96 protein-coding genes, 2 tRNA genes and 1 riboswitch (1 of these 99 only partly in view) are annotated in these 115053 nt (G+C 62.3%); of the genes, 51 read left to right on the top strand and 47 right to left on the bottom strand.

The features are described from left to right. Nucleotides 1-349: 349 nt before the first annotated feature. The 3 genes from ACZ9HU_RS14600 (at nucleotide 350) to ACZ9HU_RS14610 (ending at nucleotide 4301) form a co-directional block, all read left to right on the top strand. On the top strand, nucleotides 350-1351 hold the full coding sequence (locus ACZ9HU_RS14600) for a glycosyltransferase family 2 protein (RefSeq protein WP_476105958.1): 1002 nt from the start codon (nucleotides 350-352) through the stop codon (nucleotides 1349-1351). A 99-nt stretch (nucleotides 1352-1450) separates the two neighbouring features. Further along, nucleotides 1451-2374 (top strand): retroviral-like aspartic protease family protein, encoded by a 924-nt coding sequence (locus ACZ9HU_RS14605; protein WP_476105959.1) that lies wholly within the window; start codon nucleotides 1451-1453, stop codon nucleotides 2372-2374. Between the two features lie 70 nt (nucleotides 2375-2444). Further along, nucleotides 2445-4301, top strand: coding sequence for an ABCB family ABC transporter ATP-binding protein/permease (locus ACZ9HU_RS14610; RefSeq protein WP_476105960.1), 1857 nt, complete (start codon nucleotides 2445-2447; stop codon nucleotides 4299-4301). A 33-nt stretch (nucleotides 4302-4334) separates the two neighbouring features. On the opposite strand, the gene ACZ9HU_RS14615 is transcribed toward ACZ9HU_RS14610, so the two are convergent. From ACZ9HU_RS14615 to ACZ9HU_RS14630, 4 genes are read right to left on the bottom strand one after another with little or no spacing between them, the layout of a single operon-like run. Next, complete coding sequence (locus ACZ9HU_RS14615) at nucleotides 4335-4541, bottom strand: DUF1737 domain-containing protein (protein WP_476105961.1); 207 nt, start codon at nucleotides 4539-4541, stop codon at nucleotides 4335-4337. A 53-nt stretch (nucleotides 4542-4594) separates the two neighbouring features. Then, nucleotides 4595-5911 (bottom strand): ATP-dependent protease ATPase subunit HslU, encoded by a 1317-nt coding sequence (gene hslU / locus ACZ9HU_RS14620; protein WP_476105962.1) that lies wholly within the window; start codon nucleotides 5909-5911, stop codon nucleotides 4595-4597. Nucleotides 5912-5917: 6 nt separating this feature from the next. Further along, on the bottom strand, nucleotides 5918-6490 hold the full coding sequence (hslV, locus tag ACZ9HU_RS14625) for an ATP-dependent protease subunit HslV (RefSeq protein ID WP_476105963.1): 573 nt from the start codon (nucleotides 6488-6490) through the stop codon (nucleotides 5918-5920). Between the two features lie 54 nt (nucleotides 6491-6544). Further along, nucleotides 6545-7054, bottom strand: coding sequence for an outer membrane protein assembly factor BamE (locus ACZ9HU_RS14630; protein ID WP_476106128.1), 510 nt, complete (start codon nucleotides 7052-7054; stop codon nucleotides 6545-6547). 162 nt (nucleotides 7055-7216) lie between these two features. Between ACZ9HU_RS14630 and ACZ9HU_RS14635 the strand changes: the two genes are divergently transcribed. Further along, nucleotides 7217-7798 carry a ubiquinol-cytochrome C chaperone family protein gene (locus ACZ9HU_RS14635; protein WP_476105964.1) on the top strand — a complete coding sequence of 194 codons (582 nt, stop codon included), beginning with the start codon at nucleotides 7217-7219 and terminating at the stop codon, nucleotides 7796-7798. Continuing rightward, entirely contained in the window at nucleotides 7795-8310 is a 516-nt protein-coding gene (locus ACZ9HU_RS14640; RefSeq protein ID WP_476105965.1) for a YceD family protein, read from the top strand. Before ACZ9HU_RS14635 ends, ACZ9HU_RS14640 begins: the two co-directional genes overlap by 4 nt. Nucleotides 8311-8356: 46 nt before the next feature. Here the strand turns inward: ACZ9HU_RS14640 and ssb are convergent, their stop codons facing one another. From ssb to ACZ9HU_RS14665, 5 genes are all read right to left on the bottom strand, one after another. Then, the gene (ssb, locus tag ACZ9HU_RS14645) at nucleotides 8357-8944 is read right to left on the bottom strand and encodes a single-stranded DNA-binding protein (protein WP_476105966.1); all 588 of its coding nucleotides are present in this window, start codon (nucleotides 8942-8944) and stop codon (nucleotides 8357-8359) included. A gap of 15 nt (nucleotides 8945-8959) precedes the next feature. Further along, entirely contained in the window at nucleotides 8960-10804 is a 1845-nt protein-coding gene (feoB, locus tag ACZ9HU_RS14650) for a ferrous iron transporter B (protein ID WP_476105967.1), read from the bottom strand. Continuing rightward, complete coding sequence (locus tag ACZ9HU_RS14655) at nucleotides 10801-11052, bottom strand: FeoA family protein (RefSeq protein ID WP_476106130.1); 252 nt, start codon at nucleotides 11050-11052, stop codon at nucleotides 10801-10803. The genes feoB and ACZ9HU_RS14655 overlap by 4 nt, the downstream gene beginning before the upstream one ends. 129 nt (nucleotides 11053-11181) lie before the next feature. Next, nucleotides 11182-11847: a COQ9 family protein gene (locus tag ACZ9HU_RS14660; protein WP_476105968.1), complete on the bottom strand. Its 666-nt coding sequence runs from the start codon at nucleotides 11845-11847 to the stop codon at nucleotides 11182-11184. Between the two features lie 11 nt (nucleotides 11848-11858). Next, the gene (locus tag ACZ9HU_RS14665; protein WP_476105969.1) at nucleotides 11859-12476 is read right to left on the bottom strand and encodes an ankyrin repeat domain-containing protein; all 618 of its coding nucleotides are present in this window, start codon (nucleotides 12474-12476) and stop codon (nucleotides 11859-11861) included. An 84-nt stretch (nucleotides 12477-12560) separates the two neighbouring features. Here ACZ9HU_RS14665 and ACZ9HU_RS14670 point away from each other — a divergent pair, with 84 nt between their 5' ends. Genes ACZ9HU_RS14670 through ACZ9HU_RS14695 form a run of 6 tightly spaced genes read left to right on the top strand, consistent with a single transcriptional unit; the run spans nucleotide 12561 to nucleotide 16462 of the window. Continuing rightward, nucleotides 12561-13172, top strand: coding sequence for an SCO family protein (locus tag ACZ9HU_RS14670; RefSeq protein ID WP_476105970.1), 612 nt, complete (start codon nucleotides 12561-12563; stop codon nucleotides 13170-13172). Beyond that, nucleotides 13160-13633 carry a YcgN family cysteine cluster protein gene (locus ACZ9HU_RS14675; RefSeq protein WP_476105971.1) on the top strand — a complete coding sequence of 158 codons (474 nt, stop codon included), beginning with the start codon at nucleotides 13160-13162 and terminating at the stop codon, nucleotides 13631-13633. Before ACZ9HU_RS14670 ends, ACZ9HU_RS14675 begins: the two co-directional genes overlap by 13 nt. After that, on the top strand, nucleotides 13633-14364 hold the full coding sequence (locus tag ACZ9HU_RS14680) for a M48 family metallopeptidase (protein WP_476105972.1): 732 nt from the start codon (nucleotides 13633-13635) through the stop codon (nucleotides 14362-14364). Before ACZ9HU_RS14675 ends, ACZ9HU_RS14680 begins: the two co-directional genes overlap by 1 nt. Before the next feature lie 51 nt (nucleotides 14365-14415). Then, complete coding sequence (locus tag ACZ9HU_RS14685; protein ID WP_476105973.1) at nucleotides 14416-14883, top strand: hypothetical protein; 468 nt, start codon at nucleotides 14416-14418, stop codon at nucleotides 14881-14883. Further along, nucleotides 14883-15872 carry a bifunctional diaminohydroxyphosphoribosylaminopyrimidine deaminase/5-amino-6-(5-phosphoribosylamino)uracil reductase RibD gene (gene ribD, locus ACZ9HU_RS14690; protein WP_476105974.1) on the top strand — a complete coding sequence of 330 codons (990 nt, stop codon included), beginning with the start codon at nucleotides 14883-14885 and terminating at the stop codon, nucleotides 15870-15872. The genes ACZ9HU_RS14685 and ribD overlap by 1 nt, the downstream gene beginning before the upstream one ends. Beyond that, on the top strand, nucleotides 15845-16462 hold the full coding sequence (locus ACZ9HU_RS14695) for a riboflavin synthase (protein ID WP_476105975.1): 618 nt from the start codon (nucleotides 15845-15847) through the stop codon (nucleotides 16460-16462). Before ribD ends, ACZ9HU_RS14695 begins: the two co-directional genes overlap by 28 nt. A 254-nt stretch (nucleotides 16463-16716) precedes the next feature. Here ACZ9HU_RS14695 and ACZ9HU_RS14700 read toward each other — a convergent pair whose 3' ends face one another. Further along, nucleotides 16717-17895 (bottom strand): amino acid aminotransferase, encoded by a 1179-nt coding sequence (locus ACZ9HU_RS14700; RefSeq protein WP_476105976.1) that lies wholly within the window; start codon nucleotides 17893-17895, stop codon nucleotides 16717-16719. Between the two features lie 63 nt (nucleotides 17896-17958). Next, nucleotides 17959-18690 (bottom strand): DUF1134 domain-containing protein, encoded by a 732-nt coding sequence (locus ACZ9HU_RS14705; protein ID WP_476105977.1) that lies wholly within the window; start codon nucleotides 18688-18690, stop codon nucleotides 17959-17961. Nucleotides 18691-18954: 264 nt separating this feature from the next. On the opposite strand from ACZ9HU_RS14705, the gene ACZ9HU_RS14710 reads away from it, so the two are divergent. After that, nucleotides 18955-19046 (top strand) — tRNA-Ser (locus ACZ9HU_RS14710). Nucleotides 19047-19475: 429 nt separating this feature from the next. Here ACZ9HU_RS14710 and nadB read toward each other — a convergent pair. The 3 genes from nadB to ACZ9HU_RS14725 form a co-directional block, all read right to left on the bottom strand. Continuing rightward, a complete protein-coding gene (gene nadB, locus ACZ9HU_RS14715; protein WP_476105978.1) occupies nucleotides 19476-21050 on the bottom strand; it encodes an L-aspartate oxidase in 1575 nt (524 codons plus the stop codon). A gap of 630 nt (nucleotides 21051-21680) precedes the next feature. Beyond that, nucleotides 21681-22622, bottom strand: a complete 942-nt coding sequence (locus ACZ9HU_RS14720; RefSeq protein ID WP_476105979.1) for an ABC transporter ATP-binding protein — start codon at nucleotides 22620-22622, stop codon at nucleotides 21681-21683. Nucleotides 22623-22663: 41 nt separating this feature from the next. Continuing rightward, a complete protein-coding gene (locus tag ACZ9HU_RS14725) occupies nucleotides 22664-23845 on the bottom strand; it encodes a glycosyltransferase (protein ID WP_476105980.1) in 1182 nt (393 codons plus the stop codon). A gap of 358 nt (nucleotides 23846-24203) precedes the next feature. Between ACZ9HU_RS14725 and ACZ9HU_RS14730 the strand changes: the two genes are divergently transcribed. The 3 genes from ACZ9HU_RS14730 to ACZ9HU_RS14740 all read left to right on the top strand — a co-directional run bounded on the left by ACZ9HU_RS14730 (nucleotide 24204) and on the right by ACZ9HU_RS14740 (nucleotide 26478). After that, nucleotides 24204-24407 (top strand): zinc-finger domain-containing protein, encoded by a 204-nt coding sequence (locus ACZ9HU_RS14730; protein WP_476105981.1) that lies wholly within the window; start codon nucleotides 24204-24206, stop codon nucleotides 24405-24407. Between the two features lie 97 nt (nucleotides 24408-24504). Then, nucleotides 24505-25932, top strand: a complete 1428-nt coding sequence (gene tldD, locus ACZ9HU_RS14735) for a metalloprotease TldD (protein WP_476105982.1) — start codon at nucleotides 24505-24507, stop codon at nucleotides 25930-25932. Between the two features lie 90 nt (nucleotides 25933-26022). Further along, the gene (locus tag ACZ9HU_RS14740; protein WP_476105983.1) at nucleotides 26023-26478 is read left to right on the top strand and encodes a hypothetical protein; all 456 of its coding nucleotides are present in this window, start codon (nucleotides 26023-26025) and stop codon (nucleotides 26476-26478) included. A gap of 76 nt (nucleotides 26479-26554) precedes the next feature. On the opposite strand, the gene guaA is transcribed toward ACZ9HU_RS14740, so the two are convergent. From guaA to ACZ9HU_RS14755, 3 genes are all read right to left on the bottom strand, one after another. After that, nucleotides 26555-28114: a glutamine-hydrolyzing GMP synthase gene (gene guaA, locus ACZ9HU_RS14745; RefSeq protein ID WP_476105984.1), complete on the bottom strand. Its 1560-nt coding sequence runs from the start codon at nucleotides 28112-28114 to the stop codon at nucleotides 26555-26557. A gap of 478 nt (nucleotides 28115-28592) precedes the next feature. Continuing rightward, entirely contained in the window at nucleotides 28593-30704 is a 2112-nt protein-coding gene (locus ACZ9HU_RS14750) for a TonB-dependent receptor (protein WP_476105985.1), read from the bottom strand. 180 nt (nucleotides 30705-30884) lie between these two features. Continuing rightward, on the bottom strand, nucleotides 30885-32321 hold the full coding sequence (locus ACZ9HU_RS14755; protein WP_476105986.1) for a M20/M25/M40 family metallo-hydrolase: 1437 nt from the start codon (nucleotides 32319-32321) through the stop codon (nucleotides 30885-30887). Nucleotides 32322-32436: 115 nt separating this feature from the next. On the opposite strand from ACZ9HU_RS14755, the gene gyrB reads away from it, so the two are divergent. Further along, nucleotides 32437-34977 (top strand): DNA topoisomerase (ATP-hydrolyzing) subunit B, encoded by a 2541-nt coding sequence (gene gyrB, locus ACZ9HU_RS14760; protein WP_476105987.1) that lies wholly within the window; start codon nucleotides 32437-32439, stop codon nucleotides 34975-34977. A 43-nt stretch (nucleotides 34978-35020) separates the two neighbouring features. Beyond that, nucleotides 35021-35290, top strand: a complete 270-nt coding sequence (locus ACZ9HU_RS14765) for a hypothetical protein (RefSeq protein WP_476106133.1) — start codon at nucleotides 35021-35023, stop codon at nucleotides 35288-35290. Between the two features lie 269 nt (nucleotides 35291-35559). Here ACZ9HU_RS14765 and ACZ9HU_RS14770 read toward each other — a convergent pair whose 3' ends face one another. The 3 genes from ACZ9HU_RS14770 to lgt form a co-directional block, all read right to left on the bottom strand. Continuing rightward, nucleotides 35560-36252: a hypothetical protein gene (locus ACZ9HU_RS14770; RefSeq protein ID WP_476105988.1), complete on the bottom strand. Its 693-nt coding sequence runs from the start codon at nucleotides 36250-36252 to the stop codon at nucleotides 35560-35562. A 106-nt stretch (nucleotides 36253-36358) separates the two neighbouring features. Then, complete coding sequence (locus tag ACZ9HU_RS14775) at nucleotides 36359-37417, bottom strand: class I SAM-dependent methyltransferase (protein ID WP_476105989.1); 1059 nt, start codon at nucleotides 37415-37417, stop codon at nucleotides 36359-36361. After that, nucleotides 37410-38342, bottom strand: coding sequence for a prolipoprotein diacylglyceryl transferase (gene lgt / locus ACZ9HU_RS14780; RefSeq protein WP_476105990.1), 933 nt, complete (start codon nucleotides 38340-38342; stop codon nucleotides 37410-37412). The genes ACZ9HU_RS14775 and lgt overlap by 8 nt, the downstream gene beginning before the upstream one ends. Before the next feature lie 195 nt (nucleotides 38343-38537). Here lgt and ACZ9HU_RS14785 point away from each other — a divergent pair, with 195 nt between their 5' ends. Then, nucleotides 38538-41294 (top strand): [protein-PII] uridylyltransferase, encoded by a 2757-nt coding sequence (locus tag ACZ9HU_RS14785; RefSeq protein ID WP_476105991.1) that lies wholly within the window; start codon nucleotides 38538-38540, stop codon nucleotides 41292-41294. Between the two features lie 269 nt (nucleotides 41295-41563). On the opposite strand, the gene gltX is transcribed toward ACZ9HU_RS14785, so the two are convergent. From gltX to ACZ9HU_RS14815, 6 genes are all read right to left on the bottom strand, one after another. After that, nucleotides 41564-42892 carry a glutamate--tRNA ligase gene (gene gltX / locus ACZ9HU_RS14790; protein WP_476105992.1) on the bottom strand — a complete coding sequence of 443 codons (1329 nt, stop codon included), beginning with the start codon at nucleotides 42890-42892 and terminating at the stop codon, nucleotides 41564-41566. A 243-nt stretch (nucleotides 42893-43135) separates the two neighbouring features. Continuing rightward, nucleotides 43136-44797: an NAD+ synthase gene (locus ACZ9HU_RS14795; protein WP_476105993.1), complete on the bottom strand. Its 1662-nt coding sequence runs from the start codon at nucleotides 44795-44797 to the stop codon at nucleotides 43136-43138. Between the two features lie 379 nt (nucleotides 44798-45176). Next, nucleotides 45177-49454, bottom strand: coding sequence for a DNA-directed RNA polymerase subunit beta' (rpoC, locus tag ACZ9HU_RS14800; RefSeq protein WP_476105994.1), 4278 nt, complete (start codon nucleotides 49452-49454; stop codon nucleotides 45177-45179). Between the two features lie 70 nt (nucleotides 49455-49524). Beyond that, nucleotides 49525-53676: a DNA-directed RNA polymerase subunit beta gene (rpoB, locus tag ACZ9HU_RS14805; protein WP_476105995.1), complete on the bottom strand. Its 4152-nt coding sequence runs from the start codon at nucleotides 53674-53676 to the stop codon at nucleotides 49525-49527. Nucleotides 53677-53680: 4 nt separating this feature from the next. Next, nucleotides 53681-53863 (bottom strand): hypothetical protein, encoded by a 183-nt coding sequence (locus ACZ9HU_RS14810; protein WP_476105996.1) that lies wholly within the window; start codon nucleotides 53861-53863, stop codon nucleotides 53681-53683. A 320-nt stretch (nucleotides 53864-54183) separates the two neighbouring features. Next, nucleotides 54184-55425, bottom strand: a complete 1242-nt coding sequence (locus tag ACZ9HU_RS14815; RefSeq protein WP_476105997.1) for a spinster family MFS transporter — start codon at nucleotides 55423-55425, stop codon at nucleotides 54184-54186. Nucleotides 55426-55550: 125 nt separating this feature from the next. On the opposite strand from ACZ9HU_RS14815, the gene ACZ9HU_RS14820 reads away from it, so the two are divergent. Then, nucleotides 55551-56192, top strand: coding sequence for a TetR/AcrR family transcriptional regulator (locus tag ACZ9HU_RS14820; RefSeq protein WP_476105998.1), 642 nt, complete (start codon nucleotides 55551-55553; stop codon nucleotides 56190-56192). Then, on the top strand, nucleotides 56189-57046 hold the full coding sequence (locus ACZ9HU_RS14825; RefSeq protein ID WP_476105999.1) for an alpha/beta fold hydrolase: 858 nt from the start codon (nucleotides 56189-56191) through the stop codon (nucleotides 57044-57046). Before ACZ9HU_RS14820 ends, ACZ9HU_RS14825 begins: the two co-directional genes overlap by 4 nt. Before the next feature lie 225 nt (nucleotides 57047-57271). Here the strand turns inward: ACZ9HU_RS14825 and ACZ9HU_RS14830 are convergent, their stop codons facing one another. From ACZ9HU_RS14830 to ACZ9HU_RS14840, 3 genes are all read right to left on the bottom strand, one after another. Continuing rightward, nucleotides 57272-59578 carry a TonB-dependent receptor gene (locus ACZ9HU_RS14830; RefSeq protein WP_476106135.1) on the bottom strand — a complete coding sequence of 769 codons (2307 nt, stop codon included), beginning with the start codon at nucleotides 59576-59578 and terminating at the stop codon, nucleotides 57272-57274. A gap of 148 nt (nucleotides 59579-59726) precedes the next feature. Further along, entirely contained in the window at nucleotides 59727-60770 is a 1044-nt protein-coding gene (locus ACZ9HU_RS14835) for an AI-2E family transporter (RefSeq protein WP_476106000.1), read from the bottom strand. An 81-nt stretch (nucleotides 60771-60851) separates the two neighbouring features. After that, a complete protein-coding gene (locus ACZ9HU_RS14840) occupies nucleotides 60852-61325 on the bottom strand; it encodes a low molecular weight protein-tyrosine-phosphatase (protein WP_476106001.1) in 474 nt (157 codons plus the stop codon). A 400-nt stretch (nucleotides 61326-61725) separates the two neighbouring features. Here ACZ9HU_RS14840 and ACZ9HU_RS14845 point away from each other — a divergent pair, with 400 nt between their 5' ends. The 3 genes from ACZ9HU_RS14845 (at nucleotide 61726) to ACZ9HU_RS14855 (ending at nucleotide 63245) form a co-directional block, all read left to right on the top strand. Next, the gene (locus ACZ9HU_RS14845; protein ID WP_476106002.1) at nucleotides 61726-62115 is read left to right on the top strand and encodes a group III truncated hemoglobin; all 390 of its coding nucleotides are present in this window, start codon (nucleotides 61726-61728) and stop codon (nucleotides 62113-62115) included. Continuing rightward, nucleotides 62112-62681, top strand: coding sequence for a hypothetical protein (locus ACZ9HU_RS14850; RefSeq protein ID WP_476106003.1), 570 nt, complete (start codon nucleotides 62112-62114; stop codon nucleotides 62679-62681). The genes ACZ9HU_RS14845 and ACZ9HU_RS14850 overlap by 4 nt, the downstream gene beginning before the upstream one ends. A 108-nt stretch (nucleotides 62682-62789) precedes the next feature. Further along, nucleotides 62790-63245, top strand: coding sequence for a Dps family protein (locus tag ACZ9HU_RS14855; RefSeq protein WP_476106004.1), 456 nt, complete (start codon nucleotides 62790-62792; stop codon nucleotides 63243-63245). A gap of 57 nt (nucleotides 63246-63302) precedes the next feature. Here ACZ9HU_RS14855 and ACZ9HU_RS14860 read toward each other — a convergent pair whose 3' ends face one another. Further along, entirely contained in the window at nucleotides 63303-63794 is a 492-nt protein-coding gene (locus ACZ9HU_RS14860) for a response regulator (RefSeq protein ID WP_476106005.1), read from the bottom strand. 351 nt (nucleotides 63795-64145) lie between these two features. Between ACZ9HU_RS14860 and ACZ9HU_RS14865 the strand changes: the two genes are divergently transcribed. Continuing rightward, nucleotides 64146-64766: a 6-phosphogluconolactonase gene (locus ACZ9HU_RS14865; RefSeq protein ID WP_476106006.1), complete on the top strand. Its 621-nt coding sequence runs from the start codon at nucleotides 64146-64148 to the stop codon at nucleotides 64764-64766. Beyond that, a complete protein-coding gene (locus ACZ9HU_RS14870; RefSeq protein WP_476106007.1) occupies nucleotides 64754-65245 on the top strand; it encodes an NUDIX domain-containing protein in 492 nt (163 codons plus the stop codon). Before ACZ9HU_RS14865 ends, ACZ9HU_RS14870 begins: the two co-directional genes overlap by 13 nt. 13 nt (nucleotides 65246-65258) lie before the next feature. Here ACZ9HU_RS14870 and dinB read toward each other — a convergent pair whose 3' ends face one another. Continuing rightward, nucleotides 65259-66377: a DNA polymerase IV gene (gene dinB, locus ACZ9HU_RS14875; RefSeq protein WP_476106008.1), complete on the bottom strand. Its 1119-nt coding sequence runs from the start codon at nucleotides 66375-66377 to the stop codon at nucleotides 65259-65261. Between the two features lie 72 nt (nucleotides 66378-66449). Further along, nucleotides 66450-66836, bottom strand: a complete 387-nt coding sequence (locus tag ACZ9HU_RS14880) for a UrcA family protein (protein ID WP_476106009.1) — start codon at nucleotides 66834-66836, stop codon at nucleotides 66450-66452. Between the two features lie 251 nt (nucleotides 66837-67087). Here ACZ9HU_RS14880 and ACZ9HU_RS14885 point away from each other — a divergent pair, with 251 nt between their 5' ends. Then, a complete protein-coding gene (locus ACZ9HU_RS14885) occupies nucleotides 67088-68341 on the top strand; it encodes a multidrug effflux MFS transporter (RefSeq protein ID WP_476106010.1) in 1254 nt (417 codons plus the stop codon). Nucleotides 68342-68922: 581 nt separating this feature from the next. Then, nucleotides 68923-69177 carry a hypothetical protein gene (locus tag ACZ9HU_RS14890; RefSeq protein WP_476106011.1) on the top strand — a complete coding sequence of 85 codons (255 nt, stop codon included), beginning with the start codon at nucleotides 68923-68925 and terminating at the stop codon, nucleotides 69175-69177. A 58-nt stretch (nucleotides 69178-69235) separates the two neighbouring features. On the opposite strand, the gene ACZ9HU_RS14895 is transcribed toward ACZ9HU_RS14890, so the two are convergent. The 5 genes from ACZ9HU_RS14895 to crtY all read right to left on the bottom strand — a co-directional run bounded on the left by ACZ9HU_RS14895 (nucleotide 69236) and on the right by crtY (nucleotide 74362). After that, entirely contained in the window at nucleotides 69236-70183 is a 948-nt protein-coding gene (locus ACZ9HU_RS14895) for a phytoene/squalene synthase family protein (protein ID WP_476106012.1), read from the bottom strand. A gap of 10 nt (nucleotides 70184-70193) precedes the next feature. After that, nucleotides 70194-70775: an LOG family protein gene (locus ACZ9HU_RS14900; RefSeq protein WP_476106013.1), complete on the bottom strand. Its 582-nt coding sequence runs from the start codon at nucleotides 70773-70775 to the stop codon at nucleotides 70194-70196. Between the two features lie 231 nt (nucleotides 70776-71006). After that, the gene (locus tag ACZ9HU_RS14905; protein WP_476106014.1) at nucleotides 71007-71447 is read right to left on the bottom strand and encodes a hypothetical protein; all 441 of its coding nucleotides are present in this window, start codon (nucleotides 71445-71447) and stop codon (nucleotides 71007-71009) included. A gap of 198 nt (nucleotides 71448-71645) precedes the next feature. Continuing rightward, nucleotides 71646-73127: a phytoene desaturase gene (locus ACZ9HU_RS14910; RefSeq protein ID WP_476106015.1), complete on the bottom strand. Its 1482-nt coding sequence runs from the start codon at nucleotides 73125-73127 to the stop codon at nucleotides 71646-71648. Then, nucleotides 73124-74362 carry a lycopene beta-cyclase CrtY gene (gene crtY / locus ACZ9HU_RS14915; protein WP_476106016.1) on the bottom strand — a complete coding sequence of 413 codons (1239 nt, stop codon included), beginning with the start codon at nucleotides 74360-74362 and terminating at the stop codon, nucleotides 73124-73126. Before crtY ends, ACZ9HU_RS14910 begins: the two co-directional genes overlap by 4 nt. Nucleotides 74363-74571: 209 nt before the next feature. Next, a riboswitch (TPP riboswitch) is annotated at nucleotides 74572-74677 on the top strand. 82 nt (nucleotides 74678-74759) lie between these two features. On the opposite strand from crtY, the gene ACZ9HU_RS14920 reads away from it, so the two are divergent. The 3 genes from ACZ9HU_RS14920 (at nucleotide 74760) to ACZ9HU_RS14930 (ending at nucleotide 77808) form a co-directional block, all read left to right on the top strand. Beyond that, nucleotides 74760-75161: a hypothetical protein gene (locus ACZ9HU_RS14920; protein ID WP_476106017.1), complete on the top strand. Its 402-nt coding sequence runs from the start codon at nucleotides 74760-74762 to the stop codon at nucleotides 75159-75161. A gap of 17 nt (nucleotides 75162-75178) precedes the next feature. Beyond that, the gene (gene thiC, locus ACZ9HU_RS14925; protein ID WP_476106018.1) at nucleotides 75179-77041 is read left to right on the top strand and encodes a phosphomethylpyrimidine synthase ThiC; all 1863 of its coding nucleotides are present in this window, start codon (nucleotides 75179-75181) and stop codon (nucleotides 77039-77041) included. Nucleotides 77042-77397: 356 nt separating this feature from the next. Next, the gene (locus tag ACZ9HU_RS14930) at nucleotides 77398-77808 is read left to right on the top strand and encodes a DUF4440 domain-containing protein (RefSeq protein WP_476106019.1); all 411 of its coding nucleotides are present in this window, start codon (nucleotides 77398-77400) and stop codon (nucleotides 77806-77808) included. Nucleotides 77809-78074: 266 nt separating this feature from the next. On the opposite strand, the gene ACZ9HU_RS14935 is transcribed toward ACZ9HU_RS14930, so the two are convergent. The 4 genes from ACZ9HU_RS14935 to ACZ9HU_RS14950 form a co-directional block, all read right to left on the bottom strand. Next, nucleotides 78075-78365, bottom strand: coding sequence for a hypothetical protein (locus tag ACZ9HU_RS14935; RefSeq protein ID WP_476106020.1), 291 nt, complete (start codon nucleotides 78363-78365; stop codon nucleotides 78075-78077). Nucleotides 78366-78745: 380 nt separating this feature from the next. Beyond that, entirely contained in the window at nucleotides 78746-79174 is a 429-nt protein-coding gene (locus ACZ9HU_RS14940; RefSeq protein WP_476106021.1) for a cupin domain-containing protein, read from the bottom strand. After that, complete coding sequence (locus ACZ9HU_RS14945; RefSeq protein ID WP_476106022.1) at nucleotides 79174-80115, bottom strand: 1-phosphofructokinase family hexose kinase; 942 nt, start codon at nucleotides 80113-80115, stop codon at nucleotides 79174-79176. Before ACZ9HU_RS14945 ends, ACZ9HU_RS14940 begins: the two co-directional genes overlap by 1 nt. A 7-nt stretch (nucleotides 80116-80122) precedes the next feature. Further along, a complete protein-coding gene (locus tag ACZ9HU_RS14950) occupies nucleotides 80123-80428 on the bottom strand; it encodes an alkylphosphonate utilization protein (RefSeq protein ID WP_476106023.1) in 306 nt (101 codons plus the stop codon). A gap of 175 nt (nucleotides 80429-80603) precedes the next feature. Here ACZ9HU_RS14950 and ACZ9HU_RS14955 point away from each other — a divergent pair, with 175 nt between their 5' ends. The 12 genes from ACZ9HU_RS14955 to ACZ9HU_RS15010 all read left to right on the top strand — a co-directional run bounded on the left by ACZ9HU_RS14955 (nucleotide 80604) and on the right by ACZ9HU_RS15010 (nucleotide 95461). Then, nucleotides 80604-81416 (top strand): hypothetical protein, encoded by an 813-nt coding sequence (locus tag ACZ9HU_RS14955; protein ID WP_476106024.1) that lies wholly within the window; start codon nucleotides 80604-80606, stop codon nucleotides 81414-81416. Nucleotides 81417-81524: 108 nt separating this feature from the next. Continuing rightward, on the top strand, nucleotides 81525-82763 hold the full coding sequence (locus ACZ9HU_RS14960; protein ID WP_476106025.1) for an MFS transporter: 1239 nt from the start codon (nucleotides 81525-81527) through the stop codon (nucleotides 82761-82763). A gap of 87 nt (nucleotides 82764-82850) precedes the next feature. After that, nucleotides 82851-84416, top strand: coding sequence for an aldehyde dehydrogenase (NADP(+)) (locus ACZ9HU_RS14965; protein ID WP_476106026.1), 1566 nt, complete (start codon nucleotides 82851-82853; stop codon nucleotides 84414-84416). Between the two features lie 93 nt (nucleotides 84417-84509). After that, a complete protein-coding gene (trxC, locus tag ACZ9HU_RS14970) occupies nucleotides 84510-84935 on the top strand; it encodes a thioredoxin TrxC (RefSeq protein ID WP_476106027.1) in 426 nt (141 codons plus the stop codon). After that, nucleotides 84932-85327 carry a group II truncated hemoglobin gene (locus tag ACZ9HU_RS14975; RefSeq protein ID WP_476106028.1) on the top strand — a complete coding sequence of 132 codons (396 nt, stop codon included), beginning with the start codon at nucleotides 84932-84934 and terminating at the stop codon, nucleotides 85325-85327. Before trxC ends, ACZ9HU_RS14975 begins: the two co-directional genes overlap by 4 nt. After that, complete coding sequence (locus ACZ9HU_RS14980; protein WP_476106029.1) at nucleotides 85324-88872, top strand: hydantoinase B/oxoprolinase family protein; 3549 nt, start codon at nucleotides 85324-85326, stop codon at nucleotides 88870-88872. Before ACZ9HU_RS14975 ends, ACZ9HU_RS14980 begins: the two co-directional genes overlap by 4 nt. Before the next feature lie 99 nt (nucleotides 88873-88971). Then, a complete protein-coding gene (locus tag ACZ9HU_RS14985; protein ID WP_476106030.1) occupies nucleotides 88972-90129 on the top strand; it encodes a M20 aminoacylase family protein in 1158 nt (385 codons plus the stop codon). Continuing rightward, nucleotides 90126-91403, top strand: coding sequence for an MFS family transporter (locus tag ACZ9HU_RS14990; protein WP_476106031.1), 1278 nt, complete (start codon nucleotides 90126-90128; stop codon nucleotides 91401-91403). The genes ACZ9HU_RS14985 and ACZ9HU_RS14990 overlap by 4 nt, the downstream gene beginning before the upstream one ends. Before the next feature lie 140 nt (nucleotides 91404-91543). Next, nucleotides 91544-92464 (top strand): sulfate adenylyltransferase subunit CysD, encoded by a 921-nt coding sequence (cysD, locus tag ACZ9HU_RS14995; protein WP_476106032.1) that lies wholly within the window; start codon nucleotides 91544-91546, stop codon nucleotides 92462-92464. 1 nt (nucleotide 92465) lies between these two features. Continuing rightward, nucleotides 92466-94403 (top strand): sulfate adenylyltransferase subunit CysN, encoded by a 1938-nt coding sequence (gene cysN, locus ACZ9HU_RS15000; protein ID WP_476106033.1) that lies wholly within the window; start codon nucleotides 92466-92468, stop codon nucleotides 94401-94403. Between the two features lie 45 nt (nucleotides 94404-94448). Then, nucleotides 94449-94700: a DUF2061 domain-containing protein gene (locus ACZ9HU_RS15005; RefSeq protein WP_172342322.1), complete on the top strand. Its 252-nt coding sequence runs from the start codon at nucleotides 94449-94451 to the stop codon at nucleotides 94698-94700. A 14-nt stretch (nucleotides 94701-94714) separates the two neighbouring features. Next, a complete protein-coding gene (locus ACZ9HU_RS15010) occupies nucleotides 94715-95461 on the top strand; it encodes a 3'(2'),5'-bisphosphate nucleotidase CysQ (RefSeq protein ID WP_476106136.1) in 747 nt (248 codons plus the stop codon). Here ACZ9HU_RS15010 and ACZ9HU_RS15015 read toward each other — a convergent pair. Then, the gene (locus ACZ9HU_RS15015; protein ID WP_476106034.1) at nucleotides 95446-96216 is read right to left on the bottom strand and encodes a helix-turn-helix transcriptional regulator; all 771 of its coding nucleotides are present in this window, start codon (nucleotides 96214-96216) and stop codon (nucleotides 95446-95448) included. The genes ACZ9HU_RS15010 and ACZ9HU_RS15015 overlap by 16 nt on opposite strands. An 80-nt stretch (nucleotides 96217-96296) precedes the next feature. On the opposite strand from ACZ9HU_RS15015, the gene ACZ9HU_RS15020 reads away from it, so the two are divergent. After that, nucleotides 96297-97055, top strand: coding sequence for a class I SAM-dependent methyltransferase (locus ACZ9HU_RS15020; RefSeq protein WP_476106035.1), 759 nt, complete (start codon nucleotides 96297-96299; stop codon nucleotides 97053-97055). Between the two features lie 47 nt (nucleotides 97056-97102). Here ACZ9HU_RS15020 and ACZ9HU_RS15025 read toward each other — a convergent pair. After that, nucleotides 97103-97176, bottom strand: a tRNA-Gln gene (locus ACZ9HU_RS15025). Nucleotides 97177-97361: 185 nt separating this feature from the next. Between ACZ9HU_RS15025 and ACZ9HU_RS15030 the strand changes: the two genes are divergently transcribed. Further along, nucleotides 97362-98741 carry a Ppx/GppA phosphatase family protein gene (locus ACZ9HU_RS15030; protein ID WP_476106036.1) on the top strand — a complete coding sequence of 460 codons (1380 nt, stop codon included), beginning with the start codon at nucleotides 97362-97364 and terminating at the stop codon, nucleotides 98739-98741. Beyond that, nucleotides 98738-99433 (top strand): RlmE family RNA methyltransferase, encoded by a 696-nt coding sequence (locus ACZ9HU_RS15035; protein ID WP_476106037.1) that lies wholly within the window; start codon nucleotides 98738-98740, stop codon nucleotides 99431-99433. The genes ACZ9HU_RS15030 and ACZ9HU_RS15035 overlap by 4 nt, the downstream gene beginning before the upstream one ends. A gap of 237 nt (nucleotides 99434-99670) precedes the next feature. Here the strand turns inward: ACZ9HU_RS15035 and ACZ9HU_RS15040 are convergent, their stop codons facing one another. Further along, nucleotides 99671-100519, bottom strand: a complete 849-nt coding sequence (locus tag ACZ9HU_RS15040) for a siderophore-interacting protein (protein WP_476106038.1) — start codon at nucleotides 100517-100519, stop codon at nucleotides 99671-99673. Between the two features lie 155 nt (nucleotides 100520-100674). Next, a complete protein-coding gene (thrS, locus tag ACZ9HU_RS15045) occupies nucleotides 100675-102666 on the bottom strand; it encodes a threonine--tRNA ligase (protein ID WP_476106039.1) in 1992 nt (663 codons plus the stop codon). A gap of 107 nt (nucleotides 102667-102773) precedes the next feature. Between thrS and ACZ9HU_RS15050 the strand changes: the two genes are divergently transcribed. The 3 genes from ACZ9HU_RS15050 to ACZ9HU_RS15060 all read left to right on the top strand — a co-directional run bounded on the left by ACZ9HU_RS15050 (nucleotide 102774) and on the right by ACZ9HU_RS15060 (nucleotide 109382). Beyond that, the gene (locus tag ACZ9HU_RS15050; protein WP_476106040.1) at nucleotides 102774-103526 is read left to right on the top strand and encodes an alpha/beta hydrolase; all 753 of its coding nucleotides are present in this window, start codon (nucleotides 102774-102776) and stop codon (nucleotides 103524-103526) included. 6 nt (nucleotides 103527-103532) lie between these two features. Further along, nucleotides 103533-104402 (top strand): tetratricopeptide repeat protein, encoded by an 870-nt coding sequence (locus tag ACZ9HU_RS15055; protein WP_476106041.1) that lies wholly within the window; start codon nucleotides 103533-103535, stop codon nucleotides 104400-104402. Between the two features lie 180 nt (nucleotides 104403-104582). Beyond that, nucleotides 104583-109382 (top strand): NAD-glutamate dehydrogenase domain-containing protein, encoded by a 4800-nt coding sequence (locus tag ACZ9HU_RS15060; RefSeq protein ID WP_476106042.1) that lies wholly within the window; start codon nucleotides 104583-104585, stop codon nucleotides 109380-109382. A 236-nt stretch (nucleotides 109383-109618) separates the two neighbouring features. Here the strand turns inward: ACZ9HU_RS15060 and queG are convergent, their stop codons facing one another. Further along, complete coding sequence (gene queG / locus ACZ9HU_RS15065) at nucleotides 109619-110650, bottom strand: tRNA epoxyqueuosine(34) reductase QueG (protein ID WP_476106043.1); 1032 nt, start codon at nucleotides 110648-110650, stop codon at nucleotides 109619-109621. A 93-nt stretch (nucleotides 110651-110743) separates the two neighbouring features. Here queG and ACZ9HU_RS15070 point away from each other — a divergent pair, with 93 nt between their 5' ends. The 3 genes from ACZ9HU_RS15070 to msrB all read left to right on the top strand — a co-directional run bounded on the left by ACZ9HU_RS15070 (nucleotide 110744) and on the right by msrB (nucleotide 113476). Further along, the gene (locus ACZ9HU_RS15070) at nucleotides 110744-111712 is read left to right on the top strand and encodes an ABC transporter ATP-binding protein (protein ID WP_476106044.1); all 969 of its coding nucleotides are present in this window, start codon (nucleotides 110744-110746) and stop codon (nucleotides 111710-111712) included. Beyond that, the gene (locus tag ACZ9HU_RS15075) at nucleotides 111712-112950 is read left to right on the top strand and encodes an ABC transporter permease (protein ID WP_476106045.1); all 1239 of its coding nucleotides are present in this window, start codon (nucleotides 111712-111714) and stop codon (nucleotides 112948-112950) included. The genes ACZ9HU_RS15070 and ACZ9HU_RS15075 overlap by 1 nt, the downstream gene beginning before the upstream one ends. Before the next feature lie 112 nt (nucleotides 112951-113062). Further along, nucleotides 113063-113476 carry a peptide-methionine (R)-S-oxide reductase MsrB gene (gene msrB, locus ACZ9HU_RS15080; protein WP_476106137.1) on the top strand — a complete coding sequence of 138 codons (414 nt, stop codon included), beginning with the start codon at nucleotides 113063-113065 and terminating at the stop codon, nucleotides 113474-113476. On the opposite strand, the gene ACZ9HU_RS15085 is transcribed toward msrB, so the two are convergent. Next, nucleotides 113463-115053: the 3' portion of a hypothetical protein gene (locus tag ACZ9HU_RS15085; protein ID WP_476106046.1), read on the bottom strand. The gene runs 188 nt beyond the window's last position; only the last 1591 of its 1779 coding nucleotides appear in the window; its start codon lies off the right edge, out of view — the gene reads right to left on this strand; the stop codon is at nucleotides 113463-113465. The genes msrB and ACZ9HU_RS15085 overlap by 14 nt on opposite strands.

Below are 115053 nucleotides of genomic sequence, written 5' to 3' on the forward strand. Positions count from 1 at the left end.
AACAATGTCAAAGATCTACCGACAAAAAATGCGGACAACTCTCCATCCCCAATCTCTCAACCAGGGCTTAAAGCGTCCACTCTTGTCTGTAACCAACCCAGAAGAAGCGCTTCGAAAAGGCCGTTACCGCGTCGGTGAGAGGCCCTCTAAGCGGCTATATCGAGTCGGTCAACAGCGAACTTCATCATTCTGTCATTTTAATCACAAACAATTGTTTTTTATAAAAATTTTATCACACAACGCCCTGTATCCGCCAACATACGCTTTCTTTACCGCATATCCCTATGTTGCATACAGATCAGATTCCCACGCGCGATGCGCAAGGGCGCACAAGGAATAGCAACAGAGAATGAGCCCGCCGGAATCGCCCCGGATCAGCGTCGCCATGAGCATCTATAACGGCGAGCGTTTTCTGGTCCCTGCCATCGAAAGCATTCTGGCGCAGACCTTCGAGGATTTCGAACTACTCGCGCTCGACGATGGCTCGACCGACGCCACGCCGGACATCCTGCGCGACTATGCCCGGCGCGATGCCCGTGTGCGCCCGATTATCCGCGAAAACCGTGGCCTCATCGCCAGCCTCAACCAGATGGTGCAAGAAGCCCGCGCGCCCATCATCGCCCGCATGGACGCCGATGACATATGCCTGCCCGAACGCTTTGAACGACAATATGCCTTCCTGATGGCCAACCCCGCCTTTGCCGTCGTCGGTGCCCAGGCCGATGACATGGACGAGGAAGGCAACCACTCCACCTCCGTCGGTGAAATGCATCCGACCTCCTATGAAGAGTTTCTGGCCACCATCGACACCGGCGCGCATCTGATGTGCCACCCGGTCGCCATGTTCCGGCGCGATGTCGTGCTGGCGGTGGGCGGTTACCACGCCGCGTTTCGTCACTGCGAAGACCTCGACCTCTGGCTCCGTCTGGCCTCGGTCACCAAATTGTGCAGCCTGCCCGACACGCTGATCCACTATCGCCACTATGCCGGACAGGTTTCCAGCCGCCACGCCACCGAACAACAGACCGGCGCCGCCATCGCCCGCATTGCATATCATGAAAGGCTGGCCGGGCGCCCAGACCCCACCGAACACCTCGACCGCCTTCCCCCGATCGATGGCCTCGACATGCTCTTTGGCCGCGAAGGCATCTCGCGTCAGGTGCGCGAAAAGGTCGCGCTGGGCCTGCGCTATTCCAAGGCGGGCATGCGCGATAGCGGCTTTGACCTGCTGCTGCGCCATGTGGCCGATGGGGGAAATCGCGATGGACTGTGGCGCACCGTCGCCCGCCTCGTCCGCTTTGGCGAACCGGTGCGCGCCCTGCGCCTTGCGGCCGCTCTGGCCACGACATAGGGAAACTACGCCCCCCATTCTTTCTGGTAAAGCCACCGGCACAGGCGTATAACTCATACATGTGACGGCAATAAGCCGCACAAGCAGGAGAGAATGGCCATGGCACTTACCGCCATCGCCCTGGCCCTTGCGCTGGCCAGCACCAGCGCGGAGGGTGCAGGCGCAATAGACTTGCCGGCAACCAGCGTCGCAACCGGCCCCACCCAAACCATCGCCACCAAGACCGATGCCTATAATCGCATGACGGTGCCTGTGACCGTGCGCGAACACGGCCCGTTTCACTTCATGGTCGACACCGGCGCGCAACGGACCGTCCTGTCCGATGTCGTTGCATCGCGATTGGGCGTGACCGGCACCGAACAGGCCCAGGTGACCGGCGTTGCCGGGACGCGAAAGGTCGATGTCGTCAATGTCGACCGCCTGAAACTGGGCCGACGCAGTTGGGAGGGCAAGCAACTGCCCGTCCTGCTGGCCGATGATGTGGGCGCCGATGGCATCATCGGTCTCGACGGTTTGCAGGGGCAACGCGTTCTGATCGACTTTCGCCGCAACGAGGTTACGCTGGTCGACAGGATCAGCAAAAATCCCGAGGCGGACGGATTTGAAATCGTGGTCGAGGCGAAAAAGCATCATGGCGAACTGGTGATGACCAATGCCATGATCGATGGTGTGCGGGTTGATGTGGTGATCGACACCGGATCAGACATCAGCGTGGGCAACCGCGCCTTGCAACGCGCCTTGGGCCTTCGCATCCATGACCGCACCGAATTGCAAAGCGTGACCGGCCAAAGCATCACCGCCGACATTGCCACGGCCCAGCATTTCGCCATCGACGGTTTCAAGGTCACCGGCATGCCGATTGCCTTTACCGATTCGCCCACATTCAGCCTTCTGGGACTGGACCGGCGACCGGCGATCCTGTTGGGCATGCCCACCTTGCGCCTGTTCGACCGGGTCGCCATCGATTTTGTCAGCAAGCGGGTGCTGTTCGACATGCCATCAGCCATCGCCATGGGATCTTAGAGCCAAGTGCATAGACCTTATGTGGGGACGAGGATTGGCGTTTGCCCTCTTCATCCCTACATAGGCGGCAATGCCTCCTGATCATTCCACCTCGACCGCCCCTGCCGACAAGACGCCGCGCCATGATGGCTGGCAAACCTTGCGCCGCTTCCTACCCTATCTGTGGCCCAGCGACCGGCGTGACCTGCGCATGCGGATTGTCGCGGCGGTGGTCTTTATTCTGGCCTCGACCGCCACACAGATGGCGCTGCCCTATTTCCTGAAATGGGCGATCGACGCGATGAATGTCACCGGCCCGCGTGTGATGACCGGGGCGATGCTATTTGTGGTGGCCTATGCGGCGGGGCGGTTTGCGGGCGTGGCCTTTGACAACCTGCGCAACATCGTCTTCGAACGCGTGGGACAGGAAGCCACCCGCGCTCTGGCCGAGAACGTCTTTTCGCGGCTGCATCAACTTTCGCTGCGCTTTCATCTGGCCCGCCGCACGGGCGAGGTGACCAAGACCATCGAGCGCGGCACCAAGAGCATCGACACGATGCTCTATTTCATGCTGTTCAACATTGCGCCCACGGTGCTGCAACTGGTCATCGTGGCGGTGATCTTTCAGATCAATTTTGGCTGGGGTCTTGTGGCGGCCACCGCGCTCAGCATCGCGGCCTATATCTATGTCACGCGCAAGATCACCGAATGGCGCACGCATTTGCGCGAAAAGATGAACCGCCTCGATGGACAGGCTTTGGCCCGCGCGGTCGATTCGCTGCTGAACTATGAGACGGTCAAATATTTCGCCGCCGAAAAGCGCGAGGAGGCCCGCTATTCCTCCGCCACCCGTGCCTATGCCGAGGCCGCCACGCGCAGTGAAAACAGCCTTGGCATGCTGAACATCGCGCAAGGGTTGGTGGTCAACCTGCTGATGGCGGGCGCCACGGCCTACACGGTCTGGGGCTGGACCAAGGGGGAGTATACGTCGGGGCAACTGGTCTTTGTCCAGACCTATCTGACGCAATTGTTCCGTCCGCTCGACATGCTGGGCATGGTCTATCGCACGATCCGGCAAGGGTTGATCGACATGGCCGACATGTTCCGCCTGCTCGACACACAACAAGAGGTGCAGGACAAGCCCGGCGCCCCCGCGCTGGTGGTGCGTCAGCCTTCGGTGGTGTTTGACAATGTGGTCTTTGGCTACGACCGCGACCGCACGATCCTGCGCGGCCTGTCGTTTGAAGTGCCCGCCGGCCATCATGTCGCGCTGGTCGGCCCGTCGGGCGCGGGCAAGAGCACGATTGGCCGCCTGCTGTTTCGTTTCTACGATCCGTGGTCGGGGCGCATCCTGATCGATGGTCAGGACATTTCGGAAATCTCGCAAACCTCGCTGCGCGCGGCGCTGGGCATCGTGCCGCAGGATTCGGTGCTGTTCAACGACACGATCGGCTATAACATCGGTTACGGCCACCCCACCGGCCATGCGACCTCGGCCGATATTGAGGGCGCGGCGCGGGCAGCGGCGCTGATGGGGCTCATCGACCGCCTGCCCTCCGGTTTCGATACCGAAGTGGGCGAGCGAGGGCTGAAACTGTCGGGCGGCGAAAAGCAGCGCGTGGCGATTGCGCGCACCTTGGTGAAGAACCCGCCGATCCTGCTGCTCGACGAAGCCACCAGCGCTTTGGACACCCGGACCGAGCAGGACATTCTGGCCACGCTCCACGCCTTGTCGGAAAACCGCACCAGCCTTTCGATTGCCCACCGCCTGTCCACCATCGTCGATTCCGACAGTATTCTGGTGCTTCAGGACGGGCGATTGGTCGAACAGGGCAACCATGCGCATCTGCTGCGAATGGACGGACTTTACGCCGAAATGTGGGCCAGACAGGCTAATGAGACTCAGGCGAACGAAACCAGCGAAGCGGTCGCCAACGCTGCCGAATAGGGAAAGGGCCGGATCATCCGGCCCTTTTTCGTATCAGGTGTCCACCTCGTGCCAGACCACCGCCTGCCCTACTTTCACGCAGGCATTTTCCGCGTCATAGGTCATCGTGGGCGAACCATAAAGCCGCCACCCCTGCGTCAGGGCCTCGGACACGCGTTCGCAAAAGGCGCGGTCATCCTTGCCGGTCAGCAGGCGATAGATCGGGCGGTCATCGGGGGTTTGATAAGTTTTTTCGGTCATGGGCCGGTGATCCTGCAAAAATCGGGGGCAGCGCAAGCGCCGCCCCTCATGCATCAAAGGATGAACTTCGACAGATCCGTGTCGCGCGCCAGCGTGTTGAGCCGCGCCTCGACATAGGCCTCATCAATAGTGATCGTCTCGCCGCGACGATCCTCGGCCTCGAACGAGAGTTCCTCCAGCAAACGCTCCATCACGGTTTGCAGGCGGCGGGCGCCGATATTCTCGACATTCTCATTCACCTGCGCTGCGGTGCGGGCAATCGCGCGCACGGCCTCGGGGGTGAATTCGACCGTCACATCCTCGGTGCCCAACAAGGCGCGATATTGTTCGACCAGATTGGCGCGGGTTTCGGCCAGAATGCGCACGAAATCCTCTTCGGACAGCGCCTTCAACTCCACCCGGATCGGCAAACGGCCCTGAAGTTCGGGCAGCATGTCGCTGGGCTTGGCCACATGGAACGCGCCGCTGGCGATGAACAGGACGTGGTCGGTCTTCATCGGGCCATATTTGGTGGCAATCGTCGTGCCTTCGATCAAGGGCAACAGGTCACGCTGCACACCCTCACGCGAAACCGAGCCACCGCGCACATCCGACACGGCGATCTTGTCGATCTCGTCAATGAACACGATGCCGTTGGCCTCAGCATTGGCCAAAGCGACACGGGCCACATCGTCCTGATCCATCCGCTTTTCGGATTCTTCATCCACCAAACGGTCCCAGGCATCGGCCACGCGCATCTTGCGGCGCTTCAACGGCTTGCCGCCCATCGCCTTGCCCAGCATATCGGACAGGTTGATCATGCCGATGCCGCCGCCCATGCCGGGGATCTCCATAGAGGTCGAGGATGGTGTATCCTCCACCTCGATCTCGACCTCTACCTCGTTCATCGCGCCTTCGTTCAAGCGCTGGCGGAAACTTTCGCGGGTGGCCTCGCTGGCGCCATCGCCGACCAAAGCTTTGAGCAAGCGGTCCATTGCCGCCTTGCTGGCCGCATCGCGCACGGCCTCGCGGCGGCGCGCCTTTTCCAGACGGATCGCTTCTTCGGCCAGATCGCGGCCTATCTGTTCGACATCGCGCCCGACATAGCCGACCTCGGTGAACTTGGTCGCCTCGACCTTTACAAAGGGCGCGTCGGCCAGCTTGGCCAGACGGCGGCTGATCTCGGTCTTGCCGCAACCCGTCGGCCCGATCATCAGGATGTTCTTGGGGCTCACCTCATCGCGCAGATCCGCCGAGAGATGCTGGCGCCGCCAACGGTTGCGCAGTGCCACCGCCACGGCGCGCTTGGCGTCCTGCTGGCCAATGATATGTTCGTCCAATGCGCGGACGATCGCCTTGGGGGTCAGATTGTCATGAGTTTTGTCATTCATGGGGGGTCAACCAATCGTCTCGACCGTCACGCGGTCGTTCGTGAAGACGCAGATTTCCGCCGCCACCGCCATCGCGCGGCGGGCAATCTTTTCGGCGTCTTCTTCATAATCGGAAACGGCACGTGCAGCGGCCAGCGCATAATTGCCGCCCGAACCAATGGCCGTCACAATACCGCTATCGCTCGCTTCGGGCTCCAGCACGTCGCCATTGCCCGTCAGCACCAGCATGGTTTCGGCATCGGCCACGATCATCAACGCTTCAAGATTGCGCAGATATTTGTCGGTGCGCCAATCCTTGGCCAATTCCACCGCCGCGCGCAGCAATTGCCCGCGATGGGTCTCCAGCTTGCGCTCCAGCCGTTCGAAAAGGGTAAAGGCGTCGGCAGTGGCACCTGCGAAACCGGCAATGACCTTGCCGTCTCCGATGCGGCGCACCTTGCGCGCATTGGGCTTCATCACCGTGTTGCCCATCGACACCTGTCCATCGCCGGCGATGACGGTCTTGCCGCCCTTCTTTACGCCAACGATGGTTGTGCCATGCCACTGGATCAGCCCGTGGCCAGCTTTGCTGCTATCCATGGATAGGCATATGGGAGCGGCCCGGAAATTGTCCAGACCGCGCCGGATGAAAGATCAGCTGCCGTTGGGACCGGGGCGACCGCCGGTGCCGCCCGCACCGCCGCCCATACCGCCCGCGCCCACCGTGCCGATGTTGCCAAACAGATCTTCAAAGAAGGTCCGCTTGCGGCCCAGCGTCGGGGTCAGATCCTTGTCAGGATTGAACCGGGCGACCTTTTCCATACCCGCACGATCCACGCCCAGCACATTGCCCTTGGCATCGAAACGCACGCGCAGGATCGTCTGCGCGGTCGGTTGCGGGCGGCGGAAGGCCAGCTGCCTGGTGTCGGTGGCGATATAGTACCAGTCCTGATCGCCATACTGGCTGGACAGTGTCGGACGGCCCAGCGTGCGCTCAACCGATGTTTTGTTGTCCACGCCCGGCAAGACCGAATCCACCAATGCCGCGTCAACAAAGAACCCGCGATGGTCACGCACCGTGGTACAGCCGCCAAGGCCCATAGCCGCCAGCGCCACAGGCGCCAAAACGCCAATCTTCGCCAGCTTGCCCGAAACTGCCCGCATCACGCTACTGCTCCATCTATGGCCGGCGCCGCGCGGCGGAATTATCCGCCAATCCGCATTGCCAAAGCCTCAAGTCCATGCTTACCGAAAAACGCCTTACGGCTCCTTGACGCGCTGCGCAACTCTCGTTGCCATGCGCGCTTGGGGGCGGGCAATTGAATAATGGCTGAACAACAAAAGGAGCGGCCGACAGGCGCCATGTCCAGTGCAGCAGAACCCAAGCCCTCGCTGATTTCCCGCATCTTTGGCGGCAAATCCGATGACCATGCGGCGGTGCGCCCGCTCTGGCATGAAATCGTCACCTTTGCCCGGTCAAAACAGTGGTACGCCCCCGATGGCAAGCCGGGCATTGCCGACACGCTGGCGGGGCGATTCGATGCGATCACGCTGGTCCTCTCGCTGGTCCTGTTGCGGATGGAGGGGCCGGAGGAAATGCGGCTGCCTTCGGTGCGGCTGACCGAATTGTTCGTAACGGACATGGATGGGCAATTGCGCGAATCGGGCGTGGGCGATCTGGTGGTCGGCAAACATATCGGTCGGTTGATGAGCGTGCTGGGCGGCCGCCTTGGCGCCTATCGCGCGGCGCTGGCGGGGCAGGAAGATCTGGGCGCGGTGCTGGAGCGCAACCTGACCTTGGCGCCGGGGGCCGATCTGGCGGCGCTGGCCGACCGGGCGCGGGGGCTGGCCGATTATCTGGCCGCTCTTGACGACAAGGCCATTCTGGAAGGAAAGATCGGCCAATGAGCAACACGCCCGAATTCAGCCGGATCATCGATATCCGCCATCTTGAAGACAAGCCCATCGAACTGATCGCCACGCCCGAGGAATGCAAGGCGCTGGCCAAACGTTTCGGACTGGTGCGGATCAACAAGCTGACCGCAACCCTGACCATTACCCGCGATGGCGCGATGATCCGCGCCAATGGCCCGCTGGTTTCCGATCTGGTGCAAAGCTGCGCGATTTCGGCCGAGGATCTGCCGCAAAAGATCCGCGAAAAGCTGGCCCTGCGTTTCGTTCCCGATGCGGGCGAGGAGATCAAGCCGGACGAGGAAATCGAGCTATCCGAAGATGATTGCGACGACATTCCCTATGAGGGGGAACGTTTCGATCTGGGTGAGGCGGTGGCACAGTCGCTCGCACTGTCCATCGACCCCTTTGCCGAAGGGCCGGAGGCCGCCAAAGTGCGCGCCGCCGGTATTTTGGGACAGGAAAACAACAGCCCCTTTGCGGCGCTGGAGGCCCTGAAGAAGAAATAAAAAGGGGGCCGATTGGCCCCCTTCGCTTTTGATGCGGTCCGGCTGATCAGAACGGGATGTCGTCGTCCAGATCGTCGCCAAAACCACCGCCCGACGACGAACCGCCGCCAAAGCCGCCGCTCGAACCGCCAGACGTACGGCCCCAATCGCCGCCACCCGAGCCGCCGCCCGGCGCCCCGCCCGAACGCGCGCCGCCGCCATAGGAACCGCCCGACGAAGCGCCACCGCCCCAGTCACCGCCGCCCGAACGGCCGCCACCACCGCCGCCCTGGCCGCCACCGGGCGCACCGTCCAGCATGGTCAGCACGCCGCCAACCCCGCCCACGCTGATTTCGGTGGTGTAACGGTCATTGCCGCTCTGATCCTGCCACTTGCGGGTGCGCAACTGGCCTTCGATGTAAACCTTCGAACCCTTGCGCAGGAAACGTTCGGCAACGCCCACCAGACCGTCCGATTGCAGCACGACGCTGTGCCATTCGGTGCGTTCCTTGCGCTCGCCCGTGGCACGGTCTTTCCAGCTTTCGCTGGTCGCGATGCGCAGATTGGCGATACGCCCGCCGCTCTGGAACGACTTGACCTCTGGATCGGCCCCCAGATTCCCGACCAGAATGACCTTGTTGACGCTGCCTGCCATGAAACCCTCTTAAGCCTAGAACCCTAGCGCGATCGCGCTCCAATAGGTGATGCCCGCAAAGACATAGGCAAGCGCGAAGAGATAGGCCAGCATGAAGGCAGGCCATTTCCACCCATTTGTTTCACGCCGCGTGACAGCGATGGTGGAAATGCACTGAGGCGCGAAAACAAACCACGCCAAAAACGCCAGCGCGGTGGGCAGGCTCCAGTGCGTTTTGAGCTGATCGGACAATTGATGCGCGGTCGTATCCTCATCATCGGCCGCCACGGCATAGGTGGTGGCCAGCGAGGAAACCGCCACTTCACGCGCCATCATCGAAGGGATCAACGCCAGCGCGATGTCGCGGTTGAACCCGATGGGTTTCAACCCCACCGCCAGCCCATTGGCGATATGACCGGCAAAGGAGGCATCGACCTGATCCTGCCCCTTTTCCGCCTGTGGAAAGTTCAGCAGCAGCCAGAGGACGATGTTCACCTGAAGGATGATCGTGCCCGCCCGGCGCAGGAAGATCCAGCCACGCTGAAACAGGCCCAGCCCCAGATCGCGCAGCCCCGGCAGCTGATATTTGGGCATTTCCATGATAAAGCCGCTGGCCTTGCCCTTGGTCACCGACCCGCGCAGGATCAGAGCGACCACCATCGCACCGACAATGCCGAACACATAAAGGCCAAACAGCACCAGCCCCTGAAGGCCGACGAAGCCCACCGGACGATTGGGAATAAAGGCCGCAATAATCACCGCATAGACTGGCAGACGCGCCGAACAGGTCATCAAGGGCGCGATCAGGATCGTGGTCAGCCGGTCCTTGGGATCGGTGATCGACCGCGTCGCCATGATCCCCGGCACCGCACAGGCAAAGGAGGAAAGCAGCGGAATAAAGCTGCGCCCCGACAGGCCCACGCCCGCCATCATCCGGTCCATCAGGAATGCCGCGCGGGCCATATAGCCGGTGGCCTCAAGGACAAGGATGAAGAAGAACAGGATGATAATCTGAGGCAGGAAAACCACCACCGCGCCCACACCCGCCATCACGCCATCGGTGATGAAGTCACGCAACAGGCCCGCGCCCATCTCGACCTTGATGCCGTCGGAGAGCAGGCCGACAAAGCCTTCCAACCCGTCCTGAAGCGGCGCGGCCCATGCGAACACGGCCTGAAACACCACAAACAGCAGCGCGAGCAGGAACACCGGTCCCAACCACGGATGCAGCAGGACATCATCCATCCGCGAATGCAGGCGGTGCTTTGCGCTTTCCGAAATGATCACACCATCGGTGATGGCATGGGCCTCCATCCGGCGTTCGGCCAGATCAAGGCGCGCGCGCGGATGGGGTGCATCGCCCGCATGGCCCTCGGCCTTGGCAATCGCCTCGCCCAGTTCGGTCAGGCCCCGGCGGCGCACAGCCACAGTGGGGATCACCGGCACGCCCAGAGCATTGGACAAGGCCAGCGGATCGAGCACCAGCCCGTCACGTTCGGCCAGATCGATCATGTTGAGCGCGACCACAGTCGGCTTGCCCAGCGCGATCACTTCCTGCGCAAAGACCAGATGCTGTTCCAGATTGCTGGCGTCCAGCACGATGACCATCACGTCGGGGGCGGGTTCACCGGCAAGTTCGCCAAGGATCACCTTGCGGGTGACTTCTTCGTCCGGGCTGGTGGCGGTCAGGCCATAGGAGCCGGGAAGATCGGTCAATTCGATCGGTTCGCCATTGGGCAGGATCATGCGCCCCGCTCGCTTTTCCACGGTCACGCCGGGATAATTGGCGATTTTCTGGCGCGCGCCGGTCAAGGCGTTGAAAAGGGCGCTCTTGCCCGCATTGGGATTGCCGACCAACGCGGCCTTGTGCCAGCGGGTCACAGCCCGTTCTCCACCAGCGACACCTGCATCGCGCGGGCATGGGCGCGGCGCAGCGCCACCGTCATGCGCCCGACACGCAGCGCCAGCGGATCAGCCCCGCCGAAAACGCCGCGATGCGACACCGACAATTTGGACCCGACGTCCAGCCCCAGCGCGCGCAATCGCAACGCCTCTTCTTCAACAAGAGTGGCCCAATCGACGGCCACAATGCGGGCACTTTGTCCAACGGGAAGCATGTCGAGCGTCATCACGGATTCTGGCATCGCGGTCATGATGCTGCGCTGCCAGAGTTCGGAGGGAATTGCAACTCACTCGCAATAACCCGATACGATTTATGATGCGGTTTGGTGATTGGGGAAACGCGCAGACGTTCCCGATCAAACCTTGGCCGGATAACGCAAGCGGCCCAGCAGGCGCACCGGGCTGAAATGCATCCCGTCCCGGCGCAGCAACTGGCCCTTGATCTTTTCAAAACGCATCACCCCTTCGATGCGGCGATCGAGGAAGGCCAGCGTCTCGGCCTTGCCCTCGCTCTCGTCACTGGCAAAAACCGCCAGTGTCGCCGCATAGATGCCTGCCAGCGTGGCACGCTTGGTGTAATGATTGAAATCAACCGCCCGGTCGCCCGCAAGACGCCACATCGCATCCGCGCTTTGCCAGCCCAGACGCGCGGCCGCGGCCAGATTGCGCGGGCGCGCCATGATCGCCTGAGCGCGGCGCAAACTTTCCTCCGCCCCGCCAAGGGCCGACAGGCGAAAACGCACAAGCCGCGAAATCCGCTCACGAATCGGCAGCTTGGCCAATTCGGCCGCCGGCAAGGCCTCGACCATGGCCAGATCGATCGAGGCGATCCAAGCCGAAATCATTGCCATCGCGCCCTCATTAAAGGCATAAAGGGCGACATCTTCCGACACGCCCTTTTCGGCCGCCGCGCTGCGCACGGCTTCATCGCCCCAACCGTCGAACACCGCCGCCCGCGCCACCGCAGGCGCCAGCAGGACGCGCAATTCATCCAGCGAAAGATTTTCGGCCTCTTGCATCATACGCTCCTGATTCAGAACGACGGGCCATAGGCAGCGGCCTTGCCGCCGCTCTTCTTGGCGTTGTTGATTTCATCGACGATATTGTCGTTGCGCTCCAGCTTGGCATAATCGCGTGCGGTGCGGCCCGAACTGTCGGCGCGATCCGGGCTGGCCCCGGCCTTCAGCAAGACGCGCACCATGGCGATATCGCGGCGATGAACCGCCGAAATCAGCGGGGTTTCGCCGGTCGAATTGGGTTCATCCACCCGCGCCCCGCCCGTGATCAGCAATTCCATCCCTTCGACAAAGCCCAGATTGGCCGCCACAACCAACGGGGTCTGACCCTTGGAATCCCGAATGTTCGGGTCGGCGCCCTTGCCCAAAAGGAAGCTGATCCAGGTCGTATCCCGACGCGCCGTCACGATATGCAGCGCGGTTTCGCCCGTGGTGACATCGCGGGTGTTGATGATCGTCGTGCCCGGTTCGGCCAGAGCGTCGGTGACCTCCTGCCCTTCCTTTTTCTTCACGCTTTCGAGGAACTTATAGCTTTTCGAAAACTGGGCCTGCGCCGGCCCCGGCATGGCCACGCCCAAAGCCAGCGCCGCGATCAACGCAACACGCAGCCCGCGCAGATTTGTGCCAGAGATCACTTTACTTCCTCCATTGCCAAGCGCGCCCGCCCCAAACCCTCATGGGCGCATCATCACACCTTGCGCAAGGGGCTTTAGCAGAGCATGAACGCCCACGCCATGATCAAGCCTTTGCAAACAGCCCTGATTGCCCTGATGTCGGGTGCCCTGATGCTGGCGGGATGCCAATCCGCGCCGTCGAAATCCGAACCGCCGCTGGCGGGCGCGGCCATCGGCGGCGCTTTCACATTGGTGGGCAAGGATGGCAAGAGCGTTCAATGGTCCGATTTCAAGGGTTTCTATCGGATCGTCTATTTCGGCTATACGTTCTGCCCCGATGCCTGCCCCACGGATGTCGCGGTGGCGATGCGCGGGCTGGACGCCTTTGCCAAGGCCCATCCCAAAGAGGCCGACCGCACCCGCCCGATCTTCATCTCCATCGACCCGGCGCGTGATACGCCCAAGGTCGTGGGCGAATTTGCCGCCGCCTTCTCGCCGCGCCTGATCGGTCTGACCGGCACAGCGGCGCAGGTGGATCAGGCCGCCAAAGCCTTTGCCGTCTATTATGCGCGGGGCAAGGAAACCTCGGGCGGCTATCTGATGGACCACAGCCGCATCGCCTATCTGATGGGGCCGAATGGCGAACCCATCTCGATGCTGCCCGTCGATAAAGGCCCGCAGGCCGTCGCAGAGGACCTTGCACAATGGGTGAAATGAGAGAGCAGTTCTGGGAACTCCCGCTCCACCGCCTGAGCAAGGCGGAATGGGAAGCCCTGTGCGACGGATGCGGCCAATGCTGTCTGCACAAGGTCGAGGATGAGGACAGCGGCGACATTTACATGACCAATGTCGCCTGCAAATTGCTCGATCTGCGCACGGGCCAATGTGCCGACTACAAAAACCGCCGCACCCATGTGCCCGATTGCATCCGTCTGACGCCCAAAAGCGTGCGGCAATTGTCATGGCTGCCCGAAACCTGCGCCTATCGCCGCCGGGCCGATGATCTGCCGCTGCCCGATTGGCACTATCTTCTGACCGGCGACCGCAACAGAGTCCATGCCGCCGGCGCCAGCGTCAAGGGCCGCGCGATCAGCGAGACGGTAGCTGGCCCCCTGCACCATCACATCATCTGGCCCGAAGGCATGGAAGCGATGGAGATCATTGAGGACGAGGAATAATGCTCGACTGGCTGCGCCGCAGTCAGAATGAGGAGGATGCTCCCTCGATCGAATTGAATGGCGTGCGCGTGCCCATCGCCATTCGCCGTCTGGCCCAATCGCGCCGGATGACCATGCGTCTTGCCCCCGACGGCAGCGAGGTGCGGATCGCCATCCCGCAATGGGCGCGGACGCAGGACGCACTGGATTTCGCCAAATTGCGCGCCGACTGGCTGGCCCAGCAAATGGCGCGTCACGCGCCCAAGGTCGCGTTGGCGCCGGGCGGATTGATCCCATTTGCCGGAATGCCGCACCGGATCGCGCATATCCCCGGCTCCACCCGCCGGGTCGTGTGTGAAGGCGGGGTCATTCACATGGGCGGCGCGCTCGATTCGCTGATCCCCCGCCTGACCCGCTGGATACAGGCACAGGCGCGAGAGCATTTTACGCAGGATCTGGCCTTTTACTGCGCCCGCGCCGGGGTGCCGGTTCCCCCTCTGGCCCTGTCGGGCGCACAGGCGCGCTGGGGCAGCTGTTCGGCACGCGGCATGGTGCGACTCAACTGGCGGTTGATGATGGCCCCCGATTCGGTGCGCCGCGCCGTGGTCGCGCATGAGGTCACGCATCTGGTCCATTTCAACCATTCGCCCGCGTTTCACGCCCTGCTTGGCCAATTGTTTGAAGGCAGTATCGAGGAAACCAACCGCTGGCTCAAACGCCATGGGCGCTCGCTCTATACGCCGCTTGGCTGATCGCGGCGCATTGGGCTGGCAAATGGCGTGATTCATCCCTATCTGAGGGGCGTGATGGTGTTCAAACGCAAGAATTCGATGTGGGCCGATGTGTCCCCGACGGGCGCGGTGTCCGATTTTGTCACGGTGTGGCGCTCGGCCGGGCGTCATCGGTGGCGCTTTGTGCTGGCCGCGCTGGTGGCCAGCGGGACAGTGCTTTCGCTCATCATCCGTGAAGAACACCGCGTTCCCCCGCGCATGCCCTCGATCACCTATATCAACAGCTGGCGCGCGGACCGCACCGACGAGGAAATCAAGGCCAGCAACCTTGAGTTCCAGAAGATCAAGGATGACCGCCTGCGCGAACAGGCCGAGGCGGAAGAAGAGACCAAAAAGCTCTATCGCACGCTGGGCCGGATTTCGGGCATGGACGTGGACAAGATCGAACGCGACGCCGCCGCAGAGCGCGCCGCCGAGGCCAAGGCCGCCGCCGCCGAGGCCGAACACACCAAGGCCGTACAGGCCGCCGCCGCCAAATAATGGCCGATGCCGCCGATCTGCGCTGGCTGGCCGCCGCGGCAAGGCTGGCGGGGCGGGCGCGGCCCTTGTCCCGCCCCAATCCGGGCGTCGGGGTGATTGTGGTGCGCGATGGCGTGGTCCTTTCACGCGGGTGGACACAGGCAGGCGGGCGCCCTCATGCCGAAGCGGTGGCGCTGGACGGCGTGGATGCGCGCGGGGCAACGATCTATGTGACTTTGGAGCCTTGCGCCCATGTGTCGGCGCGGGGTCCGGCCTGCGCCGATCTGGTGGCGGCATCGGGCGCGGCGCGGGTGGTGATCGGATGCGGCGACCCCGATCCGCGCACCGCCGGGGCCGGTATCGCCCGCATTCGCGCCGCAGGTATCGCGGTGGAACAGGTCGATTGCCCCGCCTCTCGCGCATCGCTGGCGGGCTATCTGGCGCAGCGGGTGAAGGGGCGGCCGCATGTCACACTCAAACTGGCCATGTCGCTCGATGGCTGTATCGCGCGCGCCGATGGTGAAAGCCAGTGGATCACCGAGGCCGAGGCCCGCGCCCATACCCATCTGATGCGTGCGCAGTCGGACGCGATTCTGGTGGGCGGCGGCACGTTGCGGGCCGACCATCCGCGCCTTGATGTGCGTCTGCCCGGATTGGAGGCGCAAAGCCCTCGGCGTTTCGTGCTGACGCATGGGCCGGTGCCCGAAGGCTGGACCGCCCTGCCCTCACCGGACGCCATCCATGATTTGCGCGATGAACTCTATCTCTTTGTCGAAGGCGGAGCGGCCACGGCGGCATCCTTCCTTCGCGCTGGCCTTGTCGATCGCCTGCTGATCTATCGCGCGCCGATCCTGATCGGCGGCGGGCGGCAAGGCGTCGGCGAATATGGCCTTTCCGCTCTGGCGCAGGCGCATGACCGCTGGCACAAGACCGATCAACGCCAGCTTGGCAAAGACACGCTGGAAATCTATGAGGCTTTCCCATGTTTACCGGCATTGTCACCGCTTTAGGCACCATCGCACAGGCTTCTGGACAGGACCATGTCCACGCCCGGATCACCGCCCCCTTTGACCCCGCTGGCGTCGCCATCGGCGCCTCGATTGCCTGTTCGGGCGTATGCCTGACCGTGGTGGACAAGGGCGGGGTCGCGGGCGATTCGTGGTTTGCCGTGGACATTTCGGGCGAAACCACCAGCCGCACCGTCGCAGGGCGATGGGCGGTGGGCACGACGCTCAACCTCGAACCGGCGCTCAAGCTGGGCGATGAATTGGGGGGGCATATCGTCACCGGCCATGTCGATGGCGTGGGAACGGTGATCAGCGTGGGTTCAGTGGGCGACTCGATCCGCGTGATTATTGCCGCCCCCGCCGATCTGGCCCCCTATATCGCTGAAAAAGGCTCGATCACGGTCGATGGCATCTCGCTGACGGTGAACGACATCGCCGATCAGGCCGATGGCACCTGCCACTTTGCCCTCAACATCATCCCACACACCGCCAAGGTGACCACTGCGGGCCAGTGGGTTGAAGGCGCGCAGGTCAATCTGGAGATCGATGTTCTGGCGCGGTATTTGAAGCGGATGCAGGCGTTGAAGGGGTGAGTTTAGATGCGAGGGCCTAGACCCTCGCGCTCCCGTTACTGTCTGCGTTGCGTGATGGGTTCGGCCAAGGCTGACCGACGCGACGTCGAATATTGAAAGCCTGCGGCGCCAACCAGCGCAAGTTCACCGCGCCGCAGGCTTTATACAAACGAAAAGAGCGCCCCGTCCGAAACGAGGCGCTCTTTCAATATCGGGATTGCAAAGGGACCGAGTCCCTTTGCCCGCCGGAGGCATCAAAGCCCCCAAATCCCAAATCAAGCCGTAACGTCAGCCACAGCTGCGATGAACTTGTCGATGTTGCCCATCGTCAGGCCCGCCACGTTGATACGGCCAGAACCCGCCATATACACGGCATGCTTTTCGCGCATGGCCAGAACCTGATCGCCGGTCAGCGGGACGATCGAGAACAGGCCGTTCTGCGTGCCGAAGGGCGCGAAATCGACCGAGCCCTGAACGCCCGCCGAACCCAGCTTGGCGCGCACTTCGTTCATGCGGGCGCGCATGACGTCGAGTTCGTTGAGCCACGAAGCGGTCAGGCCAGCATCCGAGAGGATCAGGCGAACCACAGCGCCGCCGTGATCAGGCGGCATCGACCAAGCCGCGCGGGCCAGCGTGGCGCCGTTCGAAAGCACGATGTTCACCGAGTCCGCATTCTGGGCCAGCACATAGAGCGCGCCCACCCGGTCGCGGTAGTAGCCGAAGTTCTTGTCGCAGCTATAGGCGATCAGCGCTTCGGGCACTTCGGCCAGAACGCGGCGGATGCCATAGGCGTCTTCTTCCATGCCCTGACCCAGACCCTGATAGGCAAGGTCAAGGATCGGCAGGATGCCCTTGGCCTTGATCAGACCGGCGATTTCGTCCCATTCGGCCTTGGTGTAGTCAATGCCGGTGGGGTTATGACAGCAGCCATGCAGCATGATGGCATCGGTGGCCTGCGCCCCGGCAATCGCTTCGCGCAGAGCATCCATATCGGCAACGCCAGCCTTGGTGGCGTGATTGAAACCCTTGATTTCGACGCCAACGTCAGCGGCGATCTGTGCATGGTTGGGCCAGCTGGGCGTGCCCATCAGGATGCGGGTGACGCCCGCCTTCTTGGCCAGAGCCACGGCCAGACGCACAGCGCCGGTGCCGCCGGGGGCCTGCATACCGTCGATGCGGCCATCCATGGTCGGGTTGGCGGCGCCAAACACATAGGGCATCAGCGCATGGACAAAGCCCATGTCGCCTTCGGGGCCGAGATAGGCTTTCGAATCCTGCGTATCGAGCAGCAGCTTTTCAGCCGCTTTCACCGATTCGAACACAGGCGTGGCGCCCGTATCGGTGCGATAGACACCCACGCCGAGGTCAATCTTGTCCTCGCGGGGGTCCGCATTGTGGAGCTTGATCAGCGCCAGAAGCGCGTCGGCGGGCTGTTGCTTGAGGTTCGTGAGCATAATGGTCGCGCCCTTACCCCCACGCGCGCGAGGGGGCAAGGGCGTATCGCCACGAAACCGCGCTTAGAGCGGATTCCAGTTCTGCTTTTTCGAAAACTTCATATAGCCGCCGTTGACGCCAAGTCGCAGACCAACGCCCATCCGCACCGGAATCAGCACAACATCCCCCCGGCGCATATAGGAAACGTTGAAACCGCCGACCAAATAGGCCTGCCCTTCACCCGCACCAAAGCGGTGATAGAGATCCTCGGTATTGTAGAGGTTATAGACCAGCATGAAAGTGTTGCCCGCGTTGGCCCCGGCATCAAAACCGATCGACGGCCCAGCCCAATAGGCCGGACGCTGCCCCTCGATCTTGTGATACAACGTGCCCGACCCATAACGAACGCCCAGCGCAAAAGCCCCGCCTGCCTCACGGCCAACAATATAGCCATTGGGTTCGCCCTGCTTTTTCAGGATATCCTGAATGATCTGGGCCAGCCCCTTTGCGCCTTTGCCAAAGACGCCCTCGGCCGCCCCGATCAGATCGTCTTGATGATAGGTCCGACCATCGACCGGCGGCGTGGGCGCAGGGCCGTTGGCGGGCGCATAGGTGGCCCCCGTCGCGGGCGGCGTATAGGGCGCGGCAGGCGCCGGGTTGGCCGGAGCAACGGTGGCCGGAGAATCGGGCCGAACCAGATCGGAATCGATTGGCGGATTACTCTGCGCATGGGCAACCGGGGCAAGGACCATCATGCCCATCGCCACCAAAGCGCCAATTCGGGCGCCGTGGCCTGCAAGACGGTTTGGCTTCATCGCTTCATTCCTCTCATCGCGGTGCGGGCCACATCTATCGGGCGCCAGTCTTTTGAACAATCCATCGCCGCGACCTGTACCAGCCATGGGCGACAGGCCGAGTCGGATATACGGCAAAACGTGCCCGCCCCACCCTTGCTGCAAGCTGAAGTGCCTTGGCCCCAACGGCAATCGGGCATTTCCCCAAGGAATAAAAAGAAATCATTCTACCCCCTTGCCGGGTGGATAATGCCCCGCTATAGGCCGCCTTCGCCGCTGCGATCCGGAGACGTGGGTGAGTGGCTGAAACCAGCGGTTTGCTAAACCGTCGTGCCCTTAAGGGGGCACCCCGGGTTCGAATCCCGGCGTCTCCGCCACGATCTTTGATTTAGGCCAATCTCATCATCGGCCTTTTTCTTCGCTCTTGGCGCAAACCGATTAGCGGTGAAGCCGGGGCGTTGTCGCAAGCCTCGGTGCCCTCATAAATCTTCTACAGCCCGCTACATAGCCGACGCCAAGGACGTCCTTATGAAGCTTGGCGCACAATCTCGGTGTGCGAGTGTGACGCTATGCCGGTGCAGATAGCCAAAGCCCCCCTCATCGATTGCCCTGTTGCGGCACCGGTCAAAGCGCCGAACCGCAGCATGGCGGCATTGGTTTACGCCTAACTTGGCCGCACACGTGCCAATAGAGGCGGGGCCAGTTCAATGGCAGGCACCAAGCGACAGACCCTCGAATATCGACGCGTACAACGCAGAAGACACAATTCGCGGCAAAGGCACAGGAATCACGCCCCTCGCTGTGTTTCAGGGGACCAGAACCGTGTCCTGCGCCGGTTCCACCGTCTTGGGGTAATCCAGCGTGTAATGCAGGCCGCGGCTTTCATGCCGCTTGAGCGCCGAACGCACGATCAGATCCGCGCTCTGCAACAGGTTGCGCAATTCGATAAGGTCGGTCGTTACGCGGAAGTGGCCGTAATAATCATTCACTTCATCAAACAACAGCTTGATGCGATGGGCTGCGCGCTCAAGCCGCTTGGTGCTGCGCACGATGCCCACGTAATTCCACATGAACCGGCGGATTTCGGTCCAGTTCTGCTTGATGATGACTTCTTCGTCCGAATCCGAAACCCGGCTTTCGTCCCACGGGCGGATCGCGGGCGGTGCGTCAAATTCATCCCAGCGCGCCAGAATATCGCCCGCCGACGCATCGCCAAATACCAGACATTCCAGCAATGAATTGGATGCCAGACGATTGGCGCCATGCAGCCCGCTTTCCGCGCATTCGCCCGCCGCATACAGGCCGGGCAGATCGGTGCGACCGTCCAAATCGGTCACTACTCCGCCGCATGTGTAATGCTGGGCAGGGACGACCGGGATCGGTTCCCTGGTCATATCGATGCCCAGCGTCATCAGCTTGTCATGGATATTGGGGAAATGCTCACGCACAAAGGTGGCGGGCTTGTGACTGATATCCAGATGGACGAAATCGAGACCATATTTCTTGATCTCGCTGTCGATGGCGCGGGCCACGACATCGCGCGGGGCCAGTTCGAGCCTCTCGTCATATTCGGGCATGAAACGCTTGCCGGTGCGCGGGTTGATCAGATGGCCGCCTTCGCCGCGCACCGCCTCGGTGATCAGGAAGTTCTTGACCTCCAGATTATAAAGGCAGGTGGGGTGGAACTGCATCATTTCCATATTGGAAACGCGCGCGCCCGCACGCCACGCCATGGCAATACCATCACCCGTCGCCCCGCGCGGCGCGGTCGAGAATTGATAGACACGCCCCGCCCCGCCCGTGGCCAGAATAGTGGCGCGGCCGATATGGGCCTCAACCTTGCCGGTTTTTTCGTCCAGCGCGTAAACGCCCCAAACGCGGCCCGACCCGGAATAGCGCATCTCGTGCCGCCCGGTGATCAGGTCGATGCAGCTTTGCCCCGGCAAAAGCGTAATATTGGGATGGTCCTGTGCGGCGCGGATCAACGCTTCCTGAACCGCCCAGCCGGTGGCGTCGGCCACATGGGCGATGCGTCGGTGCGAATGCCCCCCTTCGCGGTGGAGGTGGAGATGGTCACCTTCTGTATTGAAAGGCACGCCCAGCCCGGCCAGACGCTCAATCGCCAAAGGCGCGCGTTCGACCACATATTCAACGGTTTCCTGTCGGTTCAGCCCCGCCCCGGCGACCATCGTATCGCGGATGTGATCTTCAAACGTATCGCCCGCATCCAGCACCGCGGCGATGCCGCCCTGTGCCCATGCCGTCGAACCGCCGGTCAACGTCCCCTTGGCCAGCACCAGTACCTTGAGGCGCTCTGCAAGGGAAAGCGCCGCCGTCAAACCAGCAGCACCCGAACCGATCACGATCACATCTGCATTCATAAACCATTCCAAACTGGGCCGGTGCAGCATTCACACTGTGATTGCGACCGGATCCGCTGTTGCGGCATGCGGGCAACCGGCAAGCGATTCGCGGCCCCGCTTTGCGCCCAATGAACCCGTTTGAAAAGCCAACAACGCATCGGACGCGCCATTTTCGCACTTTGCGTCGCCTAAGAATATAAGAGTTTAGTAAACAAAGAAATTTTCCATGATCGCAGCAATATAATACTTTGCGCCGAACTAGTTTAGGTATATCTACGTTGCTGGATCGAAGGAATACAAGTTCACACCGCAAAGCCATGAGGCACTTCCAACAGGATGTGCCTGTCAATGGCCTGCGTCTTATTCAGGGCCGCCGCAATGAAACTAGAACTGCCTTTGTGCCTATTCAATCGCCATGCCCCACGCCGGAATCGCGTAAAATGGGATGGGTTGAATTTCATCGGAACCTGTCGGTTTTGCAACAAGCCCGTACGTCGGATGGACCGGGGGCGTTGGGTCAAGGAATGGATGGAGCAGCCATCGTCCAATAATTCGACCGAAGCGGATCATACATAGAAGCACATAGAAGCCGGCAATTTCGACGCGACTGCGCGCCCTGACCCGTTACCGGCCCGCGTTACGGCGTCATCAGGCCGAGGTTGTCAGTCTGACAAAGACATCTTCAAGATCAGCCTCACGCGTGGTCACGTCGACGATCACCATGCCCTGCCCCTGAACGACGCCAAGGATCTCGCCGGCATTGGTCTTGTCCTTGTTATAGGTGATCTCGATCTTGTCCGGGGCCGCCGCGACGCATTTCAGGAAGGCCGGATGGCTGGGCAACACCACCACCGGGCGGTCGAGCGTCAGCACCACGATCTTTTCACGGGCCATATCGACCATTTCGCGCGTGGGCTTGTTGGCGATCAATTCGCCGTGGTTGATGATGGCGATGCGGTCGCACAATTCCTCGGCTTCTTCGAGGTAATGGGTGGTCAGCACCACCGTCACGCCCTCGTCATTGAGCCGCTTGACCAGTTCCCAAAGCTGGCGCCGCAATTCGACGTCCACGCCCGCGGTCGGTTCGTCCAGAACCAGCACGGGGGGCTGATGCACCATCGCCTTGGCCACCAGCAACCGGCGCTTCATCCCGCCCGACAGCGTGCGCGCATAGGCCTTGGCCTTGTCGGACAGATGTACATCGGCCAGTAGTTGCTCTGACAGGCGTTCCGCCTTGGGGATGCCGTAAAGGCCCGCCGTGTTTTCCAGCACCTCGATCGGGGTGAAGAACGGATCGAACACGATTTCCTGCGGCACAATGCCGATGGCGCGCGAGGCATTGCGCCGGTCGCGGTCGATGTCAAAGCCCCAGATCGACACATCGCCGCTGGTCTTGCGCACCATGCCCGCCATGATGTTGATCATGGTCGATTTGCCCGCGCCATTCGGGCCCAGCAGGCCGAAGATCTGTCCCTGCGGCACGTCAAGCGACACACCCTTGAGCGCCAGCTTGCCCTCTCCTCCACCTGCGGGCGCATAGCGCTTGACCAGATTGCGGATCGAGATGGCGGGGGCGTCAGATTGGCTCATGCCCGCTGCTTAACCCCCTGACGCCATACGCGCAACCACGCTTATACGGCGGACCGCACCAGTTCGGGCAGGCGATGTTCGGCCCAGCGATAGACCGCCGAACGACGTTCGATCGCGCGCATCATGGCGGCGGGATAGACCTCGTTCACCAATTGCGCGAAGGTCTTGTTCCAGCTGAAGCGCTGTTCGACATGTTTGCGCGCCGCATCGCCCATCGCGCGATAATTGCCGCGCCACAGCGCCTGCACATGCTCGGCCATGGCCTTGGCATCATCGACCGGGCCAAGGCGACCAAGACCAGCGGGCACGCGCGCGGGCATGGCCCCGCTGGCCACACCGACCACGGGCAGGCCGCTCGACTGCGCCTCGATCACCGAAATGCCGAAAGTTTCATCGGCCATGGCCGACACATAAATATCCGCCGAAGCCAGCGCGACCGCCAGTGCATCGCGATCATCGACAAATCCGGGCAAAGCCACCGGCAGGCCGCGCGTTTCACGGATCAGACGGTCCCGCAATTTGCCATCGCCCAGCATCACCATCGCCGCGCCCATTTCAGGCGGCAATTGACGAAACATCTCGACCAGCTTGTGCGCGCGCTTTTCATTGTCGATGCGCCCGGCATACATCAACAGCGGCCCCTTGCCCGCCAGCCCCAGCTTTTCACGGAAAGCCGGATCGCGGCGCGAAGGATTGAACTGATCCGTATCCACGCCCAGCGAAATGACATCGACATGGCCAATGCCCCATTCCGCCAATTGATCACGCACCGGCTCATTCAACGCATAGACGCGGTCAAAAGCATTATACGTCTTTTGCGCATAGGCCACGCCCACCGAACGCAACCCATCGGCCATGCGACGGCCAAACAGGCGTTCGCCCACGCGGTGAATATGCACATTGGGGAAATCGGTGTGATAACCGGCAACCAGCGCGGTTTCGGGATGCGCCCGGCGATAATTGATCGCGGTCCATGGCAAGACCCAGGGGCAGAGCGATTCGATCACATCGGGGCGGAAATGTTCCAGAACCTCACGCACGGCGCCCGTGCGCAGGATAAAGCGGTAATTCGGGCTTCCGCGAACCTGTTCGGCACCCACTTCGACCCAGATATGCCGCCCGCGTTCCACAACGCGATCTTCGGGGCCGGGCACGATCTGGATCAGCCGATGATCGGTCTGTTCCAGAATATAGCGGCGCTTTTCCCGAAGATAGGTGCTCACTCCGCCACCACCGACGGGGGCATAGGACTGGGTAAGGTCGCAGATTAACTTTTCTCGTTGGGCGTGACGCATGCTTCTTCGACCTCACCTATGAGGTTACCCGACCGTGCCCATCAGACACAGAGTAAGGCAACCCATCAGCGGCGAGGTATGGCCCCAACATCGGCCTCGCACGCTTTAACGCAGAATTCGGCCCCCGTGCATCATCCCTTACGCGAATGACACGATTTGGCAAAGGAGATAAATTAGCCAAAAGCCTGTAACAATTTGTCGCACCGCATTGCACCATCGACGACGCACAATCGACAACGCGCGGGGTCTGGAATTCCTGTCAAACTCCTGCTAGTGGCCTTTTCCCATGAGCGACCAGCCCGAAACCGTCACCGTTCACACCAACCGCGTTCACTGCGATGGCGCCGACGCTATCCGCACCGATGGCACGTTTAAGCCGTCGGCGCTGGGTCACCCGCGCGTCTATCTCGAAATTGACGAACGTGGGTTTGTGGATTGCCCCTATTGCGACAAGCGCTTTGTCCTGGATCAGGCGCACGCCCACCATTGAACAATCATGTCGACGGCGCAACGGACGCGCCGCGTGACATAACCCCGCCGCGCCAATAGTCCATTGCGCGGCGGCGGCATCGGCCTATATCAACGGCATGACCTTTTCTGCCGACCCCCGCTCGCTGCTTTACCGTTCCGGCCAGCTTGAACCCGATGAAGCCCGCGCTTTGGTGGGCCGCACTCTGGCCCAATGCGACGATGGCGAGCTTTATCTGCAATTCATCGCGTCCGAAGCCTTTGGCTTTGATGATGGCCGGTTGAAAACCTGCGACTACAGCCGAGAGGCAGGCTTTGGCCTGCGCGGCGTGTCGGGCGAGATGACCGGCTTTGCCCATGCCAATGAAATTTCCGCCGCAGCGATTGCGCGGGCGGGCGAAACGCTGACGCTTTTGGACCCGACGACGGGCGCCAAGGCCGCGCCGCCGGTGCGCACCAATCGCCATCTTTATACCGATGCTTCGCCGCTCGACGGCGTGGAATTTGCCGCCAAGGTCGCGCTGCTTGAACAGATCGATGCCGCCGCCCGCGCGCGCGACCCACGCGTGGCGCAGGTTTCCGCCTCGATTTCGGGTTCGTGGTCGGTGGTGGAAATTTTGCGCGCCGATGCCGATGCCGTGACGGACATTCGCCCGCTGGTGCGTCTGAATGTTTCCATCGTCGCCGAACAGAACGGGCGCCGCGAAACGGGCAGCTTCGGGATCGGCGGGCGCTATCTCTATGATGACCTGATGAAGCCGGAAACGTGGAACCGGGCCATCGATGCGGCGCTGGCGCAGGCTTTGATCAATCTGGAATCGGTGGCGGCACCGGCGGGCGAGATGACCGTGCTGCTCGCGCCGGGCTGGCCGGGGGTGCTGCTGCATGAAGCGGTGGGCCATGGCCTTGAGGGCGATTTCAACCGTAAGGGCACCAGCGCTTTCTCGGGCCGTCTGGGCGAACGGGTGGCCGCGCCGGGTGTGACCGTGGTGGACGATGGCAGCATCGCGGGCCGACGCGGTTCGCTCAGCGTCGATGACGAGGGTACGCCGACTCAGGAAAATGTGCTGATCGAGGATGGCATTCTCAAGGGCTATCTTCAGGACCGGTTGAACGCGCGCCTGATGGGCGTGGCCCCCACCGGCAATGGTCGGCGCGAAAATTATGCCCATGCGCCCATGCCGCGTATGACCAACACTTTCATGCGGGCCGGGAATGATGACCCGGCCGAACTGCTCTCCCGCGTTAAAAACGGCATTTTTGCCAAGAGCTTTGGCGGCGGGCAGGTGGACATCACCAGCGGCAAATTCGTCTTTTCCTGCACCGAAGCCTACATGATCGAGGACGGCAAATTGGGCGCACCGATCAAGGGGGCGACGCTGATCGGCGATGGGCCAAGCGTGCTGACCCGCGTGACCGGGATCGGCAATGACCTCGCGCTGGACGAAGGCGTCGGCATTTGCGGCAAGGGCGGCCAGTCCGTGCCCGCAGGCGTGGGCCAGCCCACTTTGCTGGTCGAAGGCCTGACCGTCGGCGGAACGGGCTGAGCGCCCCTTTCACGCGACTCATGGACGGTTCAGCCGAATGGGCGTATTAACCGAATCCGAAGGGGGCCTTCAGGCCCAAGGAGAAGGCAAATGTCTGTTCGTTCCATGCTTCGCAGCGCCGCACTGGCTGGCGGCGCATTGGCGTTTTTGTCCGCACCCGCCATTGACGCGCGCGAAAGGTTGACCCCGGATCAGGAATTGGCGAAAATCGTCAAGGATCGCGTGCCAGGAAAACCCGTCAATTGCATCAACCTGACCCAGATCCGTTCGACGACCATCATCGATCGCACCGCCATCGTCTATGACATGGGCGGCACGATCTATGTGAACCGCCCGCCCTATCCGCAATCGCTGGATGATGATGACATTCTGATCACCAAGACCTGGGGATCGCAATTGTGCAACGTTGATATCGTCCAACTGGCCACGCGCAATGGCGGCGCGGGCATGTGGTGGCGCGGATCGGTGGGGCTGGGCGAATTCGTGCCCTATACCAAGCCCAAGCCTGCTCCGGCGGCGGCTCCGGCCACGCCGCCTGCGGGGTAAAAGCGCAAGTCCTGAAAACAAAAAGGCCAGCGAGGGATGCCCCGCTGGCCTTTTTACTGGTCGGCTGTGCGGCCGATTATTCCCACTCAATCGTGCCGGGCGGCTTCGAGGTGTAGTCATAGACCACACGGTTGATGCCCTTGACCTCGTTGATGATCCGGGTGGCCACGCGCGACAGGAAGGCCGCGTCGAAGGGATAGATGTCGGCGGTCATGCCATCGGTGCTGGTCACAGCGCGCAGGGCGCAGACGTGGTCATAGGTGCGACCATCGCCCATCACGCCCACGGTTTTCACCGGCAGTAGCACGGCGAAAGCCTGCCAGATGGCGTCATAGAGGCCCGCGTTGCGGATTTCTTCGAGATAGACCGCATCAGCCTTGCGCAGGATGTCCGCGCGTTCGCGGCTGACTTCGCCCGGGATGCGGATGGCAAGGCCGGGTCCGGGGAACGGATGGCGTCCCACGAAAATGTCGGGCAGGCCCAGTTCGCGGCCCAGATCGCGCACTTCATCCTTGAAGAGTTCGCGCAAAGGCTCGACCAGCTTCATGTTCATGCGTTCGGGCAGACCGCCGACATTGTGGTGGCTCTTGATCGTCACGCTCGGCCCGCCGGTAAAGCTGACCGATTCGATGACGTCGGGGTAAAGCGTCCCCTGAGCAAGGAAGTCGGCGCCGCCGATCTTCTTGGCCTCGTCTTCGAACACGTCGATGAAGGTTTTGCCGATAAACTTGCGCTTGGCTTCGGGGTCGGTGACGCCCTCAAGGCCCTTCATGAACAGGGTCGAGGCATCGACATGGACCAGCGGAATGTTGAAATGGCCGCGGAACAGGCTGACCACCTGTTCGCTTTCACCCATGCGCATCAGGCCATGGTCAACGTAAACGCAGGTGAGCTGCTCGCCGATCGCTTCGTGGATCAGCACAGCGGCCACCGCCGAATCGACGCCGCCCGAAAGACCGCAGATCACGCGGCCCGAACCGACCTGCTCGCGGATTTCAGCGATTTTAGTCTTGCGGAATTCCGCCATCGTCCAATCGCCCTTCAGGCCGCAGACGTGACGTACGAAATTCTTCAGCAGCTTGCCGCCATCGGGCGTGTGGACCACTTCGGGGTGGAACTGCATCGCATAAATGCGCTTTTCATCATTGGCGATCACGGCATAGGGCGCGCCGGGGCTGGACGCCACAGGGCGGAAACCGGGGGCCAGCGCGGTGACCTTGTCACCATGGCTCATCCACACCTGATGCTTTTCACCAATCGACCACAGGCCGTTGAACAGCGCGCAAGTGTCGTTAATATCGATAAAGGCGCGGCCGAACTCGCCGCCGTCGCCACCCGTCACTTCCCCGCCCAGCTGATGCATCAGGCTTTGCTGGCCATAGCAGATGCCAAGGATGGGCAGGCCGCTTTCCAGAATAACCTCTGGGATGCGCGGGCCATTGGCGTCAAGCACGCTGGCGGGCGAACCCGACAGGATGATGCCTTTGGGCTGCATCCGCGCAAAGGCGGCTTCGGCCATGCTGAAGGGAGCGATTTCGGAATAGACGCCCGCTTCGCGCACGCGGCGTGCGATCAGCTGGGTCACCTGGCTGCCGAAATCGACGATGAGGATGGAGTCGGATGGCTGGACAGTCATGGCAGGCCCGTAAGGTTTACGCGCGCAATTGTCCAGATAGCGCAGGCCCATTGGCGCCAGAAAAGCGCGCCGAAAGGGGGGTGAGAGGGGATTGGGCGCCATGCACGATTCGGTTGCGCAAAACGCAACATCGGTCGAGGTCTTCGCACGTGCAAAATAAAACTTTGGTCGTATATGCCCGTCTCACAGACGGCAGTCACTACGCCAAATAGCGTAGAGCACAGGTCGGCATAACAACAACCCAGGAGTAACCCCATGTCGCGCAATATCGTGGCTTTTGCCGCCGCGCTCAGCGTCAGCGGCCTGTTTTTCGCTGCTGTGCTGGCCTAATCGCGGTCACACAAACTATAGCTTCCATGGTCCTCTCAACCCCATGAAGCACCAAAGGGCTGCCCCACTTCGGTGAGGCAGCCCTTCGCATTTGCAGCATAGAAGATTGCACCGCTGCAAAATGCATGCGGCGCAACCATGACCTCGATCAGACCGTCAAACGCACGGACAGGCGAATATCGCGTCCGGCCAAGGGCGCGTAATCCTTGAGGAAACTGGCCGCGCGGCGCGCATCGACATTGAACAGATTGCGCGCGCCAAGGGTAAAGGACACCCGGCCATCCTTGCCGCCCGGCTTGAACCCGAATTCGGCATTGACCAGCGTATAGGCCGCCGTCGGCGTTTCCTGCGCCGCGATGCGGTTTTGCGCGGTCACATGTTCGACCTCGCCGCGCAGATCCCACCGCGGATCGCTCAGCGTCAGGCCGCCCAGCACGCGCAGAGGCGGGATTCGCGGGGCCGGACCGACGCCCGAAATCGTCGCCTTGACCGCATCGGCCATCGCGTCGGCCTGCAAACGCCACGCACCGATTTCGGCCAGAGTCGCCGCGCCCTGAATCTCAAAACCGTAATAGCGCGCGGGCGCCTGACGCATCTGATAGACGGGCAGGCCGTCTTCGGTCACGCCGGTCGGATCTTCGTAAATGAAATTGCCGAACCAGCTGTGATAGACCGAAGCCTCGATCGAATAACCCTTGCCGCCGCCGCGCACGATGGCCTCGACACTGGTGGAGCGTTCGGTTTTCAGGTTCACATCGCCGATTTCAAACGCCTGCGTCCCGGCATGAGGCCCGTTGGCAAACATTTCCTCGGCCGCGGGAGCACGTTCGGTGCGCGATGCCGAAAGGCCCAGCGTCCATGCCGGATTGACCCGATAGGTCGCCCCGCCAGAGAAGGAGAATGTGTCGAAATTACGCTGACCGCCCCAGAACTGGGTCTGATCGGGCAAGGGCGATGCGCTCAGGCTGGAATGTTCATAACGGCCACCCGCCTCAAACTTGACCGCGCCCGCATCAAAGCTTTGCAGCGTGAAAAGGCCCAGTTGCTGGGTGCTGTTGCGCGGCAGAAAAGCTTCATCGCCGATCACGTTGAAATCGCGATTGACGAATTGCACGCCGCTGGCGCCCTGCCATCCGCCCATCTTGGTCTGGGTGACTTCAAGGCGGCCCTCGATGCCATGGTTGAAGAAGCGGGTGCCCACCGCGCCCGTCGGGTCCAGCTCGGCATGCTGATAGGCCGCATAGCCGACACGGGCCGAGATCTTTTCAATCGCGCCGCCAACCGGGCGGATTTCGGCGCGCATGTCAAAACGGTCCTGTTGCAGCTTGATGCGCGGGGCTTCCTGCTCCTGATCGGGCAGAGTGGCGTAGCGGATTGGCACGCCATAGAGGCTGTCCGTGTGGCTATAGGCAAAGCCGATGCTGCCCTGTGCGCCGATATAGGCGATACCTGCGCCCGCTTCCCAGCTTTTGGCGGCGGTATTGGGCAGGCGCCCCTTTACATTGGCATTGGCGGCATAATCGATATCCGGATCGCCCGCGCCCGATGCCGCCGTGGCCAAAGCCTGTTGACGCAAGGCGGGCGTCAGCGCATAGCCGCCGATCTTCATATCATCGGACACCGCCCGACTGCCATCGGCATGGGCCACCCAGCCCCCGCCCAGCGGCACATCCACCGTTCCGGCAAAGGACTTTTCATTCGCCGCCGAACCATATGTGGCCAAAGTGCTGATATGGATCGGCTCCTTGGGCACTTCATTGGGGATGCGGCGGTCGATCACATTGACTACGCCGCCCACCGCCGCCGAACCGTAAAGCAAAGCCTGCGGCCCGCGCAGCACCTCGATCCGGTCGGCCAGCAGGGGATTGACGGCGGGCGCGTGGTCAGCGCTGGTGTTCGACACGTCGATGGACCCGATGCCATTGACCAGAACGCGCACGCGCTCGCCCTGCATCCCGCGCAACACGGGGCGCGAGGCCGTGGGGCCAAAGGACGTGGCCGTCACGCCCGGCGTATGGGCCAGCGTTTCACCGATGGAGGAGCGCAGCGCCTGATCGAGATGCGCGCCCTTGAGCACGGCGACGCCCGAAAGGATGTCCTGCTGGTTGCGGGGCAAGACGCCCGAAACGACGATTTCAGCCGGGGGGCCGGCATGCAGGCCACCATCGGGCGCGGCATCATCAGCGGCAAAGGCGGGGGAGGCCAAAGCGACAGCCAAGGCCGCAGTTGCGCAGGCAGGGGGGATGCGCGTGATTTTCATGGGAAATGCCAGACCCTTATTCTTGTTGCGACGCAGCACCGCTACGCCCTCATACGGATCCTCCTAGCACCCCCATTTTAATGATACAATATCACATATCGTAAAATCCGCCCATTTGCCGCCAAACTACGACAAATTGCGGATCGGGGGCGAAATCAACCTCGCCCCCGCCCGCCGCACTCACTTGTTGGCGTATTCCTTCACCAGTTCGTTCAGGAATTCGCGCCCCGTATAGACAGCCTTGACGATGGCGCGTTCGTTCAAACCATGCGCCCCATTGCCATCGGGATCGCCATAAAGGCCCGGAGGACCATAGGAAGGAATGCCCACCGCCTCCAGATAGATGCCATCGGTCGCGCCGGTCGACATCACCGGTACCAGCGGCGTTCCGGGGTAATATTTCGCCACCAACCGTTCCGCAGGGCCGACGATAAAGGGCGTAAGCGGCGGCGATTTGGCCAGAGGGCCACGATCATCGACCTGCTTCACGGTCATTTTCGGATCGGCAATCACCTTTTCCAGCGTGGCACGCACGTCCTCTGCCGCCACACCGGGGAAGATGCGGCAATTGACATTGGCCCCGGCCCGCTGGGGCAGAGCATTGTTGGCATGGCCGCCATCAAGCAGCGTCGCCACGCAGGTCGTGCGCAACATCGAGTGATAGGAGCGGTCAGTATTAAGGATCGCCTCGGCGGCCTTGCTTTCCGGGCTGCCGATGGGCGCGGTGGCGATGGTGACCATGGCCTTGCCCATATCGCCGCCGCGCGCGGGGCCGGCCTTGGCAAAGAAAGCGCGTGTAGTGTCATTCAACATCAGCGGGAAATCAAAGGCGCGCAATTTTACCAGCGCATCCGACAATTCATAAATCGCATTGTCGGGAATGGGGATCGAGGAATGGCCGCCCGGATTGGTCGCTTCGATCCGGTAATTCACCACCGTCTTTTCGCCGACATGCAGGTTCTGGACGATGACCTTGCCTTTTCCGTCCGTGCGCCCGCCGCCGCCTTCATTCAGCGCAAATTCCGCATCGATCAGGTCGCGCTTGTTATTGGCCAGATATTGCGCGCCGTTAAACGCCCAGCTCGTTTCCTCGCCGCAGGTCAACGCCAGTTTGAGCGTGCGCTTGTTCTTGACGCCTTCCTTTTTCATCCGCGCCATCATGTCGATCCAGATGGCGTCCATCGCCTTCATGTCGGATGTGCCGCGACCATAGAAATAGCCGCCTTCCTCGATGAATTCATAAGGGTTGCGGGTCCAATCCTCACGCTTGGCCACCACCACGTCGAGATGGCCCAGCAGCAGGATCGGCTTCAATGTCTTGGAGGTGCCGGGCAGGATCACGACAAGGCCGCCCTCCTTGGGATGTTCGGGCACGGCAAAACGGGTGATGTCGGCGTCGCCATAACCGGCGGCGCGCAGATGCTTTTCCACCTTGTCGGCCAGCAGCGTGCAGGAGCCCGTCGTGATCGAGGAATCGGTTTCGACCAGTTCCTTGTACAGCGAACGGAAGGCCACCTGATCGGGGCGCAAGGGCGCCTCCTGTGCGGCCGCGACCCCGCCCGCCATCACTCCCGCCAGAGCTGCCGCTCCGGCCAGCAACTGCCTGCCATGCTTCATTATTGCCTCCTGTTTCGCCTATTCGCGATTTTGCGGCAATTCAGCAGGAAAACTCTGTGGACGGAAGGGGGCAAAGCGCCTTTCAGTCCTGCGCCAAAATGCCTATAGGCTATCTATGAGCACCGAAAATTCGAACACCAATCAACCCAACACCAACGCCTATGGCGCAGACTCGATCAAGGTCCTCAAGGGACTGGACGCGGTGCGCAAGCGCCCCGGCATGTATATTGGCGACACCGATGACGGCAGCGGCCTGCATCACATGGTGTTCGAAGTGTCGGACAATGCCATCGACGAAGCCTTGGCGGGCCATTGCGATCTGGTGCTGATCGAGATCAACCCGGATGGGTCGGTGTCGGTTGAGGACAACGGGCGTGGCATCCCCACCGGCCTCCACCCCGAAGAAGGCGTCTCGGCGGCCGAGGTCATCATGACCCAGCTCCACGCGGGCGGCAAATTTGAAAACACCAGCGACGACAACGCCTATAAGGTTTCGGGCGGTCTGCACGGCGTGGGCGTGTCGGTGGTCAACGCGCTGTCGGAATGGCTCGAACTGACCATCTGGCGCGAGGGCAAGGAACATTGGATGCGGTTCCGCAATGGCGACGCGGAAAACCCGCTGATCGTCAAGGGCGAGGCGCCGATCTATGAATCAGGCACCCGCAAGGGCCAGAAGAAGAACGGCACGCGCGTAACGTTCCTGGCCAGCGACGAGACGTTCAAGAATGTCACTGTCTATGACTTTGACAAGCTGGAGCATCGCTACCGCGAACTGGCCTTCCTGAATTCGGGCGTGCGCATCCTGCTGCGCGATCTGCGCGGAGAGGAAGTCAAGGAACACGACCTCTATTACGAAGGCGGCATCGCGGCCTTCGTGCGCTATCTCGACCGCAACAAGATGGCGCTGATCCCCGAACCTATCGCCATCACGGCGGACAAGGACGGGATCGGCATCGATGTGGCGTTGCAGTGGAACGATTCGTACTACGAAAACGTCCTGTGCTTCACCAACAACATCCCCCAGCGCGATGGCGGCACGCACCTCGCCGCCTTCCGCGCCGCGCTGACGCGCACGCTCAACAATTATGCCGAGCGTTCGGGCATGTTGAAGAAGGAAAAGGTTTCACTCTCGGGCGAGGATATGCGCGAGGGCCTGACCGCAATTGTGTCGGTCAAGCTGCCCGATCCCAAGTTCTCCTCGCAGACCAAGGACAAGCTCGTATCTTCCGAAGTGCGCCAGCCTTTGGAAAGCCTGATGGCCGACAAGATGACGCAGTGGCTGGAGGAAAACCCTGCCAACGCCAAATCGATCATCCAGAAGGTCATCGACGCCGCCGCCGCGCGTGAGGCCGCCAAGCGCGCCCGCGAACTGACCCGCCGCAAGGGGGTGATGGACATCGCCAGCCTGCCGGGCAAGCTGGCCGATTGTCAGGAACGCGATCCGTCGAAGTGCGAACTCTTCCTGGTCGAAGGTGACTCGGCCGGTGGTTCGGCCAAGCAGGGCCGCGACCGCCATTATCAGGCGATCCTGCCCTTGAAGGGTAAGATCCTGAACGTCGAGCGCGCCCGTTTCGACCGGATCATCTCGTCCAAGGAAGTCGGCACGCTGATTCAGGCGATGGGCACCGGCATCCGCGATGAATTCAATCTGGAAAAGCTGCGCTATCACAAGATCGTCATCATGACCGACGCTGACGTCGACGGCGCGCATATCCGCACGCTGCTGCTGACCTTCTTCCACCGCCAGATGCCCGACATCATCCGTGCGGGGCATTTGTTCATCGCCCAGCCGCCTTTGTACAAGGTCGCCAAGGGGCGGTCCGAGGTTTACCTGAAAGACAATGCCGCGCTTGACCGTTATCTGGTCGAAGCGGGCCTGTCGGGCCGGATGCTGGAAACCGCCACGGGCGCGCGTTCGGGCCGCGATCTGGAGGATCTGGTCGAACACGCCCTGCGCTTCCGCAACCTGATGGCCTTTGTTCAGCGCAAGTATAACCCCGCCGTCATCGAAGCGATGGCGCTGGCCGGTTCGCTTGAACATGGCATGACGCCGGACGAGCGCAAGGCCGCCCTCGACAAGGCCGCCGCATGGCTGGGCCGCGCCGACCGCGAGGCCAAGTGGGAAGCGATCCTGACCGAGGATGGCCATGTCGAATTCCTGCGCCATTGGCGCGGCGTCACCGATTATCACAAGATCGAGGCCGCCTTCCTGATCAGCGCCGAAGCGCGCAAGCTGGCCCGTTTGGCCGCCGAACAGGCCGAGGTTTACAGCGCCCCCGCCAAGTTCAGCCGCTCGACCGCCGTGGCCGAACCCGAGCCGGTAGCCGAGGAGACCGAGGGCGATGACGCCCCCGCCGCCGCGCGCCCGGTTGATCTGGATGGCTCGATCACGCGCCCCTCGCAATTGCTCGAAGCAGTGCTGGCCACCGGGCGCAAGGGGCTCTCGATCCAGCGCTATAAAGGCCTTGGCGAAATGAACGCCGAACAGCTCTGGGAAACCACGCTGGACCCGAACAACCGCGCCCTGTTGCAGGTCAAGGTTGAGGATGCCGACGTAACGGACGAAATCTTCACCCGCCTGATGGGCGATATTGTCGAACCCCGCCGCGAATTCATTCAGGAAAACGCGCTCAACGTGGCCAACCTCGATGTCTGATGAAGAAGATAAAAAGCGCGATTACACCTCGGCCGACGCCTATATGCCCAGCGAGCCCAAGCGCGCCACCGTCGATACCATCCCGTGGGACCAAGCCGCGACGATGATCGACCTCGAAGGTCGCGTGCCCGTGATCGCCGATGTGCGCGAATGCGTGACCCATTTCACACTCTACAAACCCCATGCGCGGGAAAACGCCCGCCTGCTGCTGACCGCGCCCGTGCATCGCGCCGGGCGGATCACGCGGACATGGCTGCTTGAACCGGCAGAGCTGGAGGCTTTGGCCGAGCGGATGAAGCGGGAGACGAATTAAGGGGTTTTCCCGGGGTTTTAAGGGCCTCCGGCGGGCAAAGGGACTTGTCCCTTTGCAGTCACCATACTGTATAGGTTGCGCTGTGAATTGGACCTTGGGTGCCGGGCGCAATATCGGAAATTAAAAGCCTGCGGCGCTGATCAGCGCGAGTTCGCCGCGCCGCAGGCTTTAAAAACCACCCACGCTTCGATCAAACGCCACCCCATAACGGGATTGCAAAGGGATGGATCCCTTTGCCCGCCGGAGGCAAAAACCCTCCCGCCCCAAAATCACCCTTTGGTAAAATCAAACCTGATCCGCACCCAAGTCCCTATCTGCGGCTTGCCATCGACACGCGGCGGCCAGACAAGGAATTGCCACGAGGCCCGGCGCAACCCGCGCGCAAGGCCGGAACCCAGCGGATATTCATCCAGTTCCTGACAATTTTCGACATGGAAACGATCAACCGTTTGGCAGGCGATCGTTGCCCATGCCCCCGGCGGCGCGTTGGCCCCGGCCAGAAAGGGGCGCAGTTCCGCGTCACTTGGCTCACGATACCATGCAGCGGCGTAGAGATGGACGCCGCCCGGCCCCTCACCCGGCCCGACGGCCGCGGCGCGTTGAGCGGCGGCATTGGCAGCCGCGACCGCTTCGGTACGGCGACCGATGGCGCCAATGTCGGATGCGGCGAAATCGGCGTGGTTAAGCTTGATGTAATTGGCCGGCGGCGGGGTGGTCGGCACAGGCTCCGGCGGGGTGGGCACAGGCGTCTTGGGCGGCTGGGCCAGTTTCGCCACCTTGGGCGCGGTCACCTGTTGCTGCTGCGCCTTGGCCTGCTGTTTGCCATCGTCCAGTTGGATCGACACCAGATGCGGCACGCCGGGCAATTTGCTCGCCCCTGCCAGCCCCAGACTGAGCAGCGCCGCGATAAACAGCAGCATGATCGCCAGCGACAGCGCGATGGCCGTCGCGCGACTGCGCAACCGCGATTGCCGGGCAAAGGAAGGCTGGGCAGAAATGGTGAAACTTTCGGCAGAATCGGACGGTTGCGCGCCCGCCTGTATGCGGAGGAAAAGCTGTATCGCAGATTTACGGATTGGTCACAGGCGCAAATCCCGCACCATCGGGCCAATCGCGCCCGGCCAGCCCCAAAACCTTGAACAAAACACCCATCTGATCGGGCGCGGTCAGGCGGTGATAGGCCGCCTCGACCTCCTGCGCCTGATCCGGTGCGGCCTTGGCCAGTGACGCCGCGCGCTCGGCCATGCCCAAAGCCATCAGCCACCCCCCCTGTCCCGCCAGCCCCATCACCCGCGCACCATGGGTTTGCGCGACATGGGCCGCGGTGACAAAATCGACCAGACAGGTCAGATCCGCCTCACCCGGCGTTGCGAACGGATCGACATGCTGATGCGCGCGCAATGCCTGAAGCGTCGATCCCATCTGCCTTGGCGCATAGCCATAGTCGATGATCAGCGCCGCCCCGCCCTGCGCGGCCAGCCTTGCGCCGATTTCGCCCATGGTGGCGCTGGCCGCCGGGCATGTTTCGACGATCGCGCCCGCATCGGCCCCCTGCCATGCCTTGGGGATGGCTTTATCCATCGGCAATCCGCCCGACACCGGCACGAACCGATCCTCGTCCAGCCCGACCATCCGCTCGCGCCACCCCGTTGGCGTCTTGACCATTTGCCGCACCGGCAAGGCATCGAGAAATTCATTGGCAACCAGCAGGATCGGCGCATCCTCGGGCAGGGTCGAGAGATCCTCGTGCCAGACCGCCTGCGGAAAAGCCTGCGCCTGCGCGCGACGCAATTCGGGCGAACCTTCGATGAAATGCACATCCGGCACCAGACCGAAACGCGCCGCCACGCGCAAGGCATCGCGGGCCAGCGTGCCGCGCCCCGGCCCCGGTTCGGCATAGATCACCCGCGCGGGCGCCCCGGCCCGCCGCCACACATCGGCCAGCCACACGCCCACCATCTCGCCAAACATCTGGCTGATTTCGGGCGCGGTGATGAAATCGCCGCCCGCGCCCAACGGGTCGCGGGTCGAATAATAATGGGCATTGGCCTCGGCCATGTAAAGCGCGAGCGGGATCGGCCCCTGCATCGCGATCAGGCGGCGCAACCGGTCGGAAAGATCAGCCATCGGCGCCCGAACGCACCGGAACCCGCGCCCCCAGCATAGGCCGCACCAAAGACCGCACGATCAGGAACAGGCCCAGCAGGATCATCGGCACGGTCAGCCATTGCCCCATCGACATATGGGTCTGGGCGGCGAATTCCTCCAATTGCTGATCCGGTTCGCGATAGAATTCGACGATGAAACGCGCCATGCCATAGCCCAGCGCGAAAGTGCCCATCAACATGCCCGGCCGCCAACGCGCCCGCGTCAGCCAGAACAGCGCAAACAGCACCAGCCCCAGCGCCAGACCTTCAAGGCCCGCTTCATAAAGCTGGCTGGGGTGACGGGCAAAGCTGCCTGCGGCTTCATCGGGGAACACCATGGCCCATGGCACATCCGGCCCGGCCACGCGGCCCCACAATTCGCCATTGATGAAATTGGCGATGCGGCCAAAAAACAGCCCTACCGGCGCGCAGGGCGCGACATAATCCAGCACCCGGATAAAGGATAGCTTGGCCTGACGGCACACCAGCGCCACGGCCACGACCACCCCGATCAACCCGCCGTGGAAACTCATGCCGCCTTCCCACAGGCGCAGCAATTTCATCGGTTCGGTATAGAGCGTGTGGTCATAAAAGGTCGCATAGCCCAGACGCCCGCCCAGAATGATGCCCAGCGTGCACCAGAAAAACAGGTCATCGACATGTCGCTGCGCCAGCGGGCTGCCCGGTTGGCGGATCATGCGCGAGAGGTGCCAATAGCCAAAGATGATGCCCGCCAGATAGGCCATCGAATAATAGCGCAGGGTGAAAAACCCCAGATCGATCCCCTTTTTCAAACCCAGACTGGCCCAATAGATCGGCTCTTTCACCGCGCTGGCCCCGGCGGCCAGAACGTCGAAGATTGCCGCGCCATGGTGCAGCGAAACAGGCAGGAGATCGGTTAACATGGGGAACTGGTGTCCGTATCTGGGGCTTTATGCTGGGGCGATACAACAAGGCGATGACAGAAGTCACCTTTTTCTGTGTCAAACCTCTGGCGCGGCCATGGTCCCACGGGGTAATGTGATAAGTGTCGCTTAAGTAGAGACGTTTAGACTAAGGCCACCAGAGGCCCCTGACCTGCCTCAAGTTGAAAGCTGCCGATGAACGCCATTCGCATTCCCAACCAACGCGCGGTGATCGACCGCCGGGCTTTGACCATCGCCATTGCCGAAGCGATGGAGGCAGCAGGCGGCAAGGCCAACCTTGCCCGGCAAGCGATCGTCGAATTGCTGCGCAAGGCGCTGGCCGATGGGCGCGAAGAGATCAACCGGCGCCTGCTGGAACGGCCCGGCGCGGGCCATGATTGCGCCGAGGGGCAGGCTTTCCTGATCGATCAGTTGTTGCGTGTGATCCACGATCATGTGGTCGAACACGTCTATCCCGCGGTCAACCGCAGCACGGGCGAGCGGCTGACCATCATGGCGGTGGGCGGGTATGGGCGGGGCGAAATGGCGCCCCATTCGGACGTTGACGTCGCCTTTATCACCCCGTCCAAACAAACCCATTGGTGCGAGCAGGTGATCGAGGCCATGCTCTATTTCCTGTGGGATCTGGCGCTTAAGGTCGGCCATTCCAGCCGCAGTCTGGACGATACGGTCCGCATGGCCAAATCGGACATCACGATCTGCACCGCGCTGCTCGAAGGGCGCTATGTCTGGGGCGATCAGGCTTTGTTCGACGAATCGCGCCGCCGGTTCTTTGCCGAGGTCGTGGCGGGCAGCGAGCGCAATTTCGTCACCGAAAAACTGGCCGAGCGTAACGAGCGGCACAAGAGGCTGGGCGACAGCCGCTATGTGGTCGAACCCAATGTGAAAGAGGGCAAGGGCGGATTGCGCGATCTGCACACGCTCTATTGGATCGGCAAATATCTGCACAAGGTGCGCAGCCCGGCCGAACTGGTCGATGTGGGCCTGTTGACGCAGGACGAATATCGCGCCTTCCGCCGCGCCGAGAGCTTTTTCTGGGCGGTGCGTTGCCACCTGCACACTATTACCAACCGCGCCGAAGACCGGCTGACCTTTGACCTGCAACGGCAGGTGGCCCAGCGCATGGCCTTTGCCGACCGGCCGGGCAAAAGCGCGGTCGAACGTTTCATGCAATATTTCTTCCTTCAGGCCAAACAAGTGGGCAGCCTGACGGGCGTGTTCCTGGCGCAATTGGAGGAGCAGACCGAGAAGAAGAAGCGCAAGGGCCTGCTGGCCTCATTCCGGGGGCGGACGCGCACGATCAAGGGGTACAAGGTTTCCCATGGCCGTATTGCCGCGCCCTCGGACGACTGGTTCGAGGCCGATCCGGTACGATTGCTGGAAATCTTCACGATTGCGGACGCGGAAAGTTTCGAGATCCACCCCGAAACCATGCGCCAGATCGCCCGCGATTCCAAACTGATCGACGCGGATGTGCGCAAGAACCCGCGCGCCAATGAATTGTTCATGGAATTGCTGACCAGCCGCCATGACCCGGAAACGGTGCTGCGATGGTTGAATGAGGCCGGGGTCTTTGGCCGTTTCATCCCCGATTTCGGCCGCGTGAATGCCCAGATGCAGTTCGACATGTATCACCACTATACGGTGGACGAACATACGATCCGCGCCATCGGCCTGCTGGCCAAGATTGAAAAGGGCGAACTGGCTGAAGACCACCCTTTGGCCACCGCCATCATCGGCAAGGTCCACTATCGACGCGCCCTTTATGCCAGCGTGCTGATGCATGACATCGCCAAGGGGCGCGGGGGCGACCATTCGGTGCTGGGCGCAGAAATCGCACTGCGCCTTTGCCCGCGTCTGGGCATGACCAGCGAGGAGACCGAACTGGTCAGCTGGCTGGTGCGTCAACATCTGTTGATGAGCGCGACGGCGATGAAGCGCGATCTGGCCGATTGGAAGACGATCACCGATTTCGTGGCGGTGGTGCAATCGCTCGAACGGTTGCGGCAACTGACGCTGCTGACCATTGTGGACATTCGGGCGGTGGGTCCGGGCGTGTGGAACGGGTGGAAACGACAACTCCTGACCGAACTCTTCGCCAGCGCCGAGGAACGCCTGCGCCTTGGCCATGTCGAGCGCCACCGTGCCGAACGCATCGCGGCCAAGCAGAAGATCGTTACCGAACGCATGGGCGAGCAAGGCTCGCTGGTCGCGCGCTATGGCAAATTGTTCACCGACGCCTATTGGATCGCCGAACCAGAGGATGTGATCGAGCGCAACCTCATCCAACTGCACGAGGCCAAGGGCGCGCCTTTGTCCATCACCACCAGCTATGACGCCTCTCGCGGGGCGACGCTGGTGATGGTCATCGCGTCCGACCACCCCGGCCTGTTCTATCGCATCGCGGGGGGCATCCACCTTGCGGGCGGCAATATCATCGACGCGCGCATCCACACCACACGCAGCGGCACCGCCGTTGACAACTTCCTGGTCCAAGACCCGCTGGGCCGCCCATTCTCGGAACAATCCCAATTGGAACGCCTGCAAAAGGCCATCGGCGACGCGCTGGCTAACCGGGTCAAGCTGCTGCCCCAGCTGGTCGCGCGGCCCCTGCCCCGCCCGCGTCAGGAAGCGTTTGAAGTGCGCCCCCGCGTCGAATTCGACAATGACGCGTCTAACCGCTTTACCGTGGTTGAAATTTCCGCCCGCGACCGGCCTGCTTTGCTCAACCGACTGGCGCGCGCCCTGTTCGAATCGCGCCTGATCGTCCATTCCGCCCATGTCGCCACCTATGGCGAGCGCGCCGTCGACACATTCTATGTCACCGACCTGTTCGGCGGCAAAGTCGATGGCGGCGGGCGCCAGAAGTCGGTCGAAAAGCGGTTGCTGGAGGCGGCAAGCGAAGAGGTGGCGGAGGTGGCGACGGCTTGAATGGGAGCGTTCGGGGGGAAGTGATGCCTCCGGCGGGTTAAGGGCGGGGGGCCCTTAACAATCCCGATATTGTCTATGTTGCGTTGGAAACGGCGGCCTAAGCGGAGCCTTTCAGCGTTGAAATCATAAAGCCTGCGGCGCTTTTGGCGTAACTTCGCCGCGCCGCAGGCTTTCATCCCATTCAACAAACGCCCCGCTGGCAGACCATGCGCCACCCCATAACGGGATTGCAAAGGGACCAGTCCCTTTGCCCGCCGGAGGCCAAACCCTTACCGCTTCAACCGCGCCACAACCTCATCCCGGCCGATCAAAGGCAAGAGCGCGCCCATATCCGGCCCATGCTCCATGCCGGTGATGGCCAGACGCAGCGGCAGGAACAGGGCCTTGCCCTTGCGCCCGGTGGCTTCCTTGAGCGCGCCGGTCAGCGCGGCCCAAGGCCCGTTGCCCCAATCGAGCGTGGTGGCGACGTCGGCGGCTTGGGCCAGAAACGCGCGGGACTCATCATCCTGCGCCGGGGCGTTGATCGGCCCCTTGATGACGGCCCACCAATCGCCCGCCTCGGCCACGGTGTTCAGGTTGGGGCGGATCGCTTCCCATGCTTCCTCGCCCATCCCGGCGGGCAGACGGTCGGCAACCTTGGCATAGGGCATGCGGTGGATGATCTGGGCGTTGAGCCGGGCCAGTTCGGCCTCGTCAAAACGGGCGGGCGCGCGGCCAAAGCGGGAAAGGTCGAAAGCCTCGCACAATTGTTCGACCGAGAGCGAAGCATCGACCGGATCACTGGTGCCAAGGCGGGCCAGCAGGCTGATGATCGCCTCGGCCTCGATCCCCTGTTCGCGCAATTCCGCCACGCCCAGCGAGCCGAGGCGCTTGGAAAGCTTGCCCTCGGTCCCGGTCAACAGCGCGCTATGCGCAAAGGCAGGGACCGGCGCGCCAAGGGCGGTGAACATCTGCACCTGCGTCGCGGTGTTCGACACATGGTCTTCGCCGCGCAGGATCTGGGTCACGCCCATGTCGATATCGTCAATGACGCTGGGCAGCATATAGAGCCACGAACCATCGGCGCGGCGGATCACAGGATCGGACATGGTGGCGGGGTCGAAATTCTGCGCCCCGCGAACGCCATCCTCCCACGTGATCGCCTCGTCACGATCCAGCAGAAAACGCCAGTGCGGCGCCTCACCTGCCGCCGCCTTGGCCTCGTGATCCGCCTCGGTCAGGGCCAGCGCGCCGCGATCGTAAATCGGCGGCAGGCCACGGCTGAGCAGCACCTTGCGCTTGAGATCCAGTTCCTGCGCCGTTTCATAACAACGGTAAACCCGCCCGCTCTCAACCAGCTTGGCAAATTCACGCTCATACAGGGCAAAGCGGGCCGACTGCCGCTCCTCGCCCTCGTAATTCAGCCCCAGCCAAGCCAGATCGGCGCGGATGCCCTCAACATATTCCTCACGGCTGCGCGCTCCATCCGTATCGTCAATGCGCAACAGGAATTTACCCCCCACACGTTGCGCCAGCATCCAGTTGTGCAGCGCGGTGCGGATATTGCCAATGTGGAGCATGCCCGTAGGGCTGGGCGCGAAGCGGGTTACGGTGGTCATGCCGGGCATATAGGAGGGATGAGCGAGGGAGGAAAGAGAGAGATGCCTCCGGCGGGCAAAGGGCGGGGGCCCTTTGCAATCCCGATATTGTCGGGGTTGCGCTTTGAAGGCTGCCTTGTGCGTGGCTGCAATGTTTGAATGTTAAAGCCATCCGCGCCCCACCGCAAACTCCGCGCAACCCCATTACCGGGATTGTTAAGGGCCCCCGCCCTTACCCCGCCGGAGGCAAACAGCCCTTAAAAATCATGCCGTCCGAAACGCCTGCGTAATCGGATATCGCCGATCCCGCCCGAAATTGCGCGCGCCCAGCTTGACCCCCGGAGGCGCCTGACGACGCTTATATTCGGCCAGATGGAGCAGGCGCTCGATCCGGCTGACGGTGGCGCGGTCAAAGCCTTCGCTGACCAGTTGCTCGACGGACTTTTCATGCTCGACAAGGCCCAGGAGGACCGCGTCCAGCACGTCATAGGGCGGCAGGGAGTCCGAATCCTTCTGATCGGGGCGCAATTCGGCCGATGGCGGCTTGCTGATGATATTGTCGGGCATAACCGGGCCGTCGGGGCCAAGACCAATGCGCGGCTTGTTCCAGTTGCGCCAGTTCGACAGAGCAAAGACGGTGGTTTTATACGCGTCCTTCAACGGGTTATAGCCGCCGTTCATGTCACCATAGATCGTGGCGTAACCCACGCTCATCTCGCTCTTGTTGCCGGTGGTCACCAGCATCGGGCCGAATTTGTTCGACAGCGCCATCAGCGTGACGCCCCGGATGCGGCTCTGGATATTTTCCTCGGTCAGGTCCGGCCCGCGACCGGCAAAGGGCGGCGTGAGCATCTCTTCAAACGCCTTGACCGCCGGGACAATCGGCACCGTATCGTATTTCACGCCCAGCATATGCGCGCATTCGGTCGCGTCGATCAGGCTCTCGGTGCTGGTGTAACGGCTGGGCAACATCACGCACCACACGCGGTCGGCGCCCAACGCATCCACGGCAATCGCGGCGCAAAGCGCGCTGTCGATCCCACCCGAAAGACCCAGCACCACGCCGGGAAACTTGTTCCGGTTCACATAATCACGCAGCGCCAGAACCATCGCGCAATAGATGTCTTCGGGATGCTCGGCCTGTGGCTCAATCTCACCCCGGTCACAGCGCCAGCCCTTGGCGGTCTTGGTCCAGCGGGTCAGAACTTCCTGCTCTTCCCAATCCTTCATCTGGACCGCAAGGCTGCCATCGCCATTGACCACAAAGCTGGCCCCGTCGAACACCAATTCGTCCTGTCCGCCCACGCGGTTCAGATAGGCCAGCGGCACCCCCGCCGCCGAAGCACGACGCTTGGCCACGCCGTCAATGCGCAGCGTGTCCTTGTCGATTTCATAGGGGCTGCCGTTCGGGCACAGGAAGATCTCGGCACCGAAATCGGCCAGATGGCGGCAGACATTGGGATGCCAGATGTCTTCGCAGATCGGCACGCCAATCATCGTGCCCCGAAAGATGATCGGCTCCGGCAAAGGCCCCGGCGCGAACAGGCGCATTTCATCGAACGTGCCGTAATTGGGCAATTCATGCTTGAACCGGATCGCGGACACCTTGCCCTGATCCAGCAGCGCTACGCCATTATGCAGCGCGCCATCAGCCACAAACACGCTGCCCACCAGCATCGCCGGGCCGCCCGCCGCGGTCGTTTCGGCCATCTTTTGCAACTCTGCCGTCGCGCGCTCGACCAGACTGGGCTTCAACACCAGATCCTCTGGCGGATAGCCAACCAGTTGTAATTCCGGGAAGGCAATCAAATCCGCCCCCGCCTCTTTCGCACGATCACGCGCGGCCAGCATCCCTGCGGCATTGCCGGCAAGATCGCCAACGGACTGGTTCAACTGGGCGAGGGTGATTTTCAGCGTATCAGGCATGGGGGCAGGTTTAGGGGGGCTTTGCGCGAATGGAAAGGGTGCAAGAGGGTTTTGTTTGATGCCTCCGGCGGGTTAAGGGCGGGGGCCCTTAACAATCCCGTTACTGTCGGCCTTGCGGTGCGCAGGCCGCGTTGCGCATGATTGCATTGTTTGAATGTTAAAGCCTGCGGCGCTTTTGTTGCGGGTTCGCGGCGGCGCAGGCTTTCAAATCCATGCCAAATAACGCGCCGTGGCCGAGAACACCCAACCCCAAACCGGGATTGTTAAGGGGCCCCGCCCTTAACCCGCCGGAGGCAAAACGCCCCTACTCCACCCAACAAAAAACCCCGCCGGATCGCTCCAGCGAGGTCTTCTGTTTCAGCCCTGAAAGGCGGATCGCTTATTCAGCGCCGTCGTTCAGGTAATCACCGGCATCGGCGTCCAGACCGTGGGTTTCGCCCTCGATCGGCGCCAGCGGATCGACCAGACCAGCAGCCTCAGGCCCCTGCGCCAGTTCGGCCGCATGCTCTTCGGCCGCAGTTGCCGGAGCGATCAGATGCTCCTGCAACTTGCGGTAGGAAGCGCGCAGCGCAGCATCGCGGCTGGAGGCGGCCACGCGGATACGGTTCATGCCCGCGCCGGTACCGGCGGGGATGAGACGGCCCACGATGACGTTTTCCTTCAGACCGATCAGGCTGTCCTTCTTGCCTTCGACCGCCGCCTGCGTCAGCACGCGGGTGGTTTCCTGGAACGAAGCCGCCGAGATGAACGAACGCGTCTGGAGCGAAGCCTTGGTGATGCCCAGCAGCACCGGCTTGCCCTCTGCCGGACGCTGGCCTTCGGTCAGCTTGGCATTGGTTTCCAGCATTTCTTCCAGATCGACCTGCTCGCCCGGCAACAGCGTGGTGTCGCCACCAAACGTGATTTCAACCTTCTGCAGCATCTGGCGAACGATCACCTCGATGTGCTTGTCGTTGATCTTCACGCCCTGCAAGCGATAAACTTCCTGAATTTCCGCGACGAGATATTCGGCCAGAGCCTCGATCCCCATCACTTCCAGAATGTCATGCGGGTTGGGCGAGCCCGAGATCAGGTTGTCGCCCTTCTTGACCCAGTCGCCTTCCTGCACGTCGATCACCTTGCTCTTGGGGATCAGGTATTCGACGGGTTCGCCTTCCTGCGGCACAATGGCGATCTTACGCTTCGCCTTGTAATCGCGGACAAATTCAATGCGGCCAGCGATCTTGGCGATCACCGCATTGTCCTTGGGAATGCGCGCTTCGAACAGTTCGGCAACGCGCGGCAGACCACCGGTGATGTCGCGGGTCTTGGCGGCTTCGCGGCTTGCACGAGCGATAACGTCGCCCGATTCCACCATCTGACCGTCTTCGACCGACAGCGTCGTGCCCGGCGCCAGCATATAGCGCGCCGCTTCACCCGAACCTTCGTCCAGCAGGGTAAGGCGAGGACGCAGGTCTTCCTTCTTGCCGCGGCTGGTGGAACGGTTTTCGGTGATGATGCGCTGGGTCATACCCGTTGCTTCGTCGACCTGTTCCGTCAGCGTGCGACCGTCGATAAGATCCTGGTACTTCACGATACCCGACTTTTCGGTGATGATCGGCGTGGTGAACGGATCCCATTCGGCCAGACGTTCGCCCTGCTTCACCGTCGCACCGCTCTTGTGGAGCAGATGCGTACCATAAGGCACGCGGTGCATGGCGCGTTCGCGACCATCGGTATCGATCAACGCGATTTCACCATTACGAGCCAGCGAGAGCAGACGGCCACGCTTGTCAACGATCGTCGGAATGTCGCGATATTCGACGTGACCGTCGCACAGCGCTTCAAGGTTCGACTGTTCGTTCACCTGCGCCGCGCCACCGATGTGGAACGTACGCATGGTCAGCTGCGTGCCGGGTTCACCGATCGACTGGGCGGCGATAACGCCGACCGCTTCACCGATGTTGACCGGCGTACCGCGTGCAAGGTCGCGACCATAGCACGTGCCGCAAACGCCCTGCGTCGCTTCGCAGACCAGCGGCGAACGGATGCGCGCCGACTGGATGCCGTGCGATTCGATCAGCGCCACAGCCGGTTCGTCCAGCAAGGTGCCCTTGCCAACGATCACCGAACCGTCCTTGGCCAGAATATCCTCGGCCAAAGTACGGCCCAGAATACGTTCGCCCAACGAGGCGATGGTGCTGCCGCCCTGAACGATCGCGCGCATTTCCAGAGCGCGTTCGGTGCCGCAATCGTTGATGATGACGACGCAGTCCTGCGAAACGTCCACCAGACGACGGGTCAGGTAACCCGAGTTTGCCGTCTTCAACGCGGTATCCGCCAGGCCCTTACGAGCGCCGTGGGTCGAGTTGAAGTATTCAAGAACGGTCAGACCTTCCTTGAAGTTCGAGATGATCGGCGTTTCGATGATTTCGCCCGACGGCTTGGCCATAAGGCCGCGCATACCGGCAAGCTGCTTCATCTGGGTTGGCGAACCACGGGCGCCCGAGTGGCTCATCATATAGATCGCGTTGATCGGCTTTTGACGGCCGGTTTCCGGATCGATCGGGCTGGACTTCAGCTCTTCCATCATGGCTGCGGCCACCTGATCGCCGCAACGGCTCCAGGCGTCGATGACCTTGTTGTACTTTTCCTGCTGCGTGATCAGACCGTCCTGATACTGCTGCTCGTAATCGGCCACCAGTTCCTTGGTTTCGGCAACCAGTGCTTCCTTGCTGTCAGGAATGATCATGTCATTCTTGCCGAAGGAAATGCCGGCCTTGAACGCATGGCGGAAGCCAAGGCTCATGATGGCGTCGGCAAACAGCACCGTGTCCTTCTGGCCGGTGTGACGATAGACCTCGTCGATCACGTCGCCCACGTCCTTCTTGGTCAGAAGGCGGTTGACGACGTCGAAGGGCACCTTGTGGCTGTGCGGCAGGCATTCGCCGATCAGCATACGACCCGGCGTCGTTTCAAAACGCTTGAGGTACGTCTTGCCGTTTTCGTCGGTCTGCGGAACGCGCGCGATGACCTTCGAGTGCAGCGTGACGGCCTTGATTTCAAGCGCCTGATGCACTTCGGCCATGTCGGCAAACATCATGCCTTCGCCCGGTTCGCCCGCGCGGTCCATCGACAGGTAATAGATACCCAGAACCATGTCCTGCGAAGGAACGATGATCGGCTTGCCGTTCGCGGGGCTGAGGATGTTGTTGGTCGACATCATCAGCACGCGCGCTTCCAACTGGGCCTCAAGGCTCAGCGGCACGTGGACGGCCATCTGGTCACCGTCAAAGTCGGCGTTGAAGGCCGAGCAGACCAGCGGGTGAAGCTGGATCGCCTTACCCTCGATCAGAACGGGTTCGAACGCCTGAATGCCCAGACGGTGCAGCGTGGGCGCACGGTTGAGCATGACGGGGTGTTCGCGGATCACCTCGTCCAGGATGTCCCAGACTTCCTTGCGTTCCTTTTCCACCCACTTCTTGGCCTGCTTCAGGGTCATCGACAGACCCTTGGCATCCAGACGCGCATAGATGAACGGCTTGAACAGTTCGAGCGCCATCTTCTTGGGCAGGCCGCACTGGTGCAGCTTGAGTTCCGGCCCGGTCACGATGACCGAACGGCCCGAATAGTCAACGCGCTTGCCCAGCAGGTTCTGACGGAAGCGGCCCTGCTTGCCCTTGAGCATGTCGGACAGCGACTTGAGCGGACGCTTGTTGGCACCGGTAATGACGCGGCCACGGCGACCGTTGTCGAACAGGGCGTCAACGGCTTCCTGCAACATGCGCTTTTCGTTGCGCACGATGATGTCGGGCGCGCGCAGTTCAATGAGGCGCTTCAGACGGTTGTTACGGTTGATGACGCGACGATAAAGGTCGTTCAGGTCCGAGGTCGCAAAGCGGCCACCGTCCAGCGGCACCAGCGGGCGCAGATCTGGCGGGATCACGGGCACAACGTCGAGGATCATCCATTCGGGGCGGTTGCCCGAATCGATGAAAGATTCCACGACCTTCAGGCGCTTGATGATCTTCTTGGGCTTCAGTTCCGACTTCGTCTCGGCCAGTTCCTTGAGAAGGTCTTCCTTCTCCTGAACCATGTCCAGGCTCATCAGCATGTGCTTGACCGCTTCGGCGCCGATGCCGGCGCTGAACGCGTCCTCGCCATACTCGTCCTGATAGTCGAGCAGCTCGTCTTCGGTCAGCAACTGGTACTTTTCAAGCGGGGTCAGGCCCGGCTCGATCACCACATAGGATTCAAAGTACAGGATGCGCTCCAGCTGCTTCAACTGCATGTCGAGCAGCAGGCCGATGCGCGAAGGCAGCGACTTGAGGAACCAGATGTGCGCGACGGGCGCGGCCAGTTCGATATGGCCCATGCGCTCGCGGCGCACCTTGGTCACGGTCACTTCGACGCCGCACTTTTCGCAGACGACGCCCTTGTACTTCATGCGCTTATACTTACCGCAAAGGCACTCATAGTCCTTCACGGGGCCGAAGATGCGCGCGCAGAACAGGCCGTCACGTTCCGGCTTGAACGTGCGATAGTTGATCGTTTCCGGCTTCTTGATTTCGCCGAAGGACCAGCTGCGGATACGCTCGGGCGAAGCCAGACCGATCTGGATCTGGTCGAAGGTTTCGGTCTTCGCCATCTGGTTGGTAAATTTGGTCAGGTCGTTCATATGTCGTCCCTCTAAGGGGTCAAATCTCTGGGGCGAAGGGCGGGCGGCCGGTCAAGACCGCCCCATCCCCTTACTCCGCAGCCTCCGGCAGATCGTCGTCGCTGTCGTCCGTCAGGCTCGAAAGCTCGACATTCAGACCCAGCGAACGCATTTCCTTGACGAGCACGTTGAAGCTCTCAGGGATACCCGCCTCGAACGTGTCGTCGCCCTTGACGATGGCTTCATACACCTTGGTGCGGCCCACCACGTCGTCCGACTTGACGGTGAGCATTTCCTGAAGCGTGTAGGCCGCGCCATAGGCCTGCAGCGCCCACACTTCCATTTCACCAAAGCGCTGACCACCGAACTGCGCCTTACCGCCCAGCGGCTGCTGGGTAACAAGCGAGTAGGGCCCGATCGAACGTGCGTGGATCTTGTCGTCGACCAAGTGGTGCAGCTTGAGCACATACTTCATGCCCACCGTCACCTTGCGGTCGAAAGCTTCGCCCGTGCGGCCGTCGAACAGGGTCACCTGACCCGATTCGTCCAGACCCGCCTTGCGCAGCATGGCCGACACGTCGGCCTCGACGGCGCCGTCAAACACCGGCGACCCCATCGGCACGCCATTGCGCACGCTCTGGGCCAGCTCGACGATTTCCAGATCACTGCGGTCGTCCAGCTCGGCGGTGTAATTGTCGCCGTAGATGTCCTTGAGCAGTTCACGCACCGCTTCAGGGGGCTGCCCCGCCTGCGGGTTCGGATTGGCCTCGCGCCATTCATCCAACGCGGCACCGATCTTGCGTCCCAGACCGCGCGCGGCCCAGCCCAGATGGGTTTCGAAGATCTGACCCACGTTCATACGCGAAGGCACACCCAGCGGGTTCAGCACGAAGTCCACCGGCGTACCGTCTTCGAGGAAAGGCATATCTTCCTGCGGCAGAATGCGGCTGATGATACCCTTGTTGCCGTGACGGCCGGCCATCTTGTCGCCCGGCTGAAGCTTGCGCTTCACGGCCACAAAGACCTTGACCATCTTGAGGACGCCCGGAGCCAGCTCGTCGCCGCGTTCCAGCTTTTCCTTACGATCTTCGAACTTCTCGACGATCGCCTTGATGGCCGTGTCATACTGCGCCTTGGTCGCTTCCAGCTGCTGCTGGCGCGCATCATCGGCAACGGCAAACTTCCACCATTCGTAGCGCTCAACCTCGGCCAGCACTTCTTCGGTAATCTCGATGCCCTTCTTCAGCCCCTTGGGCGCGGCTGCGGCCACCTGGCCGAGCAGCATGTCCTTGAGACGGTTGAAGGTGGCACGGTTCAGAATCGCCCGCTCGTCCTCACGGTCCTTGGCGAGGCGTTCGATTTCCTCGTTCTGGATCGCGCGGGTACGGTCGTCGATCTCGATACCGTGACGGTTGAAGACGCGAACGTCGACAATCGTACCGGCAACGCCCGGCGGCAGACGCAGCGAGGTGTCACGCACGTCGCTGGCCTTTTCACCAAAGATCGCGCGCAGCAGCTTTTCTTCCGGCGTCATCGGGCTTTCGCCCTTGGGCGTGATCTTGCCGACAAGGATGTCGCCCGGATGCACTTCGGCGCCGATGTAAACAATGCCCGCTTCGTCGAGATTGCGCAGCGATTCCTCGCCCACATTCGGGATGTCGCGGGTGATGTCTTCAGGCCCAAGCTTCGTATCGCGAGCCATGACTTCAAATTCCTCGATATGGATCGAGGTGAAGACGTCTTCCTTCACGATGCGTTCGCTGATCAGGATGGAGTCTTCGTAATTGTAGCCATTCCAGGGCATGAACGCGACCAGCACGTTGCGGCCCAGCGCCAGTTCGCCCAGCTCGGTCGAGGGACCATCGGCAATGATGTCGCCCTTTTCGACGCTGTCGCCCACCTTCACCAGCGGACGCTGGTTGATGCAGGTCGACTGGTTCGAACGCTCGAACTTTTGCAGCGTGTAGATGTCCACGCCCGACTTGCCCGGCTCGATATCGCCCGACACGCGGATCACGATACGGGTGGCGTCAACCTGATCGACGATACCCGCACGTGCGGCGGCAATGGCCGCGCCCGAATCGCGCGCAACGGTTTCTTCCATGCCGGTACCGACGAAAGGCGCATCGGCCTTCACCAGCGGCACAGCCTGACGTTGCATGTTCGAGCCCATGAGAGCGCGGTTGGCGTCGTCATTTTCCAGGAAGGGAATGAGCGAGGCGGCAACCGAGACGAGCTGCTTGGGCGAAACGTCCATCAGCGTGATCGTTTCGCGCGGCGCCATCACGAATTCGCCGTTCTGACGCGCCGAGACCAGCTCTTCGACGAACGAGCCATCCGCGTTGGTTTCGGCCGAAGCCTGCGCCACCGTGTGCTTCTGCTCTTCCATCGCCGAGAGATAGACCACGTCGCCCGTGACCTTGCCGTCGATCACCTTGCGGTACGGGGTTTCGATGAAACCGTACTTGTTCACACGCGCAAAGGTCGAGAGCGAGTTGATCAGACCGATGTTCGGGCCTTCGGGCGTTTCAATCGGGCAGATACGGCCATAGTGCGTCGGGTGAACGTCGCGGACTTCAAAGCCTGCACGCTCACGCGTCAGACCGCCCGGCCCGAGCGCCGAAACGCGGCGCTTGTGCGTCACTTCGGACAGCGGGTTGGTCTGGTCCATGAACTGCGACAGCTGCGAGGAGCCGAAGAATTCACGAACAGCGGCCACGGCGGGCTTGGCGTTGATGAGGTCGTTCGGCATCACCGTCGACACGTCGACCGACGACATACGCTCCTTGACCGCGCGTTCCATGCGCAGCAAGCCGACGCGATACTGGTTTTCCAGCAATTCGCCCACCGAACGCACGCGACGGTTGCCAAGGTTGTCGATGTCATCGACTTCGCCCTTGCCGTCCTTCAGGTTCACCAGCTCCTTCACAACGGCAAGAATGTCGTTGGTTTCCAGCGTAGTGACCGTATCTTCGACGTTCAGGCCCAAACGCATGTTCAGCTTGACGCGGCCCACGGCCGACAGGTCATAGCGGTCGGCATCAAAGAACAGACCGGCAAACAGCGCTTCGGCGGTTTCGCGCGTCGGCGGTTCGCCGGGGCGCATCACGCGATAGATGTCGGCCAGAGCGTGGTCGCGGTCTTCGGCCTTGTCGGCCTTCAACGTGTTGCGGATCCACGGACCGGTGCTGACGTGGTCGATGTCGAGCAGTTCGAAAGCGTCGATTCCGGCGGCGTCCAGCGCGGCCAGATTCTCGGCGGTCACTTCCTCGCCAGCCTCGATATAGATGCGACCGGTCGACTCATTGATCACGTCATTGGCGCTGTAACGGCCAAAGATTTCCTCGGTCGGGATCAACAGATCCTTGAGGCCATCCTTTTCCGCCTTGTTGGCAGCGCGCGGGCTGATCTTGGTGCCGGCGGCGAAAACCACCTCACCGCTGGCCGCATCGACGATGTCGAAAGCGGGCTTGGCGCCGCGCCATGCTTCGGCAACATAGGGGATCTTCCAGCCGCCGGTGGCACGGTTCCACACGATCGTCTGATAGAAGTGATGCAGGATCTCTTCGTCGTTCAGACCCAGAGCATGCAGCAGCGCCGTCACAGGCAGCTTACGCTTGCGGTCGATACGGACGTTGACGATGTCCTTGGCGTCAAATTCAAAGTCCAGCCACGAACCGCGATACGGGATCACGCGGGCGGCGAACAGGAACTTGCCCGAAGAGTGCGTCTTGCCACGGTCATGGTCGAACAGAACGCCCGGCGAACGGTGCATCTGCGACACGATCACGCGTTCGGTGCCGTTGATGACGAAAGTGCCGTTTTCGGTCATGAGCGGCATGTCGCCCATGTACACGTCCTGCTCCTTGATATCGAGCACCGACCGGGTTTCGGTCTCGGCGTCGACTTCAAACACGATCAGGCGCAGCGTCACCTTCATCGGAGCGGCATAGGTGATCCCGCGCTGACGGCATTCGGTGATGTCGTACTTGGGCTCTTCCAATTCGTAATGGACAAAGTCCAGTTCGCTGGTGCCGGCAAAGTCGCGGATCGGAAACACCGAACGCAGCGTCTTTTCCAGACCCGAGACGTAACCGACCGAAGGGTCGGAACGCAGGAACTGTTCATACGATTCGCGCTGAACCTGAATCAGGTTCGGCATCTGCGTCACTTCGTGAATATCACCGAAGATCTTGCGGATCCGGCGCTTGGCCGAAGCGCGGGAGATGGGCTGGGTTGCCATAGGGCTAGACTTTGCCTCTTTCGTTGATGGCCGAATGTCTCTTTTTCGCGGAAAAAAGAGGCACGAAGCCGAAAAATAATGCCATGCGCGGGGTAAATGGCGGCACCGTTAAACGCACAAAAGGCCGCTGGCGAATCACCCCTGTTCCGGAATGAAGGCCCGCAGCCTCTGGCGTCAGATGCAACACCACCGCCTCCTTTCGTGGATGACCCCCGCGCTGGGCCGCCCTTGCTCGAAGCGATGGAACCGGCGGGCATTAGGCGTGTCGGGGTGTTTTGTCAATTGTCGGAGGAATAAGGTTTGCCTCCGGCGGGCAAAGGGCGGGGGCCCTTTGCAATCCCTTTATGGGGTCGCGCAAAGCCCGCCGGATTACCCTATCCGCGAAGCGGCTTTATAGCCTGCGGCGCGGCAAGTTTGCGCAAGGCCGAACCCATAGCGCACCATCGACAGTCATGGGATTGCAAAGGGTCGAGACCCTTTGCCCGCCGGAGGCACCATTACCCCCCCTTACTCCACCCATTCCCGCGCCAAAAACCGCCCCCCCGCCATCATCAAAGCGGCGGCCAGCAGATAGAACCCCAACCCGATCAGGATCGCATGCCGCAACGCATCGTCCCCATAGGCAGGCGTGAGCATATCCGACAGTTTGCCAATCGTCATCGACCCCAACCCCACGCCGATGAGGTTGTTGATCAGCAGGAAACTGGCCGAAGCGGTCGCGCGCATAGGGGCGGGCACAAGATGCTGCACCGCCGTCAGCACCGGGCCGAGCCAGAGATAGACCAGCGCCTGCGGCACGAGGAAAAGCCAGAAGGTGATCTGCGCCGAGCCGGAATAGAGCCCCGCGGCAAACAGCGGCACGCCCAGCAGAAAGGACACCGCGGGCAACCACGCATAGGCCGCCCTGCTCTTACCCCCCAGCCAGTCGGCAAAGACCCCGCCCGCCATCACCCCAACCGTCCCGCCGATCAACAGCAGCAGGCCAAAAAACTGCGACGTTTCCACCAGCCCCAACCCAAAGGACCGCCGCATCAACGAGGGCAGCCAGAAGGCCAGCCCATAGCCCATCATCGAACATGACCCCGCGCCAAAGGCCAGCAGCCAGAAGCTGCGCTTGACCGCCAGAATCGAGAGCACCTCGCGCATCGCCGGGGCTTTGGCCCCCGGCGCCTTGGGCGGATCACGGACCAGCAACCCGAACAAAGGCGTAAACACCAGCCCCGCCAGCCCAACGCCGATAAAGGCCGCCCGCCAATTGACCGCCGCCGCCACATAGCCGCCCAGCAATATCCCCGCCGCCGATCCCAGCGGAATGCCCAGCGAATAGACCGCCAGCGCACGCGCCCTTTGATGCGCCGGGAACGTATCGGAAATCAGCGCATAGGATGGTGCCACCCCGCCCGCCTCGCCCACGCCCACACCCAGACGACAGACAAACATTGCCCAAAAGCCCGACACCGCCCCGCACAATGCGGTAAACGCGCTCCACACCGCCAGAGAGGCCGCGATCACCCGCGTCCGCCCCCGCCGATCGGCCAGCCATGCCAGCGGCAGGCCCATCGTCGAATAAAGCAGCGCAAAGGCAAAGCCGCCCAGCGCGCCCAATTCGGTGTCGGTCAGATGCAGATCGGCCTTGATCGGCCCGGCCAAAATGCCAAGAATCTGCCGGTCGATGAAATTGAACGTATAAACCACCAGCAGCATCGCCAGCACAAAGGCTGGCTTTCGCCGGGTTGCGGGCTCGGACATGCTTCTCTCCCAAGGGGCCTTGCGCCTGAATGGTAAACCTTGCCGGGTAAACCTTGCGCTTTGGGCCTGCTTGGGCATAATAGTGAAAAATGAATCACGCTTCAAATTAGAAAGCGGCTTGAGCGATGTCTGAAACGAAAAATGCCCCCGCGCCCGCGGCAAAACCGGCCTCCAGCAAGGTGCCCAAAACCGAGCGAGGCCGCCGCACCCTTCGCGCGCTGCTGAACGCGGCGGCCGAAGAGTTTGGCGAAAAAGGCTTTCACGATGCCGCCATCAGCCAGATCACCGCGCGTGCCGGCGTCGCGACAGGCAGCTTTTACGTCTATTTCGACAGTAAGGAAGCGATTTTTCAGGCACTTGTCCGCGATCTGTCGGGTCAGGTAAAGGATTTCGTCGCCCCCCGCATCGCCGCCGCCCCGGACCAGATCACCGCCGAACAGGCGGGCCAGCTGGCCTATCTGGAATTCGTGCGACAGCATAAAGAGATCTATCGCATCATCGATGAATCCGAATTCGTCGATCCGGCCGCCTATCGCGAACATTACACCAAATCGGCCACCCGCATCGCCACCCGCCTGCAATCGGCGATGGAACGCGGTGAAATCAGCCAGGGCGATTGCGAAGTTCGCGCGTGGGCGCTGATGGGCATCAACGTGTTCCTTGGCCTGCGTTACGGCGTGTGGGGCGATGAAGCCCCCGCCGACATCGTGCGCGAAGCAGGACGTTTCATAACCAGCGGCCTGGCCCCACAGGAGGAAAAGCCATGATCGAAGGTCTGCCCCGTCATTGGCGCAGCGCCGATGGCCTGAACCTGTTCGGCCGCGATTATGCCGCCAGCGCGGGCGCGGCCCGGCTGCCGGTGGTATGCCTGCACGGCCTGACCCGCAATTCGCGCGATTTCGAAAATGTCTCGCCATGGATCGCGGCGCGGCACAGGCGCGTGCTGGCGCTGGATATGCGCGGGCGCGGCATGTCGGACCGCGATCCGGCGGAAAATTATGATATTGCCACCTATGTTGATGATATTACCGCCCTGCTGGCGCAATTGGGCATCGGGCGGGCGGTATTTGTCGGCACGTCAATGGGCGGGCTGATCACGGTGGAATTGGCCACGCGCCACCCCGAACTGGTGGCGGGCGCGGTGATCAATGATATCGGGCCACAGCTCTCCATGGTCGGCCTTGGCCGAATCGCTGGCTATGTCGGCCAAGGCAAACCTCTGCCCGACTGGCAGGCCGCAGCGGACGCCTGCGCGGCCATGAACGCGGATGTGTTTGCCCATTACGGCCCCGCCGACTGGATGGCCATGGCGCGCCGCCTGTTCCGCGAGGATGATGGCCGGATCATCGCCGATTACGATCCCGGCATTGCCCGCGCCCTTGCCCGCATTGTGGCCGACCCCGATCCTTGGGGCAAATGGCATGATTTCGCCGCGAAACGCCCCGTGCTGGTGCTGCGCGGGACGGTGACCGATCTGCTGGACGAAGATGTGGCGCAGGCGATGGTGGCGGGTAAACCCCGCGCCGTTCTGGCCCCGGTGCAGGGGGTGGGCCACGCGCCGATGATGGACGAGCCGGATGCCCGGGAGGCAATGGCGCAGTTTTTTGACGAAGTTGAATAGGATGCGAGGGTCATAACCCTCGCGCTCCCGTTACTGTCTGCGTGGCGCATGGGGTTCGGCGTTTTGTGTCCGACGCGGCGTTGAACAATGAAGGCCTGCGGCGCCTGTTAAAAGCGCCGCAGGCCTTCAATTAACGGCCATCACGCCCCTTCGCAAATCTGGCGCCACCCCATTATCGGGATTGCCAAGGGCTTTCGCCCTTGGCCCGCCGGAGGCACCCCTATCTTAAAAATTCACCGTCGCCGTCGCAAACACCTGACGCGGATTACCCCAATAGGTGGTCAGCACGCCTTCCTTGCCCAGCGTGGGGATCAGATTGCCCGCCCCGGTATAGGTCAGCGCGCCCGTGGTGGCATTGCCCGCCACATAGGTATAGCCAGAAGTCTTGTACCGCTTGTCGGCCAGGTTCTTGCCGTAAATGCCCAAAGACCAGCGCCCACCGGGCGCGCGATAAACAAGGCTGGCGTCGAGCAGCGCGTAGGCGGGCTGGTCGAGATAGGGGTTAGGCACTTCGAATTGATAGGTCGTGCTTTTCCACGAGACGCCGCCCGACAGGTCCAGCGATCCGGCGGGCACCGGAATCGCATAGGTGGCCGAGGCATTGCCGGTCCATGCGGGCGTGTTCTGCACCTTGCGATTGGCGGCCACATCGGTCGGCTGACCTGCGATCAGGGTGATATATTTCAGATATTTCGCATCAATATAACCCAGAGAGCCGTTCAGCGAGAGAGCGCCCAGCTTGAGCTTGGCTTCGGCCTCGACGCCCTGCATTCGCGCCTTGCCGGCGTTCGACACCACGCCGCAGAAACTGGGCAGGCCCGACACCGTACAGGCCACCGAACCGGGGATCTGCACATCGGTATAATCCATACGGAACGCTGCCAGATTGAGCGCCAGTTTCCGGTCGAACAGACGCGTCTTCAGGCCGATTTCATAGCTGTCAACCTTTTCCGGGCGGAAACTGAGGAACTGCCCCTGCGACACGCCCGCAGGCGCATTCACACCCACGCCGCGCGGGTCAAACCCGCCGCCTTTAAAGCCCTGACTATAGCTGGCATAGATCGTGTTGTTGGTGTCCGGCTTCCAATTCAAAGAAACGCGCGGAGTGAACTTGGTATAGCTCGCGCTGCCCAGAAAATTGGTGCTGGGTGCGCCAAAGGCCGTTCCCGCACCGCCAAAGGTGGGCGAACCGCCGCCCAGATAGCTCTGACGCAGGATCTGGGCATAGCGCTTGTCCCACGTATAGCGCCCGCCCACTTCAAGACTGATCTGGTCGGTAAAGTCATAGGACATGTTGACGAAACCGGCCATCGTGTCGGTGCGGATATTGGCGTCCGTATAGGCGGTAAAGCCGGGCAGCGTGGTGAACAGGCGCACGTCAAACTGGGTCAGAGCCGTTGCATAGAGGTAATAGAACCCCGCCATGCCGTTGAACCGGCCCTTGCTGTAAAGCACCTGAAGCTCCTGGCTCCATTGCTTGTTGCGGTAATAGGCGGGCACGTCGACGTCCTGCGACGCGGTGGCGTCAAAGTCGATGGGCGAGGCCGAATCGTCCTTGCGGAAGGCGGTGATCGAGCGCAGCGTCAGCGCCTCGGTCGGCTTGGCCTCAAGGAACAGCGACCAGCCCCAGGCCTTCACATCCTGCTTGGGGCTGTTGAGGCCCGCCTGCGTGTCGAACACATTGGCCAGCACCGGCGCGCCGCTGAATTGCCCCGGAATTTCGCGATGGCCGCCGCGCGGGTTTGACAGGTCATGGGTGTAATCGCCGGTCAGGCGGGCAAAGATCTTCTCCCCATGCACCTCGATCGTGCCGCGTCCGGCATAGATGTCCTTGTTATAATTCGAGCGCCCGGTGGTCAGATTGGTGCCGAACCCGCCGCGCGTCAGGCGGGCAAAGGTGCCGCTGGCCCGGATCAACCCATCCTTGGTGATCGGGCTGCTGACCGTGACCACGCCATCACCCTGATTATAGCTGCCATAGGTGCCGCGCAGGCCGAAGTGAAAGGAATCGCCGATCTTCTTGGTCACATATTTGATCGCGCCGCCAATCGTGTTGCGGCCATAAAGCGTGCCCTGCGGTCCGCGCAGCACTTCGACGCGTTCGACATCGTAAATGTCCAGCACGGCGGCCTGCGGACGGTTGAGATAGACATCGTCCAGATAGATGCCGACGCCCTGTTCAAAGCCGGAAACGGGGTCTTGTTGACCCACGCCGCGGATAAAGGCCGAAAGGGTCGAATTGGTCCCGCGCGAAGGCTCCAGCGTCACATTGGGCACTTCATCGGCCAGCGATGTGATGTCGGCAAAACCCTTGGCGGCCAGTTGATCCCCGCTCAGCGCGGTCATGGTGATGGGGACGTTGTTCAAGGATTCGTTGCGGCGGCGGGCGGTGACGATGATGTCGCCATTGCTGGCCGCCGGGGCGGCTTGCGCCAGAACCGGGGTTGGCAGCGCGCCGATGGCCACGCTGGCCAAAAGGGTTGCGGCGAACGGAATGGCTACGGGCGGACGGATGCTGTTGCGGGCGTTCAATGCCATGGTCCTCTCCTTGCGCGGCGGTCTTTTGCGCCAGCGTCTGAAGTGGACAATATTGAAAGGTGAACCGGCTTTCAACTTTGAATTTCAGGCACACCGAAATATCCCTGTTAAGGCGTTGCTAACCGGCAACATGATGGCAGGTTCAGATGTCCGCTTTTGGCCCGGCGGGACGCTTGGGCGTGCGCCCCAACATCGCGCCGATGTAAAGATGCTGAACCAGAATATAGCCGACAATCGTCAACGGCGCGGCCAGCAGCACACCGGGAGGGCCAAACACCGTGCCCGTCGCGATCACCGTGAACAACAACACTACCGGGGGCAGATCGACCGAGCTTTTCTGGACCATGGGTTGCACGACATGGCCCTGAATTTGCTGAACAAGCACGAACAGGCCGATGGTCCACAGGCCGGTCGTCGGGCTGGCCGAAAATCCGACCAGAACGCCGGGAATCGCGGCCAGAACCGGGCCTAGATAGGGGATGAAATCAAACGCCCCCGCCAAAATCGCCAAAGCATAGGCCGAGGGAACCCCCAGCAAGAGCAGGCCCGCCAGTGTCAGCGCGGCGATGAACAGGCTCGATACCATTTGCCCTTTAAGCCACAATTGCAGTCCGCGCCCGCAATCATCCAGCGCGTCGGCCATCAATCGTTCCACCGAACGCGGCAATAGACGCAGCATCCCGGCGCGGTAAAAGGCCGGATCGGCGGCAAAGAAAATGCCCCCCACAAACACCACCGCAACATCGGCCACCACCCCGCCGATCGAGATCACAAAGCCGCTGGCCCGCTGAAATATTGAGGAAAATTGCTCTTTGGCAACCTTGGCCATTTCCGACAGGTTATAGTCGATATGCCACCGGTCCAGATAGGTCTGCGCCGCATCCACCGCACCGGGCAATTGTCGGCCCAGTTCCACAAACTGATCCGAAACCAGCCCGCCGAACATCGCGCCCAGCCCGGCAAAAATCGCCAGCAAGGACAGAACCGCCAGCCCCACGGCCGCGCCATTGCCCAGCCCCAGCCGCAGAAAATGCCCTGCCAGCGAACGCAAGACCACCGCCACCACCACCGATGCAAAGACCAGAATCAGCAGATAGGACAGTTCCACCACCAACGCGGCCAATGCCACGATGAACAACAGAGCCAAAGCCTTGCGGGTGAAACCAATCAGATCATCGTCGCGCATGATGCCTCTTTGCCAAGAGCCGAATTGCCATGACTTATGCCATAGACCGGCGCGAAGGCATTAAAAATCGGCGAAAATTATTCAGGCTCCACAGCGCAAGTGTTCGACCAATGCCTGAGCCGCCGTCGCGATTTCATCCCATGCGATCGCGAAATCTTCCGGCCCGCCGTAATAGGGGTCGGCCACCGACTGTCCCTTGCGCCCCGGAACGTGGTCCAAAAGCAGGGAAAGGCGGGCGGGCGCATTGTCGGGCGCGATACGTTGAAGATCGGCCAGATTGGCCTCGTCCAGCGCGATAATATGGTGAAAGCGGTGAAAATCCGCACGTTCAACCTGTCGCGCGCGCAGGCCGGTGATATCCACGCCATGCTTTGCCGCCTCGGCACGGGCGCGCGGGTCGGGCGCTTCGCCAATGTGCCAACCGCCCGTTCCGGCCGAATCGACATAGACCTCCATGCCCATACGGCTGGCGGCCGCACGAAATGCCCCCTCGGCCAAAGGCGAGCGGCAAATATTGCCCAAACAGACAAAAAGGACTGAGGCTTCCGACACCATCGGAAAAGAACGTAACCGCGATTGCCGCGCCTGTCACTTGCTACAAAGCCCAGTTTTGTGCGATTTTTGTAAAAATACGCCTCATTGTGAGACAGTATAAACGGCTAATATACCGCATAGGTGTATTTGCAGTAATCCATACAACCAGACAGGCGAAACCTCGCACCCATGCGCCTGATACAAGATTTCGCCCATCGAGCATTGCGATCCATCGCCCCGCCTGCTTCAGAGCGACTTCGGAATAGTAACTCAATTCAAGAAGTAGACAATGCACTCGCGACGAGGTGCGCAGCACTTTCGACGAACGGAGTGCATGCCGCGATGGCCCAACTGTACCGCGGCGATACGGGCATAAAACAGGCGCTTTGCAACGCCGCAAACCGGGGCTAGGCCGCGAATCGTGACCCAATCCGTCCCCCCGCATCCGGTGCAATTGCGCCACCCCGATCTGGCCCGCCTGGTCGAGCATTTTTATGGCCATGCGCGAGAGGACGCGCTGCTTGGTCCCGTCTTTGCGCGGGTCCACGATTGGCCGCACCATTTTCGCGCGCTGACGGCTTTTTGGGCCACGCAATTGCGCGGGCGCAGCGCCTATCGCGGGGCGCCCATCGCGGTCCACCGCGCCATGGCGGGCCAATTGACACCCGCCATGTTCGACCGCTGGCTGGCCCTGTGGGACATGTCCACCGACGCCGTCATGGACCCACAGGATGCCGCGGCGTTGCAGGCCCATGCCCGGCGCGTTGCCGATGTGATGCGCGCCGCCATCTTTGATGGAGAAACGACATGAACGCAGCGCTCTGGGCCATGGTCGGGTGCTTTCTGGCCGGGATTGGCGCGCGCGATCAGATGTTGGTGGCGGCGCTGACCGCTCGTTTGGGGCGCCATGGCGGGTTGCTGATGATGGGGGCCATCACCGGCGCTCTGGCCAGCGGATTTGCCGCGTGGTTTTCGGGCGAAATGGCCGCGCAAATGACCTATCCCGCTCGTCTGGTGCTGGCCTGTTTCGCGCTGATCGCGGCGGGCGGAGAAGCCTTGCTGTTCCGCCCCAGTTTCAAGGCCAAGGAACCGACGCGCTCGCTCTTTGCCGCAGCATTGGTGCTGTTGATGCAACAGGCCGCAGATGCGGCGCGGTTTATCGTGCTGGCCGTGGCGCTGGTCGGGGATGCGCCCATTCCGGCGGCGGCAGGCGGCGCGGTGGGTACGGGCTTTGCACTCTTGCTGGGCTGGCTTGCATCGGACGCAATGCTGGATGCACAGGGCGGCATTGTTCAGATTCGTCGATGGGCCGGGGCCGTCCTGCTGGGGGTGGGTATTGGGCTTTCGGGGTGGATCTGGTTCGGATTCAACGGGTAAGGGCCATGCTTAAAATCGCAAATGACGATTACAGTTGCCCATTTCATTCATTTTTACGATTACAACCCCCGCGCTAAAAAGCCTCAACACTTTCAGAGGCAAGCGCATATGAACGACCACAACACCAAAACCGCCCTCGTCCACAGCCTGAACGGTTTGCTGGCCGATCTCTTCACGCTCTATCTCAAGACCAAGAGCTTTCACTGGCATGTGAAGGGGCCGCAGTTCCGCGATCTGCACCTTTTGTTCGATGAACAGGCCGGGGCGATCTTTGCGCTGACCGATATTGTCGCTGAACGCATCCGCAAAAATCAGGGTGAGGCCCTGACCGGCATCGGCGCCATTGCATCATCGTCGCGCATTGCCGATCAACCCCGCGCCGATCTGGCCGCGGCCGACATGATCGATGAATTGCGCCGCGACAATCTGACGCTGATCGGCGCGATCCGCGAGGTCAAGGCCGCCGCAGGCGCCGCGGGCGACAATGCCACCGAAGGCTTTGCCGACGATTGGACCGATCAGGCCGAAACCCGCGTCTGGTTCCTGTCCAGCCATCTGGCATAAGAAAACCCGGCCCTGTCGCGATGGACAGGGCCGGGCCGTCTTCAATGCGAAATGAAATCAGATCTTCTTGATGATCCGGCGCAAGGATTGGGTCATCATATTTACCTTTTCCTTTTTGGTGATGTATTTCCACGCACCATTCTTGCCCGCCCGGAACACATCCATTTCCGCCTTGGACGAGGTCAGAACCACGGCGGGAAAGTCCACCAGCATCCGCGCCTTCATATCGGCCAACAGGGCAAAGCCGTTCATACGCGGCATCGACAGGTCAACCAGCGCGAGATTGGGAGTGAACTTGCGCCCATCGATGATTTCCAAAGCTTCGACGCCGTCATAGGCGCGAACGACGTTCTTGACGCGGGGAATATTCTTGAGGGCTTCAAGGATAATAAAGGCGTCGGCATCATCATCTTCGACCAGAAGGATGTCGACCGTCTTTTCTTCGGTGATGGCTTCCTTCGACTGAAGCAAAGCCGGCTTCACTTCGGTATTACGGTCTTTTTCAACAACCGTGGACTGTCTTTCGTCTAGAACATGCTCAACAAGCATTACTTCCTCCATTAGCCCCCTCTAGGCCAGACATAAATTTTTGAATTGGCGTCCCCAACCAATTCAAAAGATCGACGGGAGGAAACATAGACAGATTTGATTTTTTTGATCTTAGGAAGGGTATAGTAAAACATACTGATTTAATGCAAATTTAACTACGCTATAATCAGACAAAAGCAACGCTTTGCATAGGCTTATCATCCATCAAGCCTATGACATGTAAATAGACCCTTCCGGCGTACTTCCCGTAAGATTCTCGTTCAGATACTTAGGCATATTCGCCGATTAATGTGCCCAAGCATAGGTTTGCGCCGCTTTGCCCTAATCGCGGCGCCCTGCTATCAAGGGCGCATGGCCGACATTTCCATCCATCAAGGCGCCAGCGACAGCGCCATCGCCACCTGGCTTGCCCAGTTTCTGTTCAACGCACTTGCAGCACAGTCTGGCGAAATTGCCATTTCGCTGCCCGGTGGGTCGACACCTTTCCCCATTCTGGCCGAACTGGCGCAACAGGGGGTGCCGTTTGACCGCATCGCGATCTGGCCCGGCGACGACCGCGTCGTTCCCGAAGATCACGCAGCCTCCAACGTCGGCCGCATCCGCGCCGCGCTCGAACCGCTGGGCGCGCGGATCGTGCCTTTGACCGAAGGCGCAACCCCGCCCCATTTCGCGCTGGTCTGGCTGGGCATGGGCAATGACGGGCACATTGCCTCGCTTTTCCCCAACACAGATCCCCGGCCTGATGCGCCTGTGCGCGTTCTGCGCCTGACGCCCGATCCTTTGCCGCCAGAGGCGCCGTTTGATCGCCTGTCGCTGACCATCCCCAGCCTTGTGGCGGCCGACGCCATGATGTTCGTGGCGCGCGGCGCGGAAAAAGAAGCGATCTTTCGCGCCGCCATGGCCGGTGAGCATGACCTGCCGGTGGCCCGTCTGCTGCGCGCGGCACAAGCGCCGGTCACGTGCTTTACCTGATCGCCGAAACCATCCTTGGGCGCCTGCCTGCGCCGTTGCATCGCATCGCGCTGCGCGGGGCCCATGGATTGCGCAAGGCGTGGTGGCGCGTGCGCCGCCCCGGTCTGGAAGGCTGCCGCATCCTTGCGCTGGATGAAACCGGGCGCGTGCTGCTGGTCCGCCATTCCTATGGCAAGACGCATTGGATGCCGCCCGGCGGCGGGATGAAGCGCGGCGAGGACCCGTTGCTGACCGCCCTTCGCGAATTTTCCGAAGAGATCGGCTGTATGCTGATCGCCCCGCGCCTGATCGATGTTGTGCAGGAAGGGCTGCATGGTGCGGACAACCGCGTCCATGTCGTGATCGGCCTGTGCAAAGGCATGCCCGCGCCCGACATGCGCGAAATCACCGATGCGCAATTCTTTGCCCTCGATGCCTTGCCCGATGATCTGCCAAAGGGTTTGAAGGAACGCCTGCCGCAATGGTTGTCGGCGGGTTGATCGTGGCGGGGCGCTAAAACAGCGCCATTTGTCCATTGCCCTCAACGGGCGCGGGGGACTCTGGCGCCTCGAACCCCGACAGGGTCATGCCCATCAACCGTACCGGCAAGGGCAAGGGCAAAAGGTCATTCAGCAATTCCCGCCCGATCGCGGCAAATTCATCCCGCCCCGCCACAAACCGGTCCAGTGTGCGCGCATGGGTGCGGATCGAGAAATCGGACAGGCGCAGCTTGAGCGTGACCGTCCGGCCCTGTGCCTGCGCTTTGGTGATGTCGTCCCACACCATTTCGATAATTCCCTCCAACACCTGACGCAGGCCGGGGCCGGTGGAAATATCGCGATCAAATGTGCGCTCTCCACCAAGGGATTTGCGCGGGCGATTGGGCTTGACCGCGCGCAGGTCAATCGCCCGCGCCGCGCGATAGAGATAGTCCGCCAATGATCCGAAATGTTCGCGCAGGAACGCAATGTCATGCCCGCGCAAATCCGCCCCCGTTTCAATGCCCAGCGCGGCCATCTTTTCCGCCCCGCGCGGACCGACACCGTGAAAGCGCCGCACCGGCAGGCTGGCGACAAATTGCGCGCCTTCGCCGGGGCGGATCACGCAAAGGCCGTCGGGCTTGTTCTGATCGCTGGCGATTTTGGCGAGGAACTTGTTATAGCTGACCCCCGCGCTGGCGGTCAGGCCGGTTTCCGCCTTGATGCGGGCGCGGATCAGTTCGGCGATGCGGGTCGCGCTGCCGATGCCTTTTAAATCCTGCGTGACGTCCAGATAGGCTTCATCCATCGCCAGCGGTTCGACCATCGGGGTATATTCGCGGAAAATGGCGCGGATCTGCTGCGAAACCTTGCGGTAGGCCTCAAATCGCGGCGGTTTGAAAATAAGGCTGGGACAAAGCCGCGCCGCCGTCACGCTGGGCTGGGCCGAGCGGACGCCGAATTTGCGCGCCTCATAGCTGGCCGCCGCGACGACGCCGCGTTCGCGGCTGCCGCCCACGGCGACGGGTTTGCCGCGCAGCGATGGGTCGTCGCGCTGTTCGACGCTGGCAAAGAAGGCATCCATGTCGACATGGATGATCTTGCGCAGGCCCGGCGCGCTGATTTCCTCATCCTGTGCCGGTTCCGATTCCATGGACGCCACGATAATGCCCCGATGCCGTTTTGGCACCGGGGTATGGCAAGATATGAACATAAAAAGAACGTTTCAGCGCTGGGCCAGCTGCTTCGCCTTCATTTTGACGGCAAAATTGGTGATCGCATTGTCCAGCGCCTCTTCCTTGCACTGACGATAGGCGGCGCGGGCCTTGAGCGGGTCGGTGATGCTGGTGGCATCGTCGCACACCATATGCGCGGCCGCGGCCAGACGGTGGCGCATGGCGCGGCGGCCCTGATCGGTGGTCAGATCAAGGTCGGCATAGGACACGCGGATCGCGGGCATGTCGCCTTCAACCTGCTCGAACTGCTGCGACGTGATCGGGGCGGTCGCGGCATGGGCGGGCATGACAAAAGTGAACGTGGCAAGGCCCAAAGCGGCCGTGGTGGCGAAGCTGAGTGCGAGGGGGCTGAGGGCGTTGGTGCGCAAGATGGACATGGTCGGTATCCTTCTGATGGTTCGTTGGTTTCGTTCAAACCGGCGTTTGCCGGATGTCAGAAGGATTGCAGGGGGCGTGCCAATTTCACGAAATTACCTAATTTCAGTTGTTTATGAATTTTCACGCATTTTTCCGACACCGCCCAGCCTGAATAAATAGCAATATTTCCCATTTATCATTGCAATTTTCACCACATCATTTGTTTCTTCCGGGACTAGCCATTTTGGCGCCATGTCGCCATGGTGAATTCATGACGTCTCCCTCCCCCGGGCCTGCCGAAAAGAAGATTGGCGGGCTGGAATTCATCCTTCTCATGGGTCTGGTTCAAGCGCTTCAGGCGCTCGCTGTGGACTCGATGCTGCCCGCGCTGGGCGAAATGGCGCGCGATCTTGGCTCGCGCGATCCCAACGAGCGCCAGCTTGTCGTGGGCGTGTTCCTGATTTTCAGCGGGCTGGGCTGTCTGGTTCCGGGGGCTTTGGCGGACCGTTTCGGGCGACGCCCGGTGCTGCTGTCCTGCATCGCGGCCTATGTCATCTGTTCGGCGGCCTGCGGGCTGGTTCAGAATTTCTCGCAATTGCTGGTGCTGCGCGCGCTGGTGGGCTTTGCCTGCGCAGGTTTGGCTGTATTACCCGCCGCGATCATCCGTGACCTGCACGAAGGCGACCGGATGGCGCGCATGCAATCGACGGTCTCGATGGTCTTTATGATCGTGCCCATGATCGCGCCCAGCGTGGGTCAGGCCGTGCTGTTCCTGGCCAGCTGGCGTTGGATCTTTGGCGTGATGGCGCTGATGGGCGTTGCGCTGGCCACATGGATTGCGCTGCGCCTGCCCGAAACGCTGCGCCACGAGTATCGCCAGACCATCAGCCTGCCCAATATCGGCCGCTCGATGATCGAGGTGACGACGACGCGCGCCGCATTGGGCTATGTGTTCGGCATGGCGCTGATCCAGTCGGCCATGTTTGGCTACATCAATTCGTGCCAGCAATTGGTGGGCGAGCATTTCGGGGCCGGAACGCGCTTTCCCCTGATCTTTGCCGGGATGGCGATGGTGATGGCCACCACCAATTTCATCAATTCGCGCATCGTCATGCGTTTCGGCGCCCGCCGGGTCAGCCACACCGCCTTGGTCGTCTATATCGCCACCAGCGCGCTGCAATTCTATATGGCCACCCGCCCGGATGAGACCTTGTGGGAATTCGTGCCGATGATGACGGTCAACATGTGCTTGCTGGGCTTTTTGGGCGCGAATTTCTCGTCCATCGCGCTACAACCCTTTGCCAGCAAGGCGGGGGCAGCTTCTTCGGCGCAGGCGTTTATTCGCATGGTGCTTGCCTCGTGGCTGGGCGCGTTGATCGGTCAGGCCTATGATGGCACGGCGCGCCCGCTGGCCTTTGCGCTGCTGACGGCGGGCTGCGGCTGCCTGACGCTGATCCTGTACAGCGAAAAGGGCGAATTGTTCCGCCGCCGTAACCCTCCCGGCACGACCTATCCGGTGGCCTGAAGGGGGCTGTTGACGCAACCCCTGCATCGTGACCGGACCGAGCGCGAGCAAGTGTAACATCTTTTAATCCGCCATACGCCAGCGCCGCGTCATGGTTTAGGTCCACCTATGCGCGACACTTCGGCCTTCGCAATTGCAACATAGGGTAGAGTTCCGCACCGAACGTATTGACGGAATTGCTCAATCCAGCAATCCTAACATGCGCCGCTCGATCACTTAATAATAACCACTAAGGATATGACGAATATTCTTTTTCAGGCATATTCATTCACGACTATGATTTATTGTTCATCCTAAATGTATATTCGCAAATTGGGCCAAAAATTTGCCATTTTGCACATGATTTCGCCGGCCGCCTGCAAACAACGGTTCGCATATTGCAAGTGGCATGCAGGCTGATCCGATTCAAAATGCAATGAAATTGCCAAAATGGTCACCAGTTTCAGAAAATAATCCCATTTGGTTCAAGGTGCTGCCAAACCGTTCACCATCAATTTTTACAATTTGATCACCGCTCCTTACAGATAGTTAACGCCTGTTTTCAAAGGCTATTTCGCCAAAACAGAACAGGGGTCACCAGTATGAGCGTGAATTTGATCGTGATTTTGGCTGCTACAAGTCTGGCCGCAACCCACGCGCCCGAGGCGATACGTTCATCCCAAGCCTTGCCCAACGCCCATGCCGCACAAAACAGTTCGGCGGGGAAAAATCACCCCGTTGGTACAGAATGGGCCTATGAAAAATTCAAGCACAGTGCATCGCACAACGTAGACTTTCCGGTGCGCCCCAACCCCCACGCCTGCGGCGCGCATGGCGTGGCAATCTCGGCCTGCTGAACCGGCGGCATTCATCACGAACGACCGGCCCCGTCACAAGGCGGGGCCAACCAGCCCTTCACACCCGCGCAACCGCGCGCGCCAGATCCCCCCGGCGATAGGGCACCATGGGCACCTGCGCAGGCGGCGACGCCATCGCCCCGATCAAGCCCGCAGTCAGGAACCGCAGCTTTTCCGCCTTGCTGGTGGATACGCGAACATCCCAAGCCTTTGGCCCGCGCTGGGCCACTTTGCGGGCAATCGCGCCATAAATGCCCGCCGCCGACAGCACGGCCCAACGGCACCGAAAGGGCAGGCGCGCTGCACCCGCCCGCGCGCTGGCCTCATAGACCTGTGCCGTGGCGCACATGCGCGCCACAATCCCGACCAAAGCGGCGCGATGTTCGGGCGCCATCAGGTCTGCCTCACGCACCCCCGCCTCGGACAACCAGTCCGAGGGAAGGTAGCAACGCCCCGCCGCGTGATCCTCGGCAATGTCGCGGGCGATATTGCCCAATTGAAATGCTATGCCCAGATCGCTGGCCCGGTTGAGCGTATCGGCATCTTCGGGATCAACGCCCATCACCAGCGCCATCAACACGCCCACCGCCCCGGCGACGTGATAGCAATAGCCCAGCATGTCCAGTTCGGTTTTGGGCCTCCATCCGGCCGCATCCAGCGCAAATCCGGCAATTACATCGCCGGTATGCACCGCATTGATCCCGCATTCGGCGGCCACCACGCCCAGCGCGTCGAATGCGAAATGCCCGGTCGCATCCCCGCCCAGCGCTCGTGCGGTCAAACGGCGGATCTGCTCCAACCGCTCCGCCGCCCCGGCCTGCGCGCCCAAAGCGCCGCCATGGTCCTGATCATCGGCCAGATCATCACACGCCCGGCACCAGGCATAGAGCAGCCACACCCGTTCACGCGTGGCCGCATCAAACAGTTTCGATGCGGCGGCAAAGCTCTTGGACCCGCGCGCGATGCTCTCACGCGCCGCCTCAACCAAAGCCGCCCGGTCTATCATACCCGGCCGATCACAGGGTCTTGGGGTCCATGCGGATGATCTGCTCACCCGGTTCATGGGCCGCCATCCGGTCGAGCAGCAGGTCCAGCTCACGCTCGGCCAGAATGATGCCCTGATGCGCGGGGCGAATAAAGCCGACCTCGCCCATATGGCGGTTAAAGGCCAGCAATCCGTCATAGAACCCAAAAGCGTTGAGCAAACCAACCGGCTTCTGGTGATAGCCAAGCTGCGCCCAGCTGACCGCCTCCCACAGTTCATCCATCGTACCGACCCCGCCCGGCAGAGTCAGGAAACCGTCCGAAAGACGCTCAAACGCGGCCTTGCGCTCATGCATCGTCTCAACCGTGATCAATTCGGTCAGGCCCGTATGCTCAACCTCGACATGGGCCAGCGCCACCGGGATCACGCCGATCACCTCGCCCCCGGCCTCCATCGCCGCGTCCGCCACAGCCCCCATCAGGCCAAGCCGACCGCCACCATACACAAGCCCAATCCCGCGCCTTGCCAGCTCGGCGCCCACTTCACGGGCCAGTTCGATATAACGGGGATCGGCGGGAGTGGCTGAGCCACAATAGACAGCAATGCGTTTCATGCCCCCCACTTTAGCGATTGTGCAGGGGATGGCCAGATGGGTCTTGGGGGAATTTTGGGGATGGGATTTTGTTGATGTGCGTGTGCCTCCGGCGGGCAAAGGGCGGGGGCCCTTTGCAATCCCGGTACTGTCAGCGGTGTGCCCGAGGTTAGCCCTTGTGGATTGGAGAAAGTAGTTGTGTTTGATAGCCGCTTCGCGGCGGGGGATGGTTGGAATGTTGGGGGAACGGATTTAATTGCCAATCAAAACTGCTTCTTGCGCCCCACCTTTTATCAATTGAGCGATTTCAAGCCGGAAGGTCTCTATCTCAGGGTAATGCGTGTGAAAAAGTCCACGCACACGATGCTGAGGTTCAACATCGTCAGCAACTTCAAATCTTACGGCCAGGTTACCTTTGCTATCAACCGGCGTGATTTCCAATCGAATGATAAGGTCATCGCCTTCCAGAGAATTGAAGCCCCACTGCGCAACGACAGGTTGCTGCTCTGTGATTGGGAATCGTGCAAGAGCCTCTCCGAACTCATGCACTTCCTGCCATTGAACCCACAACCCTCCTTTGCCAGAGAAGCGATCCGTTTCCACTGCAATCCAAAGTCGGCCAAAATCGTCTCGCGGCAAATCGTGATCAAAGAAGCTTGGATCATGCCTGTATCGAAGGGTAAGCCTATTCATTGTTATGATTTTGCAGGTAAACACGGCATCCGCAATAGTACCCTCCGCGTACCAGCTCTTTTCTTCCCGCGAAGCGGCTTATTCGCCCCTCCAACCTCACCCCCAACACCGCCTCTCGCCCAAAACCGCCCAGTAACGGGATTGCAAAGGGCCCCCGCCCTTTGCCCGCCGGAGGCAAAATATCCCCCCAACAAAAACCTACCCCGCCAAATCCTCTATCATCAACCCGGCGGTGGCTTTCGCGCTGCCCACAACGCCGGGAATACCCGCCCCCGGATGCGTCCCCGCGCCGACCAGGTACAGGTTGGGGATCACATCATCACGGTTATGCCCACGGAACCAAGCGCTCTGCGTCAGGATGGGTTCGAGGCTGAAGGCGCTGCCCATGTAGGCGGAGAGGTCGGTTTCAAAATCGGTGGGGGCATAGTGGAACTTGGTGGCGATCCGGTCGTGGATGTCGGGGATCAGACGGCGGCCCACTTCGTCGAGGATGCGCTTTTCAAGGATGGGGCCGACTTCGTCCCAATCGACCGACAATTTGCCGCGATGGGCGACGGGCACCAGCGCATAGAAGGTGCTGCGTCCTTCGGGCGCCATCGACGGGTCGGATGCGGTGGGATGGTGCAGATAGATCGAGAAATCGCGCGGCAGCACGCCATTGTCGAAAATATCCTCGAGCAACCCCTTATAGCGCGGCCCGAACAGGATCATGTGATGCGGGATCTGGGGGAATTGCCCCTCCAGCCCGAAATGGACGACAAACAGGCTGGGCGACCAGCGTTTGCGCGCCAGCGATTTGGCATAGGCCTGTCCACGCGGCGTGTCGGAGAGCAACTCGCGATAGGTGTGCATCAGGTCGCCATTGCTGGCCACGGCGTCGAAACGTTCGCGCCACCCGCTTTTGGTTTCGACCTCATGCGCGCGGTTGCCGATCGTGTGGATCTGCACAGCGCCATCGTTCAGGCGCAGCGTCCCGCCCAACCGTTCAAACAAAGCCGCCATGCCCGCGACAAGGCGGTTGGTGCCGCCCCGCGCCCACCACACGCCGCCATCCTTTTCCAGCTTGTGGATCAGGGCATAGATGCTGCTGGTCGCCATCGGATTGCCGCCGACCAACAGCGTGTGAAAGGACAACGCCTCGCGCAGCTTTTCCGATTCCACGAAACCGGCGACGCGCGAATAGACACTGCGCCACGCCTGATGCTTCATCAACGCGGGGGCGGCCTTGATCATGCTCTTGAAATCAAGAAACGGAACGTGGCCCAGTTTCACGTAACCCTCGCGGTACACCTCGCCGGCAAAGTCCAGAAATTGCTGATACCCGGCCAGATCGCCGGGCGCGACGCGATTGATTTCGCTGCGCAGGCGGGCCTCGTCATTGGAATAATCGAAATGGCTGCCATCGGTCCATTGCAGGCGGTAAAAAGGCATGACCGGCATCAAGTCGACGTCGGTCGCAATGTCCTGTCCCGACAGGCTCCACAATTCCGACAGGCATGACGGGTCGGTGATGACGGTCGGCCCCGCGTCAAACGTATGGCCGTCGCGTTCCCACACATAGGCACGCCCGCCGGGTCGCTCTCGCGCCTCAACCAGCGTGGTGGCAATGCCGGCCGATTGCAGGCGAATGGCCAGAGCCAGTCCGCCAAAACCGGCACCAATCACACAGGCCTTTTTCATGAATCCTCAGTTTCCCCGGCAAAGGCCGGTATGGTTGTCGTTTCCAAAACACCCCCGATCGCGCCCAGATCGGCCAGCCCCCGTCCGCCATCCAGCAAACAGGCCACAGCCGCGCCAATAGGCACCGGAGGCCGCCCCATCAACAATCGGATGCGGTCGGCCCATGTTGATTGCCCCGCATAGAAGCGCTCGATCAACCTGTCATTTAGGCGGTAAAAGCGGGCAAAGACCCGGTGGCGCTGATCCGGCACGGCGGCGCCAAACAACATGCGGGCCAGCAGGCGGTAGAACCCGCCCGATTTCCAATGGTCGCGGGCAAATTCCTCGACCCTGGCGGCCAACGCCGGGCCCGACAGGTCCGGCAAATCGGCAATCATCGCCGCCACCCGTACCGCCGTGGGCAGCGAATAGCCCGTCAGCGGGTGAAACAATCCCGCCGCCACGCCAATCCGCGCCACGCCATGTCGATTGTCGCGCAGGCCATGGGGGTCGCCATCGGCCACGACCGGCAACACCCCCTGCTCCTCGTGCAGGACCTCGGCGACGGTCCACCCCTTGCTTTTGGCATAGGTGGCAATGCGTTCGCGCAAGGCGGGCGCATCAATGTCGGGCGTGTCGGAATAATAGGTATCCTCGACAAAGACCGTATCGGGCGAAAAAGGCAGGGCATAGACAAAGCGGAACCCGTCATGCTGGGTTCGGTTGCCGTCCATCACGATGGGGGCGGTCAAACCATGGGGGGCGCTGGTGCGCAGCATCTGGCCCACGAATTTTTGCCACCCGCCGCGCATGCCGGGAAAGGCCGTTGACCCGCGCGCATCGATCACCGCGCCCGCGCGAAACTTTCGCCCATCGGCAAGCGTGAAGCCCCCGCGATCAAACGCCGTCACGGTCGCGCCCGTCAGGATCGAACCTTGGGGCAGGCTTTCGCGCAGGACCGCGTCAAAGCGATCGCTGGATATCGTGCGATAGGGGCTGCTCAGATGGCGACGCTTGCCGGTAAAGCGGACGCTGTAACTGCTCCAACGCGCCACGATCAAAGGTTTAAGCAGCCATCGCGCCGAAACCGGAATATCGCTGAGGAAAAAGGACCAGAGGTGATTGCCCCCCAGTCTGTCGTCCCGTTCCACCAACATGATCCGCAAATCGGGCCGACGCGCCGCCAAGGCCAGCGCCACCAGCCCGCCTGCCAATCCGCCCCCGAGGATGGCAATATCCGTGTCATGTCCAGCCATAGACCAGAGTCTATGTTACCCCAGACCAACCGGCAACCGCCCAAACAGGCAAATGCCAAGGAAATTTATCTTGGCTGCGATGCTGTTTGGGGCATGGCCGACCGGGACGATGGCGGTGCCGGAACCGCCCCTGACAAATCCACCCAATTCTGCGCGAATTCGCCCGCAACGCGCGCTTGCCAAGGGCCGCGCCTTGGCATAACCTGCGATCAATATCCCCGGGGAGCCATGTGGCTGAGAGGTGGGCGTAACGTCCCACGACCCGTTGAACCTGAACCCGTTAATCCGGGCGTAGGGAGGGAACGAGTCTGTCGGCCCGGTATGGTGCCCCCCGCTCCTCCTCTCCTGACGCCGCAGAAAAAAGGCGAATAAAAAACGAAAAAACAAAGGAGAAGGTATGCAGGAAGCTGGAGATCCCACGGCTTGGAGCGCTCTCATTCTTGGTCTGGCCGCGCTGGCCGCAGGAGCAGGGGCGCTTAGGCAACCGGGCGTTTGGCAGACCATGATCGGCGAGGTCGAAGGATCACCCGCCCTACAATTCCTGTGCGGTATGCTGGAATTGATGGTGGGGTCGCTCGTTTATTTGGCCAATCCATGGATACCGCATGACCTTCTCACCTGCATCATCAAGGCGCTGGGCGGATTGATGATGGCCGAGGCTTTGGCCATCCTGTTCGCCTGCGATCTTTACACCCAGATGTGGCTCAAAACCCTTGGCAATTTTCACAAGGGCTGGGCCGGTATCACCACTCTTATCGGGCTTGTCATGACCGTGATTGGTATGGCCCGCTTCGGATAGACAGCAGAAAGACATCCATGGCCGACATCAACTCTCCCCTTGAAATTGGCGTCACCACCGGTGCCATCCGTGGCTCGAAGAAGATTTACGTCCCTTCGCCCAGCCATCCCGAAATCAAGGTAGCGATGCGCGAAATCGCGCTGGAGTCGTCGGCCAGGGAACCTGCGGTGCGGGTCTATGACACGTCCGGCCCCTATACCGATCCCAATGCCACGATCGATATTGCCGCCGGCCTTGCCCCGCTGCGCCGCGAATGGATTTTGGCACGCGGCGATGTCGAGGACTATGAAGGCCGCGCGATCAAGCCCGAAGACAATGGCTTGAAAGGCCCGGATCGCAGCGGCGGCGTGCCCGCCTTCCCCGGCGTCAACACCCGCCCCCTGCGCGCCAAGGCCGGGGCCAATGTCAGCCAGATGCATTATGCCCGCCGAGGCATCGTCACGCCCGAAATGGAATATGTGGCGCAGCGCGAAAACCTTGGCCGCGCCATCCTGAAGGAAAAGCTGGAGCGCGACGGGCAAAGCTGGGGCGCAGAAATCCCCGATTTCGTGACGGGCGAGTTCGTGCGGTCAGAAGTGGCGCGGGGCCGCGCCATCATTCCCTCGAACATCAACCATCCCGAATCCGAACCGATGGCGATTGGCCGCAATTTCCTGGTCAAGATCAACGCCAACATCGGCAATTCGGCGGTCGCCTCGGACGTGGCCAGTGAAGTCGACAAGATGGTCTGGGCCATCCGCCACGGCGCCGACACGGTGATGGACCTGTCGACCGGGCGCAACATCCATGACACGCGCGAATGGATCCTGCGCAATTCGCCCGTCCCCATCGGCACCGTGCCCATCTATCAGGCGCTGGAAAAGGTCGGCGGCATTGCCGAGGATCTGACGTGGGAAATCTTCCGCGACACGCTGATCGAACAGGCCGAGCAGGGCGTTGACTATTTCACCATCCATGCCGGCGTTCGCCTGCCCTATATTCCCCTGACCGCCAAGCGCGTGACGGGCATCGTGTCGCGCGGCGGCTCGATCATGGCCAAGTGGTGCCTGGCCCATCACAAGGAATCGTTCCTTTACGAACGGTTCGACGAAATCACCGAGATCATGAAGGCCTATGACGTGGCCTATTCGCTGGGCGATGGTCTGCGCCCCGGTTCGATTGCCGATGCCAATGACGAGGCGCAATTTGCCGAACTCTACACGCTGGGCGAACTGACCAAGCGGGCGTGGGAACAGGACGTTCAGGTGATGATCGAAGGCCCCGGCCATGTGCCGATGCACAAGATCAAGGAGAATATGGACAAGCAACTGGCCGCCTGCGGTGAAGCTCCGTTCTACACGCTGGGGCCGCTCGTCACCGACATTGCGCCGGGCTATGACCATATCACGTCGGGCATTGGCGCGGCGATGATCGGCTGGTTCGGCACGGCGATGCTTTGCTATGTCACGCCCAAGGAGCACCTCGGCCTGCCCGACCGCGATGACGTCAAGGTCGGCGTGGTGACCTATAAGCTGGCCGCCCATGCGGCGGATCTGGCCAAGGGCCACCCGGCGGCGAAGTTGCGCGACGACGCCCTGTCGCGCGCGCGTTTCGAATTCCGCTGGCGCGATCAGTTCAACCTGTCGCTCGACCCCGACACCGCCGAGCAGTATCACGACCAGACCCTGCCCGCAGAAGGCGCCAAGACGGCCCATTTCTGCAGCATGTGCGGGCCGAAATTCTGCAGCATGAAGATCACGCAGGAAGTGCGCGAATTCGCGGCCAAGCAGAACGCGCCCATCGAAACCTTTGCCGCCGCGCAGGACGCCGAAGCGGGCATGGCGCAGATGAGCGAGAAGTATAAGGAAGCGGGCGATCTCTACATTCCTGCTGCGGAATAAGGGTTCGTTCGGGATTGATGAAAAGGTCGGGGGCCGGGGTGGTCCTCGGCCCTTCTTTTGGTTTGGGGTTGATGCCTCCGGCGGGCAAAGGGCGGGGGCCCTTTGCAATCCCGATACTGTCGGCGGTGGGGTGCGATGGCGGCCTTGCTGGAAATTTCAGCGTTTTGATTGTAAAGCCTGCGGCGCTTTTAGCGCGAGTTTGCTGCGCCGCAGGCTTTCAACACCCATGCCCAGAAACGCCACCCCGCAAACCACCCGCAACCCCAAAACGGGATTGTTAAGGGCCCCCACCCTTAACCCGCCAGAGGCAAATACCCCCTTCCCTTCCTCCCAAAAATCCCGCAGCGGTGAATCCCATGCAAAACCCCGCCGCCGATCTTGCCATCCGCCTGCGCCGCGCCGCATTCAATCGCGCGCTGGAACAAGGCGACCTTGACGCCATCACGCCGATCCTTGCGCCCAATGTGACCTTGATCACCGGCACGGACAGCGCGCTGCTGAACGGGCGCAAGGCGCAATTGCTGGCGTGGAAGCGTGAATTTGCCGCCCCTGCGGCCCAGCGCTCGATCTATGTCCGGACACCGGAAACCATCATCGTCAGCGCCATTGAACCCATCGCCATGGAACACGGCGCATGGCGCGGCGCCACCGTCGAAGGCAAAGTGCAAGCATCGGGCACCTATGCGGCCAAGTGGCGCAATCTTGCCCCGATGGGGCCGGATGCCAATTGGGTGCTTGTCGCAGAGATTTTCGTAACGCTGGCCTGAAACCATCAACCAAGTCAGCAAAAAGAGTTCATAAAATTCGCCAAAGTGGCATTTCATTCATGGATTTGTCAGATCAGCACTGCCATATGGATGGCGCGGCCTAGTCGGCTCTTATTGAAGAGGCTACCAACCCGACTGGGCCGCAACTCTTCCCCAAATTTCTGTGCGCACGCAAAAGGGCGGCCGGAAGTCATCTTCCAGCCGCCCCTTGGGTTTTGTAGCGCGTATTTCAGCTTTGGAACCGACCCGTTTCCGGGTCCAGGTTCTTACTGGCCTTCGACAACTTCCTTGCTGTCGAGGTGCTGAACTTCGTGCATGTCAAAGTTCACGGGAGCCTTGTTGAACGTGCCCGAAACGCCATTCTTGGTCACCTTCAGTTCGAAGGGCACCTTGCCGTTGTAGGCCGAACCCTTGAGAACCTTCACGCCGTTCTGAACTTCCGAGGTGTAGGTGTAGGTCACGCCCTGATAGGTGAAGCTCTGCTTGGGAGCTTCGTCAGCGAAAGCAACGGTGGGCAGAAGAGCGAAAGCAGCGGCAGCGATAACAGTCTTGATCATGGCAAATTCCCCTATTTGGTTAGGATTCATTGCCTCGAAGCACCCTTTATGTTGTTGAACCCCGTCTATCGTGAATGGTGGGATTCGAGCAATTGCATTCACCAACGAGTTGATTGCATTTTTTGCAAACGGCGACAGCCCTGCCTAAAATTAATGTCCACCTATCCCGTTAGAATTCGCCATTATTCCTCGGAATTGGGGGATTTTTGATGTTCCGTCGCCTTCAGATCCGCATAAGGCTTGAATAGGAATGCATACAAGTTTCACCCGTTCATCCTGGTAGAATGATCCAAATTCATCAAAGAATCATCAGATCGAATCACTCAATTCAAATCAACGAAAAACCATTTTGGAATGTTGCGTCGCAACAAAGAACCCAATCACCCCGGATGCCAATCGGGATCGGCCAATTCAAACCCTTCGAACCGGAATCCCGGCGCCACAACGCAACTGACCAAGGCCCAACCGTCCTTCGCCCGGGCCGTTTGCCAATATCGCGTCGGGATCACGCCCTGCGGCTCCTCCCCCGCCAGAACATCGCCGCCCAAACGGATCCAGCGCACCGGCCCCGCATCATCCTCCGCCACGCCCAGATCCAGCGCCGACCCGGCATGCCATAACCACACTTCGGCGGCGTCGATCCTGTGCCAATGCGACGTTTGCCCCGCTTCCAACAGGAAATAGATCGTGCTGACGCGCCCGCGATCAGGCCCTTCGCGCCATAATTCGACGTACCATCCACCCTCGGGATGCGGCTGCATGCCAAGGCGTTCGATTATCGCCACAGCCTTTGGATCACGCTCTGCCATCACAACTCTCCCAAAGCTTCCCACATCTGCCGCACCGCTTCCGGGTGGCACAGGTCCGTGCCGGGCGACAGGACCGCCGCCGTCCCCGCCGCCATGCCCCAGCGGAATGCACCCGCTGCATCTTCGTCGCGCAAAAAGCCATGGACCATACCGCCCACGAAACTGTCTCCCGCGCCCGTCGCGCTCTTAACCAGAACATCCAGCGCGGGCCGGACGATCACCCCGCCCGCATGGGCCAGAACCGCCCCTTCGTGCCCCATCGACACCGCGACATGGGCGGCCTTTCCGGCGCGCACCATATCCATGGCCGCCTCGCCCACATCCTGCGCCCCGTCCAGCTTGCGCCCGACCAGCGTTTCAAATTCGCCAAGGCTCGGCTTAACCAGATAAAGCCCGCCCTGCTCCAGCGCAGCGGCCAGAGCAGGCCCCGATGTATCGACCACCAGCCGCACATCGCGCCCCGCCAATCCCGCCGCCAGCCGCGCATAGAAATCCACCGGGACGCCGCGCGGCAAAGACCCACTGGCCACCAGCCATCCGTGATCCAGACCCGCCACCCGGTCAAAGGCCGCCTGCCACTCCGCCTCGCGGATCAAGGGACCATCGGGGACAAAGCGGAACTCCTTGCCGCTGACCCTTTCATACACCGCCAGCGATTGCCGCGTATGGTCACGTATGGGGATGCGAAACCGCTCCAACCCATGTTGGTCCAGCAATTCGTCAAGCAAGGCCCCCGTGGCCCCGCCCGCCAGATAAATGACCTCGACCGCGGCAGGCGATAAATCATGGCCCAATCGGGCCAGCACGCGCGCCACATTGATGCCGCCCCCGCCCGGATCGTAACGCTCGTCATGCGTGCGGATCTTGTGGGTGGGGAAAACCTGCTCGGCCTCGCACGAACCGTCGATGGCCGGGTTCATCGTCAATGTGGCGACGCGCATCGGGCATTTACCTCTTGCGGACGAATTCGGCGCGCAGCACCAGCCCCTTGATCCCGTCATAACGGCAATCGATCTCTTGCGGATCGCCCGTCAGGCGGATCGATTTGATCAACGTGCCGCGCTTCAACGTCTGGCCCGCGCCCTTGACCTCCAGATCCTTGATCAGCGTCACCTGATCGCCATCGGAAAGCAGATTGCCCACCGCATCGCGCACTTCGACCGTATCGGCGGCGGCCTGTTTGGCGGCCAGTTCCGATGCGGGCAGCCATTCGCCGCTTTCCTCGTCATATACGTAATCTTCTTCGGCGCTCATGTCGGTTCCTTTCATATGCCCCTTGGCACGCCATCCGTGCCTTGGCCATCGCGCGGCCTGTAACGGGTAACAAATTGTCGCGCTTTGCGCTGTGTCAGCCTGCGTTCACGCGGATCATGTCAGCTATGTTGCCATAGTTTTTCAGCGTTCGAATTTTTCAGCAAGGACCCGCGTCATGTCCATCGCTTTTCAAAAGACCGTGCTGGCCGCCAGCGCTCTGGCCGCCGGTATGTCGCCCCTCGCCTCCACCTTTGCCTCTGCCCAGATCGGTGGTCAGGGCTATTCCGATCCGGCCTATTCTGCGCAGGAACCCTATAACGGCCAAGCCTATAACGGTCAGCCCTATAATGGCCAGCCGCAAGGTGGCTATGACTATCGCAATCCCCCGCCCGAACCGTCGGCGCCCGAAGGCTATGACGGCCGCACCCTGCCCCCCACCCCGCAGGGCTATGTCGCAGGCGCCGAGGATCGGGCCGCCGATGCACGCTATGCTGCGGACGCCGAAAACTGGGCGCGCAACAATTGCGTAAAATCGCGGGGCAACACCGGGGCGGGCGCTCTGGTGGGCGGCGTGCTGGGCGCGATCATCGGGGGCGGATTGGCCGGTCGCCATGACACGGGCGTCGGCATGGCTGCAGGCGCGGCCATCGGCGCCGTGGGCGGCGCGGCCGTGGCCAGCAGCAGCGGCGGCGAAACCAGCCCCGGTTGCCCGCCGGGCTTTGTCGTGCGCGGCGGCGCCCCTGTCTATGCCTATGCGCAAAGTGATTATTATTACGCGGCGCCCTCGTGGTATCGCCCATGGGTCTATGTCGACAATGCGTGGATCTATCGTCCCTATCCCTATCACGGATGGTATTACCGCACTTATCGCCCGATGCCCCGTGGCGGCTATTACGGCGGTCCGGGCCGTGGCTGGGGCGGTCCGCGTGGCGGCTATTACGGTCGCGGCGGATGGGGCGGCGGTTGGGGTCACGGACACCACCACTAAGACCTGAATGAATGACACAAGTTCGGGCGGCATGGGCAAGCAAGTCTGTGCCGCCCGAAACATTTTCGTGCCTCGACGGCGCAACATGGCGCTGATAGCCGACATGGCATGAAGCACCCCCTGCAATATCGCGATTTCCAGTTTTACTGGCTGGCCCGGCTGACGGCCATGCTGGGGCATAATGCGATGGTCATGGCGCTGGGCTGGGCGGTCTATGATGTGGCGCGGGCCAGTTACGGGGTGCGTGCGGCGGCTTTGCGGCTTGGCCTTGTGGGGCTGGCGCAATTCCTGCCTTTTCTGATCTTCAACCCGATGGCGGGCCTTGTGGCGGATCAATATGACCGGCGCAAAGTCGTGCGCATCGCGCTGATCGGGCAATTGGCCTTTCTGATCCCGCTATGCTTTCTGGCGATGAAGGGCGGGCTGTCGCTGGCGGTTTTGTATATTGTGGCTTCTGGCTTTGCCGCATCACGCGCCTTTTACATGCCGGCGATGAATGCGCTGCTTTCCGCCACGGTGCCGGTCGAAGCGCTGCCGCGCGCGATTGCTCTGGGGGCGATTGCGGGGCGCGTGGGGGGCATTCTGGGGCCGGTGCTGGGCGGATATGCCTATGCGGTTTCGCCGGGCGCGGCCTTTGGCTTTGCCGCCGCGCTGCTGCTGGTCGCCTTTGCCGCCCAGGTCATGATCAGCGCGCAGGCCAGCCATTCACGCGGATCACGCGGTCGCCCGCTCGAATTGATGCGTGAAGGATTGACCTATGTCCGCTCGAACCGCCTGTTGTTCGGCACGATCACACTGGACATGTTCGCGACCTTGCTGGGCGGGGTGACGGCGCTCTTGCCGGTCTATGCGCGTGATATTTTGCATGTCGGCCCGGATGGGCTGGGCCTGTTGCGGGCGGCCTCTTCGGTCGGGGCGCTGGCCACCGCCTTGTTCGTGTCATGGCGCCCGGTGGGCCAACATGTCGGGGCCAAGATGCTGGGGGCGGTGGGCGTCTATGGCGTTTTTACCGTGGTGTTCGGGATTTCGACCTCTTTCTGGCTCTCGGCTTTCTGTCTGGCGCTGCTGGGCGCGGCGGATATGGTGTCGGTGCTGATCCGCCAAACCTTGATGCAGGTGTCCACCCCCGATGAAATGCGCGGGCGCGTGGGGGCGATCTCCACCCTGTTCATTTCGGCCTCCAACGAATTGGGCGAGATGGAATCGGGCATTGCCGCCGCGCTGATGGGCCCGGTGGGCGCGGTGGTGTTCGGCGGGGCGGCCTCTATCGTGATCGCGGCGACATGGGCGCGGCTGTTCCCGGTGCTGCTGGACGCGGACGGATTTCACAACAAACCGGCTGCCTGATCACCGTCAACGACCGGACGGTTGCAAATGGTAGCGCAATCATGGACACAGGCCGCCAACGAATCCCTTTTTGCCAAGGAGCCAATCATGTCCTCTGCCACCACGGGCGCCTATCTGATCGGCGCCCAGCGCCGCACCAGCGCCAACAGCTTTACCGGCATCGAGGCCGCCACCGGCAAGGCGCTGGATGGTGAATTCTCGATCACCCCGGTTGCCGAAATCGACGAAGCCTGCGCGCTGGCCGCCGCCGCCTTTGACACGTTCCGCGAAACCACGCCGGATGCGCGCGCGACCTTTCTTGAAACCATCGCCGCCGCGCTGGAATCACGCGCCCAAGCCATCGTGGCCCGCGCCATGCTGGAAAGCGGCCTGCCGCAGGGCCGGCTAAACGGCGAGCTGGGCCGCACCACGGGTCAATTGCGCATGTTTGCCAAGATCCTGCGCGAAGGCGACTGGGCCGGAGCGATTATCGAGCCTGCCCTGCCCGAGCGTCAACCTTTGCCGCGCCCCGATCTGCGCGCGCGCCAGATCGCCGTTGGCCCGGTTGCCGTATTTGGCGCCTCGAACTTCCCGCTGGCCTTCAGCGTGGCGGGCGGTGACACCGCCTCGGCGCTGGCCGCCGGTTGCCCGGTCGTGGTCAAGGCCCATCCGGCCCACCCCGGCACCTCGCTGCTGGCCGGTGAAGCGATCGCCGAAGCGGTCGCCGCCTGCGACCTGCCCGAAGGCGTGTTCAGTCTGGTTCAGGGCACCGGCCATGAAACGGGCACCACGCTGGTGGCCAACCCGCATATTCAGGCGGTCGGCTTTACCGGTTCGCGCGGCGGCGGTCTGGCGCTGATGTCGGTGGCGGCAGGCCGTGCGCAGCCGATCCCGGTCTATGCCGAAATGTCCTCGGTCAACCCGGTCCTGCTCTTCCCCGCCGCGCTCGCCGCGCGGGCCGAGGAACTGGGCAAGGCTTATGTCGGCTCGCTCAGCCTGTTCGCGGGTCAGTTCTGCACCAACCCCGGCGTGGTGGTGGCGCTCGATGGTCCCGACCTCGACCGCTTCCTTGGCGCGGCCAGCGAAGCGCTGAATGCGGTCCCCGCGCAGGTCATGCTGACGGGCGGCATTGCGGCGGCCTATGCCAAGGGTATCGATGCCCTGACGCAGGCCGATGGCGTGTCGGTTCTGGCCGCGGGCGCCGATGGTTCGGCCCAATGCGGGGCCGCGCGCCTGCTGGCGGTCGATGCGGCGGCTCTGCTGGCCAATCCGGCGCTGACGCATGAAGTCTTCGGCCCCTCCTCGCTGGTCATCCGTTGTCAGGATGCCGGGCAGATCGTCGCGGTTCTCGAAAGCCTCGAAGGCCAGCTCACCGCCACGCTGCATATGGACGAGGCCGATTACGCGCTGGCCGCCCCGCTGCTGCCCATTCTGGAGCGCAAGGTTGGCCGCATCCTCGCCAATGGATGGCCCACGGGCGTCGAAGTGTCGCGCAGCATGGTTCACGGCGGCCCCTTTCCCGCCACGTCCGATCCGCGCACGACATCGGTGGGCGGCATGGCGATCCATCGCTTCCTGCGCCCGGTCTGCTATCAGGCGCTGCCCGATGCGCTGCTGCCCGCCGCGCTCAAGGCGGCCAATCCGCTGGGTCTGCCCCGTCGTCAGTTCGATTGAGGCATAAAGTGAACGGGCTGCTACTGGATTAAGCGCCAGCCCGCGCTACATGAACATCCAAAGGCCCGGCGCAAACCGCCGGGCCCAAGGAGCATGATGAGCGAGATCCTGATCTGTCCGCATTGCGGGGGCGCCAATCGCGTGGCGCGCGAAAGGCTGGGCGATGGGCCGCAATGCGGCAAATGCCACAAGAGCCTGTTTACCGGCCACCCTTTACCCGTCGATGCCGCCGGTTTTGCCGCCCATGTTCAACGCGGCACCTTGCCGGTGCTGGTCGATTTCTGGGCACCGTGGTGCGGGCCGTGCCGTGCGATGGCCCCCGCCTATGAACAGGCCGCCGCCGCGCTCGAACCCTATTTCCGCGTGATCAAGGTCGATACCGAGGCGCAGCAAACCCTTGGCGCGCAATATGCGATCCGCTCGATCCCCACGCTGATGCTGTTGCAGGGCGGGCGGGAAATCCGCCGACAAGCCGGAGCCATGGACGCCCGCCGCATCGTGGATTGGGCCAGAGGATGAGCCAAACCCCCTATGATGCCTTTGGCGGCGAGGCCGCGGTGCGCGCGCTGGTCTCGCGCTTCTATATCCTGATGGACACTTTGCCCGAGGCCAAGGCGTGCCGCGACGTGCATCCGCCCTCTCTGGCGCGTGCCGAGGAGAAATTGTTTGAATATCTGACCGGCTGGCTGGGCGGGCCGCCGCTCTATACCGACAAGTATGGCCACCCGCGCCTGCGTATGCGCCATTTCGTCGCCCCCATCGGCGGGGCGGAGATCGAAGGCTGGCTCTTGTGCTTCAAACAGGCATGGGCCGAGGTGATCCCGCAATCCCCCCTGTCCGACACGATCCTTGAAAAGGTCGAGGCGTTGGGCTGGCACATGGCCAATAAGCCGGAAAGCAATCGCGCTTGAACTGGCAATTCTGGATCGACCGGGGCGGCACGTTCACCGACATTGTCGCCCGCGCGCCCGATGGCACGCTGCGCACAGCCAAATTGCTGAGCGAAAACCGGCAAGCCTATCGCGATGCCGCCACGGCGGGCATTCGACGGATCATGGGCGTCGCGCCGGGCGCCCCCATCCCGCCGGGCAGCATCGATTCCGTCCGCATGGGCACGACCGTCGCCACCAACGCCTTGCTGGAACGCAAGGGCGAAAAGGTACTGCTGCTGATCACGCAGGGCTTTGGCGATCTGTTGACCATGGGCCATCTGGCCCGCCCACGCCTGTTCGATCTGGACATCCGTCTGCCCGCGCCGATCCATGACGGGGTGGAGGAAGTGTCAGGCCGGGTCGCTGCCGATGGGGCGATCCTGACGCCCTTGGACGAGGATGCGATGCGCGAGGCCCTGCTGCGCCGCCGCGCGCAGGGTTACACCGCCTGCGCCATCGCGCTGATCCATGGCTGGCGCTATCCCGATATGGAGGCGCGTTTGGCAAAACTGGCCCGCGAGGCCGGGTTTACCCAGATCACCCAAAGCCATGAAGCCAGCCGCGCCATCGGCATGGTTGCGCGCGGGCGGACAGCGGTGGTCGATGCCTATCTCTCACCCGTGCTGCGCCATTATGTGGCGCAGGTGGAGGAGGATCTGGGCACGGGCGTGCCGCTCTATTTCATGCGTTCGGATGGCGGCCTATGTGCGGCGGCCGATTTTCAGGGACGCGATGCGATCCTGTCCGGCCCGGCGGGCGGCATTGTCGGGGCGGCGCGCACCGCACAACAGGCCGGGTTTGACCATATCGTCGCCTTTGACATGGGCGGCACATCGACCGACATCGCGCTTTATTCCGGCGGCTTTGAACGCAGTTATGAAGCGCAGATCGCAGGCGTAGATATTCGCGCCCCAATGATGGCCATCGACACGATTGCGGCGGGCGGCGGTTCGATCCTGCATTACGACGGGTTGCGCATGAGTGTTGGGCCGGACAGCGCCGGGGCCAATCCGGGGCCGGCCTGTTACCGGCGCGGCGGGCCATTGACGATGACCGACGCCAATCTGCTGTGCGGGCGGATTGCGCCGGAGCATTTCCCGGCGATCTTTGGCCCCGATGCCAACCAAGCGCTGGACCGCGAAGCAGTCGAGGCCGGATTTGCCGCCATGGCCGCCCGGATCGGCGGCGGACGCAGCGCCCAGCAGGTGGCCGAAGGGTTCCTGCAAATCGGTGTGGCGCAAATGGCCGCCGCGATCAAAAGGCTGGCGCTGGGGCGCGGGGTCGATCTGCGCGATTATACGTTGCAATGTTATGGCGGGGCCGGCGGGCAGCATGCCTGTCTGGTCGCGGCCGAATTGGGAATGGGGTCGGTGCTGGTGCATCCGCTGGCCGGGGTCTTGTCGGCCTATGGCATGGGTCTGGCCGATCGTAGCGCGGCGCGGGGGGCCATGATGGACCGCGCGCTGGATGGGGATGCCATCACGGCGGCGCGGGCATTGGCCGATGATCTTGCCGCCGATGCCTTGGCGGAATTGGGCGGTTCTGGCGAAATCGCCGTCCATCTGCGTCTGCGCTATGCGGGCACGGATACGGCGCTGAGCGTGTTATGGGGCGATGAGGCCGCGATGCGCGCCGCCTTTGCCGCGCAGCATATGGCCCGCTTCGGCTATATTCAGGACCAGCGCCCGATCATCATCAGCGAAGTTCTGGTCGAAGCGCGATTGGAGGCGCAGGTGCCGCCTTCTCTGCCGGTGCCATCGGATGATGCCGCAAGCCCGCTGGGCCGGATCGCCATCTGGAGCCGGGGTGAAAGCCTGTCCGCGCCGGTCTATGCGCGTGAGGCAATGGGCGTGGGCGCGGTGATTGTTGGTCCGGCGATGATCCGCGAGGGACTTGCCACCACGATTGTCGAACCGGGATGGCAGGCGCGAATGCTGGATGGCGGCGAATTGCTGCTGACCGGGGGCGCGGCGGTGGCGGCGCATGGCGCATCCGATGGCCAACAGGCCGATCCGGTCATGCTCGAACTCTATGCCTCACGCTTCATGGCTTTGGCGCAGCAGATGGGCGAGGTTTTGAAAAACACCGCCACCAGCGTCAACATGCGCGAAAGGCTGGATTTCTCCTGCGCCTTGTTTGATCCGGCGGGGCAATTGATCGCCAATGCCCCCCATGTGCCGGTACACCTGGGCGCGATGGGGGAAAGCGTGCGCTCGATCATGGCGGCGCGCGGGGACGATATGCGCCCCGGCGATGCTTTCGTGATGAACAACCCCTTTAACGGGGGCACCCATTTGCCCGACATCACGGTCATCACCCCGGTCTTTGATGGGGCCGATCTGATCGGTTTTGTCGCCAATCGCGGGCATCATGCCGATATTGGCGGGACCACGCCCGGCTCCACCCCGCCCCATTCGCGCACCCTTGATGAAGAAGGCGTGGTGCTGGATAATATCCTGCTGCTGCGCGATGGCGTGCTGCGCGAAGAGGATATGCGGCGGGCCTTGATGGATGCCCCCTATCCGGCGCGCAATCCGGAGGCCAATCTGGCCGATCTGCGGGCGCAGATTGCCGCCAATGCTGCGGGGGCGCGCGATTTGATCGCCATGGCGGCGCGTCATGGGCGGGCGCAGGTGGCCGCCTATATGGCCCATGTTCTGGATCAGGGCGAGGCTGAGGTGCGCCGCGCACTGGCCACGCTCAGGGATGGCGCGTTTTCCTGCCTGCTCGACGATGGGCGGGTTTTGCAGGTTTCGCTGCGCATCACCGATAATGGCGCACAGATCGATTTCACCGGCACCGGGCCGCGGGACGATGGCAATTTCAACGCTCCGCCTGCCGTCACCCGCGCCGTGGTGCTTTATGCGCTGCGGGCTTTGGTCGGGCGCGATATGCCGCTTAACGATGGTTGCCTGCGCCCGGTGGAGATTATCATTCCACAGGGCAGCTTCCTTGCCCCCACACCGGGCAGCGCCGTGGTTGCGGGCAATACCGAAATCAGCCAGCAGATCGTCAACGCCGTTCTGGCCGCGATGGGGGCCGGTGCAGCGTCACAGGGGACGATGAACAATTTCCTCTTTGGCAATGGCGCGCACCAATATTACGAAACCATCGGCGGCGGCACGGGCGCCGGTCCCGGTTTTAACGGCGCAGGTCCGGTGCAAAGCCATATGACCAACACCCGCATCACCGATCCCGAAGTGCTGGAATGGCGCCTGCCAGTGCGGCTGGAGCGTTTCGGCATCCGGCACGGGTCGGGCGGCGAAGGGCAATGGCGCGGGGGCGATGGAGCGGTGCGAGCCATCACCGCGCTTGAACCCATGGTGGCGACGCTGGTGTCCTCGTCCCGCCATGTCGCGCCCTTTGGATTGCATGGTGGGCAGGCCGGAAAGCCCGGCGCGCAATGGGTGCGCCGCGCCGATGGCCGCATCGAAACCATCGCGGGGCGGGCGCAAATCGCGCTGGAACCGGGGGACATGATCACCATCGAAACACCCGGCGGTGGCGGATGGGGGAACATCTGAGCGAATTTACGCCTATCTAGCCACGCGATACCGGATTATCACCTCTGGTTCCCCCGAAGCACCCCCGACGCCCATCGCGGGGTAACAAGGTGTTTGCACATGACCGATATTGCCGGGCTGATTGCCCCCCTCGTCGCGCTGCGCCGCGATATTCATGCCCATCCTGAACTGGGGTTTGAAGAACATCGCACCGCGCGCGTTCTGGCCGAGCAATTGCGCGCCATCGGGTTGGAGGTGCATGAGGGCATTGGCGGGACCGGTGTCGTGGGGGTTTTGCGCGCGGGCAATGGCGCGCGCAGCATTGGTCTGCGTGCCGATATGGACGCGCTGCCTATCGATGAGAAGACCGGCCTGCCCTATGCCAGCACGGTGCCGGGGTGTTTCCATGGTTGCGGCCATGACGGGCATATGGCCATGCTGCTGGGCGCGGCGCAGGCTTTGGCGGCGGACCATGCCGGTTTGGACGGCACGATCCATTTCATCTTTCAACCCGCCGAGGAAGGGCAAGGCGGCGCGAAGGCCATGATCGAGGACGGTCTGTTCGACCGTTTCCCATGCGACCGGGTCTATGCGCTGCACAATTGGCCCAGCCTGCCCGCAGGCACGATTGCCACGCGCGCAGGGCCGATCATGGGCGCGGCCGACCGTTTTTCGATCACCCTGCGCGGCAAGGGTGGCCATGCCGCCATCCCGCACAACGCCAATGACGCGGTTCTGGCCAGCGCCAGTCTGGTGCAGCAATTGCACACGATCGTCTCCCGCTCGATCCCGGCCAGCGCCAATGCCGTGCTGTCGATCACCCAGATCCATGGCGGACAGGCGTTCAACGTGATCCCGCATGAGGTGTGCATCGGCGGCACGGTGCGCACCTTTGATCCCGCCGTTCAGGACCGCATCGAGGCTCGCCTGCGCCAGATCGCGGCGGGCATTGCCCAAAGTTTCGAGGTCGAGGCCAGCGTCGAATATACCCGCTATTACCCCGCCACGATCAATGACGCGCAGGCCGCAGAAGATGCGTTGAGCGTAGCCGCCACCGTGGGCAAGGCCCTGCGCGCGCCGGAACCGGAGGCGACGTCTGAAGACTTTTCCTTCATGCTTCAGGCCCGCCCCGGCGCCTACATCTGGCTGGGGCAAGGGGTGGGTGACAATCCGCCCCCGCTGCACAATCCGCATTATGATTTCAACGATGGGGTGATGGAAACGGGCATCCGCCTGCATCTGGCCCTTGTACAACATTGGCTGGGGAATGCGGCGTGAACGAGAAGAAGCAGGGCAGCATCGGCGCCATCGTCGCGGCCAGCAGCGGCAATCTGGTCGAATGGTTTGATTTTTACATCTACGCCTTCTGCTCGATCTATTTCGCCGGGGCCTTTTTTCCCAAGGCCGACCCCACCGGGCAATTGCTGAATACGGCGGGGGTGTTTGCCGCGGGGTTCCTGATGCGGCCCATCGGGGGCTGGTGGTTCGGGCGTTTTGCCGACCGGCATGGGCGGCGCCTGTCGCTGGTGATCTCGGTGGTGACGATGGCGGCGGGGTCTTTGGCCATTGCCTGTTTGCCCACCTATGCCTCGATCGGCGTGTTGGCCCCGGCGCTGCTGGTCGCGGCGCGTTTGGTGCAGGGTTTTGCGCTGGGCGGCGAATATGGCACGGCGGCCACCTATATGAGCGAGATCGCCACCGAAGGACGGCGCGGGTTTCTGTCATCCTTTCAATATGTGACGCTGGTGGGCGGGCAATTGCTGGCAGCAACACTGGTGGTGATCCTGCAAGGTCTGCTGCCTGAAAGTGAGCTCAAGGCTTGGGGCTGGCGCATTCCCTTTGTGATCGGCGCGCTGGCGGCACTGGTCGCTCTGGCGGCGCGGTCGCGCTTGGAGGAAAGCGGCAGCAGCGAGGCGCGCCAAGCCAAGGAAGCGGGCAGCCTGACCGCTCTGCTGCGCCAGCATCCGCGTGCCTTCCTTTCGGTGCTGGGCTTTACGGCGGGCGGGTCTTTGGCCTTTTACACCTTCACCACCTATATGCAGAAATATCTGGTCAATTCAGCGGGCCTGCCGATCACCACGGCCAGTCGGGTGATGACGGTCAGCCTGTTCATCTTCATGATTGTCCAGCCCGTCATGGGCGCGTTGTCAGACCGGATCGGGCGGCGGGCCAATATGCTTATCTTCAGCGGGGGGCTGGCGGTGCTGACCGTGCCGCTGATCGCGCTGCTGGAAAAGGCCGGGTCGCCGGTGATGGCCGGGGCGCTGATCTGTGTCGCCATGGTGCTGATGAGTTTTTACACATCGGTCGCTGGCATCATCAAGGCCGAGCTGTTTCCCACGCAAGTGCGCGCACTGGGCGTGGGTTTTTCCTATGCCGTGGCCAATGCCATCTTTGGCGGCAGCGCGGAATATGTCGCGCTGTGGTCCAAACAGGCCGGGCATGAAGGCGCGTTCTATTGGTATGTCAGCGCGATGATGGTGATGGTTTTCCTGGTCAGCCTGAGCCTGCCGCGCCGCGCGCCCTATCTGGGGGCCGATACGAATGATTGAGCGCGGCTCATAAGCGTCACCAAAACGCAAAAGATAGCTTTGGCAGGCAATAGAAAAGCCATGGGGCCAATTTCACTCCGCCGCGTGTAGTAGGCTGCGCAAAGCCCATGTTGGCGCACGTCAAGTTTCTGGAGTGATTCATGTCCCAAGGTTTGGCCAGATCCACGCTCACCCATCTGGAGCGTCTGGAGGCCGAGAGCATCCACATCATCCGCGAGGTGGTGGCCGAGGCGGAAAACCCGGTGATGCTTTACTCTGTGGGCAAGGACAGCGCGGTGATGCTGCATCTGGCGCGCAAGGCGTTTTATCCCGCGCCGCCGCCCTTCCCGTTGCTGCATGTGGACACGACGTGGAAATTCCGCGCCATGTACGAATTGCGCAACAAGATGGCCGAATTGTCGGGCATGGAGCTGCTGGTCTATCAAAACCCGGAGGCCAAGGAGCGCGGGATCAACCCGTTCGACCATGGCGCTCTCCACACCGACATGTGGAAGACCGAGGGGCTGAAGCAGGCGCTGGACAAGTATGGCTTTGACGCGGCCTTTGGCGGCGCGCGCCGCGACGAGGAAAAGAGCCGCGCCAAGGAGCGCATCTTCTCCTTCCGCACCGCGTCGCATGGCTGGGATCCGAAGAACCAGCGCCCGGAACTCTGGAACCTCTACAACGCGAAAAAGGCCAAGGGCGAAAGCATCCGCGTCTTCCCGATCAGCAACTGGACCGAGCTGGACGTGTGGCAATATATCCATCTGAACAACATCCCCATCGTGCCTTTGTACTTTGCCGAGGAACGCCCGACGGTGGAACGTGACGGCATGCTCTTGATGGTGGACGATGACCGTTTCCCTCTGCGCGAGGGCGAAGTGCCGGTGATGCGTTCGATCCGTTTCCGCACCTTGGGCTGCTATCCGCTGACGGGTGCGGTGGAAAGCCGCGCCAAGACCCTGCCTGAGGTCATTCAGGAAACCTTGCTGACCACCACCAGCGAGCGGCAGGGGCGCGCCATCGACAAGGATGCGGGCGGCGCAGGCATGGAAGTCAAAAAGCAGCAGGGGTATTTCTGAGATGACCGATCCGGTTTACGTCGTCGACTCGCTGATTGCCGAAGACATCGACGCCTATCTCGACACGCATCAGCACAAGACGATGTTGCGCTTCATCACCTGCGGGTCGGTGGACGATGGCAAATCGACGCTGATCGGGCGCTTGCTCTATGATTCCAAGATGATCTTTGAAGATCAACTGGCCGCGCTGGAAGCCGATTCGAAAAAGGTCGGCACGCAGGGTCAGGGGATCGATTTCGCCCTGCTGGTCGATGGTCTGGCCGCCGAGCGCGAACAGGGCATCACGATCGACGTGGCCTATCGCTTCTTCAACACCGAAAAGCGCAAGTTCATCGTGGCCGATACGCCCGGCCATGAACAATATACGCGCAACATGGTGACGGGCGCCTCGACGGCGGACCTCGCCGTGATCCTGATCGACGCGCGCAAGGGCGTGCTGACGCAAACGCGCCGCCACTCGTTCCTTGCGCATCTGATTGGCATTCGCAACATTGTGCTGGCGGTCAACAAGATGGATCTGGTCGATTATTCCCAGACCCGCTTTGACGAGATCGTCGCCGATTACCGTGCCTTTGCCTCCAGCATCGGGATCGAGGATTTTGTCGCGCTGCCGATTTCCGGCTATATGGGCGACAATATCACCACGCTCTCGGACAACACGCCTTGGTATAAGGCCCCTGCCTATTTCGCGCGCAGTCTGGTCGATCACCTTGAAACGGTCGAGGTCGACACCACGCGGGATTTGGCCAAGCCTTTCCGCATGCCGGTGCAGTGGGTCAACCGCCCCAACCTCGATTTCCGCGGCTTTGCGGGCCTGATCGCCAGCGGCAGCGTGAAACCGGGTGATGCCATCCGCGTGCTGCCCAGCGGCAAGACCAGCACGGTCGAACGCATCGTCACGCTCGACGGCGATCTGGAGGAAGCGGTTGCGGGCCAGTCGGTCACGCTGACCTTTGCCGATGAAATCGACTGCTCGCGCGGCGATGTCATCGCGCTGGCCGACAATCCGCCGCAGGTCGCCGATCAGTTCGAGGCCAGCATCGTGTGGATGGCCGACAGCGCGCTCATTCCGGGCCGCGCCTATTGGCTGAAAATCGGCACGCAGATGGTGTCGGCCACGGTGCAGGCGCCCAAATACACGATCAACGTCAACACGATGGAACATTGCGCGGCGAAAACGCTGGAGCTGAACGCCATCGGTGTGGCCGAGATCACCACCGACCGCCCGATCACGTTTGAACCCTACGGCGAAAACCGCGCGCTGGGCGGCTTCATCCTGATCGACAAGATCGGCAACAGCACGGTTGCGGCCGGCATGCTGCATTTCAGCCTGCGCCGCGCCCAGAACGTGCATTGGCAGGCGCTGGACATCACCCGCGAGGCCCGCGCCGAAATCAAGAACCAGCGCCCCGGCGTGCTGTGGTTCACCGGCCTGTCGGGTTCGGGCAAATCGACCATCGCCAATCTGGTCGAGAAAAAACTGCATGCTTTGGGCAAGCACACGTTCCTGCTGGATGGCGACAATGTGCGCCATGGGCTGAACAAGGATCTGGGCTTTACCGAGGCGGACCGCATCGAAAACATCCGCCGCGTAGGTGAAGTGTCGCGCCTGATGACCGATGCGGGTCTGATCGTGCTGACCGCGTTCATCAGCCCGTTCCGCGCCGAACGCGATCTGGCGCGCAGCCTGACGCCCGAAGGCGAGTTCTTTGAGGTCTTCATCGACACGCCGCTGGACGTGGCCGAGGCGCGTGACGTCAAGGGTCTGTATAAAAAGGCCCGGTCGGGCGCGCTCAAGAACTTCACCGGGATCGACAGCCCCTATGAAGCGCCGGAAAACCCCGAAATCCGCATCGACACGACCAAGATCAGCCCGGCCGATGCCGCCGAATTGATCGTGGCAAAACTGCTCGGTGACTACTGGATGCCGGAAATCTGAGCCGCTATGCAGTCGGGCATAATAAAGCTGGGAGTGAAGTAGAAGATGTTGCTCTTCAATGGCCATGAGACCCATAGCCGCTCGCTGATCAAGGGGATCAGCTGGCGCGTGTTGGGCAGCATCGATACGTTCATTCTCAGCTGGCTGTTTTCGGGCAATGCCAAGACGGCGGGCGCCATCGCCAGCACCGAGATCATCACCAAGGTGGCGCTGTACTATTTCCACGAACGCGTGTGGAGCTCGATCAACTGGGGCGCAGAGCGTGCCGCCCCCAACGACCCCGCGGCGGAAATCTGAACATGCCCGATCTTATGTCCGACGCCGATCTGGCCGCCGATTTGGCGCGTGTTGCCGGGCAATTGCTGATCACCGTGCGCGACAGCGGGATGGTGACGGGCAAGGCTCTGGGCAAGGCAGGGGACGCCACCGCCAACCAGTTCCTCGTCCACGCCCTGCGCCAGCAGCGCGCGCAGGATGGCCTGTTGTCCGAAGAGGAAAAGGACAATTTCGAGCGGCTGGACCAATCGCGCGTGTGGATTGTCGATCCCGTTGACGGCACCCGCGAATATGGTGAGGCGCGGGCCGATTGGGCCGTCCATGTGGGCCTTGCGGTCGATGGCGCGCCGGTGCTGGGCGCGGTGGCGCTGCCCGGCGCGGATGCCGTTTATCGCAGCGATGCGCCTGTGGCCGTCCCCCCCGCACCCGACGTGCTGCGCATGGTGGTCAGCCGCACCCGCCCCGCCGCCGAGGCCGTGTTCGTGGCCGGTGAACTGGGCGCCGAATTGGTCCCCATGGGCAGCGCCGGAGCGAAAGCCATGGCCGTGATCCGGGGCGAGGCCGACATTTACCTCCATTCGGGCGGACAGTTCGAATGGGACAGTTGCGCGCCGGTTGCGGTCGCTCTGGCCCATGGCCTGCATTGCAGCCGGATCGACGGGTCGCCGCTGGTCTATAATCAGCGCGACACCTACCTGCCCGACCTGCTGATCTGCCGCCCTGAACATGCGGCGCGGGTTCTGGCCGAAGTGGTGCGGTTTCAGGATCAGGACAAAGGCTGAAGCACCACCAGCCGGAAATCGCCGCGCTCTACCTCGGCCAAAGTGTGCTGGGTAAAGCGCAGCGGCCCGCGTGCGGGATGCTGGAACAGGCGCGCGCCACCCTCCCGCGCCAGCACCTTTTGCCGACCCCATGCGTCGCGAAAGGCATCGCTATTTACCGATAACCATTCGATCATCGCCGCCACACGCGGATCACCCAGCACCCGCCCGTAATCCCGCCGAAATTCAGCCAGAACCCGGTGACACCGCTCCTCCCAATCGGGCAGCAGGGCGCGGGCCTGAGCATGGGTGAAGATGTAGCGCAGGAGGTTGGCCGGTTCATCGTCAAACAGGCCCACAAACAGCTCGCGCGCCCCCGCATTGGCGCAGCATACTGTCCATGAAGGGTCCAGCCCATAGGCGGGCCATGGCACGGCCTTTACCATCGCCTCAATCGCGGCGGGCGCCTGCGTGGCGGGCAGGAAGGGATCGCGCGGGTCCTGCCTTGCCGCCAGAGTAAAAAGATAGGCCCGCTCCGCCCCGGTCAGGCTCAAACCCTCGGCCAGACGCGCCAGGGTTTCGGCCGAGGCGCGCACGGGGCGGCCCTGTTCGATCCACGTCACCCATGTCACGCTGATCCCGGCGCGGGCGGCCAATTCCTCTCGACGCAGACCGGGTGTGCGGCGTCGGCGGCGTTCTGGCGTATCGGGCGCGATGCTTTCCCGGCGCGCACGGACAAAGGCGCCCAGCAGATTGCGATGATCTTCATCCAGCATGGCAAGCCTTATAACAGGATAATTATATCCATTGTAACAGTCTAAATTCACAAGCATCCGGGCGGCGAAGGAGAAACACCATGACCACCCACCACGACGCCCTGGTCCAGCAACAGTTCGGCACCACCGCCCGCGATTACGTCACCAGCACCACCCATGCAAAGGGCGAGGACCTGATCCGCATCGCCGCCATCACCGAACAAGCACAGCCAGTCCACGCGCTGGATCTGGGCTGTGGCGGGGGGCATGTCGCCTATGCGATGGCCGGTCATGCGCAATTGGTCACCGCCTGCGATCTGTCCTCCGACATGCTGGAGGCGGTAGAGGCCGAAGCCGCGCGGCGCGGCATCACCAACATCGCCACCACCCGCGCCGCCGCCGAAGACCTGCCCTTTGCCGACGACAGTTTCGACTTTCTGGCCTGCCGCTTTTCCACCCATCACTGGCGCGACGCGTTGCGCGGCCTGACGGAGGCGCGGCGCGTGTTAAAGCCGGGCGGACGGGCGATATTTGCCGATGTCATCGCCCCGGTGCTGGCCGCCGCCGACACCCATTTGCAGGCGATCGAGGTTCTGCGTGACCCGTCCCATGGCCGCAATTACAGCGCCCGCGACTGGCACGCCATGTTGACGCAAGCGGGCTTTGCCGTCGAATCGGTCCACGAAGGTCGCTTGCGCATGGAATTTGCTGGCTGGACCGCCCGAATGCGCACGCCGCCGCCCGCCAAGGCCGCGATTCGCCACATACAATCGCTGATCAGCCGCGAAGTGGCCGAGCATTTCGAACTGGAGGCCGATGGCTCCTATACGCTGGACACGATCACGATTTGCGCGATCTGATCCCTTTGCCGGGAAGGGCGAAGTATCAGCGATTTAGGGAGAAGAACTGGATGCCCTGCAAGGATTCGAACCTCGATAGACGGAATCAGAATCCGTAGTCTTACCATTAGACGACAGGGCAATGCCGTTCGGTGGAGCGGGCCTCTAATGCGATGCTTTTGCCCCGTCAAGAGGAAAATGCATCGTGCGAGGTGCCGCCGCCATCATCATCCGTATCAGCCATTGCCCCAAAGGCTTGTCGGCGCTAGCATGGAGAGTGACGATACCCGCGTATCTCGCGGGATGCATGAATTTTGAGAATTACACATGGCGGATCAACCTCCGCCGGACACGCCAGCCAAGGTTCACAGGCGCGGGGAAAAGTCTAGGCGCCGAGCGCGAAAGCATCGCGCCGCCGCCCCGCGCAAGGACCAGAGAGTAGACGTAACCGGCGGCAAGCCCGAAGGCGCAGTCGTGCCCGCGGGACAGAGCAATTCAGGGGCGGCGGACGCCCCCACCTCGCGGCGCAGCGCAAGGCGCAAACGCGGGGCCAAGGCGCGTGAACGCAGCGTAGCCGCCCAGACCGCCGCCAGAGCCAATCCCAAGCCTTCCGGCAACAGGCAAGGCGGCAAGGGGCAGGCCAAGCCGGCAGAGGCCCAGCCTCCGCGTCCGGCGCCCTATTTCCCCGGCGCCTATGGCCAATCCTATGCCGCGATCGACCTTGGCACCAACAATTGCCGCCTGTTGATCGCGCGGCCTTCGGGCGACAGCTTTGTCGTGGTCGATGCGTTCAGCCGGGTCGTGCGCCTTGGCGAAGGACTGGCGCAGACCGGGCGCCTGTCGGATGCGGCGATGGAGCGCGCGCTGGGCGCCTTGCGCATTTGCGGCGATAAATTGCGCCGTCGCGGCGTGGCATTGGCGCGTTCCGTGGCCACCGAAGCATGCCGCCGGGCCAGCAACGGACAGGAATTCATCGAACGGGTTCGCCGCGAAACCGGCATCGCGCTCGACATCATTTCCGCGCGTGAAGAAGCGCGGCTTGCGGTGCTGGGTTGCCACATCCTGATCGAACCGGGGCCGGGACCGGCGCTGGTGTTCGACATTGGCGGCGGGTCGACCGAACTGGTGTTGATCGAACATCGCGACGATGGCGGCGTGCCGCATATCCTTGACTTCGTCTCGATCCCCTATGGTGTTGTATCGTTGACCGAAAGTTGCCGCGAAGAGGTCGATTCGCCGCGGGAACGGGCCGAACGTTATGCCGAGATGCGCGCACTGGTCGATGATGGCTTTGCCGCTTTTGCGGCACGCATCGCCCCGTTGCGCGAAGGACTGGTCCACGATCACCTTGAACATAACAGGGGGCCGCTGCGCCTGCTGGGCACCAGCGGGACAGTGACGACGCTGGCCAGCGTCCATCTCGACCTGCCCCATTACGACCGCAGCGCGGTGGACGGATGCATCGTCCCTGCGGCCAGCATGCGCGGCATAAGCCAGCGTCTGTCGAGCCTGAGCGTGGCCGGGCGGCGCGAAGTGGCCTGTATCGGGCGTGAGCGGGCCGATCTGGTGGTGGCGGGTTGTGCTATCCTCGAATCGATTCTCGATCTATGGCCGGCGGCGCGCCTTGGCGTGGCCGACCGCGGCATCCGTGAAGGCATTTTGCGCAGCCTGATCGGCATCACTCACAATAAAGGAGGCCCGGCATGAGCCGTTCCGGCCGCGACCCCACCACCCGACTGAAAAGCGCCAAGGGCCGTACCGCGTCGCAAACCCGCTGGCTGCAACGCCAGTTGAACGACCCCTATGTGAAGAAAGCCAAGGCCGACGGATACCGCAGCCGCGCGGCCTATAAGCTCATTGAACTGGACGACAAATTCGGTCTGGTGAAAGGCTCGCGCCGCGTGGTTGATCTGGGCGTGGCGCCCGGTGGCTGGACGCAGGTGGTGCGCCAGCGCGCTCCGCAGGCGGGCGTCGTCGGCATCGACCTGTTGCCCACCGACCCGATCGAGGGCGCAATCCTGTTCGAAATGGACTTCATGGCCGACGAGGCCCCCGATGCGCTGATGGAGGCGCTGGGCGGGCGGCCGGATCTGGTGATCTCGGACATGGCCGCCAACACCGTGGGCCACAAGCAAACCGACCACCTGCGCACGATGGGCCTTGTGGAAACGGCTGTGGACTTCGCTGTGCATAACCTGTCGAAAGGCGGTGCATTCGTGGCCAAAGTTTTCGCGGGCGGGACCGATCCGGGGCTGCTGAACATTCTCAAGCGCCACTTCACCACCGTAAAGCACGCCAAACCGCCCGCGAGCCGCAAGGATTCGTCCGAGTGGTATGTAATCGCGCAGGGGTTCAAGGGGACGGTTGAGGAATTGGAAGCGGGTAAGGAAGAAGAGTGAAATGCGAGGGACTCGTCCCTCGCGCTCCCGTTACTGTCTGCGTTGCGCACAGGGTCGGCGTTTCGCGTCGGACGCGCCGTTGAGATTATAAAGCCTGCGGCGCGGATAGACCTGAGCCCACCGCGCCGCAGGCTTTAACACAATCACACACCTGCGATTCTGCCGCACCCCATTAACGGGATTGCAAAGGGCCCCCGCCCTTTGCCCGCCGGAGGCAAACCTTCTAAAAACCTCCCGTCAATCCTCAATCCCCCCATGGCTGTCGGCCACCCCGCGCGTCCAATAGCCCGCTGCCTTCACCCACTCACGCGGATGGCCCAGCGTATCGACGACATAGGCCTTTACCGCCCGTGCCATTTCGGTTTCGCCCGCGATAAAGACGAAGCCTTCGCCGGCGGGCAGATCCACCCCGCCCAGCGCCGCGATCAGGCGGGCGGCGTCATCCTTGCCCCCGCTTTGCGCGCCGTTACGGTGGGCCCAAAGGCCCTGCCATGCGGATTTTGCGTCGAACACCTGCTGGCTGGCGGCACCATCGACCACGACGGCGGTGATGACGGGAACGTCGGCGCGCAATTCTTCGGTGCGGCGACCAATCGAGGGCAGCGCGGTTTCATCGCCGATCAGCAGATACCAATCGAAATCATCAGGCACGACCGCCGATCCGCGCGGCCCGCCAATGTCGAGCGTATCGCCGGGCGCGGCTTTGATGGCCCATTTCGTGGCCGGGCCTGCCTCGTGAATGGCGAAATCGATCACCAGCACGCCAGCGGCCTTGTCGAAACGGCGGGGGGTGTAATCGCGCATCAGGGGCTTTTCTTCACCCGGCACCGGGAAAAACAGCTTGATATGGTCATCGGGCGAGACGCTGGCGAAATCGTGCAGGTCTTCGCAGAAAAAGGTGATGCGGCGCATGTTGGGGCCAAGTGCCTCGATGGTTTGCACGGTCAGCGTGCGGCGGCGGATTTCGTGACGCAGGCGGGTGACTTGATGGCGGGGGGCGGTGTCGGTGTTCATGATGGTTTTTCCCTTTTGCGGGATGTGGGAGGGCAAGTGGCGGCGGCGCAGGATTTCGAGATGGGTCATCATGAAGCAGCCTGTTCCTGAATCGCTACGCTTCATTCAAGATATATCTTAATGGACAAAACGCAAGCCCCCTCGCACCGTTTTTTGCGAAGCTATCGCAAAAACAAAAACGGCGCCCGAAGGCGCCGTTCCCGTGTCCTGTAAAAATTCTTTTCCGATCAGCGCAGATCGGGCGGGGTCGCCTCACCCTTCAGCAGCGCAATCGCCTCGGCCAAAGGCATGAACTTCTGCTGCTGCTCGCCCAGAATGCGGACCGCCACGGTGCCTTCTTCGGCCTCGCGCTTGCCGACAACCAACAGGTAGGGCACCTTTTTCAAGGAATGCTCGCGCACCTTGTAGTTGATCTTCTCGTTGCGCAGATCGCTTTCCACGCGAATGCCCGCCGCCTTCAACTGGGCCACAGCGTCCTGCGCATAGCCATCGGCGTCCGAAACGATGGTGGCCACCACCGCCTGCACCGGGGCCAGCCACACCGGCAGCTTGCCCGCGAAATGCTCGATCAGAATGCCGATGAAGCGCTCATACGAACCAAGGATCGCGCGGTGCAGCATGACCGGGCGATGCTTTTCGCCATCCTCGGCGATATAGGCCGCGTCCAGACGCTCGGGCAGCACGCGGTCCGACTGGATCGTGCCGCACTGCCACGTCCGGCCAATGGCGTCGGTCAGATGCCATTCCAGCTTGGGCGCATAGAAAGCCCCCTCACCCGGCAGCTCTTCCCAGCCATATTCCTCGGTGGCAAGACCCGCATTGACCACCGCGGCGCGCAGTTCCGTCTCGGCCAGGTCCCACATTTCCTCGCTGCCGAAACGCTTTTCCGGGCGCAGCGCCAGCTTGATCGAATAGGTGAAGCCAAAGTCCTTGTACACGCGGTCGGCCAGTTGGCAGAAGGCGCGCACTTCCTCGACGATCTGATCCTCGCGGCAGAAGATGTGGCCATCGTCCTGCGTGAACTGGCGCACGCGCATGATGCCGTGCAGCGCGCCATGCGGCTCGTTGCGGTGGCAACAGCCCATTTCGGCCAGACGCAGCGGCAATTCGCGGTACGATTTGATGCCCTGACGGAAGATCAGCACATGCGCCGGACAGTTCATCGGCTTGAGCGCCATCCAATCGGCGTCCTTCGAGACGATGGGACCATCATCCTCGGTATTGGGCGCCTCGTCGGGGATGACGAACATGTTTTCGCGGTATTTGCCCCAGTGGCCCGATTGCTCCCACTGCTTGGCGTCCATCACCTGCGGAGTTTTGACCTCCTGATAGCCAGTGCCGTCGATGGCGCGGCGCATATAGGCCTCCAACTCGCGCCAGATCAGATAGCCCTTGGGGTGCCAGAACACGCTGCCATGCGCTTCGGATTGCAGGTGGAACAGGTCCATCTCCGCGCCCAGCTTGCGGTGATCGCGCTTGGCGGCCTCCTCAAGGCGCAGCAGATGGGCGTCGAGTTGCTTCTTGTTGAGCCAGCCCGTGCCATAGATGCGCGAAAGCATCGCGTTCTTCTGATCGCCGCGCCAGTATGCGCCCGACACGCGGGTCAGCTTAAACGCCGCCGGGTCCAGCTTGCCGGTGGAGGGCAAATGCGGTCCCTTGCACATATCCAGCCAGTCATCGCCCGACCAATAAACGGTCAGTTCTTCGTCTTCCGGCAGTTCGGCGGCCCATTCGGCCTTGAAGCTCTCGCCCTGCTGCTTCCAGCGCGAGATCAGTTGTTCACGGCTCCACACTTCGCGGCGCAGCGGCTTGTTGGCGGCGATGATCTTGCGCATCTCCGCTTCGATTGCGGGCAGGTCATCGTCGGTGAAGGGGCGATCCTTAGGCGCGAAGTCGTAATAAAACCCATCATCGGTCGACGGGCCAAAGGTGATCTGCGTGCCGGGAAACAGCGCCTGCACCGCTTCGGCCAGAACGTGGGCGAAATCGTGACGCGCGAGTTCGAGGGCGTCCTTTTCATCCTTGCCCGTCACCAGCGCCAGTTGCGCATCGCCCGTGAAAGTTCGGGTTAGATCGACCAGTTCGCCATCAATGCGCGCGGCAATCGCAGCCTTGGCCAGGCCAGGGCCAATCGCGGCGGCAACGTCCGCAGGGGTCGAGCCCGGCGCCATCTCGCGCACAGAGCCATCGGGAAGGGTGATTTTGAGCATGTCAGACATGGGCCAAGCCCTTAGCGCCCGCGCGGCCAAGGCTCAACAGCAAAGGTACCTGCCCTGTATGCGGCTGGAAACTTGTATCGCGAAGGAAACATGCCCATCTGAGCGTTATGACGCAAATGCACTTGATGCCCGATGGCCGCGCCATCGCTTTTCGCCACATTGCCGGAACCCCTGCCGGAACCCCTGCCGGAACCGGCCCGACCTTCGTTTTTCTGCCCGGATATATGTCGGATATGGCGGGCAGCAAGGCGACCGCCGTGTTTGATTGGGCAGTGGCCAACGGGCGCGGATGCTTGCTAATCGACTATTCGGGATGCGGCCAGTCGCCGGGGGATTTTGCCGATGGCTCGCTCTCACGCTGGCGTGATGAGGTCGTGGCCTTGATCGAGGCGCAGGTTTCGGGGCGGGTCGTGCTGATCGGCTCCAGCATGGGCGGTTGGCTGATGCTGCTGGTGGCGCGCGCTTTGCCCAATCGGGTTGCCGGATTGGTCGGCATTGCCGCCGCGCCCGATTTCACCACATGGGGTTATTCCGAAGAGCAGAAGGCGCAATTGGCCGAGGGGCAAACGATCCTTGAACCCAACCCCTATGGCCCCGAACCGACGCCGACCCACGCCCTGTTCTGGGCCGACGGACAGGCGCAATTGCAATTGGAAGGCTCCATCCCCATCGACGCCCCGGTCCGCCTGCTGCACGGGATAGAAGACGCCGACGTTCCGCCCGCCATCGGCCACCGCATGATGGCGGCGCTGCGTTCCGGCGATGTTCAGCTAACCCTTGTCAAAGGCGGCGACCACCGACTCAGCCGGGACGAGGATATCGCCCTGCTGCTGCGCACCCTTGCCCCTTTTGCTGATTGATCGACCATGGCCCTTGTCTTTCTTATCCCTCTCGTCGCTCAGGCCGCCGCTCTTAACCATCAGGGCGTTGCCGGGCTGAACCTGCCCCAGATCGACCGGCCCAAGCCTGCGGCCAAGCGCCCGCGCGGCATCGTCTTTGATTTCCCCGCGCAAACCAGCCATTTCCGCAAATGTATGGACAGCGCCGAAACCGAACCGGCCAATGCGCTGACCGATGCGCGGCAATGGGCCAAGGATTCGCTCAAGGATAACGAGATCGCCCGCGTTCAGGCGCAGGTCTGCCTTGGCACCGCGCTCAGCCGTCAGGATCAGTGGGGCGAGGCCCGCGCCGCCTTCCTTGGCGCGCGAGAGGCCACGACCGACCGCCTGTGGCGCGCACAGGCCGGCGCCATGGCGGGCAATGCCGCGCTGGCCGAAAGCGATGCGGCGGGCGCGCTGCCCTTGCTGGATCAGGCGCTGGCCGATGCGCGCGCGATGAACAAACCCGAACTGGCGGGCGGCATCATGGTGGACCGCGCCCGCGCTTTGGTGGCCACCGGCCGCGCGCTGGACGCCGAAGCAGTGCTGGCCGATGCCCGCGCCGCTTTGCCCGATGATGCGCAGGTCTGGTTGCTGTCGGCCACGCTGTCGCGCCGGTTGAAGAAATTGCCCGAAGCGCAGCTCCAGATCGAAAATGCCGCAAGGCTGGACCCGCGCGACGGCGAAATCGGGGTCGAGGCGGGCGTCATCGCCATATTGTCGGGGCGCGAGGATGCGGCTCGCAAAAGCTGGGAATCGGTGGTCAAGACCAGCCCCGATTCGGCCAGCGCAGGCCGCGCCAAATCCTATCTGGCGCAGATTGAACCGGAAACACCCCGCCCCGCGGCAGGAAAATAAAGTGTAAAACTTCAAAGGCACCTTGGCGGTATCACGGTGATTAACTAACACAATTGGGTAACCCCTTGGGGCTAAACCCAAGGGGCGTAACAAAACCAAGTCTAAGGCCCCGGGCAGCCGGGCATTCCCCCGCCTGCCCCGGCCGCATCCCCGGCCAACGGGGGGAGAGTGTGTCCCACAATGACCAAGACGGCTCGCAAATCCGAAAATTCCCCGAAACCTGACGCCCAAGGCGAAGTGCAGGCAGAGACGATCTCCGCCCCGCCCGCATCCGGCCACCCGCCCAGCCCGCATGAAGCGGCGCTGGCCCGCCATCTGGCCGAGGCGCAATTGCCCGGCGACGGCGATCTGGACGAGGAAGGCCTGCTGGCGGCTGCACGTTTCCTGTTAACCGCCGGGGGAAGGCGCGAGCGGGCCAAGACCGCCCTGTTGATCGAAAATGTCAGCCGTGAGGGCGGCGGGCGTTTCATGCGCATCGCCATCGTCAATGAAGACATGCCCTTCCTTGTCGATTCGATGGCCACGACGATTTCGGCCCATGGGCTGGTGATCGACCGCCTGTTGCATCCGGTCGTGCCGGTGCTGCGCGATGGGCGCGGCGAAATCACCGACATTCCCGAAGACCACGGTCCGGGCATCCCGCGCGAATCGATGATCTATCTGGAAACCGCCCGTGCCGATGCGCGCACCCGTGCGGCCATTTCGGCGGCGCTGGGCGTGACGCTGGGCGATGTGCGGGCGGCGGTGGGCGACTGGCCAGCGATCCAGCGCGCCATGGTCGAAGATGCCGCCATGCTCAACGCCATGGACCGGACCGAAGGCGCGGCTTTGCTGCGCTGGTTCAATGACGGGATGTTGACGCAATTGGGCCATGTCGTGCGCCGCCGTGACGGCACGCAGACCGGCGCGCTGGGCATTTGCCGCAAGAGCACGTGGGAATTGCTCTCCGCCCCCGCCTATGCCCGATGCTTCGCGTGGTTCGATCAGTTTCTGGCGCGGGGGGGCGCGGGCCGCCTGCCGCTGATCGTCAAATCGAACCGCATTGCCCATGTGCATCGCCGGGTGCCGCTCGACCTGTTTATCCTGCCGATTATCGAGGATGGCAAACTGGCCGCGCTCTCAATCCATGCAGGCGTGTGGACCAGCGCCGCTCTGGCCACCGCGCCGGCGCAGGTGCCGCTGATGCGTTCGCAATTGGCCGCCTTGCTGGAAAAGCACGAGTTCAGCCCGACCGGCCACGCGGGCAAGGTGCTGACCCACGCCATGACCAGCCTGCCGCACGACCAACTGATCGGTTTTGCCGATGCGGATATGGAACGGGTGGCACTGGCGCTGATGGGGTTGATCGACCGGCCCCGTCCGCGCATCGCGCTGGTGGGGGCGCCGCTTGAACGCCACCTCTACGCCTTTGTCTGGTTGCCCCGCGATTCGGTGGCCACCGAGGTCCGCCTCGAAATCGCCCAGATGTTGAGCGAGGCCGCCCAGGCCACCGTCATCGACTGGAGCCTTGAGGTCGAGGGGTCCAATCTGGCGCAATTGCGCTTTACCCTGTCGGTGGACGAGGCGGTCGAAACCTTCCCCGAACCCGATGAGGCCGCGTTGGACGCGCGCCTGCGCGCCATGCTCCGCGGATGGGGCGATGCGGTCGAGGCCGAAATCGCCCATACCGAGGAACCGGGCCGCGCCGCCGCGATTGCCGCGCGCTATGCCGGGGCCTTTCCCATCGCCTATCGCAACCTGTACGGCCCGGCCGAGGCCGCGCAGGACATCGCCCATCTGCGCCGCATCACATCCGCGCCCGATGACGAGGCCCATCAGCGCGGCGTCCGCCTCTATCGCCTGCCCGGTGATGAGGCAGGGCAATTGCGCCTGAAGCTTTATCAGCGGCATGGCAGTCTGGTGCTGTCCGATGTCGTGCCCGCGCTGGAAAACTTTGGTTTCCGCGTGATCGATACGATCCCCACGACGCTGGAATGCCGGGAAATGTCGCTGGGTTCGATCCATGATTTCGTGCTGACGCTGCGCGGCGGACAATCGCTGAACGAAGTGCTGGGCCATGCCCCGATCATCGAGGACGCACTGACCGCCATGCTGCATGGCGCGGGGGAAAATGATGCGTTCAACCGGCTGATCGTGGGCGTGGGCCTGTCCGCGCGTGAGGCCAACTGGCTGCGCGCCTTCTATCGCTATCTGCGCCAGACGGGCCTGTCCTATGGCATAGACACGGCGGTCGATGCGCTGTTGGGCGCGCCGATGGTAACGCTGGGTCTGGCCGATCTGTTGCGGGCGCGTCATCAACCCGGCATCGACAATCGCGAGGCCGCCGAAGCGCTGGCCGAGGATGCGATCCGCGATGGTCTGGCGGGCGTGACCGCGATCAACCAGGACCGCTTGCTGCGCGCCTTCCGCGCCGTGGTCCATGCGTGCCTGCGCACCAACGCCTTTGTCGAGGCGGGGCGTGAGGCGCTGGCCTTCAAATTCGATTCCGCCCTTGTTCCCGGCCTGCCCAAGCCTGTGCCATGGCGCGAAATCTTCGTCTATTCTCCCCGCGTCGAAGGCATCCATCTGCGCGCCGGGCCGGTGGCGCGCGGAGGCCTGCGCTGGTCCGACCGGCGCGACGATTTCCGCACCGAAGTGCTGGGCCTGATGAAGGCGCAGCGCGTCAAGAACGCCGTGATCGTGCCCACCGGCGCCAAGGGCGGTTTCTATCCCAAACAATTGCCCGATCCGGCGCAAAACCGCGACGCTTGGGGCCTTGAAGGGCGCGAAAGCTACAAGGTCTTTATCCGCACACTGCTTTCCCTGACCGACAATATAGTCGATGGCAAAGTCGTGCATCCCGAAGGCATGGTGGTCCATGATGGCGAAGACCCCTATTTCGTCGTCGCCGCCGACAAGGGCACCGCAACATTTTCCGACACGGCCAATGCTCTGGCGGCGGAAAAAGACTTCTGGCTGGACGACGCCTTCGCCAGCGGCGGGTCAAAGGGTTATGACCACAAGGCCATGGGCATCACCGCGCGCGGGGCATGGATTTCGGTCCAGCGCCATTTCCGCGAAATGGGCATTGATGTGCAAACCGACCCCGTGCGCGTCGTGGGCGTGGGCGACATGTCGGGCGACGTGTTCGGCAATGGCATGCTCTTGTCCAAGGCGATCAAGCTGGTCGGCGCGTTTGACCACCGCCACATCTTCCTTGACCCCAATCCCGATCCGGCCAGCAGTTGGGAAGAGCGCAACCGCCTCTTCGCCCTGCCCCGGTCCAGCTGGGACGATTATGACAAGAGCCTGATTTCGGCGGGCGGCGGCGTGTTCCCGCGCAGCCAGAAGTCGATTCCCCTGTCCCCCGAAATCCGTGAGGCATTGGGTATCGAAGGCGAAACCATCGATCCCGACAGCCTGATGACCGCGATCCTGACCGCGCCGGTCGATCTGTTGTGGTTTGGCGGCATCGGCACTTATGTAAAGGCGCCACATGAGGTCAACGCGGACGTCGGCGATCCGTCCAATGATGCGATCCGCGTCAATGGTTGCGACGTGCGCGCCCGCGTCATCGGCGAAGGCGGCAATCTGGGCTGCACCCAGGCGGGGCGCATCGACTATGGTCTGCATGGCGCGCAGGGCGTGGGCGGGCGCGACAATCCCGACTTCATCGACAATTCGGCGGGCGTCGATTGTTCGGACAAAGAGGTCAACATCAAGATCGCACTGGCCAGCGCCAAGCGGGCCGGGCGGTTGGAAGAGGACGGCCGCGTGGCGCTGCTTTCCTCGATGACCGATGACGTCGCGGCGTTGGTGCTGGAGGATAACCGGCTTCAGGCGCTGGGCCTGTCCATCGCCGAAAGCGGCGGGGCGGCGGCGGTTCCCGGCTATGTCCGGTTGATCGAAGTGCTGGAGGAAGGGGGCCATCTGGACCGCCGCACCGAAGGTTTGGCCGACGCCGACACATTCCACCGCCGGGCCGAGGATGGAGACGGTTTCACCCGCCCCGAACTGGCCGTGCTGCTCTCCAGCGCGAAACTGGTGTTGCAGGATGCGCTGGAAAAATCGGGCGTACTGGATGATCCGGGCATGGAGGGCGACCTGTTGGCCGCATTCCCGCCCGCGATGCGCGACACCTATCGCGTTGATATCCTCAACCACCGTCTGCGCCGGGAAATTCTGGCCACGCGTTTTGCCAATCGCGTGATCAACCGGCTGGGCTTTATCCATCCCTTTGAACTGGCCGAAGAAGAAGGCGTCAGCCTGGCTGATGTGGCCTCGGCCTTCCTGGCCGCCGAACGGTTGTTCGCGATGGGTCCGGTGTGGGACGCCATCGAAAGCGGCCAGATGGAGGAACCTGCGCGCATCCTGTTGTTCGAACGCGCGGCGCAAGCGATGCGGGGCCATATGGCCGACCTGCTGCGCGCCGGCGCGGCGCAGGAATTCCCCTCGGTGCTGGCCGCCAGCCTTGCCCCTGCCCTCGACCAGATGGCAGGCGTGATCGACGGCCTGCTGGTGTCCGAGGCCCGCAGCGGTTCGGCCCGCCTGCGCGCCGAATTGTCGGTGGCGGGCGCGAACGAGGCCGAGTTGGCCAATGTCGTGCGCCTGTTCGATCTGGACGGGGCGGTGGGCATCGCGGCTCTGGCGCATAGCGCCGGTCTGGACGCGGTCGCCGTGGCCAGCGCCTTTACCCGGCTCGGCTCGGTCCTCGGCCTCGATTGGGCACAGGCGACGGCCGCGCGCCTCTCGCCCTCCGATCCGTGGGAACGCCTGCTGGTCGGCGGCCTCGCCCGCGATTTCCAGCAGATGCGCCTCGACGCGCTGCGCCGGTGGAATGGCGGCGATCCGGTTGCGGCGGTCGACGACTGGCTGATGGCGCAAACCGAAGGCGTTGCCCGCTTCTGCGCAATGATCGAGCGCGCACGTAAGGTGGTGCCGACGACGCCCGCGCTGCTGGCCCAGATTGCCGGGCAGGCGCGGGGTTTGTTGGCGCGGTAGGAGAAGGGGTTAGTTGCGAGGGTCTGGACCCTCGCGCTCCCGTTACTGTCTGCGTTGCGCCAAGGGTTCGGTCTTGGCTGATCGGTGCAACGTTGGAATATAAAAGCCTGCGGCGCGGATAGCGCAAGTTCGCCGCGCCGCAGGCTTTATACCCATCAGCCCACCCCGCGATCCACGCGCAAACCCATTAACGGGATTGCAAAGGGCCCCCGCCCTTTGCCCGCCGGAGGCAAAACTTACCCCCTTAACCGCCCCAAAGCCCAAAGCGCCGCCTCGGCCACGGCCTCATCCTCATCCCCCAACAGCGCCGAAACCGGCCCGATCAGTGCCCGATCCCGGCTGTTCCCCGCCGCATAGAGGCAATTGCGGACAAAGCGATTGCGCCCGATCCGCTTGATGGGCGAGCCGGAGAACAGGCGCCGGAACCCCGCATCATCCAGCCCCAGCAATTCACCCAGCTTTGGCGCGACCAGTTCGGCGCGGGGCAGAAAGGCGCGATTTTTCGCCGCGGCATCGGCAAATTTGTTCCACGGACATACGGCCAGACAATCATCGCAACCATAGATCCGGTTGCCCAGCGCCTCGCGGAATTCCTCCGGGATCGGGCCTTTATGCTCGATGGTCAGATAGGACACGCAGCGCCGCGCATCGAGGCGATAGGGCGCGGGAAAGGCGCCGGTGGGACAGGCATCCTGACACGCCTGACACGATCCGCAACGGTTGCGCCCTTCGTCCCCCGGCGCAAAGGGCAGCGTCGTGTAGATCGCCCCAAGGAACAGCCAAGAACCATGGTCGCGGCTGACGACATTGGTATGTTTGCCCTGCCACCCCAGTCCTGCGGCAGCGGCCAGCGGTTTTTCCATCACCGGGGCGGTATCGACGAAAACCTTGACCCCGATCTCGCCCAGCCCTGCCCTGGCCGCCGCATCGACCAGCCACCGCGCCAGAGCCTTGAGCGCCTTTTTCACCACATCGTGATAATCGGCCCCTTGGGAATAGACCGAGATGCGCGCCCGGTCGCCTTCCCCCGCAAGAGCCAGCGGATCATGCGCGGGGGCATAACTCATGCCCAGCGCGATCACGCTTTGCGCCTCTGGCCACAGCCCTTGGGGCGATCGGCGGTGGTGCAACCGGTCGGCCATCCATTCCATCTGGCCATAGGCGCCCGCATCCAGCCATTGTTCCAGCCGGGTCGCGCGCAACGCATCCTCCTGCGCCGACGCCACGCCAAAGGCGACAAAGCCCAGACGCGCCGCTTCTTCGGCCAAGGATTTTTGCAGAGATGGAATCGCGGTGTTAATCAAGGGGGGAATAGATCCTGTTACGGGCTTTGCCCGGAACGCTTAGGGGAACCGCAAGTGGTGAGCAATGACAAGCCCAATGAAACCGATTGGGCGATAGAGGCACGCGGTCTGGTCAAGCGGTTCGATGGGTTTGTCGCGGTCGACGGGGTCGATCTGTCCGTGCCGCTGGGCGCGATCTATGGCATCCTTGGCCCCAATGGCGCGGGCAAGACCACCACTTTACGCATGCTTCAGGGGATCATCGACCCCGATGCGGGCGTCCGGCGCATTCTGGGCGCGGACCGGCCCCATGATGTGGCGCACCGTATCGGCTATCTGCCCGAGGAGCGCGGGCTTTACCCCACGATGAAGACCTATGAGGCGATTGCCTTCATGGGCGCGCTACGCGGCCTGCCGCTGGCCGAAGGGCGTCGGCGGGGTAAGGCGATGATGGAGGAACACGGCCTTGGCTATGCCATCGACCGCCAGATCCGCCAGCTCTCCAAAGGCATGGCGCAACAGGTGCAGATTTTGGGCACATTGGTCCACAACCCCGATCTGGTGATTTTTGACGAACCCTTTTCCGGCCTCGACGCGCTCAATCAGGGCAAGCTGGAAAAGATGATCCGCGCTCTGGCCGCAGGGGGCACGACGGTGATTTTTTCCACCCATGTCATCGCCCATGCCGAAAGATTGTGTGACGAGGTTGCCATCATCGCGGGCGGACGCGTTCCCTTTGCCGGACCGGTCGATGTGGCGCGGGATCGCATCCCGGCACAGGTTCGCCTTGAAACCCGCCACCATGACGGGCCGTGGCGCGCCGCCCTGCCCGCCGATGCGCGTCACGAACACAAAAGCACAGGGGCCTTCTGGTTCTTCCCCCTGCCCGACAGCGGGATCGAACCTTTGCTGCGCGCCTTGATCGAGGGCGAGGCGGGCATCCTATCACTCTCTATCGAACGCGCCGGATTGCACGACGCCTTTGTCGCCATCGCCGGAGAGGCCGCCGCCCGCGCCCTTGGCCAATCGGCAGAGGAGGCCGCGTGATGCATAAGGGCCGCCTTTCCACCCTTGCCGGCGCGCTGGTCGTCGCCCGCCGCGACTTCATGGCCATCTTGTGGAGCCGCAGTTTCATCTTCTTTCTGCTGGGGCCTTTGTTTCCGCTCTTCGTGGGCGTGATGGCGGGCAGCATCGGCGCTCATGTCGAGGATTCGGTCGATACGCCCCAGATCGGGCTGATGATGACGGGGCCGGATATCGACGCCATGCTGACGGCGCGCCATGCTCTTGAACCGGCGCTGGGTGATCAGATGCCCGATCTGGTGGTGGTCGCCCGCCTGCGCCCCGGCGAAAAGGGTGATCCGCGCATGGCCTTGGCCGATAAACGCATCAATGGCGGCAATCTGTCGGCGATCATTTCGGGGACGTCCGCATCGCCCGTATTGACCGGCACGCCGGGGCGGCTTTCGACATGGCGCGGCGCGGTGGCATTGATCGCGGCGCGGGCAACGGGCCATGGGCCGGATCTCCTGCCCGAAGTCACACTGGCCCCCACCGCCACATCCTCCGCGGCGCAGGCACATAATCGCGTGCTGACCGCGCAAGGGGGGCAAACGCTGCTCTTTCTGCTCACCATGTTGCTGGCGGGCATGGTCCTGTCGAATCTGATGGAGGAAAAGGGCAATAAGGTGATCGAGATTCTGGCCGCCGCCATTCCGATGGAATCGGTCTTTTTCGGCAAGCTGTTTGCCATGCTGGCGATCAGCTTTGTCGGCATCGGGGTCTGGGCCGTTTCGGGGGCGGCGCTGTCTCTGGCGGGATGGCTGCATATTCCCGAACTGGTGACGCCCGCTGTGGGCTGGCCTTTGTTCATTGGATTGGGCGTGGCCTATTTCGCCATGGCCTATCTGGTGCTGGGCTCGATCTTTCTGGCCATCGGGTCAATGGCCAATTCGGTGCGCGAGATCCAGACGCTGAACATGCCGGTGACGATGGGGCAATTGATGGTCTTTTTCTTTGCCTCCTATGCCATGGCACGGCCGGGCGGGATGGTGGATATGGCGGCCATTCTGGTGCCTTTCTCATCCCCCTTTGCCATGCTGGCCCGTGCGGCCATGCAGGAAGGGCTGTGGCCGCATCTGGCCGCACTTGGCTGGCAGGCGCTGTGGGTGACGATCTTTGTGCGCGGCGGGGCCATGTTGTTCCGCAAGCGCGTGATGAAAAGTGGGCCGCAGGGCAGCGGGCAAAAGCGCGGATGGATCGCCGCCCTTTTGGGAAAAAAGTGATCGCTTGAAACTTTCTCCCTTTCGCCCACGTATAGAGGGCAAAGGGAGAAGGACGATGCAAGCCAGTCGCCGCCATATTGTGATGGGCCTTTTTGCCGGTGCCGCCGGGGCCATGATGCCCACGCGGGCATGGGCGGGATTTGCGCTGACCTTATCCGATGCCGAATGGCGCAAGCGATTGAGCCCCGCGCAATATTCGGTGCTGCGCGGAAAACAGACCGAATATCCCTATACGTCCCCCTTGCTGAAGGAACATCGCAAGGGGACGTTTGTCTGCGCGGCGGACAATCATCCGCTCTTTGCCTCCTTTACCAAATTCGATTCGGGTACAGGCTGGCCCAGTTTCTGGCGACCATTGACGGGGGCCGTGGGCACCAGCACCGATCACGAATTGGGCTATGCCCGAACCGAGGTGCATTGCGCGCAATGCGGGGGCCATCTGGGCCATGTGTTCGACGATGGGCCGCGCCCGACGGGCCTGCGTTACTGTATGAACGGGGTGGCGATGAAATTCATTCCGGCCTGACGCGCCAAACTTTCAAACTCTCCCCCGGAACGCCGGGCAAAGGTTCCAGCCAATCCGGCACACGCCCGGCCACCAGTCGCTCGGCAAGGCCTCCACGCCCCTCTTCCCCGAAACTCTGCGCCTGCGCCAGTGCGGGGCATAGGGCGACATAGGTGATGTGATAGGACCGGATCAGCGGGGCGGCCTGTTCGGGCGGGCGGATGAACAGGGTGATATTGTCGTGAATGGCCTGCGCCCCGCGATGATGCCCGGTGGCCATCACCCCATGCCCCGTGGCCAGCAACAGGTCCGGCCCCAGATCGAGCGGCGCCAGCACCACGCCTCGCGGCTGTCTGGCCAAAACGGCGGCCCCCTGCGCCACGCGGCAATCGGCCACTTTGCTGGCCAACATAGGTTCGGACGAGGCGGCGTGCGACGGATTGCCGGGGGAAACCATGGATCGCACCGCGCCATAGAGCATGATCGGCGCAGCAGGCATCAGGGCCAGCACCAGCGCCAAAGCCTGCGCCACCCGCCCGATCACCGGCCCGCGACGCATCGACACCAATGCTTCCTGAAGGAACCAGGCGAGCGGCACAGCAGCAATAGCCCCCGCCACCGCCCCCGCGCGCGCCAACAACACCGCAATCGCCAAAGCCCCGCCCAGCAGCAGCGCATATTCCTGCCACCAGACCGCTTCTTCGCCGCGCGACCGGCGGATCAGCGCAAAACAGGAAAGCAACCCCGCCAAAGGCGGCACCGCGATTTGCAGCGCCGTGGTCCAATCCTGACGCCAGATCGGCAGTCCCTCGGGAATGCCCTGATACCACAGGCGCTGAACCAAGGGGTCGAGCATGTTGAAACTGCCCCCGCGGCATTGCGGGGCGATGCCCAGATAGAGCGCCAGCGCGCCCGCACCCGTCACCGCAAACCCGCCCAGCAGCATGGGCCACGCAATCCTGCTCCACCGGCGCAAAACGCCCAGCATCAGCGCCGTCCAGCCGAACATGGCCAAATGCACCGGCGAAATCGCATCACAATGCTGCGCCCAATCGCCCCAGCGCGTCGCGGCAAAGCAGGCGAGCGACACCGCCAGCAAAGCCTGCGAAAAATGGGCCAGCCAATATTTCGTTTCGCCCCCGCGCAACCAGCGCCACAGGCCCAGCAGACCAAACACCACCGTCAGCGGCAGGCCTTCCAGACTGATCGACAGGCCGATGGCCATGGCTCCGCCTGAAATCCATCCCCCGATCCGGGCATGGCGGGTCATCACCCCCTGCAAAGCCAGAACGGCGGCGGCCACTTGCCAGCCATGGTGGTCGATCCGCATGGGCCGGATCTGGGTCACCACCGGCACCGACATGGCCAGCGTCAGGCCCGAAAGCGTCGCGGCCTCTGCGCCCAGCCTTTCCCACGCCATCCGCGCCACCAGCACCAGCACCATGGCCAGCGTCACCATCGGCACGATCAGCATGGCGGCCAGTTCCGCCCCCGATCCGCCCAGCAGGGGACGCAGCGCCACCACCACCGCCGCCAAAGGCACATCGACCAGCCGCGACCAATGCATCGCCACACCGCCATGGGCCGGATCGATGCGA

The organism is Novosphingobium sp. Sphag1I, from assembly GCF_056279125.1.

What these genes read in the sequence shown, in the direction of transcription:
- ACZ9HU_RS14600 (WP_476105958.1), top strand. Translation starts at nt 350, where the DNA reads ATGAGCCCGCCGGAATCGCCCCGGATCAGCGTCGCCATGAGCATCTAT.
- ACZ9HU_RS14605 (WP_476105959.1), top strand. Translation starts at nt 1,451, where the DNA reads ATGGCACTTACCGCCATCGCCCTGGCCCTTGCGCTGGCCAGCACCAGC.
- ACZ9HU_RS14610 (WP_476105960.1), top strand. Translation starts at nt 2,445, where the DNA reads ATGCCTCCTGATCATTCCACCTCGACCGCCCCTGCCGACAAGACGCCG.
- ACZ9HU_RS14615 (WP_476105961.1), bottom strand. Translation starts at nt 4,541, where the DNA reads ATGACCGAAAAAACTTATCAAACCCCCGATGACCGCCCGATCTATCGC.
- hslU (WP_476105962.1), bottom strand. Translation starts at nt 5,911, where the DNA reads ATGAATGACAAAACTCATGACAATCTGACCCCCAAGGCGATCGTCCGC.
- hslV (WP_476105963.1), bottom strand. Translation starts at nt 6,490, where the DNA reads ATGGATAGCAGCAAAGCTGGCCACGGGCTGATCCAGTGGCATGGCACA.
- ACZ9HU_RS14630 (WP_476106128.1), bottom strand. Translation starts at nt 7,054, where the DNA reads ATGCGGGCAGTTTCGGGCAAGCTGGCGAAGATTGGCGTTTTGGCGCCT.
- ACZ9HU_RS14635 (WP_476105964.1), top strand. Translation starts at nt 7,217, where the DNA reads ATGGCTGAACAACAAAAGGAGCGGCCGACAGGCGCCATGTCCAGTGCA.
- ACZ9HU_RS14640 (WP_476105965.1), top strand. Translation starts at nt 7,795, where the DNA reads ATGAGCAACACGCCCGAATTCAGCCGGATCATCGATATCCGCCATCTT.
- ssb (WP_476105966.1), bottom strand. Translation starts at nt 8,944, where the DNA reads ATGGCAGGCAGCGTCAACAAGGTCATTCTGGTCGGGAATCTGGGGGCC.
- ACZ9HU_RS14655 (WP_476106130.1), bottom strand. Translation starts at nt 11,052, where the DNA reads ATGACGCTCGACATGCTTCCCGTTGGACAAAGTGCCCGCATTGTGGCC.
- ACZ9HU_RS14660 (WP_476105968.1), bottom strand. Translation starts at nt 11,847, where the DNA reads ATGATGCAAGAGGCCGAAAATCTTTCGCTGGATGAATTGCGCGTCCTG.
- ACZ9HU_RS14670 (WP_476105970.1), top strand. Translation starts at nt 12,561, where the DNA reads ATGAACGCCCACGCCATGATCAAGCCTTTGCAAACAGCCCTGATTGCC.
- ACZ9HU_RS14675 (WP_476105971.1), top strand. Translation starts at nt 13,160, where the DNA reads ATGGGTGAAATGAGAGAGCAGTTCTGGGAACTCCCGCTCCACCGCCTG.
- ACZ9HU_RS14680 (WP_476105972.1), top strand. Translation starts at nt 13,633, where the DNA reads ATGCTCGACTGGCTGCGCCGCAGTCAGAATGAGGAGGATGCTCCCTCG.
- ribD (WP_476105974.1), top strand. Translation starts at nt 14,883, where the DNA reads ATGGCCGATGCCGCCGATCTGCGCTGGCTGGCCGCCGCGGCAAGGCTG.
- ACZ9HU_RS14695 (WP_476105975.1), top strand. Translation starts at nt 15,845, where the DNA reads ATGTTTACCGGCATTGTCACCGCTTTAGGCACCATCGCACAGGCTTCT.
- ACZ9HU_RS14700 (WP_476105976.1), bottom strand. Translation starts at nt 17,895, where the DNA reads ATGCTCACGAACCTCAAGCAACAGCCCGCCGACGCGCTTCTGGCGCTG.
- ACZ9HU_RS14705 (WP_476105977.1), bottom strand. Translation starts at nt 18,690, where the DNA reads ATGAAGCCAAACCGTCTTGCAGGCCACGGCGCCCGAATTGGCGCTTTG.
- nadB (WP_476105978.1), bottom strand. Translation starts at nt 21,050, where the DNA reads ATGAATGCAGATGTGATCGTGATCGGTTCGGGTGCTGCTGGTTTGACG.
- ACZ9HU_RS14720 (WP_476105979.1), bottom strand. Translation starts at nt 22,622, where the DNA reads ATGAGCCAATCTGACGCCCCCGCCATCTCGATCCGCAATCTGGTCAAG.
- ACZ9HU_RS14730 (WP_476105981.1), top strand. Translation starts at nt 24,204, where the DNA reads ATGAGCGACCAGCCCGAAACCGTCACCGTTCACACCAACCGCGTTCAC.
- tldD (WP_476105982.1), top strand. Translation starts at nt 24,505, where the DNA reads ATGACCTTTTCTGCCGACCCCCGCTCGCTGCTTTACCGTTCCGGCCAG.
- ACZ9HU_RS14740 (WP_476105983.1), top strand. Translation starts at nt 26,023, where the DNA reads ATGTCTGTTCGTTCCATGCTTCGCAGCGCCGCACTGGCTGGCGGCGCA.
- guaA (WP_476105984.1), bottom strand. Translation starts at nt 28,114, where the DNA reads ATGACTGTCCAGCCATCCGACTCCATCCTCATCGTCGATTTCGGCAGC.
- ACZ9HU_RS14750 (WP_476105985.1), bottom strand. Translation starts at nt 30,704, where the DNA reads ATGAAAATCACGCGCATCCCCCCTGCCTGCGCAACTGCGGCCTTGGCT.
- ACZ9HU_RS14755 (WP_476105986.1), bottom strand. Translation starts at nt 32,321, where the DNA reads ATGAAGCATGGCAGGCAGTTGCTGGCCGGAGCGGCAGCTCTGGCGGGA.
- gyrB (WP_476105987.1), top strand. Translation starts at nt 32,437, where the DNA reads ATGAGCACCGAAAATTCGAACACCAATCAACCCAACACCAACGCCTAT.
- ACZ9HU_RS14765 (WP_476106133.1), top strand. Translation starts at nt 35,021, where the DNA reads ATGCCCAGCGAGCCCAAGCGCGCCACCGTCGATACCATCCCGTGGGAC.
- ACZ9HU_RS14775 (WP_476105989.1), bottom strand. Translation starts at nt 37,417, where the DNA reads ATGGCTGATCTTTCCGACCGGTTGCGCCGCCTGATCGCGATGCAGGGG.
- lgt (WP_476105990.1), bottom strand. Translation starts at nt 38,342, where the DNA reads ATGTTAACCGATCTCCTGCCTGTTTCGCTGCACCATGGCGCGGCAATC.
- ACZ9HU_RS14785 (WP_476105991.1), top strand. Translation starts at nt 38,538, where the DNA reads ATGAACGCCATTCGCATTCCCAACCAACGCGCGGTGATCGACCGCCGG.
- gltX (WP_476105992.1), bottom strand. Translation starts at nt 42,892, where the DNA reads ATGACCACCGTAACCCGCTTCGCGCCCAGCCCTACGGGCATGCTCCAC.
- ACZ9HU_RS14795 (WP_476105993.1), bottom strand. Translation starts at nt 44,797, where the DNA reads ATGCCTGATACGCTGAAAATCACCCTCGCCCAGTTGAACCAGTCCGTT.
- rpoC (WP_476105994.1), bottom strand. Translation starts at nt 49,454, where the DNA reads ATGAACGACCTGACCAAATTTACCAACCAGATGGCGAAGACCGAAACC.
- rpoB (WP_476105995.1), bottom strand. Translation starts at nt 53,676, where the DNA reads ATGGCAACCCAGCCCATCTCCCGCGCTTCGGCCAAGCGCCGGATCCGC.
- ACZ9HU_RS14815 (WP_476105997.1), bottom strand. Translation starts at nt 55,425, where the DNA reads ATGTCCGAGCCCGCAACCCGGCGAAAGCCAGCCTTTGTGCTGGCGATG.
- ACZ9HU_RS14820 (WP_476105998.1), top strand. Translation starts at nt 55,551, where the DNA reads ATGTCTGAAACGAAAAATGCCCCCGCGCCCGCGGCAAAACCGGCCTCC.
- ACZ9HU_RS14825 (WP_476105999.1), top strand. Translation starts at nt 56,189, where the DNA reads ATGATCGAAGGTCTGCCCCGTCATTGGCGCAGCGCCGATGGCCTGAAC.
- ACZ9HU_RS14835 (WP_476106000.1), bottom strand. Translation starts at nt 60,770, where the DNA reads ATGCGCGACGATGATCTGATTGGTTTCACCCGCAAGGCTTTGGCTCTG.
- ACZ9HU_RS14840 (WP_476106001.1), bottom strand. Translation starts at nt 61,325, where the DNA reads ATGGTGTCGGAAGCCTCAGTCCTTTTTGTCTGTTTGGGCAATATTTGC.
- ACZ9HU_RS14850 (WP_476106003.1), top strand. Translation starts at nt 62,112, where the DNA reads ATGAACGCAGCGCTCTGGGCCATGGTCGGGTGCTTTCTGGCCGGGATT.
- ACZ9HU_RS14855 (WP_476106004.1), top strand. Translation starts at nt 62,790, where the DNA reads ATGAACGACCACAACACCAAAACCGCCCTCGTCCACAGCCTGAACGGT.
- ACZ9HU_RS14860 (WP_476106005.1), bottom strand. Translation starts at nt 63,794, where the DNA reads ATGCTTGTTGAGCATGTTCTAGACGAAAGACAGTCCACGGTTGTTGAA.
- ACZ9HU_RS14865 (WP_476106006.1), top strand. Translation starts at nt 64,146, where the DNA reads ATGGCCGACATTTCCATCCATCAAGGCGCCAGCGACAGCGCCATCGCC.
- dinB (WP_476106008.1), bottom strand. Translation starts at nt 66,377, where the DNA reads ATGGAATCGGAACCGGCACAGGATGAGGAAATCAGCGCGCCGGGCCTG.
- ACZ9HU_RS14880 (WP_476106009.1), bottom strand. Translation starts at nt 66,836, where the DNA reads ATGTCCATCTTGCGCACCAACGCCCTCAGCCCCCTCGCACTCAGCTTC.
- ACZ9HU_RS14885 (WP_476106010.1), top strand. Translation starts at nt 67,088, where the DNA reads ATGACGTCTCCCTCCCCCGGGCCTGCCGAAAAGAAGATTGGCGGGCTG.
- ACZ9HU_RS14890 (WP_476106011.1), top strand. Translation starts at nt 68,923, where the DNA reads ATGAGCGTGAATTTGATCGTGATTTTGGCTGCTACAAGTCTGGCCGCA.
- ACZ9HU_RS14895 (WP_476106012.1), bottom strand. Translation starts at nt 70,183, where the DNA reads ATGATAGACCGGGCGGCTTTGGTTGAGGCGGCGCGTGAGAGCATCGCG.
- ACZ9HU_RS14900 (WP_476106013.1), bottom strand. Translation starts at nt 70,775, where the DNA reads ATGAAACGCATTGCTGTCTATTGTGGCTCAGCCACTCCCGCCGATCCC.
- ACZ9HU_RS14905 (WP_476106014.1), bottom strand. Translation starts at nt 71,447, where the DNA reads ATGAATAGGCTTACCCTTCGATACAGGCATGATCCAAGCTTCTTTGAT.
- ACZ9HU_RS14910 (WP_476106015.1), bottom strand. Translation starts at nt 73,127, where the DNA reads ATGAAAAAGGCCTGTGTGATTGGTGCCGGTTTTGGCGGACTGGCTCTG.
- crtY (WP_476106016.1), bottom strand. Translation starts at nt 74,362, where the DNA reads ATGGCTGGACATGACACGGATATTGCCATCCTCGGGGGCGGATTGGCA.
- ACZ9HU_RS14920 (WP_476106017.1), top strand. Translation starts at nt 74,760, where the DNA reads ATGCAGGAAGCTGGAGATCCCACGGCTTGGAGCGCTCTCATTCTTGGT.
- thiC (WP_476106018.1), top strand. Translation starts at nt 75,179, where the DNA reads ATGGCCGACATCAACTCTCCCCTTGAAATTGGCGTCACCACCGGTGCC.
- ACZ9HU_RS14930 (WP_476106019.1), top strand. Translation starts at nt 77,398, where the DNA reads ATGCAAAACCCCGCCGCCGATCTTGCCATCCGCCTGCGCCGCGCCGCA.
- ACZ9HU_RS14935 (WP_476106020.1), bottom strand. Translation starts at nt 78,365, where the DNA reads ATGATCAAGACTGTTATCGCTGCCGCTGCTTTCGCTCTTCTGCCCACC.
- ACZ9HU_RS14940 (WP_476106021.1), bottom strand. Translation starts at nt 79,174, where the DNA reads ATGGCAGAGCGTGATCCAAAGGCTGTGGCGATAATCGAACGCCTTGGC.
- ACZ9HU_RS14945 (WP_476106022.1), bottom strand. Translation starts at nt 80,115, where the DNA reads ATGCGCGTCGCCACATTGACGATGAACCCGGCCATCGACGGTTCGTGC.
- ACZ9HU_RS14950 (WP_476106023.1), bottom strand. Translation starts at nt 80,428, where the DNA reads ATGAGCGCCGAAGAAGATTACGTATATGACGAGGAAAGCGGCGAATGG.
- ACZ9HU_RS14955 (WP_476106024.1), top strand. Translation starts at nt 80,604, where the DNA reads ATGTCCATCGCTTTTCAAAAGACCGTGCTGGCCGCCAGCGCTCTGGCC.
- ACZ9HU_RS14960 (WP_476106025.1), top strand. Translation starts at nt 81,525, where the DNA reads ATGAAGCACCCCCTGCAATATCGCGATTTCCAGTTTTACTGGCTGGCC.
- ACZ9HU_RS14965 (WP_476106026.1), top strand. Translation starts at nt 82,851, where the DNA reads ATGTCCTCTGCCACCACGGGCGCCTATCTGATCGGCGCCCAGCGCCGC.
- trxC (WP_476106027.1), top strand. Translation starts at nt 84,510, where the DNA reads ATGATGAGCGAGATCCTGATCTGTCCGCATTGCGGGGGCGCCAATCGC.
- ACZ9HU_RS14975 (WP_476106028.1), top strand. Translation starts at nt 84,932, where the DNA reads ATGAGCCAAACCCCCTATGATGCCTTTGGCGGCGAGGCCGCGGTGCGC.
- ACZ9HU_RS14985 (WP_476106030.1), top strand. Translation starts at nt 88,972, where the DNA reads ATGACCGATATTGCCGGGCTGATTGCCCCCCTCGTCGCGCTGCGCCGC.
- cysD (WP_476106032.1), top strand. Translation starts at nt 91,544, where the DNA reads ATGTCCCAAGGTTTGGCCAGATCCACGCTCACCCATCTGGAGCGTCTG.
- cysN (WP_476106033.1), top strand. Translation starts at nt 92,466, where the DNA reads ATGACCGATCCGGTTTACGTCGTCGACTCGCTGATTGCCGAAGACATC.
- ACZ9HU_RS15005 (WP_172342322.1), top strand. Translation starts at nt 94,449, where the DNA reads ATGTTGCTCTTCAATGGCCATGAGACCCATAGCCGCTCGCTGATCAAG.
- ACZ9HU_RS15010 (WP_476106136.1), top strand. Translation starts at nt 94,715, where the DNA reads ATGTCCGACGCCGATCTGGCCGCCGATTTGGCGCGTGTTGCCGGGCAA.
- ACZ9HU_RS15015 (WP_476106034.1), bottom strand. Translation starts at nt 96,216, where the DNA reads ATGCTGGATGAAGATCATCGCAATCTGCTGGGCGCCTTTGTCCGTGCG.
- ACZ9HU_RS15020 (WP_476106035.1), top strand. Translation starts at nt 96,297, where the DNA reads ATGACCACCCACCACGACGCCCTGGTCCAGCAACAGTTCGGCACCACC.
- ACZ9HU_RS15030 (WP_476106036.1), top strand. Translation starts at nt 97,362, where the DNA reads ATGGCGGATCAACCTCCGCCGGACACGCCAGCCAAGGTTCACAGGCGC.
- ACZ9HU_RS15035 (WP_476106037.1), top strand. Translation starts at nt 98,738, where the DNA reads ATGAGCCGTTCCGGCCGCGACCCCACCACCCGACTGAAAAGCGCCAAG.
- ACZ9HU_RS15040 (WP_476106038.1), bottom strand. Translation starts at nt 100,519, where the DNA reads ATGATGACCCATCTCGAAATCCTGCGCCGCCGCCACTTGCCCTCCCAC.
- thrS (WP_476106039.1), bottom strand. Translation starts at nt 102,666, where the DNA reads ATGTCTGACATGCTCAAAATCACCCTTCCCGATGGCTCTGTGCGCGAG.
- ACZ9HU_RS15050 (WP_476106040.1), top strand. Translation starts at nt 102,774, where the DNA reads ATGACGCAAATGCACTTGATGCCCGATGGCCGCGCCATCGCTTTTCGC.
- ACZ9HU_RS15055 (WP_476106041.1), top strand. Translation starts at nt 103,533, where the DNA reads ATGGCCCTTGTCTTTCTTATCCCTCTCGTCGCTCAGGCCGCCGCTCTT.
- ACZ9HU_RS15060 (WP_476106042.1), top strand. Translation starts at nt 104,583, where the DNA reads ATGACCAAGACGGCTCGCAAATCCGAAAATTCCCCGAAACCTGACGCC.
- ACZ9HU_RS15075 (WP_476106045.1), top strand. Translation starts at nt 111,712, where the DNA reads ATGCATAAGGGCCGCCTTTCCACCCTTGCCGGCGCGCTGGTCGTCGCC.
- msrB (WP_476106137.1), top strand. Translation starts at nt 113,063, where the DNA reads ATGATGCCCACGCGGGCATGGGCGGGATTTGCGCTGACCTTATCCGAT.